Here is a 115,343-nt window from a genome sequence, read left to right on the forward strand (position 1 = left end):
TCTCTGTATCGAGAAAGATGATGCGGGTGCCATCGTATTTTTGATCGTCATCGGACCACACATAGAAGTCCCGCGCCGCCGATCCGGGTTTGGCCTTGCGCGCCCGCTGGAACCACGGGTGCTGGTCGGAGGTGTGGTTGATGACCAGTTCGGTGATCACCCGCAGGCCGCGTTTGTGCGCCTCGGCAATGAAACGCCTGGCATCGGCCATGGTGCCGTAGTCGCTGTGTACGCCCCGGTATTCGGCGATGTCGTAGCCGTCATCGCGCCGTGGCGAGGGATAGAACGGCAACAGCCAGATGGTGTTGACGCCCAGGTCGGCGATGTAATCGAGCTTGGCGATGAGGCCGGGAAAGTCGCCAATCCCGTCGTTGTTGGAGTCGAAATACGATTTGACGTGGACTTGATAGATCACCGCGTCCTTGTACCAGAGCGGGTCCTTGATGAATGTGGCTGCCTTGGGTTTCTTCGCCATGTGCAACTCCTGGTGAATTCGAAAGTTCCGCCGGGCTGGTCACTCGAGTCAAACGCAATGAGGTCTACGTGGGAGCGAGCTTGCTCGCGATGACAATTGAATATTCAATAAAGAGGTTGCCCACAAAATTGCTATCGCGAGCAAGCTCGCTCCCACAGGTTTTGCGTTTAAACAGTTATCCTCCAAATCCCGAACGGCTGGTAAGCCGGGTCGATCCGCATGAACTGCTGCTTGCCGTGCCAGGTCCAGCGATGACCATTCATCAAATCTTCGCCCTGGGTGCTGGCGTAGTCAGGCAAGCCCATGTCCCACAACGGCAACTCGAAGTTCGCTTCCTGCACGTTGTGCGGATCGAGACTGACCGCCACCAGAATGAAATTGCCCCCATCGGCGCTGCGCTTGCCGAAGTACAGGATGTTGTCGTTCCAGGCGTTGTAGACCTTCAGGCCCAGATGCGTGTGCAACGCCGGGTTCTGCCGTCGGATGCGGTTGAGCTGGGCGATCTCGGCAATGATGTTGCCCGGCGCGTTGAAGTCCCGCGGGCGGATCTCATACTTCTCGGAATCGAGGTATTCCTCCTTACCCGGTACCGGAGCCGACTCGCACAACTCGAAACCCGAATACATGCCCCAAAGGCCCGAGCCCATGGTCGCCAGCACGGCGCGAATGAGAAACCCGGGACGCCCGGATTCGTGGAGGAACGCCGGGTTGATGTCCGGTGTATTGACGAAAAAATTCGGCCGGTAGCATTCTCGCCACGGCGACTCGTTGAGTTCGGTGAAGTAGGTCGCCAGTTCGGCCTTGGTGTTGCGCCAGGTGAAATAGGTATAGCTCTGGGAGTAACCGACCTTGCCCAGGCGCGCCATCATTGCCGGGGTGGTAAAGGCTTCGGCGAGGAAGATCACCTCGGGGTACAGCGCCCGTACATCGGCGATCAGCCATTGCCAGAACGGCAACGGCTTGGTGTGCGGATTATCGACGCGAAAGATCTTCACGCCCTCCTCGACCCAGCCCACCACAATGTCGCGCAGTTCCACCCACAGGCTCGGAATCGCCTCGGGGGCATAGAAGTCGACGTTGACGATGTCCTGGTATTTCTTCGGTGGGTTCTCGGCATATTTGATCGTGCCGTCCGGCCGCCAGTTGAACCAGCCGGGGTGTTGCTTGAGCCATGGATGGTCCTGGGAACACTGGATGGCAAAATCCAGGGCGATTTCCAGACCATGGGCCGCAGCGGCCGCCACCAGTCGGCGAAAGTCTTCGCGGGTACCCAATTGCGAGTGAATCGCCTCGTGCCCGCCTTCCTCGCTACCAATCGCATAGGGGCTGCCCGGATCATCGGGACCCGCCGTCAGCGAGTTGTTCGGGCCTTTGCGGTAGCTGCGCCCGATCGGGTGGATCGGCGGGAAATACAGCACATCGAAACCCATGTCCTGGATCATCGCCAGCCGCGTATGCACGTCATTGAAGGTGCCATGGCGCGTCGGGCTGTCGGTGATCGAGCGCGGGAACAATTCATACCAGCTGGCGAACTGCGCCAGTTCGCGCTCGACATCCACCGGGTACTCCGGGCTCAGGCTCAGGTAGGCGCGATGATTGACGCGGGCCATGAGGTCGGCGCTACGCGGGTGCAAAAACAGTGCGACCTGCTCGGTTTCGAGCAGTCCTGACAGTTCATGGTGCAAGGCCGCCAGTTGCTCGCTGAGTAGCCCTTCGCTACGTTCGGCAGCCTGCTGGACATGAATCCGCCCTTCCTGCAATTCCAGACTGACGGGCACTGCTGCCGCATGCTTCTTTTCCAGCTCATGGCAAAAACTGGCGAACTGATCGATCCAGGCTTCGATACAGAACAGATAACGGCCCTGGCTGTCGACCCGGAACTGCCCTTGCCAGCCGTTATTGCCCAGGTCGTTCATGGCCGCGCTTTGCCAGGCGTCCTCGTCCTCGGCCCGCCAGCGCACGCGCACCGCCAGCTTGTCATGCCCGTCGGCGAAGACCTTGGCCGTCACCACCACGTCCTGCCCCACCACGGCCTTGACGGCGAATTGTCCGCCTTCAAGGATCGGCATGATGTTTTCAATGACGATACGCGGCAGCAACAACGCCTGCGACAGCGGCATGTGCGGGTTGTAGCTCAACTCAGTCGGTTTTTCAGCCGTCATCGAGCCTCTCTCCTTACGCCCCATGGACGCGCTTGTGTCTGGTCGCCACCCCGCCGGGCAATCCGCCCCGAGATGCACTCACTTAGGTTCCGAGCGACAGCCGCCGGGAAAGTTTCATCGGCAATTCCCGGAATCAAGTGCTTCGCGCTGCGGTCAACCAATCAGTCCACCTACTTAAGCACGACTCACGCCATGTGCCACTGGAGGCTTGAACAATGAACAATCCATTCCCGGCTGAAACCCCCGATCCCAACATCGACAACCCGGTGATCCCACCCAGCGATCCGCAACCGGTGCCCGAACAGGATCCGCCCGGCACGAACCCGCCACCAAGGGAAGAACCGCCAACGACGATGCCGCCGGTGATTGTGCCCCCTGAATGACGACAGTTGATCGCTTCCATACTGCCGGGGAACGATCTCATTGGTGATCCTTGTCGATCAGTTTCACAATCCCCGGCATCACACTGAACACGCCCAGCGCCAACAACGTACTGAACACCGCCGTCGCCTCCCGGCCCAGCCCGGCCGCGACGCCGATGGCGGCGGTCATCCACAGGCCGGCGGCGGTGGTCAGGCCCTTGACGTGCCCCTCATCGCCATCGCGATTTTTCAGGATAGTGCCAGCCCCCAGGAAGCCGATCCCGGCAATCACGCCCTGCACCACCCGGCTCATGGCATCGGCCTGTGAGCCGGACATCTGCGGCACCAACACGAACAGCGCCGCCCCCATTGCCACCAGCATGTGGGTGCGCACGCCGGCGGCCTTGCCCTGGTGTTCACGCTCGAACCCGAGAATCCCGCCCAGCACCGCGGCCATCAACAGGCGCACGGTCACTCGCGTCAATTGCGAGGCATCGCCGATGTCGGCGAACTCGCCTTGCAGCGTCACCCAGACTTCGTGCCACCAAGTGTTCATGGGATTGTCCTTGTGAGGGGCCATGGACGGTGGACCGCAGCGACCATTAATCGGTTGCACAGAACGATGACCGGCGGTTGCGGCCTGAAACTTTAGTTTCCACTGAAAAAAGGATCCCGTCATGACCGTACGCATCGAGAACCAGACCTGCTTTTTCACCACTGAAAATGGCGAACTCATTCGTCTGTGTCCCGACGTGACCATCATCACCGACGGTGCCATGGCCATGTCGGCAGTGGACATCGAAGGCGAGCGCATCTACATCACGGAAGCCGAGGCCGACGCCTTGACCGTCGCAGGCGCGGTGGATGGACGCCGGCACCTGAAAGCTACCGACAGTGGTTCGGTGATTTGACCGGGGTTGATCCGCACTTGCCGCCGCTGTTTTGCAAAGCCCCATGGACCCCACAGCGTCGGCTGCTTCAAGTTGTCGCAGTTCGTGCAAACACGGCCATCTGATCCGCTTTTTAATGCAATACCTGAGTCTGTTATGCAAACAGATCGCCGCTCATAGTGCTCATGCCTGATGGAGGCTGATGAGCGAAAGACCATGAGCGAAAGAATCCCCGTCCGAACCGTAGAAACATTCGAGCCTTCGCGCCCCAAGATGAAGGCCAAATCCAGCGACAACCTGATCCACACCCGCAGCTTCACCGGGTTGTTCCGCAACCTGCGCATCAGCGGCGCCGGTTTTCTGTTTGTGCTGTTTTTCGGCACCGTGTGGCTGAACTGGGGCGGCCGCCAGGCGGTGCTCTGGGATCTTTCGCAAAGCAAGTTCCATATCTTCGGCGCGACCTTCTGGCCGCAGGACTTCATCCTGCTCTCGGCGTTGTTGATCATTGCCGCGTTCGGCCTGTTTGCGATCACCGTGTTCGCGGGCCGGGTCTGGTGCGGCTACGCCTGCCCACAAAGTTCATGGACCTGGATCTTCATGTGGTGCGAGAAGATCACCGAAGGCGAACGCAACCAGCGGATCAAGTTGCAAGCCGCGCCGTGGGGCCTGAACAAGCTGATGCGTCGCGCGGCCAAGCACACCTTGTGGTTGGCCATCAGCCTGCTGACCGGCCTGACCTTCGTCGGCTACTTCACGCCGATCCGACCGTTGGCCGAAGAGCTGCTGACCTTCCAGATGAGTGGCGTCAGCCTGTTCTGGGTGCTGTTTTTCACCGGCGCCACGTACATCAATGCCGGTTGGCTGCGTGAAGCGGTGTGCATGCACATGTGTCCCTACGCGCGATTCCAGAGCGTGATGTTCGACAAGGACACCCTGACCATTTCCTACGACGTGGCCCGTGGCGAGAGTCGTGGCCCACGCAAGCGCGAAGTCAAACCGGCCGAGGTCGGGCTGGGTGATTGCATCGACTGCCAGCTGTGCGTACAGGTCTGCCCCACCGGCATCGATATCCGCGACGGCTTGCAGATGGAATGTATCGGTTGTGCGGCGTGCATCGACGCCTGTGACTCGATCATGGACAAAATGGGCTACGCCCCAGGGTTGATCAGCTACACCTCCGAGCATCAGTTGCAGGGTGGCAAGACACACCTGCTGCGCCCACGCCTGATCGGCTACACCGCCGTGCTGCTGGTGATGATCGCTGCCCTGGTGATGGCGCTGGTGGAACGACCGATGGTGTCCCTTGATGTCAGCAAGGACCGGGGCCTGTTCCGCGAGAACAGCCAGGGGCAGATCGAGAACATCTACAGTCTGAAGGTGATCAACAAAACCCAGCAGCGTCAGGACTATCAATTGAGCCTGGTGGATGCCGAGGATTTCCAGTTGCAGGGCAGGACCGAATTCAGCCTGGCGCCAGGCGAGATTGTCGATGTGCCGGTGTCAGTGGCGATGCTCACGGAGCGTCCGGCCAGCAGTTCACAGAGCATCGGCTTCAAGGTGGTCGACAGCGATGAGCCTGGCGTCTACAGCGTGGCGAAGAGCCGGTTTGTGGCGCCAATGAATCGCTGAGCCTTTAAGATGCTGACCTTGGTGAAGTGCAGTCTTGTTTTGGCAATGCAATCCACTGTGGCGAGGGGGCTTGCCCCCGTTGGGTCGCGAAGCCGCCCCAAAATGGGACTGCTGCGCAGTCCAACGGGGGCAAGCCCCCTCGCCACAATTAATCGAACCGACTCCATTGCGGGACACCGATGAAACGCTACGAAAAATTCGCCGACGACATCGCAGAACTGATCCGCTCCGGCGTCCTGGGTCCCGGCCAGCGGGTGCCGTCGGTGCGCTACGCCAGCCAGACCTACGGGGTCAGCCCGTCGACGGTGTTCCAGGCCTATTACCTGCTGGAGCGTCGCGGCCTGATCCGCGCTCGACCGCGCTCCGGCTATTTCGTCAACGCCCACGCACCCCGGCCGTTTTCCGAGCCGGTGATCAGCAATGAGGTCAACGAGTCGACGGAAGTCGACGTCAGCGAACTGGTGTTTTCGGTGCTCGACTCGATCAAGGACCCGAACACCGTGCCCTTCGGCTCGGCGTTTCCCAGCCCGACGCTGTTTCCCCTGCAACGTTTGTCCCGCTCCCTGGCCAGCGCCAGCCGCGACATGGATCCGCGCATGGTGGTCACCGACATGTCGCCGGGCAACCCGCAACTGCGCCGGCAAATCGCCCTGCGCTATATGGTCGGCGGGCTGATGTTGCCCATGGAGGAACTGCTGATCACCAACGGCGCCCTCGAAGCCCTGAACCTTTGCCTGCAAGCGGTGACCGAACCTGGCGATCTGGTGGCCATCGAAGCCCCGGCGTTCTACGCCTGTCTGCAAGTACTCGAACGCCTGAAACTCAAGGCCGTGGAAATTCCCGTGCACCCGCGCGATGGCATCGACCTTGGCGTGCTCGAGCAAACCCTGGAACGGCATCCGATCAAGGCCTGCTGGTGCATGACCAGTTTCCAGAACCCCATGGGCGCGACCCTGCCCGAGGCCAAGAAACAGCAGCTTGTGGAATTGTTGCGGCGCCACCAGGTGCCGCTGATCGAAGACGATGTCTACGCCGAACTCTATTACGGCCAGCAAGCACCGAAACCGGCCAAGGCCTTTGATACCGAAGGCCTGGTGATGCACTGTGGTTCATTCGCCAAGAGCCTGGCCCCTGGCTACCGCATCGGCTGGGTGGCTGCCGGGCGTTACGCACAGAAAATCGAACGGCTGAAACTCATGACCTCGCTGTGCGCCTCGATGCCGGCCCAGGCGGCAATCGCCGATTACCTGCAACACGGCGGCTACGACCGGCACCTGCGTAAATTGCGCCACGCCCTGGAAGACCAGCAAAGCGCCATGCTCGCCGCCATCACCCGCTATTTCCCGGCGCAGACGCGGGTCAGCCAACCGGCCGGCGGGTACTTTCTGTGGCTGGAATTGCCACAGCAGATGGATTCGTTGAAGTTGTTCCAGATGGCATTGGCGCAAGGCATCAGCATTGCACCGGGGCCGATCTTTTCACCGACCCAGCGCTTCAGGAATTGTATTCGGTTGAATTACGGCAGCCCGTGGACCGAGGACTCGGAGAAGGCGATGGAGACGTTGGGGCGGATTGTGCGGTCGTTCTGATAAGCAGGTGTCGCCAGGTCTATTGCCTTCGCGAGCAAGCCCGCTCCCACAAGGAATCTCCGGTGTTCACAGACTTTGCGTACACCACGGAACCCTGTGGGAGCGGGCTTGCCCGCGAAGAGGCCAGCACTGACAACGCAAACCTCAGATCAACGCCCACCACCAAGATCAACAAAAGTCCCCGTCGCATAAGAAGCCTTGTCCGACAACAACCAGACAATCGCCTCCGCCACTTCATCCGGACGGCCGCCCCGCGCCATCGGAATCGCCGATTCCAGCTTGCTGACCCGATCCGGATCGCCGCTCAAGGCATGGAAATCGGTGTAGATGTAACCCGGACGCACGGCGTTGACCCGAATCCCCTCACCCGCCACTTCCTTGGACAGGCCGATGGTGAAGGTGTCCAGCGCGCCTTTGGACGCTGCGTAATCCACGTACTCGTTGGGCGATCCCAAACGCGAGGCGACCGACGATACGTTGACGATGCTGCCGCCCTGCCCGCCGTGCCTGGGCGACATGCGCAGGATCGCGTGCTTGGCACAGAGCATCGGCGCCAGGACGTTGGTTTTCATGATTTTGAGAATCCGGAACTCGGACATCTCGTCGACCCGGGACTTCTGCCCGACGGTGCCGGCGTTGTTCACCAGCGCGGTGACCCGCCCCAGCTCACTGTCCACCCGATTGAACAGCGCGATCACTTCGTCTTCGATGCTGACGTCGGCCCGTACCGCAATGGCTTGCGCACCGAGGGCGCGGACTTGCTCCAGCACGCCGAATGCAGACTGTTCGTCCGCCTGATAATTGATGCAGATCCGATAGCCCTGCGCGGCGGCCAACAGAGCGGTGGCGGCACCGATGCCGCGGCTACCGCCGGTGATGACGATGACTTTGTCCATGCGAGCTTTCCCCCAATCAAAGCTTAAGCGGTCGGGGGCAAGAATAACCGCCATTGGCGGTTTTTGCATGGCTTCACATCGGCTGTCATGTCATCGACATCTCGCGCCTGGCACTGGCTTTCAACTGCTCGACCAACTGCTCCCCGCGATGGATTTCCACCATGAAACCTGCGGCCGGCAGCGGATGCCCCAGCAGGTAACCCTGCAACGAATCGCAGCCGAGCTGAGTCAGGAAGTCCTGCTGCACACCGGTTTCCACGCCTTCGGCGACGATGCGCAACCCCAGCGCTTGCCCGAGGGCGACGATGGCCGAAACGATGGCGGCGTCATCGCTGTCGCGCTCCAGGTCCCGGACAAAACCGCGGTCGATCTTCAGCTCGTTGGCCGGCAGGCGCTTGAGGTACATCAAGCTCGAATAGCCGGTACCAAAATCGTCGATGGACAGGTCGACACCCATTTCCGACAGTTCCTGCAGCACCGTCATGCTCGCATCGGCATCGCTCATGGCGGTGGTTTCGGTGATTTCCAGGGTCAGGCTGTTGGGTGGCAGATGGTGCGTCGCCAGCGCCTTGGCAACGCTCTGGACCAGCCCGGCATGGCAAAACTGAATGGCCGAAAGGTTCACCGCGATGCGCCAGTCGGTGTAGCCCAACACGTACCACTCGCGCATCTGACGGCAGGCTTCGTTGAGCACCCACTCGCCGATCGGAATGATCAGCCCGGTTTTTTCCGCCAGCTCGATGAATTTGTCCGGCAACAGCATTCCTTGAGTCGGGTGTTCCCAGCGCAACAAGGCCTCGGCGCCCACCGGCCGGCCATTGGCGGCGTCGAACTTGGGTTGGTAATGCAGGCTGAACTCCTGCTGTTCCACGGCATTGCGCAGATCCTGCAGCAATTGCAGCTGCTTGCGGGCGTTGTTGTTCATCGAGACATCGAAAAAGCTGTAGCCGTTTTTACCCGCGCCCTTGGCGTGGTACATCGCCGCGTCGGCGTTCATCAGCAGTTCGTGGGCGGACTGCCCGTTACCCGGGTAGAGCGCGATGCCGACGCTGGCGGAAATGTGCAAATCATGTTCGGCAACCCGGAACGCACGCGCGATCAACCCGACCTGACGGGCCGCCAGGTTCAAGGCGTCGTTCTGTTCGCTCAATTGCACCAGCAACACGAACTCATCGCCGCCGATCCGTGCCAGGGTGTCCTGGCTGCGCAAGTCTTCGCGCAGGCGCAGGGCCACTTCGCGCAACAACAGATCACCCATGTGGTGGCCGAAGGCATCGTTGACCGGTTTGAAGCCGTCCAGGTCGATGAACATCAGGGCAAAGCACCCCCCTTCTTCCCGGACCCGCGACATGGCCTGATCGATTCGATCGGCGAGCAAGGTCCGGTTCGGCAACCCGGTGAGGGTGTCGTGCAGGGCCAATTGGGTCAGCTCACGGTTGGCCTCGGTCAGCGACTGGGCCAGGCTCGCGGTGCGAGCCTCCAGGCGTGCATCGAGGATCGAGGTCAGCAGGGCAATGCTCAGCACCGCCAACGTGGTGATCAGCACCAGGTTGTCCAGGCCATTGCCGCTCAATCCATTGACCGCCGCGCCACAGAAACTGCCGTCGGCAAAGCGTGCGGCGGCCATCCCGGTGTAGTGCATGCCGACGATGGCGATGCCCATGATCACGGCGGCGCCACCACGGATCAGACGGACATAAGGCGTGTGCTGGCGCAGATGGAAAGCGATCCACAATGCTGCGCCCGAAGCACCGACAGCGATCAGCAGCGAGGCGCCGAACAGCGTCGGGTCATAGTCGATGCCCGGTTGCATGCGCATGGCGGCCATGCCGGTGTAGTGCATCGCGCTGATGCCGGCGCCCATGACCAACGCGCCAAAGGCCAGTTGCCAGGCCGGCAATTGCGGCTGGCTGACCAGCCACAGCGCAAAGCCGCTGGAGAGCACGCCGATCAGCAACGACAACAGGGTGATGGTCCCGTCGTACCCCAGGTCGATCGGCAACTTGAACGCGAGCATGCCGATAAAGTGCATCGACCAGATGCCGATGCCCATGGCAACGGCCCCGCCCGCAGTCCATAAATGCACGGCGCGGCCTTTGGCGGTGGCAATGCGTCCGGTCAGGTCGAGTGCGGTGTATGAGGCGAGAATCGCTACACAGAGCGAAATGATGACCAGAGAGGGGGAATAGCTGCCGATGAGCATGGAGACTTCTCGCGAAAGCCCCCTTGTTAATGGCTTTCATTCTCGGGTGGGGGCAAATGCGGCGATTGTACTGATTCCAAATGAGAACGCACTCACAAAATGAGCAAAGGGCCATCAGTCCGATGAAACGCTTGTTTTAAGGTTTTACATTAACTTGCTTCAAGCTGCTGGCACCTGCCACAAGGAAGGAGTCGAGAGCACAAAACCTGTGGGAGCGAGCTTGCTCGCGATGGCTGCGCCACATTCAGCATGGATGTTGCCTGACCCACTGCTATCGCGAGCAAGCTCGCTCCCACAGGGATTGCAGCTGCGCTATCGGTTTTCGCTCACCTCAGCTGCCCGTCCCAGCCACCCCCCAACGCGGCAATCAACTGCACACTGGCTATCAGGCGGCTTTGCAACAGGTCCAGGTTGCTGCGTTCATTGTTCAGCGCCGCCGCCTGGGTCACCACCACATCGATGTACGCGATCAAACCGGCCTTGTACTGGTTCTGGGTCAGGCGCAACGATTCACGGGCGGCATCCAGTGCCTGTTGGCGCACGACGGCTTCATCCTCAAGCACCTTGAGCTGCACCAGGTAGTTTTCCACTTCGCGGAATCCGTCCAGTACGGTCTGGCGGTACTTGGCCACCGTTTCGTCATAAGCCGCTTCACTGCGGTCGACTTCCGCCGAGCGCTGACCACCGTCGAACAGGGTCATGGCCAATTGCGGTCCGACCGACCAGAAGCGGTTCGGCAGGCTGAACAAGTCTTTCGAGGTACTGCTGCTGTAACCACCGTTCAAGCTCAGGGTCAGGTCCGGGTAATAGGCGGCCTTGGCCACACCGATGTTGGCGTTGGCGGCCATCACCGAGCGCTCGGCCGAAGCGATGTCCGGGCGACGCTCCAGCAACTGAGAAGGCAGCGCCAGCGGTACTTGCGGTAATTGCGGGATGTCCTGGCTTTGCGCCAGGCTGAACTCGGCCGGCGGCAGGCCGATCAGCACAGCGATGGCGTTCTCGAACTGGGCGCGTTGCCAGATCAGGTCGATCAGATCGGCTTCGGTGCTTTTGAGCTGTGTCTGGGCCTGGGCCACCGCGTCCTTGCCCGATACGCCTGCGCGGTATTGGTTTTCGGTCATCTTCAACGAACGCTGGTATGCCTCGACCGTGTCCTGGAGCAAGCGTTTCTGGCCATCGATCACGCGCAGTTGCAGGTAATTCTGCACCAGCTCCGACTGTTGACTCAGGCGCATGGCCGCCAGATCGGCAAAGCTTGCCTGGGCATTGGCGGTGTCGGCTTCGAGGCCTCGGCGCAGCTTGCCCCATACGTCCGCTTCCCAACTGACGCCCGCCTGGGCCGAGTACGTGTCGCGAATACCGCTGGACGAACTGCTCAGGCTGGAACTGCTGCTGCCGGTGCCCTGGCTTGAACGGTTCTTGCTGACGTTCAGGTCCACTGTCGGGAAAAACGCCCCGCGTGCACTGCGCACCAGGGCCTGGGCCTGGCGGTACTGCGCTTCGGACTGGGCGACGGTCTGGTTGGCGCTGTTGAGTTTTTCGATCAGGTCGTTGAGTTGCCGGTCGCCATACAACTCCCACCACGCGCCACGCGCCAGGGCATCGCTCGGGTTGGCCTGACGCCAGCCCTCCGCTGCCTTGTACTGCGCAGGCTCGGCGGTTTGCGGGCGCTGGTAATCCGGGCCGACGGCGCAGGCACTGAGCATCGCCACGCACAGTGACAGGCTCAACAGGCGCGAGCCTCGAGCCGTGATCAGCGGTGCAGCCAGGTTGAAAAGCGAACGGTCAGTCATAGCGGAGTTTCCAGAGCAACATCAGTACGCACCCCGCGCCATTTATTGAAGCGATGGCGCAGGTTGTCGAGATAGAGGTAAACCACCGGGGTGGTGTAAAGCGTCAGTACCTGGCTGAAAATCAGCCCGCCAATGATGGTCAGGCCCAGCGGCTGGCGCATTTCCGCCCCTTCGGCGCGGCTCAGCAGCAACGGCAAGGCACCGAGGATCGCCGCCAGGGTGGTCATCAGGATAGGTCGCAAACGTTGCAGGCAGGCGCTGCGGATCGATTCCAGCGGTGCCATGCCCTGGTTTCGTTCCAGTTGCAACGCCAGGTCGATCATCAGGATCGCGTTTTTCTTCACCACGCCGATCAGCAGAAACAGCCCCAGCAACGAAATCAGGCTGAACTCGCCGCCCAGCGTATAGATCGACAGCAACGCGCCGACCCCGGCCGACGGCAGGGTCGAGAGAATCGTCAGCGGGTGAATGTAGCTTTCGTACAGCACACCCAAGACCAGATACACCGCCACCAGCGCCCCCAGAATCATCCACGGCTGACTTTTTTGGGTCGCCGCGAAAGCGTTGGCTGTGCCGGCCATTTTCGCGATCACGTCTTCCGGCAGGCCGACCTTGGCAATCGCCCGCTCGATGGCGGCACCGCCCTGCTCCACGGTCACGCCTTCGGCCATGTCGAAGGCAATGCTCTCCGAAGCAAACTGGCCTTCGTGGCTGACCCGGTCGTTTTCCAGGCTGTTTTCGTAATGGGCGATGGTCGACAGCGGGATTCGCGCGCCGTCAGCGGTGATCACCTGGACTTGCGTGAGGGTGATCGGGTCCTGGGCGTATTTCGGATTGACCTCCATCACCACCTGGTACTGATTAAGACTGTCGTAGATGGTCGAAATCTGCCGCTGACTGTAGGCGTTGTTCAGCACCGCCGTGACCATGTCCATGTCGACACCCAGACGCTTGGCCTGGTCTCGGTCGACGATCAGGGTCACTTGGCGGGCGCCCCGGCCTTCCCGCGCATCGATCGCCGTCAGCTCCGGCAAGGCCCTGAGCGCGGTGACGACTTTCGGATACCACTCGCGCAATGCCCCCAGATCCCCGCTCTGCAGGATGTACGAGTATTGCGAGGTGGTCTGCTCACGGCCACCACCGAATTGCAGGTCCTGGTCCGCCATGAGCATCAGTTGTGCCCCGGGAACCTTGGGCATTTCCTTGCGCAGGCGTTCGATGACTTTCTGCGCGGAAATGCTGCGCTCCTTGATCGGCTTGAGGCGCACCAGCATGAAGGCGTTGTTGGTGCCGTTATTGCCGCCAATGAACCCGGCGACGCTTTCTACCGCCTCATCCTTCAACACCGCACGGCGGAAAATCTCCATCTTCGGCTGCATCACGCTGAACGACAGGCCGTCGTCGCCGCGCACGAAACCGATCAGCTGACCGGTATCTTGCTGCGGTAAAAATGTTTTAGGAACAACAACATACAACGCAATGTTCACACCAATTGTCACGAACAGGCTGAACAAGGTCAGGCGCTTGTGGCGCAGTACCCAGTCGAGGCTGGTGGCATATTTGCCGACCATCCAGTCGTTGGTCCGCCGGCTCCAGCGTTGCAGGCGGTTCTCCTGCCCCGGCGTGTGCGGCTTGAGCCAGCGAGCGCAGAGCATCGGGGTCAGGGTCAACGACACCACCAGCGAGACCACGATGGCCGCCGCCAGGGTGATGGAGAATTCGCGGAACAGGCTTTCGATGATCCCGCCCATGAACAGGATCGACAGGAACACCGCCACCAGCGACACGTTCATCGACAGCAAGGTAAAACCGACTTCCTGGGCGCCGAGGTACGCGGCCCTCATCGGCCGCACGCCTTCGTCGATGTGCCGGGAAATGTTCTCCAGCACCACGATGGCATCGTCCACCACCAGCCCGGTGGCCAGGATCAGCGCCATCAGCGACAGGTTGTTCAGCGAAAAACCGTAGAGGTACATCACGGCAAAAGTGCCGACCAGCGACACCGGCACCGCCAGGGTCGGGATCAGCGAGGCACGGAAGTTACCGAGGAACAGGAACACCACCAGGATCACCAGCGCCACGGCGATCAGCAGGGTCATTTCCGCCTCGTGCAGCGTGGCCTTGATCACCGGCGAGCGGTCCATCGCCAGGTTCAGCTTGACGCTGGCCGGCAGCACCGCCTGCAACGCCGGCAGCTGGGCCTTGATCTCGTTGACCGTCTCGATGATGTTCGCACCGGCTTGGCGGTTGATCACCAGCAGCACCGCCGCGTCGTCGTTGAAGAAACCGCTGTTGTAACGGTCCTCGACGCCATCGCTGACCTTGGCCACATCCTTCAGGCGCAGGGCCGCGCCACCGTTGTAGTGGATGATCAGCGACTCGTAGTCCTTGGCTTTTTCCAGCTGATCGTTGGCCTGGACCTGCCACAGCCGCTGATCGTCTTCCACCGAGCCCTTGGGCCGGCGCACGTTGGCATTGGCGATGGTGTTGCGCACATCGTCCAGGGCCACGCCGTACTGGTTCAATGACTGCGGTTCAAGCTCGATACGTACCGCCGGCAACGAACTGCCGCCGATCTGCACCTCGCCGACGCCCTGTACCTGGGACAGGCTCTGGGACAGGATGGTCGATGCCAGGTCATAGAGCTGGCCTTTTTCCAGCACATCCGACGTCAGCGACAGCACCATGATCGGCGCCTGGGACGGGTTGACCTTCTTGTAGGTCGGCATGCTGCGCATCCCGCTCGGCAGCAGGGTGCGCGAGGCATTGATCGCTGCCTGCACTTCCCGCGCCGCGCCGTTGATGTCGCGGTCCAGGTCGAATTGCAGGATCACCCGGGTCGAACCCTGGCTGGACCGGCTGCTCATGGTGTTGACCCCGGCAATGCTGCCGAAAGAACGCTCCAAAGGCGTGGCCACGGTCGACGCCATCACCTCGGGGCTGGCCCCGGGCAGGCTGGCCTGGACCACGATCACCGGAAAGTCCATTTGCGGCAGCGGCGACACGGGCAGCAAACCGAAGCTCACGCCGCCCAGCAGCATGATCGCCAGGCTCAGCAGCATGGTCGCGACCGGGCGCTTGATGAAAGGGCCGGAAAGGTTCATCGATGATTGCCCCCCGCACCAACCCACGAGCCCTGCTGCCCCCCTGTGGGAGCGGGCTTGCTCGCGAAGAGGGCCTTGCATTCAACATCCCTGTCGACTGACCGGACGCCTTCGCGAGCAAGCCCGCTCCCACAGGTTCTGCGGGGCGTCATACCGTCGCCTCCTGAGCGTCGGACTTGCCAAAACGCCGACCGAGACGGTCGAAGTACAGGTAGATCACAGGCGTAGTGAACAGCGTCAGAATCTGACTCAACAACAGGCCGCCGACCATCACCAGACCCAGCGGTTGGCGCAGTTCCGCGCCGGAACCGGTGGCCAGCATCAACGGCACGGCACCGAACAAAGCCGCCAGGGTGGTCATCAGGATCGGCCGGAAACGCAGCAATGCCGCCTGATAGATCGCCGTTTGCGGGTCCATGCCCTGGTTGCGCTCGGCGTCGAGGGCGAAGTCGATCATCATGATCGCGTTCTTCTTCACGATGCCGATCAACAGGATGATGCCGATGATCGCGATCATGCCCAGGTCGTTGCCGCTGAGGATCAACGCCAGCAAGGCGCCCACCGCCGCCGAAGGCAAGGTCGAAAGAATGGTGATCGGGTGGATGTAGCTCTCGTAGAGCACACCCAGCACGATGTACATGGTCACCACCGCCGCCAGGATCAGCAGCAAGGTGCTCGACAACGAAGCCTGGAACGCCTGCGCCGCGCCCTGGAACTGGGTCTGCACGCCAATCGGCATGCCGATGTCCTTCTGCACCTGCTCGATGATCTCGACCGCATGCCCCAGCGCCACGCCGGGCGCGAGGTTGAAGGACATCATCACCGCCGGGAACTGGCCGATGTGGGTGATCGCCAGTTGCGCCTGACGCTCCTCGACATGCGCCAGGCTGGACAGGCGTACCTGACCGCCATCGGTGGTCTTGACGTGAATCTGCTCCAGCGCCTGCGGGCCGATCTTCTCCCCTGACTGCGATTGCAGCACCACGCGGTACTGACTGGCCTGGGTATAGATCGTGGAAATCTGCCGCTGACCAAAGGCGTCGTACAGCGCATCGGTGATGTTCGACACCGACACACCAACCCGCGACGCCGCATCGCGGTCAATCACCAGATAGACCTGCAAGCCCTTGTCCTGCAAATCGCTGGCGACGTCGGTCAATTCCGGCCGGTCGGCCAAAGCCTCGACCAGACGCCCGCTCCACAGGCTCAGCAGCTCCGAGTCCGGCGACGACATGCTGAACTGATACTGCGTGCGGCTGACCCGGTCTTCGATGGTCAGGTCCTGCACCGGCTGCATGAACAGGCGGATGCCGACCAGTTTGTCCAGTTCCGGTTGCAGGCGGGCAATCACTTGCATGGCGCTCAGGTCGCGGTCGTTGTGCGACTTGAGGTTGATCAGCAACCGGCCGCTGTTGAGGGTCGAGTTGTCGCCATCCACGCCAATGTAGGAGGACAGGCTCTCGACCGCCGGGTCGGCCAGGATGACCTTGGCCAGTTCCTGCTGGCGCTCGCTCATGGCGGCGAAGGAAATCGATTGCGGCGCTTCGGAAATGCCCTGGATGACGCCGGTGTCCTGCACCGGGAAGAAGCCCTTGGGCACCACCATGTACAGCAATACCGTCAGCGCCAAGGTGCCAATGGCCACCATCAAGGTCAGCGGCTGGTGCTTGAGCACCCACTGCAACTTGCGCCCGTAGGCGGCGATCATCCAGTCGATGAACGCACCGCTGGCACGGTAGAAGCGGCCCTGCTCTGCTTCCTTGGGTTCACGCTTGAGCAACCGCGCGCACATCATCGGCGTCAGGGTCAGGGAAACGACCAGGGAAATCAGGATCGCTACCGCCAGCGTAATGGCAAATTCGCGGAACAACCGCCCGACCACGTCCGCCATGAACAGCAGCGGGATCAGCACGGCGATCAGCGACAACGTCAGGGAGATCAGGGTGAAACCGATCTGCTTGGCGCCCTTGAGCGCCGCGTTCAGCGGGCTGTCGCCCTCCTCGATGAAACGCGAAATGTTCTCCAGCATGACGATCGCATCGTCCACCACGAAACCGGTGGCGATGGTCAGGGCCATCAGGGTCAGGTTATTGACCGAGAACCCAGCCAGGTACATCACGCCGAACGTACCGATCAGCGACAGCGGCACGGCCACCGACGGAATGATCGTGGCGCTGGCGCGACGCAGGAACAGGAAGGTGACCATGACCACCAGGGCGATGGCGATCAGCAATTCGTGCTGCACGTCCTTGACCGAGGCGCGGATGGTCTGGGTGCGGTCGGTCAGCACCACCACGTCGAGGCCGGCCGGCAGGTTATCGGTGATGCTCGGCAGCAGGGCCTTGATCCGGTCCACCACCTCGATCACGTTGGCGCCGGGCTGACGCTGGATGTTCAGCAGCACGGCCTGGTTCTCGTTGGCCCACGCGGCGAGCCGCTCGTTCTCGGCGCCGTCGACAATCTCCGCCACGTCCTTGAGCCGCAACGGCGCGCCGTTGGCGTAGGCCAGGATCAGGTTGGCGTAGTCCTTGGGCGACGTCAGTTGATCGTTGGCATCGAGCATCGAGACCCGGGTCGGGCCGTCGAAGTTGCCTTTGGGCTGGTTGACGTTGGAGGCGCCGATCAGCGTGCGCACATCCGACAGGTTCAGGCCGTTGGCCGCCAAAGCCTCGGGATTGACCTTGATCCGCACGGCCTGGCGTTGACCACCGGCAATGCTGACCATGCCGACGCCACTGATCTGGGCAATCTTCTGCGCCATGCGCGTATCGACCAGATCGTTGAGCTTGGGCAACAACATGGTCTTGGAAGTGATGGCCAGGGTCAGCACCGGCGTATCGGCCGGGTTGACCTTGTTGTACACCGGCGGTGCCGGCAGGTCCTTGGGCAACAGGTTGGTCGCGGCGTTGATCGCCGCCTGCACTTGCTGCTCGGCCACGTCCATGTTGATGTCGAGGCTGAACCGCAGGGTCAGCACCGACGCGCCGCCGGAACTGGTGGACGCCATTTGCGTCAGGCCGGGCATCTGCCCGAACTGCCGCTCAAGTGGCGCGGTCACCGCGCTGGTCATGACATCCGGACTGGCGCCGGGGTACAAGGTCATGACGCGAATGGTCGGGTAATCGACCTGGGGCAACGCCGACACCGGCAGCAACCGGTAGGCGATGACGCCGGCCAGGATAATCGCCAGCATGCTCAGCGTGGTGGCTACCGGGCGAAGGATGAACAGCCGCGAGAGATTCATGCGCCGCCCTTTTTCGCCTTGTCGGTGGTCGCAGGCTCAGCCGCGTTGACCGCCGATTTGCCTTGCAGGTGTTCGGTCGGCGTGGTCGGCACGTCCTGGCTGTCGTTGACCACCTCCACATCGCTGCCGTCTTTCAGGCGGTCAGTGCCTTCCAATACGACCCGATCGCCCGCCGACAGTCCTTCGGTGACCACAGTGTTCAGGCCGTCGCTGGCGCCGACTTTCAACTGACGGATCTTGACCTTCTTGTCACCGTCCAGGACATAGGCGAACGTGCCGTTGGTGCCGAACTGGATCGCGGCGGAAGGCACCAGTACCACGTCTTTGAGGGTGTCGGCCAACAGGCGCACATTGACGAACTGGTTGGGGAACAGCGACTGATCGCGGTTCTCGTAACGGGCCTTGAATTTCAGGGTGCCGGTGGTGACGTCGATCTGGTTGTCCAGGCTCTGCAGCACGCCCGTGGCTTGCAGTTTGGTATCACCGCGGTCCCAGGCTTCAGCCGGCAGTTTGGCGCCGCTGCGATAACGGGCCAGCACGGTGTCGAGGCTGTTTTCCGGCAGGGTGAAGGCCACGCTGATCGGTTGGGTCTGGGTGATGATCGCCAATGCGGTAGTGTCATTGGCCGCTACCAGGTTGCCGACGTCCAGTTGACGCAGGCCGACGCGACCGGTGATCGGAGCGCGGATCCTGGTGAATTCGAGGTTGAGCCTGGCGTCGTTGACCGCCGCCTGATTGGTCTTGACCGTGCCCTGGAACTGACCGACCAGCGCTTCGGCGGTGTCCAGGGTCTGCTTGGCAATACTGTCTTCGCGGTACAGGCCGCGATAACGCTCGACGTCGACCTGGGCGTTTTTCAGCTGCGCCTGATTCTGCAGCAAGGTGCCCTCGGCTTGAAGCAAGGCATTCTGGTAAGGGCGCGGGTCTATTTCGACGAGCATGTCGCCGGCCTTGACCATCTGCCCTTCTTCGAAATAGATCTTGACCAACTCACCGCCAACGCGACTGCGGACATTGATGGTGTTCAGCGCCGTAACCGTGCCCAGAGCCTTGAAATACAGCGGGAAATCACCCTTGACTGCCGGAGCCACTCGCACCGGCACCGGCCCGGACGCGCCACCGAATCCCGGGCGCATCCCGCCCGACCTGCCGGTATGCCCGGCGACGGCTTTCTGCCCCGCAGCCTCTTTGGGTGCAGCGCTGCCGGGCCAGAATTTCCAGCACAGGCCAGCGATGACCAACAGGACAAGCAGGCCGAACAGCCAGCGACGAGGACTACGGGAAACGGAGGATTGCATTGAGTGATCAACCATTGGGCGCGTGGGCTTTTTTACATGAGGCTGAACGATAAGCACTGGCGGGTTTTAAGCAAAGCGCCTTTACCGGCAATTTACCTTCGGCTTACGTAACAGGAGAATTATCCAAGACACTGAAACACAAATGAAAACGGCCTGGACAGGGCCAGGCCGTTAAACATTGTAAAGCCCGGCTTATTTCAGAACAGCAAGTGCCGCGTCATAGTTCGGCTCGTCAGCGATTTCGCCAACCAGTTCGCTGTGCAGCACGTTGTCGTTTTCGTCCAGAACCACGACGGCACGAGCGGTCAAGCCTTTGAGCGGGCCGTCGGCGATGGCCACGCCGTAGTTCTGGATGAACTCGGCACCACGCAGGGTCGACAGGTTCTGTACGTTTTCCAGGCCTTCGGCGCCGCAGAAACGGGCCTGGGCGAACGGCAGGTCAGCGGAGATGCACAGCACGACAGTGTTGTCGACGCTGCTGGCCTTGGCGTTGAACTGGCGCACGGAGGTGGCGCAGGTCGGGGTATCAACGCTTGGGAAGATGTTCAGCACTTTGCGCTTGCCGGCAAAGTCCTTCAGGGTGACGTCGGACAGATTGCCGGCAACCAGGGAAAAGGCTGGCGCCTTGGAACCGGCTTGTGGCAGTTGGCCGTTGACTTGAACCGGGTTGCCTTTGAGAGTGACTTGAGCCATGAACGGAGTCCTTCTGAACGTTGTGGTGGAGAATTTTGACGAGGCCGAAGTTAACCACGAAATTGTCCGACGACCTATGGTCAAACATAAATTGTCATGTATCAGAGCACAAAATTGGATACACGTGCCCTCCCATACACCACAAGACCCTGTGGGAGCGGGCTTGCTCGCGAATACGGCAGCACATTCAGCATCGCCGGGACTGACAGATCGCTTTCGCGAGCAAGTCGGATCGCCGCACCGCCGCTCCCACAGGGACAGCGGTGTTATTTGAGCAACCGCAACATATTGCGGTGGCGCGCCTCGAAAATCCGTCGCATATAGCCATTGACCAGCAACCACTCCACCGGCGCGCCGCCAATCGCCGAATACGTCACCCGGTCGGTGTATAGCGTACCGCCCTCTCCCGCTGCGACCCGATGTTCATGACGAAAGGCGCGCATCGGCCCGTTGAGCATTTCGTCGATGAAATGCCACTCACCGACCTCACGGATCACCACCGTCCAGTTCGACGGAAGAACATTGAACATCCAGTGCCTGAAACGAAACTGTCGACCTGCCTCGATGTGCAGGTTATTCAGGTCGATATCGCCCAGCGGTGTGATGCGTTCGGGGAAGATTTTCGGGAAGTTCACGCCTTCGAGGCAGAAGTCGAGGACTTGCCCAGGCGAGCGGTTGGGGATGAGGGTCGTGAGCTCCAGGACAGGCATGAGCAGTGGCAATCCATTGGCCGAGGGACCCGCAGGCTACCATCACACCAAAGCCCCATGCATCCCCTTGGGGTATCACTAAAATCTGTTGCAGTTTTTTGTTAGAGGGTTGTCGATTCAGGCGCTGATCATTCGACTATCAAGTAACTCACTTACCCCCCAATGGAGAAAAACCATGCGATTCATGATCATCATCAAGGCCAGCCAGGATTCCGAAGCCGGCGTGATGCCCAGCCAGGAACTGCTGACCGCCATGGGTAACTACAACGAAGAACTGGTGAAGGCCGGCATCATGCTCGCGGGCGAAGGCCTGCACCCAAGCAGCAAAGGCGCTCGTATAAAGTTTTCAGGTGACAAACGCACAGTGATCGACGGCCCCTTCATCGAAACCAAGGAACTGATTGCCGGTTTCTGGTTGTGGAAAGTGAAGTCCAAAGAAGAAGCCATCGAATGGGTCAAGCGCTGCCCCAACCCGATGCCTGGCACCGAGGCCGAGATCGAGATTCGCCAGGTGTTTGAAGCGGAAGATTTTGGTGCAGAGTTCACACCAGAACTGCGTGAGCAGGAACAGCGGGTTTGGGAACAGGCGAAGAAGAACTGAGGTTGACTGAACCGGCTGTTGCTTCAGTTTCCTGTGGGAGCGAGCCTGTTCGCGAAGAGGTCGTCATATCCAACGCTTATATTGACTGACAGGCCGCCTTCGCGAGCAGGCTCGCTCCTGCATCGGCTAGATAGTTACTTAACTTGTTTGGGCAAACGCTTGATCCGTATTAACTTTTTAGTACACGAAATTCACGAGAAACCGCCCACAAAACGAAAGAATTAATCCTTCCTACTGGTTAACCCGCAGTTAACTGCTAAGTTCATCTGACGAGTCCTACAGGCTTGATCGGAAAGGGATTACGCAGTTACGGCCAGGTTCAGGGGCCATCTGCCCAATCAGCCACCAGGGAACGGGGGGATTAATGTCTAAGATTTTGCGGAAGTACGCCTTTGTATGGGTGACTTCACTCGCACCTGCTTTTTGTGCTCACGCGGATAACGCCGAGACCGCCAACAAAAGCAACAACCCGCTGAACCTGGCACCCGGTATAAACCTGCAGGATTACTACACACCCAAGCTGTTCGATACCAACGCTCACACCAATGATGCGCTGCTGCGCGGCGCCCTTCCGATGGCAGCCAATGACGTCATAGGCGTCCCGCAGTTGCTGCGCGTCACGCTTCCCGTCAGCACCCGACCCGATCCGCACAACGGCTACAGCACCGGCATCGGCGACCTGAACGTATTCGACATTTTCCTGCTCAAGACCGAAGGCGTGCAGCTGGGCATCGGCCCGCAAATCACTGCGCCGACCGCCGAGCAGGATGAACTGGGGTGGTCCGTTCTACGGGATTTTGCGTTTGTATCTGCCAAAACCGGAAGTCACCAACGGCCAATGGCACATGCCGTTGCTGACTCCTGTCACCCCAAAACAATAAACGGAGTCAGGCATGTTCAGGCCTCTCGTAGTGCGCCCCTTGTTGGCGCTGTGCATGGTCAGCGGTAGTCCATTGGTACTGGCGGCCGAAGGTGGTGTCGGTCGCCCCATCACCGGGCAGCAAGTGTTTTCCAACGCAGGGATCGTGCCCCCGGAGCCGGGTTGGGTCATGTCCCTGACCAGCATCTGGTACGACGGCGAACTCAAGGGCAGCGCTCAAGTGCCGATCGTGGGTGCCATCAGTACCGGGCTGGACATGAAGGTTTCCTACACCATGGCCAACTTCACCCATGTCTGGGACACCGGCAAAGGTCCCTGGAACTATGCCTCGGCCATAGGCGTGCCAGTGCAGTATACCGACATCACCGCCAACGTGACCGGCCCCCGTGGCCGTACACTGGGCACCTCGGACACCGGCACCCAGTTCGCCGACATGCTGGTGACCCCGATCGCGGCTGGCTACCACTTCGACGAACTCAACCACATCTCGCTCTCGCTGCCGATCTACGTGCCGACAGGCGCCTACAACGTCGATCGCCTGGCCAACCCCGGGCAGAACAATTACACCTTCATGCCTACCGTGGCGTTCACCCACCTGGATGGCAAGGGCGGCGAATTCACCCTGTCGAGCGGCCTGGAGTTCTACACCGAGAACGACGCCACGGATTATCGCAACGGCAACATTTTCACCCTCGATGCACTGTGGACCCATGGATTCGGCAACGGCTGGAACGCCGGCATGGTGGCAGGCTATATCCAGCAGCTCACCGATGACTCCGGATCCGGCGCAACCAGTGGCTTTCGCGGGCGCTCCGTGGGCGCTGGCCCGACAGTGGGCTGGACCGGCAAGTTCGCCGACGCCCAGGCCAATATCAGTGCTCGCTGGGTCCCGGAGTTCGATACCAAGAACCGGCCTGAAGGCAATGGTTTCAGCGTCAACATGACCCTGGCGTTTTTCTAGGAGACCCCATGACCGCACTCAACGACCTCAATGCCCTGCAAGCCAGCATCGCCGAAGCCGTGCTCGGCCAGGATCAGGTCATTCGACAAATCCTTGTGGGCCTGCTGGCCAACGGTCACCTGCTGCTGGAAAGCCTGCCCGGCCTGGCCAAGACCCGTACGGTGAAAGCATTGGCCAAACACCTGGACGCGAAGATGAGCCGCATTCAGTTCACCCCGGATTTGCTGCCGTCGGACATCACCGGCGCCGAGGTGCTGCATCAGGTCGAAGGCAAGAACGAAATCCGCTTCCAGCCCGGCCCGCTGTTCGGCAACCTGATTCTCGCCGACGAAATCAACCGTGCACCGGCCAAGGTCCAGGCGGCGTTGCTCGAAGCCATGGAAGAACGCCAGATCACCGTGGCCGGCAACAGCCATGCGCTGCCGGAACTGTTCATTGTGGTAGCGACTCAGAACCCGATCGAACAGGAAGGCACGTACCCGCTGCCGGAAGCGCAGATGGACCGCTTCCTGATGAAAGTGTTGCTCGATTACCCGAGCGCGGAAAACGAAAGCCAGGTGCTGCGTCTGCTGCGCGAAGAAGAACAGGCCCTCGGCGCCAGGACCGCTGCGGTGCAGGGATTCTCGTTGTCTCAGGACGTGGTGTTCGGCGCGCGCCGAGAAGTCAGTGCCGTGCACGTCTCCCCGGCCATCGACCGTTACCTGATCGACCTGATCAACGCCACTCGCCACCCGGCCGATTACGACGCCGACCTCGGGCGCTGGATCAGCATCGGCGCCAGCCCTCGCGGCGGCATCGGTCTGGACCGCTGCGCTCGGGCGGACGCCTGGTTGCAGGGCCAGGATTTCGTTTCTCCGGACAACGTCCGCGCCGTGGTGCACCCGGTGCTGCGCCATCGTCTGCAACTGAGCTACGACGCGGTGGCCGATGGTGTGAGCGCCGATCAGGTGCTCGACCGTCTGCTCGATAAAGTGGCGATTCCTGCGTGAACATTGATGGCCTGGTGTATGTCTCTCTGGCGCAGTTGATGGCCCTGGAGTTCAAGGCCCGTGACCTGAGTTTTCTGGCGCGTCAGCCCCAGGGCAGCATCCTGGCCGGCAACCACGCTTCGCGTTTGCGTGGCCGGGGCCTGAACTTCGATGAGCTGCGTCGATACCAGCCCGGCGATGACCTGCGCCACCTCGATTGGCGCGCATCCCTGCGCACCGGCAAACCGGTGGTACGGACATTCACCGAAGAGCGCGACCGCCCGGCGCTGATCCTCGTCGACCAGCGCATGTCGATGTTCTTTGGTTCGCAACGCAGCTTCAAATCCGCGGTCGCCGCCGAGCTCGGCGCCCTGGCGGCGTGGATGGTGTTCAACGCCGGCGACCGCGTCGGTGGACTGGTCTTCAACGATCAACGCATCGACAGCATCGCCCCGCTGCGCAGCCGCAAACGGATCGAAGCGCTGTGCAGCCGCATCGCCCAGCAGAACCAGGCGCTCAATGCCGCCAACCCGGACGCCGAGGGCGAAGACCAGCTCGACAAGGTCCTGCAGCATTGCCTGGCCGTGGCCGGTCACGATCACCTGATCTGCATCGTCAGCGACTTCGCCGGGGCCGGCGAACGCACCTTGCAACTGATGCGGCAACTGGCGGCGCACAACGATGTAATTGCCACGCAGGTGTATGACCCGCTTGCGCTTAACCTGCCGAAAAACGGCCGCGTGCTGGTCACCCAAGGGCAATTGCAGGTGGAGCTGGCGGTGGATCGGCAACAGGTGCACCAACCCCTCGGAGACTTTCTCAGCGGGCGGCTCAAGGACGTCGCGACTTTGCTGCGCCGCAGCCAGGTGCCACTGATGATGTTCAGCACCGCAACAGAAGCCCACGAACAACTGCGCGCCGAACTGGGCAAGCTTACCGGAGGGCGCCGATGAACCCCGCTATCCCGAGCATCGACCAGCTCAAGGAAATGGCGCTGCCGGCGCCGGTCAGTTATGCACCGCAAACCTGGGGGTGGTGGGCGTTGCTGGCGTTGTTGATCGTTACGTTGGGGGTGACCGGCGCGCGGCGCTACCGGCAATGGCGGCGCGATCGCTATCGGCGCGAGGCGTTGGTGCGGCTGGAGGAATTGCAGCAGCGCAGCAATGACCTGAATGCGTTGCGCGAGCTTCCTGAGTTGCTCAAGCGCGTGGCCCTTTCCATGCCCTACGCATCCCCTGTGGGAGCGGGCTTGCTCGCGAAGAGGGCCTTAAACGCAACATCCATGTCGACTGACCGGACGCATTCGCGAGCAAGTCGAATCGTCGCACCGCCGCTCCCACAGGGGTCTCCAGCGGCGTTGGGGAAAGAGGACTGGCAGGCATTTTTGCAGCGGCACAGTAAACAGCCGCTACCCGTCGACTTCAGCCAACAACTGTCGCTGCTGGCCTACGCCCCCGACGCAACATTGCGGGCCATGCCCAATGAACAGCGCCAACAGCTGTTCAGCACCTGCAAAACCTGGGTGGAGCGTCATCATGTGGCAGCTTGATTACCCCTGGCTGCTGATCCTGCTGCCGCTGCCGTGGTTCGGCTATCGCTACCTGTCCGACTACCGCGAAGCGCGCAGCGCCGTGCGTGTACCGTTTTTCGGGGCGATGAGCCGCGCCGTCGGCCAGGCACCGAGCCAGGCCGGCACCCGCAGCAACCGCTGGCAATTGCTCCTGAATCTGCTGGTCTGGACGCTGTTGCTGGTGGCGGCAAGTCGGCCGGTGTTGGTGGAAAAGCCCATCGAGCGTCAGCAGCCGGTGCGGGACCTGATGCTGGCCATCGACATTTCCCAGTCGATGGAAACCACCGATTTCACCGACGCCAACGGCCAGAAAATCAATCGCCTGGCCGCAGTCAAGGAAGTGGTGCACGGGTTCATCGACAAACGTAAAGACGATCGAATCGGACTGATCGTGTTCGGCACAGGTGCCTATCCACAGGCACCGCTGACCCTGGACCACGCCAGCCTGTCGCTACTTCTGGACGACACCGGCATCGGCATGGCCGGCCCCAACACCGCCATCGGCGACGCCATCGGCCTGAGCCTGAAACTGCTGGCCCAGGCCCACGAGCAGGAAAAAGTGCTGATCCTGCTCACTGACGGCAATGACACCAGCAGCGCCATTACCCCGGATCACGCGGCCGCCATGGCCGCGGCCAAAGGCGTGGTGATTCACACCATCGGCATCGGCGACCCGACTGCCGAGGGCGAAGCCAGGGTCAACCTGCAAGGCTTGCAGGACATTGCCCAAGCCACGGGCGGGCGTTTCTTCCGCGCCGAAGACCGCAATGCCCTGGATCAGGTCTACAGCACCCTGGACAAACTCACCCCGCATCAGGTGAAAACCCTCAGCCACCAGCCCAAACGCGATCTGTTCTGGTGGCCGCTGGGCGCTGCCATTGCCCTGCTGGCGCTTTATCACCTGGGCGCCCTGCTGCTTCCACGGCTGATGCTCGCCCGTCAACGGCAGGAAGCCTGACATGGACATCAACCTCAGCGACTTCCATTTCCTGCGCCCACTGTGGCTGTTGCTCGCGGTGTTCGGCGCATTGCTGCCATTGCTGTGGCGGCGCAACCAGGACCTGCAACGGCGCTTGCGCAGCAACATCGCCGCGCACCTGCTGCCGCATCTGCTGATCACCCCGCAGGACCGGCAACGCCTGCGTCCCGTGCACCTGGTATGTGCGCTGCTGGTACTGGGCGCCATCGCCGCCGCCGGGCCGACCTGGGAACAGGATCGGCCGGACTTTCTGGAAAACCGTGCGCCGCTGATCATTGCCATCGACCTGTCGCCCTCCATGGACGCCAGCGACGTTCCACCCAGTCGCCTGGAAGCGGTCAAGCACAAGCTCCACGACTTGATCCAGCGCCGCGCCGGTTCGCGCAATGCCTTGATTGCCTACGCCGGCAGCGCGCATCTGGTGTTGCCCGCCACCGACGACCCGGCGCTGCTCGATACGTTCATTCAGGCCCTGAGCACCGACCTGATCAGCAAACCGGGGAAAAATGTCAGCGCGGTCATCGATCAGGCCAAGCGCCTGCTCGCCGCCGAGAAAACGCCCGGCACCCTGCTGTTGATCACCGATGGCGCCGACATCTCGGCACTGGCCGGGCTGGACAAGCAACTGGCAGACAGTGCGCTGCAAGTGCTGATATTGGCGGCCGGCAGCAGCGACGGCGGGATCATCCGCGATGCCAGCGGCCAGCCACGCACCGACAGCGACGGTCGCCCGCAACTCGGCAGCTTCGATCAGGACGCCCTCAAGCAGCTTGCCTCAACGCTGGACGCCCCGCTGGGCAGCCTGACCCTCAACGATGACGATCTGGACTGGATCGAACTGCACGCCGAGCAGCACTTCCAGGCAGCCAGTGACGAGCAGCGCGAATTGCACTGGAAAGACGCCGGTTACTGGCTGTGCTGGCCGCTGTTGTTGCTCGCTTTCTTCAGCGTACGCAGGGGCTGGAGCCTGAACTGGATGGCTGCACTGCTGCTGACGGTGGGCTTGGGCCTGCAACCGGCGCCGGCACAGGCCAACGCGCTGACCGATGCCTTTTTCACCCGCGACCAGCAAGGTCGCTGGGCCTTCGAACATGAGCACTACCCTCAGGCGGCGGCACTGTTTGTCGATCCGTACTGGAAAGGCGTGGCCGCCTACAACGCCGCCGATTTCGACCTGGCACTGGCCAGCTTCGCGCGACTCGATACTGCGCAGGCGTATTTCTACCTGGGCAACACCTACGTGCGCCGCTTCAAGTTCGATCAGGCCATCGCGTCCTATACCCAGGCGCTGAAATTGCAACCGCAGTTCCCGGAAGCCACGGCCAACCTGGCCCTGGCCATTGCCTTGCAGAAAGACACCGAAAGCGCCGAGAAAAACACGCCAGAGGTCAAACCCGACGAAATCAAGATGGACAAGGCGCCGGGTAAAGGCCAAAGCAAAAAGGTGGAGACCCAGCAAGCGGCCTCGGATGAGCAATGGTTGCAGAACCTCACCACATCGCCGGCGAAATTCCTCAAGCAGAAATTCAGCTTGCAGGATCAGGCGGGGGTCAAGCCATGAGCGTTATTCGGCAAGACCGCGTCGCGGCATTCGCGAGCAAGCCCGCTCCCACAGGGGGCTTGTGGTGTCCTTGTGGGAGCGGGCTTGCTCGCGAAAGGGCCCGACCACTCACCACAATACTCGGCGCCCTGCTCATCGGCCTGATCAGCCTCAACACATTCGCCGCCGACCCTCAGTTGAAAGTCCAGGCCAGCCTGCAACCCGCCGACCCCGTCATGGTCGGCAGCCTGGTCCAGTTGCGACTAGATGTCTTCACCGACTCCTGGTTCACCAGCGCCCCCACCCTGCCCGACCTGAAACTGCCCGGCGCATTGGTGATGCCACCGGACGGCCATGCCCAGCACATCAACCAGACCTTCGACGGCCAGTCCTTCAGCGGCATGCGCTACAGCTACCTGATCACCCCGAACCTGGCCCAGGGCTACGACATTCCGGCACTGACGGTACAAGCCACACCGGGTCAGGCAAGCCACGAACTCAGCGCCAAAAGCCAGCCTTTGCACTTCAACGCCGCGCAACCACCGGGGTTCCAGCCCGGAGAGGCGGTGCTGGTGGCTCAAGGGCTGCGGTTTACCCAGAAGACCGTCAATTCGGCCACGCCGCTGAAGGTCGGCGACAGCATCACCCGGGAACTGACCTTGCAGGCCGACGGTGCCCTGGCCATGTCACTGCCGACACCGGCGCAGGATGTCATCAAGGGTCTGAGCCGTTACCCGAAAGCACCGCAAATCCGCAATCTGGATGACGGTCGCGGCAACTTCAATGGCGGCCAGCGCATCGACAGCGTGACTTATCGAATCGACACCGAAGGCCACTACAGCCTGCCATCCGTCGAAATCAAATGGTGGGATGCCAGCAGCCAGCAAACCCGCATGGCCACGGTGCCTGCCGTGACCTTCGACGCGGTGGCCAACAACGCCTACAAACCGGTGTTTTCCATTACCGAAGACCTGAAAAAACTCGGCCAGCAGAATCGCCTGCACCTTTCCGGGCACTGGTTCGGACTATTGACACTGGTGTTGGCGGTAATGGCACTCGGCTGGTTCAGTCGCCCGCTCGTACACCGCACGCACCTCAAGTGGCAAGCCCGACGCCGCGCCCGACATGCCGCCTGGCTGGAGTCCGCCGACTACGCATGGCGGCAGATACCGCCGCAGATCGAAGGCAAACCGGCGCAACTCAGCGCCCTGTACCTGTGGACCCGCCGCAGTCGTCGGGGCCTGAAACTGACCGGCCTCGGCCCACGCCTGCAAACCTTCCTGCGCGCCTGTTATGGCCGCGAACCGGACAAAGACCAGGCGCTGCGCCAAATCGGGGAGTCCTTGTCTACGCTGCATAGTCAGTCCGGACGCAACAGAGAAACAGTCGTCTCTGCTCTTCATCCGCTCAACCCCGTTCACGAGAAGGACTTGCCATGACGAACTCGACATCGCTACGCCATCATCGCGCATTCAGTTTCCTGCTGACCTTGGCCTTGAGCCTGCCGCTGCTGGTGCAGGCAGCCGAGCCACTGCCCTCCTGGAACGACGGTCCGTCGAAAAAGCAGATCATCGAGTTCGTGCAGACGGTCACCGATCAAAACAGCAAGGACTTCGTCAAACCCGAGGACCGCATTGCCGTGTTCGACAACGACGGCACCTTGTGGAGCGAGCAACCGATGTACTTCGAGTTGCTGTTCGCCCTGGAAGAAGTCAAACGCACCGCGCCGCAGCACCCGGAATGGAAAACCACCCAGCCGTTCCAGGCCGTATTGGAAAACGATCACAAGGCACTGGCCGCCACCGGCATGGAGGGCCTGCTGAAGATCTTCGGTGCGACCCACACCGGCATGACCACCGAAGCTTTCGATGACTATGCCAAGACCTGGCTGAGTCAGGCCAGGCATCCGAAAACCGGCAAGCCGTACACCGAAATGATCTTCCAGCCGATGCTGGAGATGCTCGACTACCTGCGCGGCAAAGACTTCAAGACCTACATCGTCTCCGGTGGCGACACCGGGTTCATGAGAGCCTTCGCCGAGAAGGTCTATGGGGTACCGCCCGAGCAGGTTATCGGCACGACCTTCGTTACCAGCTTTGAATACAAGGATGGCAAGGCGTCGATCCTGCGCACGCCGAAACTGGCCCACAACGACGATGGCCCGGGCAAACCGGAAAGCATCGACGCGGTGATCGGTCGTCGGCCAATCCTCGCCTTCGGCAACTCCGACGGCGACCTGCAAATGCTCCAGTGGACCGCCGACGGTCCCGGCAAACGTTTCATGGGCCTGGTGCATCACACCGACGCCAAACGCGAATGGGCATACGACCGGCAGTCGCAGATCGGTCGTCTGGACAAGGCCCTGGACGAAGCAAACAAGCGTGGCTGGACGGTCGTCGACATGGCGTCCGAATGGCGTCGAATCTACCCGTTCGATGCCGCCACTTCCGAGCAAGTGCAATAAAAAGACGTTACGCAGGACCGCAATAAACGTTTGTCGCAGCACGCGACGCAAGTGAGCATAAGGAGCCAGTCAGATGACTCGCATACGTAAGTGGATACCGAAACTCGCCTTGGTGGCGACTACGGTCATGGCGTTTTCGGCAACCGCCGGGGCCGCCGAGAAACCCAACATTCTCGTGATCTTCGGCGACGATATTGGCCAGACCAACATCAGCGCCTACTCCATGGGCGTGGTCGGCTACAAGACTCCGAACATCGACCGGATTGCCAAAGAAGGCATGATGTTCACCGACTACTATGCGGAGAACAGCTGCACCGCCGGCCGGTCGACATTCATCACCGGACAGTCGGCGCTACGTACCGGGCTGTCGAAAGTCGGGATGCCGGGTGCCCCGGTCGGCCTGCAAAAACGCGACATCACCATCGCCCAGGCCCTCAAGTCCCAAGGCTACGCCACCGGTCAGTTTGGCAAGAACCACCTGGGCGACAAAGATGAATACCTGCCGACCAACCACGGATTCGACGAATTCTTCGGCAACCTGTATCACCTCAACGCCGAAGAAGAACCCGAGCGTCCGTACTGGCCCAAGGACGACCCCGCGTTCGTCAAGGCCTACTCGCCGCGCGGCGTGATCCACAGCTTCGCCGATGGCAAGATCGAAGACACCGGCCCGCTGAACACCAAGCGCATGGAAACCATCGACGACGAAACCACCGCCGCCGCGCAGGCGTTCATCGAGAAACAGGCCAAGGCGGACAAGCCGTTCTTCGTCTGGATGAACACCACTCGCATGCACTTGTTCACTCACGTGCGTGAATCGATGAAGGGCCAGAGCGGCATGCCCGGCAACGATTATGCCGATGGCATGATCGAGCACGACGGCGACGTCGGCAAACTGCTGAAAACCCTCGATGACCTGAAAATCACCGACAACACCATCGTCGTCTACACCACCGACAACGGCCCGAACCAGTTCTCCTGGCCGGACGCGGCGACCACGCCGTTCCGCAACGAGAAGAACTCCAACTGGGAAGGTGCCTATCGCGTACCGGCAATCGTTCGCTGGCCGGGCAAGATCAAGGCCGGTGAGGTGTCCAACGAGATGTTCTCGGGCATGGACTGGTTCCCGACCTTGCTGGCCGCCGCTGGCGATGCCGACGTGAAAACCAAGCTGCTCAAGGGGTGGGCACCGACTTCCGGCGGCACCAACTTCAAGGTGCATCTGGACGGTTACAACCAGTTGCCCTACCTGACCGGCCAGGCGCCCAAAGGTGAGCGCAAGGAGTTCTACTACTTCAACGATGACGGCGTGCTGGTGTCGATGCGCTTCGACAACTGGAAAGCCGTGTTCTGCGAACAGCGCGCACCGGGCGGCTTCAAGGTCTGGAGCGAACCGTTCGTATGCTTGCGCGTACCGAAGATCTTCAACCTGCGCATGGACCCGTATGAACGTGCCGACGTGGTTTCCGACCAGTATTACGACTGGCAAACCAAGAACGTCTACCTGGCGGCTGTAGCCGTCGAAAAATCGGCAACGTTCCTGCAGACCTTCATCGAGTATCCACCCAGCCAGAGACCGGCCAGCTTCAGCATCGACCAGATCCGTGCTGCGGTAGACGCCAAGATCGCTGAAAAAATGAAAGCTGCACAGTAAGACCGCTGGACCGCCGCTCGCCTTCATTGGCGAGCGGTACTGTTTCCGAGTTGGGACCGTATTGGCCCCAATCGCGGGCAAGCCCGCTCCCACACTGGATCTTCGGTACGACAAAATCCCTGTGGGAGCGGGCTTGCCCGCGATGAGGCCCGTACAGTCGCAGTTTTCTTGAATTGCAAAGGCAATCCGCAATGACCTCACGTGTCGCCAGCAAATCGTCGGCCATACCTGCCCCGCAAGTCGCCTCCCCGGCGCTGTTGATCCCCGCCCTGCTGCTGTTTGTCTCCGGCGCCGCGGCGCTGGTGTATCAGGTGCTGTGGATCAAGCAGTTGTCGTTGGTCGTAGGCGTCGAGGTCTATGCCATCACCACCGGGATCAGCGCGTTCTTTGCCGGGCTGGCCCTGGGTGGCTTGCTGTTCGGGCGCTGGGCGGACCGGATGCAGCAACCGGTTGTGCTGTACGCCGGGCTGGAAGTGCTGGTGGCCGTGCTCGGTGTCTCTGCAACCTTTGCCATGAGCCTGGCGGCCAGCCCGTTTGCCTGGCTGGAAGCACACATGGGCTTGCTGGCCTGGGTGCTGCCGTTCGCGCTGGTGGGTATTCCTGCCCTGTTGATGGGCGGCACCCTGCCGGTGCTGGTTCGCTCCCTGGCCACTGACCCGCAACACCTGGGCAAGGCCGGCGGGCAGCTGTATGCGGCGAACACCGCCGGGGCCATCGCCGGCACCCTGCTCGCCGCGTTCGTGCTGATTGCCACCCTCGGTGTGCGCGGCAGCGCGCTGGCCGCCGCCATGCTGAACCTGCTGGCCGCCGCTGGGGCCTTGTGGTTCCAGCGCCAGCGCGGGGTACCCGTCGATGCCCTGGTGAAACATCACACTGAAAAAGCCCCCGACCGCCTGGCCCTGTGGCTGTACTCCATTGCCGGTGGCGTAGCCCTGGGCTACGAAGTGGTGTGGTCGCAATCGATCGTGCAATTCATGAGCACCCGCACCTACGCCTTTGCCGTGGTGCTGGCGACTTACCTCACCGGCTTGTTCCTGGGCAGCATGCTGCTGGCTCGTCGGGTCGATCGCCTGCGCGATCCCTGGGGGGTGTTCGGCGTGCTGATTGCCGCAGCCGGCGCGATTGCCTTGCTGGAAGTGGCGTTGCTCGGACGCTGGCTGGTGCTCGCCCAGACCCTGGCCGAATCCTGGGTATTGTCATTGGGCGGCAGTGAACTGGCTGGCATGAGCACGCGGTTTGCGGTGGCTGCCTTGAGCATCGTGTTTGTACCGACCCTGTTGCTGGGGGCTGCGTTCCCCTTGGCCCTGCGCTTGAGCGTCGGCGGCGAACAGGTGGGGCGCCATGTCGGCGAAGTCGTCGCGTTCAATACCCTTGGCGGGATTGTCGGCGTGATGCTCTGCGGCTTTATCCTGATCCCGATGCTGGGCCTGGTACGGACCCTGGGCCTGCTGGCGCTGATTGCCGCCGGTATCGCGTACCTCGCCGTGCGCAAGGGCCATGGTGTGAAGAAAGGCCGGCGTCAGGCGGTGATTGCCATCGGCCTGGTGTCCCTGGCGCTCGCCGTGTTCACGCCGGTCAACAAGCTCGCCAGCCTGCTGCCGGGCGCGCGCAATGGCACGCTGACGTTCTACGAAGAAGGCCGTGGCGGCACCGTCGCCGTGGTCACCCAGGGCAAGGGAGAAAGGGCATTCCAGCGTTTGTACATTCAGGGCGTATCCAATACCGGTGACGCCATGCCGTCCCTGCGCTACATGCGGATCCAGGCGCTGCTGCCCCTGCTGATCCACAACGGTGAGCCGCGCTCGGCACTGGTGATCGGGTTCGGTACCGGCATCACCGCGGGCGCCCTGACCCGCTACCCCGGCCTGGAACATCGCGTGGTTGCCGAACTGCTGCCTTCGGTGGTCAAGGCAGCCCCCTTGTTCAAGGGTAATTTCAACGCCGCGGCCGATCCGGGGGTCGATGTGCGCTTGCGTGACGGTCGCCAGGAACTGCTGCGCAATCCGCAGCGCTACGACCTGATCACGCTCGAGCCACCACCGCCCTCCGCTGCCGGCGTGGTCAACCTGTATTCCCGGGACTTCTACCAACTGGCCGCCAGCCGCTTGCACAAACAAGGCCTGGTCGCGCAATGGCTGCCGCTTCCGACGCAGAACATCGACGACTCGCGCTCTCTGGTGCGCAGCTTCCTCGACGTGTTCCCGTACGCGACCCTGTGGACCAGCGAGTTCCACGAGATGCTGCTGGTGGGTTCGATGGAGCCGATTGAACTGGATGCGGCGAAGATCAACGCGCGCTTCCAGCAGGACAGCGTTCGCAGCACCTTGCAGGATGTCGGCGTCGGTTCGGCCGCAGCATTGCTCGCGACATGGGTGACTGATCGTGAGGGGCTTGAACGCTTCGCTGGCGATGCGCAACCGGTGACGGACGATCAGCCGCGCATCGAGTACGCACCCTGGGTTCGCTCGAAAGAGATCAGCCGCGTGTTGCCCGCCCTGCTCGCCCTGCACCAGTCGCCAGCCGTGTTGAACGCCGACGCCGGGTTCATCGAGCGCATGAACACCCAGCAACAACGCCTGATGCAGTTCTATCGGGCGAGCCTGCATGCGTACGACGGAAACCGTGACGCTTGGGCCAGGGATATGCGCGAGGTGATGCGTGGGGATTCCGGGAATCCGTATTACCGGTGGTTTGTCGGGGAGTGATGCGACGCCTGACAGATCGCCATCGCGAGCAAGCTCGCTCCCACAGGGTCTGGTGTTGTTCACGACAATTGAGTACGACACAAAACACTGTGGGAGCGGGCTTGCCCGCGAAGGGGCCATCAGCCTCAAAACAACATCATTTGACACAGACCGGTCATCCGGCAAAGCTGCATCGAGCTTCATCGCGCGCCGCAAGGCAATCGCACCTGGACCATGGAAGTCGTAATGCCGAAACATAAAAATAAAGCTGCAACCCCAAACCCTGATTCGCAACCGACCCTGATCAACCGTTACCTGTTCCCTGTCACCATTGGCGTCCTGCTGCTGGCTGTGGCGGGTATTGGCTGGTTTTTGCTGGGCAGTACACCGACGCCGCTCAAGCCAGTCCCCGTCAGCGCGCCTGCCGTGCAACCGGCCAAACCGCAACCGGTCGCTGTCGAGCCTGCGAAAATGGTCGATGAGCAACAATGCCAGGGCTGCCACGGCGAGCAGGTCAAGGACTGGCAAGGCTCCCATCACCAACTGGCGATGCAGCAAGCCAACGCGGACACCCTGCTCGGCGACTTCAACAACGTCACCTTCAAGGCCGAGAAAGAGACCACGGTGTTCTCGCGCAAAGGCGACGAATTCTGGGTCAACACGCCGGGTATCGATGGCAAGAATGCCGACTTCAAGGTCGCCTACACCTTTGGCATCACCCCCTTGCAGCAATACCTGATCGAGGTCGGCGAAGGCCGGCTCCAGGCCCTCGGCGTGGCCTGGGATACCGAGAAGCAGCGCTGGTTTCACCTCTATCCGGGTCAGGGCGTGACCTTCAAGAACCCGTTGCACTGGAGCAAGCCGAGCCAGAACGCCAACTTCATGTGCGTCGAGTGCCACACCACCGGTTACAAGCGCAATTTCGATGCGGCGAAAAACACCTTCGACAGTCACTGGAACAGCCTCGGTGTCGGCTGCCAGGCCTGCCACGGCCCGGCGTCCAATCACCTGGAATGGACCGCGAAGAAAACCGACCTGATCCACGTAGGCTTTGCCGTCGACCTCAAGGACAAGAACGCCACCGCCGAAATCGAAACCTGTGCCCGCTGCCACTCTCGCCGCGCGCCCCTTGACGATGGCTACACGGTCGGCAAACGGCTGATGGATGACTACCTGCCGAGCGTCCTGACCCGCGAGTTGTACGCGCTGGACGGCAAGATCAAGGACGAAGTGTTCGAGCACGGCTCCTTTGCCCAGAGCAAAATGTTCGACAAGGGCGTGCGTTGCAGCAACTGCCACAACCCCCACAGTACACAGTTGAAGGCACCCGGCAACGGTGTATGCCTGCAATGCCACAACACCGCTGGCAAAACCACCGTGGAAGGCGTCGACGGCAAGGGCCTGCAAGCGAAAAACTACGATTCCATCGAACACACTCGCCACACCATGGGCCAGCCGGGTTCGCAGTGCGTGGATTGCCACATGCCCGGCAAGTTCTACATGGGCAACGACTTGCGGCATGACCACAGCTTCAGCATTCCCAATCCTGAGCGAGCAAAGAAACTCGGTACGCCTGACGCCTGCCTGACCTGCCACAAAGGCAAGGCCGGCGACAAGGTCACCGAGCAGTTCATGCTGTGGAACACCGCCAATGCCAGCACGGTACAAGCCCCTCGCTACGACGACAGCCTGTGGCTGATTCGCAACGGCCAGCCCGGCGCCGCGCAGGCGTTGTTCGAGCAACTGCAACGCAGCAACCTGCCGGCGATCCAGCGCGCGACGCTGCTGGCCGAACTGCCGGCGTACCCGAGCGAAAAGGCGTTGAAACTGGCTACCAGGGACCTGGGCAACCCGGCACCGCAAGTCCGCGAGAGCGCGGTGCGGGCGATCAGCGCCTTCCTGCCGCCGGCGGAGCGCGCGCCATTGCTGACGCCGTTGCTGAGCGACCCGGTCCGGGCTGTACGCATCGCCGTCGCCCGGGACCTGCTCAGCGTGGCACGCAATGGCTTGGGCAGCGCCCAGGACGCCTGGAATGCCGCCATTGCCGAGTACGAAGCGGTGCAAAAAAGTCTGGCCGAGCGTGCCGAGGCCAACCTGAACCTGGCCATGCTCTATCAGGCCGATGGCCGCAGCGCAGAAGTCGAAGCTTTGCTGCGTACCGCCCTGCAGCGCGATCCGGACTTCTACCCGGCACTGGTCACCCTGGTGCAATGGCTGGAGGCCAGCGGACGCAGTCAGGAAGCCCATGCCCTACTGGCGCAAAGCCTCAAGGACCACCCCGACTCTGGTCTGCTGCAACACACCCAGGGCCTGGCGCTGATTCGTGCGGGCCAGGCCGCTCAAGCCATGCCGTACCTGCGCAAGGCCGCGCAACTGGAACCCCAGAGCGGGCAGTTCGGCTATGTGCTGGCAGTGGCCCTGCATGACAGCGGCAAGATTGACCAGGCGTGCGCCGAACTGGAACGGCTGTTGAAGGTGCAGCCGGCCAATCGCAATGCCCGGTTGTCGTTGATCCAGTATTACCTGGACAACGGCCAGGAGCCCAAGGCGCAGGTGCTGTTGCAGGGCTGGAAGAAAATGAACATGGGGGATCCGGCGTTGAAGTGACGGGAGATACTTGTAGGAGCGAGTTTGCTCGCGATGGCGTTACAGGCGACGCGTTTGTTCAAAAAAATCGCGTTTTCGTTGACGTCCATCGCGAGCAAGCTCGCTCCTACAGGGACCGAATTCAGCGCCGCCTGAACAACGGCCGCGGCTCAATCACCGAACGCCCGTACAACACGCTCATCCCCGCCAATCCCTTCAATGCATCTTCTGCGGATTTGTCTTCACGCACTGCAAAGCTGTCGAAACCGCATTGGCGCATGAGGCTGAGTTGATCGCGCAAGACATCGCCGATGGCGCGCAACTCGCCGGCCCAACCCAATCGCGCACGCAGCAGATACGCCTGGCTGTACCCGCGGCCATCGCGAAAGCTCGGAAAATCCAGGGCGATCAAGGGCAGTTGGGTAAACCACGGCTGGAGGCTTTCCACTTCATCGTCCGGCCCCAGCCACACGCCGTTTTGCGACGGGTTTTCCAGCCAACGGCTCAGCGGCAGAATCGTCGCACCCACGGGCAGCGGTGCTTGCGGGTCGCGCACAAGCTTCCACGGATCATCCGCGACAATCCGCGCCACGCCCTCTTCCAGCCGCAACAGATTGTTCATGCCGACACCTCCAGCACTTTCGCATAGACCGCCTCCTTGAACGGCTCTAGCCCGATCCGTTGGAAGGCGTCGACGAACAGTTCTTCGCTCTCGCGATAACGCACGAAGGTGTCGATGATGCGCTCGATCACCTCGGGCACTTCGGCGGAGCTGAAGGACGGGCCAATGACCTTGCCCAACGCACTGTTCTTGCCCTGGGCGCCGCCGAGGGTGATCTGGTACCACTCGGTGCCGTTCTTATCGACCCCCAGAATGCCGATGTTGCCGATGTGATGGTGACCGCAGGCATTCATGCAGCCGGAAATATTCAGGCTGATATCACCCAGGTCGTGCAGGTAGTCGAGGTCTTCGAAGCGAGCGGCAATAGCCTTGGCGATGGGAATCGACTTGGCGTTGGCCAGTGCGCAGAAGTCGCCACCGGGGCAGGCGATGATGTCGGTGAGCAATACGGCGTTGGCGCTGCCCAGATTGTGTCCGCAGGCCAGGCGCCACAGGGTGAACAGATCGGCCTTGGGCACGTCCGGAAGGACGATATTCTGCTCATGGGCAATGCGGATTTCACCGAAGCCAAAGCGCTCGGACCACTCGGCCACCGCCTCCATCTGCTCGGTGGTGACATCGCCCGGTGGCGCAGCGCTGCCGGGCTTGGTCGACAACACCACGCTGGCATAGCCCGATATTTTGTGCGGCTGCACGTTACGCTGCACCCAACGAGCGAACGCCGGGTTTTCGGCCAGGTGCGTGCCGAAATCGAGATTGGTGTCGGACAGATCACGATATGGCGGAGCGACGAACGCACTGGCCACCCGCTCGAACTCGTCAAGGGTCAGTTGCGCCGGGCCGTCCTTGAGGTACTGCCACTCTTCTTCCACTTCCCGGGCGAAGGCCTCGATGCCCAGGGCTTTGACCAGAATCTTGATTCGCGCCTTGTACTTGTTGTCCCGCCGGCCATGGCGGTTATACACCCGCAGCACCGCCTCTACGTAAGACAGCAGGTGCTGCCACGGCAAGCCTTCGCGGATCTGCACGCCGAGGATCGGCGTGCGCCCCAGACCGCCGCCCACCATGACTCGCAGGAGCATGTGTCCTTCGGAGCCTGGGTAAAGATAAAGGCCGATATCATGCATCATGATCGCCGCGCGGTCCTGCTCGGCCGAGCAGATGGCGATCTTGAACTTGCGCGGCAGGAACAGGAATTCCGGGTTGATGGTCGACCACTGCCGCAGAATTTCCGCCAACGGTCGCGGGTCAATCATTTCGTCGGCCGCAACCCCGGCAAAGGCTTCGGTGGTGATGTTGCGCACACAGTTGCCGGAGGTCTGGATCGCATGCATTTCCACCTCGGCCAGGCGTTCGAGGATCGAAGGCACCTGGGCCAGTTCGATCCAGTTGAACTGCATGTTCTGCCGGGTGGTGAAATGGCCGTAACCGCGATCGTAATCCCTGGCGATGCTCGCCAACGTACGCATCTGCCGGGCACTCAGCGTGCCGTAGGGAATCGCCACCCGCAGCATGTAGGCGTGTTTTTGCATGTACAGGCCGTTCTGCAGGCGCAATGGCAGGAACTCTTCTTCGTTCAGCTCACCGGCCAGAAAGCGCTCGACCTGATCACGAAACTGCGCAACTCGTTCGAGCACCAATGCCCGGTCGTAGTCGTCGTACTGATACATCTGGCTACCTCATCAGAATTAGGCACAGAACCCTGTAGGAGCGAGCTTGCTCGCGATGGAGGTCAACGAAAACGCGAACCTCCTGGATAAACGCGTCGTCCTTGACTCCATCGCGAGCAAGCTCGCTCCTGCAGGGGGCGCAAGTCGGGCTCTGCGGCTCGTTTCGAGGTAACGACTATGAGCTTGCGGCGCAGTACGTTACAGATTCACTTGAACTCTAAAAAACCGTATCAGAACACGACTGAAAGCCGCAGGAGTGGCGAAAAATCTGATCCGCACAAATGAATTTTCCCTGAGCCTGTTTTGTTTTTACCGGTGTTTTTACAGTGCACGGCATTGCAACCGAGGATGCATTGACCATGAGCACAACAACCATCGGACAGGCCTATAACTACAAGGTCGTCCGCCAATTCATCGTGGCGACCGTAATCTGGGGCATCGTGGGGATGGCGATGGGCGTGTGGATCGCCTCGCAACTGGTGTGGCCGCAGATGAACCTGGACCTGCCGTGGACCACCTTCGGCCGCTTGCGCCCGCTGCACACCAGCCTGGTGATTTTCGGTTTCGCCGGCAGCGCGCAATTCGCCGCCAGCTATTACGCGGTGCAACGTACCTGCCAGGTACGGCTGTTCTCGGACACACTCGCTGCCTTCACGTTCTGGGGCTGGCAGTCGGTGATTGTGGTGATGCTGATCACCCTGCCGCTGGGCTACACCACCACCAAGGAATACGCCGAAATCGAATTCACCGGCGCGGTGTGGATGACCGTGGTCTGGGTTGCGTACGCCGTGGTGTTCTTCACTACCGTAGTGCAACGCAAGACCAGACACATCTACGTCGGCAACTGGTTTTTCGGTGCATTCATCGTGGTCATCGCCATGCTACACGTGGTCAATCACCTATCGATTCCAGTCGACTGGTTCAAGTCCTATCCGGTGTATTCCGGGGCCACCGACGCCATGGTGCAATGGTGGTACGGGCACAACGCCGTGGGCTTTTTCCTGACCACCGGTTTCCTGGGGATGATGTATTACTTCGTGCCGAAACAGGCGGGCCGGCCGGTGTATTCCTATCGCCTGTCGATTGTGCACTTCTGGGCGCTGATCACCCTGTACATCTGGGCCGGCCCGCACCACTTGCACTACACCGCGCTGCCGGACTGGGCGCAGTCGCTGGGCATGGCCATGTCGCTGATCCTGCTGGCGCCGAGTTGGGGCGGAATGATCAACGGCATGATGACCCTGTCCGGTGCCTGGCATAAGTTGCGCACCGACCCGATCCTGCGTTTCCTGGTGCTATCCCTGGCGTTCTACGGCATGTCGACCTTCGAGGGGCCGATGATGGCGATCAAGACTGTCAACGCCCTCTCCCACTATACGGACTGGACCATCGGCCACGTGCACGCCGGGGCGCTTGGCTGGGTGGCGATGATTACCTTCGGTGCGACCTATCACATGGTGCCGAAGGTATTCGGGCGCGATCAGATGCACAGCACGCCGCTGATCAACCTGCACTTTTGGCTGGCGACCATCGGCACCGTGCTGTACATCGCCTCGATGTGGGTCAACGGCATCACCCAAGGCCTGATGTGGCGCGCGATCAACGATGACGGCACGCAGACCTACTCCTTCGTCGAAGCCTTGCAGGCAAGCCATCCGGGATTCGTCGTGCGCTTTGCCGGCGGGGTGTTCTTCCTCAGCGGTATGCTGCTGATGGCCTACAACGTGTGGCGCACGGTGCGGGTAACGGACGTGGCGATGGCCGAACGCGAGGCGCGGTTTGCCTGATGATTGAAGTCATATTGAACATTCTGGGTGTGGCATTTTTGTGGTTCGCCGTCGAGTATTGTCTGCGCCACCAGACCGCCGAGAGCCTGGACGATGCAAGCCTGATCCCGTTTGCGGATGACCCGGAAGTGGCGCGGCGGGTGGAGTTGGCGACCGGAAAAACCGTTAGAACACTGCCGCCGCAAGAGGCGAACCCGGATTGGGAAACCCTCGATATCTGATGTGGCACCGATTACTGTGGGAGCAAGCTTGCTCCCACAGGGTTGTATGTCGAGATTTCAGGCACGCTCTCGGGGAATCAGGCTTTGCAGTTGTTGCGCCAGGAAGTTTGCATCGAACTCAAAAGTGTCCGGGTCTTTCAAGCCATTGGTCTTGCGCCACTGCCAGCCAGTGGATGGCGGCAGGCACACCAGTGACACGCTGCCATAACGTGCGGCTGTAAAGCCCATCACCGCCACGGAAATCTGCCCGCCGACACCCATCACCTCCGGCACGAATTCCACCGGTTTGCCAGCGATCAGGATGCTCAGCTTTTCGGTCTTGAACGGAGAGGTCTCCACCAGAACACTCGGCCCCGACGCGACGTACACTTCGCGGTTCACTTCGAGCAGGTCAGGTGCCTTGACCGGTTCCAGCCACTGCTGGATCTGATCGAACAGCGCACCAATGCGCTTCGCCCACTCGGCCGATTGCGACTCGAACACTTGCTTTTTGTGCGCTTCGCTTTCGGCATAGTGGCGAAGCATTTCGCCCAGTTGCTGTACATCGTCCATAGCGGTGTTCCTTTGGTTGAAGCGGTGTTGCGGATATCAAGCATGGCAGATGCGCGTGGCGGGCGTACGAGTAAAAGCGTGAGCGGTACTGCCACCGCCGGACTGAATGCGCAGGAGGCGGTGGCGTTCGCCCTGGGTGGTTGACTCAACCGGCCTTGGGCATGCGGCGCAGACGCGCCATGCTCAAGGTGTCCACCAGCACGCCGTCACGCACGGCGTAGTCGCGGTACAGGCCCTCGGTTTCGAAGCCGAACTTGCGGTACAGGGAAATGGCCGCTTCGTTGTCGGCATACACCGAAAGCTCGATGCGCTGCAGATTCATCCAGTTGTCGGCGATATCCAGCGCCGTCGCGAGCAGCTTCGAGCCCACACCCTTGCCCTGCCACGCCACCGCAACGCCCATGCCGAAACTGCCGGCATGGCTGCGACGAATGCGTGAGAACTGCTCCAGGCCAATGTTGCCGATGACCGTGCCTTGATGCAGGGCCACCACATTCACCAAGCGTTCGTTATCCAGCGCAAGGCGACTGCGCCAGAGTTCGGTGGACTGAAACGGCATTTGCAAGGTTTGACGGGCGATGGCCGGGTCGTTGTACAGCGCCGCAACGCCTTCGATATGGGATTCGTTGAAGCGTTCGAGGGTGATGACGGGTTCGGTGGTTGGCATGGGTGAATCATCCTTGAAGCAGACATGGCCGTTCACTCTACAACGCGACCTTCGCGTGTGGCGAGAAACAATGTGGGAGCGGGCTTGCTCGCGAATGCGGTTGACCAGTCGCCTTCAATGTTGAATGTGATGGCGCCTTCGCGAGCAAGCCCGCGCCCACATTTTAATCGTGCTCAGCTTTCGAACCACTCCCGGCGCTCGCTGAAGGTGTTTTCGATCAATTCGACGATCATCCGTACTTGCTCGTCATCCCCGGAATCAGCATTGACCGCCATCCACACCTGACGCCGCATTGGCTGGTCAAACAGGCCCGGCAAGGCAATCAGCCCGCGGTCGAAGTGGCTCATGTAGTGCGGCAGCAGGCCGATGCCGGCACTGCAACGGATCATCTCCAGCATAAGCTCCCAGGATTGCAGTTGCACCACCCCGGCCGGGCGCTGATCCACCAGCGTATTCCATGGCCGGAAGCTTTCAACCTGGCCGTCCTGCCGCCATTGCACCAGGAGAAAATCGGCCAGGTCATCCAGGCATTCCGGCCTGGAGGCAACCCGCGAGTAGCGCTTGGCTATGTGCGGCAGGTAATCGAGTTGCGCCAGGCGCCGGGGTTCGGTGGTGGCAAAGCTCGGTCCCGGCAACGGCGATCCGGTCTCGCCCAGCCACACCACCACGTCGGCGCTGACCGCCTGCAAAGCCAGCTCGCTGTCGAGCGTCATGATCTCCAATCGAACGCTGGCGTTGCGCCGCAGCAGTGCAACCAGGTCACGTCCGAGAATGTCATGCAGGATCGAATCCGCCACGGCCAGGCGAATCAACGGCTGCTCGACCACCGGCAAACCGCGCTCATGGGCCAGGGCGATCAATTGTGCGTGCAAGCGCAAGCCATCGCGGCTGAGGCTCAAACCATTGTCGCAATGGTTGAACAGCGAACATTGGAGCTGCGTTTCCAGCAGCACCAGTTGCCTGCGCAGGCGCGTGGTCTTGATGTTGAGACTGCGGGCGGCCTGCATGAAGCAACCGCAACGGGCGCTGACGGTGAAACACAGCGCCAGTTCGGGGTCGATAGCCGCCGCCAACTGGCGCCAGGACGCACTTTTATCGATAGCTACACGATACTCCGCAGCCCCCTGGTGGGCGCTGGCTTCCATGAATGACATCGAGGACTCCCTGTCGATCTGACACTGACAGGTACATCCTGCGGATCGTTCATGAACCTGCTGTGACAATGACTCAGGCGCTGGGTGTCTGCCGAAAGCTCACGGCCAGGCGATTCCAGCTGTTGATGGTGGTAACGGCAATGGTCAGGTCGACCATTTCGCTTTCACTGAACTGCTCCCTGGCTTGCGCGTAGACATCGTCCGGCACATGGCTTTCGGAGAGCAAGGTGACCGCCTCGGTCCAGGCCAGCGCGGCTCTTTCCCGAGGATTGAAAAAGTTGCTGTCGCGCCAGACCACAATGGAATACAGACGCCGGTCGCTTTCGCCCAGGCGCCGTGCATCCACCGAGTGCATATCGGTGCAAAAGGCACAGCCATTGAGCTGCGAAGCGCGAATCTTGATCAGGTGCAGCAGGGCCTGCTCGATACTCAGGCTGCTGGCCAGGGCCTCCATGGCGATCATGGCTTTCATCGCTTTGGGCGACGCGCTGTAGTAATCCAGACGGGGGTTCATGGGGCGATCTCGTGCAGGCGTGATGTGATCTTCACGGTAGTCGCTGGCGCAGGGGCATGACAGATCCAATCAGGCGATTTCCCCGGGGACCACCGCCGCCAGACCAATTGACGGTTTTTCCACTGCACAACTTCTGTACCACAAGCGGATAAGAGTAATCTTGCGCGACGCACACGCGCCCAACAGCCCCGGAGCCTCGCCGGTATGGAACTACATGTTGTCATCAACGGTCGCAAGGACCTGGCCGGCCAGCTGTACAACCAACTGCGCAGCGCTATCGAGTCCGGTCGCCTGACCGCCGGGACACAACTGCCCCCCAGCCGCTTGCTGGCCGAACAACTGGGTATTTCGCGCAAGACCATTTCCGACACCTACGCCCAACTGACTTACGAAAACTTCCTCACCGGGGTGGTCGGCAAAGGTACCTATGTCAACGCACGCTCGTCGAAGGTGCAGCGTAAACAGAACCACACCGAACTCGGCGGCTTCGAGGTGATCGAGTACTGGCGCAACCTGCCGGTGTTTCTGCGTCATCCGACCCTGGAAGGCTCGCTGCGCTACGACTTCATTGGTGGCGCCACCAGCAAGGGCCAGTTTCCCCAGGATGACTGGCGGCGCTGCACCTCTCATGCAATGCGCCAGATTGCCGGTTCCAAGGGCTTATACAGCCAGCCCGAGGGCTTGCCGGCGCTACGTAACGCCATTGCGCAGCACATCGCGTTCTCCCGCGGGGTCAATTGTCAGGATGAGGATGTGGTGGTGTGCAACGGCGCGCAGCAGGCGCTGGACCTGATTGCCCGGGTGCTGATCAGTCCGGGCAGCCTGGTCGCCATGGAAGACCCCGGCTACCCGCCGGCGCGCCTGCTGTTCGGCACCCATGGCGCCACGGTCATTGGCGTACCGGTGGACGCCGAAGGCATTGTGGTGGACCAGATTCCTCGCGGCACGCGCCTGATCTACGTCACCCCCTCGCACCAGTTCCCGCTGGGCATGCCGATGAGTCAGGCGCGCCGGGAAGCACTGCTGGCCAAGGCCCATGAGTTGGGTGCGATCATCATCGAGGACGACTACGACAGTGAGTTCCGCTATGACGGCCGCCCCACCGATTCCCTGCAAAGCATGGATGAACGGGGAATCGTCGCGTACGTCGGGACGTTCTCCAAAACCCTGTTACCGGAACTGCGGCTCGGCTACGGGATCCTGCCGCCGGCGATCCTCGAGGCCGTGGTGCGCGCCAAGCAGCTCACCGACCTGCACACCTCGACCCTGCCGCAGTGGGCGCTGGCCAAGTTCATCGCCGAAGGTTGCCTGCTCAAGCACATCCGGCGCTGCCATACGATCTATGCCGGGCGCCGCGAGCGGATCCTGACGCGCATGGCAGGCGATCTTTCGCCCTGGCTGGAGGCGGTACCGTCCACTGCAGGTTTCCACATGGTGGTGATGTGCAAAGTGCCGATGGATATTCCATTGGTGATCGAACTGGCGAAAAAAGTCGAAGTCGGGCTATATGCCATCGACAGCTTTTTCTATCAGGAAACGCCCAGGGCCGGGCTTTTTTTCGGTTTTGGCGCCATCGAAACCCTCGACATCGACATCGCCCTGGACCGGTTGCGCGACATCCTGCAGCAAGTGGCCTGACGGATTGGCCTGCGGTTTTATCCGGGGATTGGCTATTGGCGGTCCCGGGGGCCGGGCCTATCCTGCATAGGCGTTATCCCTCAATGAGCAGGATTCGTCCGGCCTGATTCAGGAGTGTGAGCAATGTCCCATGAAGTGATCAATACCGTACAGGTACAGGCCGCCGCCGGGCGCTCGGAAGAACTGGGTAAGCAACTGCAAAAGATTGTCGAAACCCTGCGTGAACTTCCCGGGTGCGAATCCTATATGGTCGACCGCTGCCCCGAGGACACCAATCGCTGGACCGTCAGCGCCCACTGGCAATCGGAAGAGGCCATGCGATCGCATTTCAACTGCCCGCAAGTCCAGGGTTTCATCGACCTGATCGATTGCCAACTGGCCAACTCCGTCGACTTCAACAGCTTTCCGATCCGCTAGCCCCCCCCCCCTGTAGGAGCGAGCTCGCTCGCGATGGTCGTCAACGATAACGCGTGCTTCCTGGTTAAACGCGGCGAATCTGAATCCATCGCGAGCAAGCTCGCTCCTACAGAACTCCCCCCCGCTGGAGCGAGCCGCCCAGACATTGGTCCCCTGACCTTCCCGAATATTGGCTGTTTGATTGCCCCTCGCGGCGGACTAGATTGGTTCCTGACCACTTATCCAACGCAGGTAATGAACCATGAACGTTTTGCGCTTCTGTGCCGCTCCCCTTGTTGCCCTGACCCTGGCCGTCGGCGCCCCGGCATTCGCCCATGAAGCCGGCGACCCCTCGGAAAAAGTGACGGTATTGCAGGATCACATGCTGAAAAACGTGCCGGGCAAAAAAGCACTGATGATCGAAGTCGACTACAAGCCCGGCCAATCGTCCATCGCCCACAAGCACGACGGTACAGCCATGGCCTACGTCCTGTCGGGGTCTGTCACCTCTCAGGTGAAAGGCGAGAAAGCAGTGACGTACAAGGCGGGCGAATTCTGGTACGAAGCAGCCGGCTCCGAGCATCTGGTATCGAAAAACGCCAGCGCTACCGAGCCTGCCAAGTTGCTGGTGTTCATGGTGTTGTCGCCGGACGAACAGGTGCTGGTCCCCCTGAAAAACTGATCGCTGAACGAACAGCCATAAATAAACACGCCCAAATTTTCTATTCGGGCGTTTTTACTTCCCGGGGCAATTAACCCGACTTGTTTAAATCAAACAAAACTATAGCTCGACTGTTATCCACGCAATCGGCTGTTTCATTCTGCACTTCCCGCTTTAGTCTGGAACAACTGCCGATCAGTTCCGGCAACTTCAATTTCCTTACTAATGTTGTTTCACTGGAGTAACACAATGAAACTTGCACTTGTCAGTACGTTTACCCTATCAGCTGCACTTTTGGCTGGCTGCTCGGTTCCCACCGCACCCTCTGCGGGGCCTTCGCTGGAAAGTGTGTTCACCGAACCGGTCGGCCGCAGCAACGCGACTCGTATTCCCAACGGCAGCAATGTGGCCCTGGGCGTGGTGTACAGCCAAAACACCCAGGCTAACCGTGCCTATCTACAGAATTACCAGGCCAATGCCGGCACCGGCTTCGGCCAGAGCCTGCTGGTACGGGAGATCCACGACGCCTACGTCGCCACCTCCAGACCCGACCTTGCGGTGGATTGGGTCAAGGCCTCGCTTCAACGGCAATTCGGATCGGTCACCGTGTACCCGGACATGCAGAGCCTCAAGGCGGCGAAACCGGATGTGGTAGCCATTGTCGACAGCCGTAGCCAATTGATCACCTCGCGCAGTTCGGACGTCGAGTCCAAAGTCAGTGCCGATTTCTATGACAGCCAATTCAACTACATCGGCACGGCACAAGGTTATGACGCCAGAGCGCTCAGCCCGGTATGGGCGGACTATAAACGCAGTGAAGAGATTGTTGCCGATATTAACGAGCAACAAAACGTGCAAGTAAGGGCGCTGCAGAAGTTTGACCGGTCGCTCAGCAATTTATTGACCAGCCCGACAAGTAATGTCTCGATGATCGACACAGCGTCAGAGCTGAAACTGTATTAAGGCTGCGACAAATATTGTGAGTAAACCCCGACCGGGACAGGAAGGGTTTGCTCACAAATAATCAAGACCGCGACTTTTAAATAGCGGTATCTTCAGATCCGCGCTACAGCGCCAACCACCATTTTCTACAGACAAGGACGTCTTCATGACTAAAGACCAGGAAAGATCCTTCATTGCCCGCATCACGTGCAATGGAATGAACATGACATTTTTTGACCAGATATTGAGCGTGAGTCATTTTGAACCTCAGAGACTCAAATCGCCGATCCCGCCCAATATAGTGTCTACCTTTGAAGCCTATGATCCTGCAAGCCGAACAATGCGCCCTGTAGGAGGCAGAAAACGGACGGCCATGGTCATCCACTTCAGGTGTTATGACGACTACTACAACATGCAGATTCTGAGTGAAGCGTACTATCAGAAATATTTCAGCCAGGGCGACCAAGGGGTGCTTGGCGCCTATCCGGCGGCCGGCGGTGATACCACCTCCTTCAATTTGCTGGATGGTTATCATCAAATTATTACACTGGATGATTTGAACGCCTCTAAAGCCAGCGTTTATTTGAAAGCACGTAACGCAGGAATTATCAGACAAGAAATCTGGCGTGATCCGGCGTACAGCAGGTGCTTTACCGATAAGACTGGCGACGCTGTCACGTTCGAGCTGGAAATTCTGGAAAGGCAGGTCTCTTCGCCCGCAAGCTCTACACCCTACAGCTGAGTTCCAAACATGGGCCGGCGTGTTGTCTTGCCTCTGGAATGAAAAAAGCCCCGCATCTCTCGATGCGGGGCTTTTTCATTCAACGCCTGATCAGGCAGCCGGTTCCAGCTCGGCGGCGGCAACGGTGGCAGGCACCACCGCTTGACCGCTCAACGCCAGGTCCAGCAGTTCGCGGTTGGCCACCGCGTACATGGCGTAGTCGGTGCCGCTGGCGGCACGGATTTCCACCAGCATGGCACGCCAGCGTTCGATCATGCCTTCATGCTGCTGCATCCACAGGTCCAGGCGTGTTTCCACCTCCTGGGAACCGTCGCCCTGTTGCAGGACCGAGATGGTGATCGCACGTTGCTGCCAGTCGACGTCATCACGGAACGCTTCACGGGCCAGGGCTTGCCAGTTGTTTTCAACCGGCAGAGCGCTGATCTGTTGCAGGTACCAGGTGATGTCCAGTGCACTGCCCACGGCGAAGTAGGCCTTGGCCACGTCGGCAGGATCCTGGCCGGTCACGTCGGAAGCCTCGATGATCGGCAGCAGCGTATACAGGTGCGTGGTGCCAGCCACCATGCGCGCCAGCAACTCCGGCACACCGGCTTCGACGTACGCCTGATAACGGGTCTGCCAGGTTTCGCGGATCTCGCCACTGAGCAATTCGTCGAGTTTGAGGCCCAGCGCCGCCAGATGCGGACCGAAGTGCGCGACGTCACGGGCAGCGTTCTGCTCGTTGCGACGGGCACGCAGGAACCAGCGCGTGGCGCGACGGCCCAGGCGCATCAGCTCGTCCATCAGCTCCAGTTGTACGTCGGCGGAAACCTTGTAGTCCAGGTTTTCAATCTGACGGAACCAGTGCGGGAGGTGGAAAATGTCACGCACGATCACATAAGCACCGGCCACGTTCGCCGGGCTCATGCCGGTCGACTCTTTGAGTCGTTGAACGAAGGTGATACCCATGTGGTTGACCAGATCGTTGGCAATCTGGGTGCTGACGATTTCGCGCTTCAGACGGTGACGACGCATCGCCGCGGAGAACTTGCTCACCAGTGTTGGCGGGAAAGCGGTTTCCATGTCGCGGGTCAGGTAGTCGTCGTCCGGCACCAGGGAGCCCAGCAACTGCTCCTTGAGGTCGATCTTGCTGTACGAAATCAGCACCGACAGCTCGGCACGGGTCAGGCCATGGCCTTCTGCGATGCGCTCGTTGATCGCTTCTTCGGCCGGCAGGAACTCGATGGCGCGATCCAGCTTGCCGCGACCTTCCAGGTCGTTCATCAGGCGCTTGTATTCGGCAATCCGCGGCAATGCACGGCGGGCTGCCAACGACAGGGCCTGAGTCTGCTTGTAGTTGTTACCCAGCACCAGACCACCGACTTCGTCGGTCATGCTCGCCAGCAACTCATTACGTTGCTTGTCGGTCATGTCGCCGGCCTGAACCACTTCGTTGAGCAGGATCTTGATGTTCACTTCGTGGTCGGAGCAGTCCACGCCACCGGCGTTGTCGATGAAGTCGGTGTTGGAACCGCCGCCATTGAGGCCGAACTCGACGCGACCCAGTTGGGTCATGCCCAGGTTACCGCCCTCGCCCACGACTTTGCAGCGCAGTTCGTTGCCGTTCACCCGCAGTGCATCGTTGGCCTTGTCGCCGACATCGGCGTGGCTTTCGCTGCTGGCCTTGACGTAAGTACCGATACCGCCGTTCCACAACAGATCCACCGGCGCCTTGAGCAAGGCGTTGAGCAGTTCGGTCGGGGTCAGCTTGTCGGCCTGGATATCGAAGCGTTCCTGCATTTGCGGGGAAATCGCAATGCTCTTCGCGCTACGGGAGAAGATGCCGCCGCCTTCGGACATGAGGCTGGTGTCGTAGTCCGACCAGGCCGAACGTGGCAGGTCGAACAGGCGCTGACGCTCGGCGAAGCTCGACGCCGGCTCAGGGTTCGGATCGATAAAAATGTGCAGGTGGTTGAACGCTGCGACCAGTTGCAGCTTGTCGGACATCAGCAAGCCGTTACCGAACACGTCACCGGCCATGTCGCCGACACCGACCACGGTGATGCTGTCTTCCTGGACATTGATGCCGCGCTCGCGGAAGTGGCGCTGTACGCCGACCCACGCGCCCTTGGCGGTGATGCCCATTTTCTTGTGGTCGTAACCGGCCGAACCACCGGACGCAAACGCGTCACCCAGCCAGAAACCGTAGTCGATGGCGATGCCGTTGGCGATGTCGGAGAAGGTCGCAGTGCCCTTGTCTGCCGCTACGACCAGGTACGGGTCATCGTCGTCATGACGCACGACGTTGGCCGGCGGCACCAGGGCGCCGTCCTTCAGGTTGTCGGTGATGTCCAACAGACCCGAAATGAAGATGCGGTAGCAGGCGATGCCCTCGGCCGCGATCTCGTCACGGCTGCCGCCCAGTGGCAGGCGACGCGGCAGAAAGCCGCCCTTCGCACCCACCGGCACGATGACCGAGTTCTTCACTTGCTGGGCTTTTACCAGGCCCAGGACTTCGGTACGGAAGTCTTCTTCACGGTCGGACCAGCGCAGGCCACCACGGGCCACGTTGCCGAAGCGCAGGTGCACGCCTTCGACGCGCGGCGAGTAAACGAAGATTTCGAACTTCGGTACAGGCTTGGGCAGCTCGGGAATCAAGTGCGGGTTGAACTTGAAGCTGAAGTACGACTTGTTATGGCCGTTGGCGTCAGTCTGGTAGAAGTTGGTGCGCAGGGTGGCCTTGATCAGGTCCAGGTAGCGACGCAGGATGCGGTCTTCGTTCAGTACCTGGACGTCGTCCAGGGCGCTGAGGATCGCGTGTTCCAGGCGTTGCTGCTTGTCTCCCAGATCTTCGCCGGTCAGCTTGCGCGCCAGGTAGAAACGGGTCTTGAACAACCGGGTCAGCTCGTGAGCGATGTCGGTGTGGTTATTCAGGGTGCTGGCGATATAGCCCAGGTCGAAGCCCAGACGGATCTGCTTCATGTAGCGGGCGTAGGCACGCAGCAGCGCCACGTCGCGCCATGGCAGGCCGGCGGTCAGTACCAGACGGTTGAACCCGTCGTTCTCGGCATCGCCACGCACGATGTGGACGAATGCGTCCTGCAGCGTGTCGTTCAACTGCTGGATGTCGAGTTCCAGGCCTTCGGCGGCGGTGAACGCGAAATCGTGAATCCAGAACTCGCGGCCACTGTTGTGGCGCAGGCGATACGGGAACTCACCCAGCACGCGCAGGCCGAGGTTTTCCAGGATCGGCAGCACGTCGGACAGCGCCAGCGGGGTATCGGCGTGGTACAGCTTGCAGTGCAGCATGCGCTGGCCGGAAACCTGACCCAGCGGCTGGTAGAAGCTCATCACCAGCGGATTTTTTTCGTTGAGGCTCAGCAGGTGCTGCATGTCGACCACAGCCGAGTGGGCTGCGAAACGCTCGCGGTAACCGGCCGGGAAGCCTTTCGGGAAGTCGGCCAGCACGTTGGTGCCATGGGCTTCACCGAAGCTTTCAACGGTCAGGGCAGCGTAGTCGTCCTGCCAGCTGCGGCAGGCCTGCACCACTTCTTTTTCCAGCAGCAGCGGGTCGATATCGAGGCGGTTTTTCGGGTCGACGCGCAGAATCAACTGCACGCGGGCCAGCACGGACTCGGAGAAGAAGGTCCAGAACTCGCAGTCCGAGGCTTTCAGGCGATCCATCAGCACTTGCTGGATCTTCTGGCGCACTTCGGTGGAATAGATGTCACGCGGCACGTAGGCCAGGCAGTAGCAGAAACGGCCGTACGGGTCTTTGCGCAGGAACACGCGAATCTTGTTGCGTTCCTGGATCTGCACGATCGACATCACGGTGCTGAACAGCTCGTCCACCGGGGTCTGGAACAGATCGTCGCGCGGCAGCACTTCGAGCACCTGCGCCAGTTCCTTGCCCAGGTGTGCCTTGGCCTGGAAACCGGAACGGCGTTCGATTTCCTCGACCTTGCGGCGGATGTACGGGATCACCCGCACGCTCTCGCCATACACCGACGAGGTGTACAGACCCATGAAACGGCATTCCTTGATGACCTTGCCGTCGGCGTCGATTTCACGGATCGACACGTAGTCCGGGTAAGCCGGACGGTGTACACGGCTTGGGTGCGCGGCCTTGGCGAACGACAGCAGGGTCGGTTCGCGCAGGTAGTTCACGGCGTAGTCTTCGATGCGCAGGTCATCGTAGGTCAGGCCGGCACGCAGCAGCTTGGTCAGGCCGAGGAAGGAGTCCTTGTCGTAGACGATATGGCCGCCATCGGCTTCGTCGCTGACCACGAACTCTTCGTAGCCGAGGAAGGTGAAGTGGTTGCCCACCAGCCATTCCAGGAAGCTCTTGATTTCGTTCTTCTCGTCGCCATCGACGACGAACTGGCTGTTGTCCAGCTTGGTCAGGATGTCCTGGACCTTGGCCTTCATCGGCTCGAAATCGCCGACGGCCACGCGGACTTCACCGAGCACCTGCTCCAGCTCTTTGCTCAGCACATTGAGCTCGGCGGTGTTGGCGCAGCGGTCGATCTCCAGGTACATCAGCGATTCTTGCTGAATGTCGTCGCCCTGGGTGCCTTTAGGCAGGATTTCCAGCAACTCGCCCTTGCTGCCACGACGCACGCTCAGCACGGTGGTTTGCAGGGTATGGATGCTGTAGCCGCGGCGGTTCAGCTCGGTACGCACCGAGTCCACCAGGAAAGGCAGGTCGTGGTGCAGCACTTCGACCGCGGTATGGGTCGACTGCCAGCCGTGGCGTTCGTAATCAGGGTTGTAGACGCGCACTTGCGGCTGCGCGTGATCAAAGCGCTCAAGCATGCGCCATGCAGAAAGGGTGCAGCCAGCAAGGTCGGACAACCGACGCTGGGTCAGCTCGTCAAGGGAAATGATGCCGAAGAATTGTTCAGAAAACAGCGCCACTTGTGGCAGTGCCTGTTCACTGATGTGCTGCGCCAGTGCCGCTTGCAGTTGGTGCTGGAAGTCGGCTTTGCTGGCTGCGGTGAAGAACGCCATCTGTGGTACTCCGCTTGGGCTTGTTATTGATGAAAGCGTCGCGTGCAAAACCCCTTTCGGGGTGGTCCGTCACCCGGTTCCTGATTCTCGGGCAGAGGAAACAGGGTGACAGGTGGGTGAAGCTGGACGAGACACTCAGGTCACATTCACCTTCCGTGAATGGGCATCTGCAAAAACGACTGGACTGCGTGCAGCGCAATGTCTTTACGGGTGCTCATCCGTTGCGCAGCTTAACGAGTGCGGCAAGGCCCGTGCTTGCGGTGCTGCGACATATTCGGTCAACGGTACGCTGCTCAACGCATGCGCATCGAACAACACTAGCATTCGCATGGGATTTTGGGCGTTTTATGCACGGACTTGCAGGGCGCGGGTGTCAATATGACCGACAGAGGTGGTTCCGGTCCCAACATCGTATTTTTCTTTATTGGCCGCTAGTATCAAGCCAGAAGAGGGGAGATTTTAAACCCGAATGTAGCAGATGGCGAGTATGCCTTGATGGACACCTTGGAATAGGGCCATCAGGCTATTTTACTCGTGCAAGAACTTCAAAATACGAATCAGGCTCTAATGTTGTCAGCCAACTTTGATGGCACTTCCGATGCAGGGTAAAAAGTCTGGGGTTCATACTGAGCTCCAATCTTCTTCAATCGCGCCCGGCTACTTGCCGAACGACCTTTGCTTATCCCAAATTCTATAGACTCAGGGATTTTGCCACCATCAAAAGCTGACAACATATTGTCTAAAGTAGCACCTACAACCCCGTGATAACCTTTCACGGGGCGCCCCGAAATCCGAGAAAAAGATTCAGCGAGCGAAACCGACTGCCCCACACTATCTGCTGAAAAGCACGAGACCATGTGAACACTATCAAATTCTCTAGCAAACACACCATTTTTTTCGAGAAGCTTGTTTAGCATGAGTGCATCGACTTCAACGCCCTTGGCGGGTGAAATTATGCCGGGTAATCCGTGCCCCACAATTGTTAGCCTGACCCCTTTTTTATCTAGAGTACCAAATGCAACTAAACCGCTGGAGATCTTTTTATAGTTGCTAACAGGATTAACAGCCACTACACTGCCGCTAAACTCAGGAGCCAACGCCAACCACCTGTATAAAAATGAATGCCCCGTAGGATCAGTCATATTCACAGGATCACCCTTGCAGTAAGCATAACTATTCAACCCACCCTTTCCAAATGGACTCAAACTATCAGGGCTATTAAAGCGCATCAAATACGGATTAAAAGCACGATAGCCATTACCAAGCAAGTAGTGACCAGTTACTGGATCTGGTTGTTCACCATTGAAACCCAGCACACTCGCCAATCCGCTTTCCAAAGGACGATGACCGTATGGAGAATAAGCAATGGGTATGTGACGACTCATTTGGAGTGCGGCCAGTACAGAGCGTGAAAGATCCGATGCCAACAAACCGATTTCAATTTTTTCTCCACTTCGTTGCTGCTGCGCAAGGAGCTGCCCGCCGCTCTGAACAATCGAAACCGTCTCTGTACCCCGCACCTCCGTAACCAGATGGTCTTCAGAGTAAAACCGCTGACGTTCCGCGTCATCCAACGGGCTGGTACTCATCAGTCGATCCAGCGCATCGTACTGATAGCGGGCGAGTGTTGTTTTCTGCATGCCGTGCATAGAGGGGCTCCAACAAATCAAAATCACGGAAGTATGATTATTGGAGAGATATGAATAGGTAACCACTAGCAGAACTGCTAGGCAGTTGAACCTGGACCGGTTTCTCCTGCAGATATGCAGTGTTGAATTTCATAGCCACTCAATACAATCCAGCAAAAAAACCTTCGCACTGGCACAATCGCACGCTACAGCCAAACATCTGGAATTTCCCATGCAAATGACCACCGCCCTCTTGATCGTCAACCCTTGCGACGACGAAGAAGACAACATGGCCATGCTCTGCTGCCACAGCGACCAGGGCGAAATGTTCCTGATGAGCCGCTACCCGGATGAAGACGAGCTGGAAATCACTCTGGACGGCGAGCCTTCGACCCTCGATGGCGTGAAAGTCACCCTCAGCCCTTCCCTGCTGAAGATCGAAATTGCCGCGGCTGATGCCGATGCGCTCAATGGCGACGATGTACTGGAAATCACCTTTGATGCCGACATGGTGGATATGGATGAAGTTGAGCTGACCTTGAAGAACATTCTTGATGGCACTGGCACCTTCATTAGCCAGCTCTGAATATCAGCGCCTGTTCCGACCTCATCGCGAGCAAGCTCGCTCCCACATTTGATTGCATGCCTCAGTGACGGCGTGGTCCCCTGTGGGAGCGAGCTCGCTCGCGATGGCGTCAGTAAGCCCGCCACAATACTGAAATGGAATGAACCTCCAACAATTTCACCCATCTTTTCCCGCACTTTGCGCAAAATGCCGTTAGTCGCCACCCCCCGCGATGGATTAAAGTAACGCCCCCAGCCCTGGCGCATTTCGAACGTCCTCGGCCACCCTTTTGCAGGAACAGTCATCGATGGAACATCGTGAAGCGCTGCTAGCGCTGCGAACCTTTCTTTCAACGCAGATTCTCGGCCAGGAAAAGCTCATCGAGCGATTGCTCATCGCCCTGCTCGCCGACGGCCATATGCTGGTCGAGGGTGCTCCTGGCCTGGCCAAGACCAAGGCTATCAAAGAACTTGCCGAAGGCATCGAAGCGCAGTTCCACCGCATCCAGTTCACCCCTGACCTGTTGCCGGCCGACATTACCGGTACGGAGATCTACCGCCCGGAAACCGGCAGCTTCGTGTTCCAGCAAGGCCCGATCTTCCACAACCTGGTATTGGCGGACGAAATCAACCGCGCCCCGGCCAAGGTCCAGTCGGCCTTGCTCGAAGCCATGGGCGAGCGGCAAGTCAGTGTCGGGCGCAGCACCTACGAGCTGTCGCCGCTGTTCCTGGTGATGGCCACGCAGAACCCGATCGAGCAGGAAGGCACCTACCCGTTGCCGGAAGCCCAGCTTGACCGGTTCCTGATGCACGTGAAAATCGGCTTTCCCGATGCCACTGTCGAGCGCCGGATTCTGCAGCAAGCCCGTGGAGAAGCCCTGAACGGCGAAGCGAAGCCTGAGCGTCGGGTTACTCAACAGACGATTTTTGTCGCACGCAAGGAAATCCTCGGTCTGTACATGGCCGACGCCGTGGAGGAGTACCTGGTACAACTGGTCATGGCCACCCGCACCCCGGCCAAATTCGACCCGGAGATGGCCGAGTGGATCGCCTACGGCGCCAGCCCCCGAGGCTCGATTGCCCTGGACCGCTGCGCCCGCGCCCACGCCTGGCTGGCCGGGCGTGATTTCGTCAGCCCGGAAGACATCCAGGCCGTGCTGTTCGACGTGCTGCGCCATCGCATCATTCTTTCCTTTGAAGCCGAAGCCGCTGGCATCGATCAGGACCGTGTGGTCCAGCGGATTCTCGACGTCGTAGCCGTCGCTTGACCCCGATGAACGCCAGCCTGCCGCCCGAGCCGGGCATCCGTGTCAGCCTCGCCGATCTGATCGAGATGCGCCATCGCGTGCGCGAAGTGCAGCTGTTTTCCACGCCTGGCCAACGCAGCCCGCTGATCGGCCTGCACCATTCCAAATTGCGCGGGCGTGGCGTCGACTTCGATCAGGTGCGGGTCTATCAGGCCGGCGACGATGTGCGCACCATTGACTGGCGTGTGACCGCGCGCACCCAGGAGCCCCACACCAAGCTGTTCCACGAAGAACGTGAGCGGCCGATTTTCATCATGGTCGAACAAAGCCACCGGCTGTTTTTCGGGTCGGGCCTGATGTTCAAGTCGGTGCTCGCCGCCCAGGCCGCGAGCCTGATCGGTTGGGCAGCCCTGGGCCACAACGACCGGGTCGGCGGGCTGGTGTATGGCGACAATGAGCACTATGAAATCAAGCCTCGGCGCAGCAAGCAAAGCCTGCTGCAGTTGCTCAACCGGCTGGTGCGGGTCAACCGGTCGCTGACCACCGAGGGCGAGCCGGACCGCGACGCCTTTGGCATTGCCTTGCGCCGAGCGCGTGAGGTGTCACGTCCGGGCAGCCTTGTCATTGTGATTTGCGACGAACGCGCGCTATCGGAAAGCGCCGAGCAACAGCTGAGCCTGTTATCGCGTCATTGCGACCTGTTGCTGCTGCCGGTGTCCGATCCGCTGGATCATGCTCTGCCCGCCGCCGGCCTTTTACGTTTCGCCGAGCGTGGAGCGCAATTGGAACTCGATACGCTGAATTTCGACCTGCGCCAGGCTTACCGGGCCCAGGCTGAAGCGCGTATCGCGCGCTGGGAGCTGCTCGCGCAAAAACTGCGGGTGCTGATGATGCCGTTGAGCACCCAGAGCGAGATGGTCGAGCAATTGCGCGAATACCTGAACCCACAGAAACCGGGGAAAGGTCGATGAGCAGCCTTGATCAACTGCAACCACTGATATCCCCGCCACCGGTGGAGTTCTGGCCTCCGGCACCGGGTTGGTGGTTGCTGCTTCTATTGGTGCCGCTGATCGGTTTGGGCCTGTGGAAGCTACGTCGTTTTATTCCGGACAGGCGCCCCGTGGTGCGTGCAGAACAGCCGCTTGACCCGGTGCGTCTTGCCGCCCTAGCGGAGCTGGCCTTGATGCCCAAACCCTACGACGGTGCGCCGGCCGGTGCCTGGCTGCAGCAACTCAACGGTTTGCTCAAACGCCTGTGCCGCAACCACTACCCCTACAGCCAGAGCCACACCCTCAACGGGCGAAAATGGCTGGCGTTCCTCGACAATCGCTGCCCGGCCGCTGGCCTGACTCGCTGGATGGTGCTGGTCGAAGGCGCCTACAAACCCGAATGCAAACTCGACGACAAGGCCATCGCCGGCCTGACCCAGGCCGTCGACACATGGATTCGCAAGCATGTTTGAGTTCGCCTGGCCGTGGATTTTTGCCCTTCTGCCGCTGCCGTGGCTGATGCGCATCGTCTTGCCGGTGGCCGACAGTGGCGAACCGGCGCTCAAGGTCAGCTTCCTCAGCGACCTGGAAGGCCTCGCCGGGCGTCGCGCCCGGGCCAACCTGCCAGCATGGCGCCAGCAGGCACCGTTCATAGTGCTGTGGCTGTTGCTGCTGGTCGCGGCGGCACGCCCGCAATGGCTCGGCGAACCCTTGCCGATTGCCGCCAGTGGCCGTGACTTGCTGGTGGCGGTGGACGTTTCCGGCTCCATGGACTTCCCTGACATGCAGTGGCAGGACGAAGAAGTGAGCCGACTGGCGTTGGTCCAGCACCTGCTCGGCGATTTCCTCGAAAGCCGCGAAGGTGACCGGGTCGGCCTGATCCTGTTCGGTAGCCAGGCCTACCTGCAGGCGCCGCTGACCTTCGACCGCCACACCGTGCGCGTCTGGCTCGATGAAGCGCGTATCGGCATTGCCGGCAAAAACACCGCCATCGGCGATGCTATCGGCCTGGCCCTCAAGCGCCTGCGCTCGCGTCCGGCAACAAGCCGCGTGCTGATTCTGGTCACCGACGGCGCCAACAATGGCGGTGAAATCGACCCGTTCACCGCCGCCCGGCTGGCGGCCAAGGAAGGCGTGAAAATCTATCCGATCGGCATTGGCGCCGATCCAGAGCAAAGCGGCTCCGTGGGTTTCCTCGGCGTCAACCCGAGCCTGGACCTCGACGAGCCGTCCCTCAAGGCCATCGCCGAAGTCACCGGCGGTCAGTACTTCCGCGCCCACGATGGCAAGGAACTGCAATCGATCAAGGACACCCTTGACCAACTGGAGCCCGTGACCCAGCAACCGACCCAGGCCCGCCCGGCCCAAGCGTTGTATCACTGGCCGCTGGCCCTGGCGCTGTGGTTGAGCATGCTGCTGCTGGCCCCCGTACTCTGGCCGGACAACCCGTTGCAACGCCTGTTTACCAGGGATCTGTTTTTGCAAACGCAATTGCTGCCTGACTGGCGCCAGCGTCTCAAACGCCTGCGCCTGCGGAGGCGCCGATGAGTGCGCTGTGGCCGTACTGGTTCCGCCCCTGGTGGCTGCTGTTGCTGCCGGTGCTTGGCTGGTTGCTCTGGCAACTCTGGCACCGCAAGAAGCGCGCCGGGCGCTGGCAAATGATCCTGCCTGCGGCCTTTCACACGACATTGCTCAGCGGTGGCAGTGGACGTGACAGTAAATTGCCCTGGATCGCCCTCGGTCTCGCGTGGCTGTTGACCGTGCTCGCCCTGCTGGGTCCGGGCTGGCAGCGTGTCGAGCAGACCAGTCAAAAACCCGCCGATCCGCTGGTGGTGATTCTCGAGCTGACCCCGGAAATGCTCGCCACCGACGTCACACCCAACCGACTCGAACAGGCACGACGCAAGGTGCTTGATCTGCTGCAGATTCGCAGCGACGCGCAAACCGCCATCGTCGTCTACGCCGGCAGTGCCCACACACTGGTGCCGCTGTCAGATGATCTTTCCACCAGCCGCAATCTGTTGGATGCACTGAAACCGTCGTTGATGCCAGCGGCCGGTCATCGCGCCGATCTGGCGGTGCTCAAGGCCCTGGCGTTGCTCGAACAGGCTGCTTTGGGCGATGGCCGGATCCTGCTGATTGGATCGTCCCTGACCGACCAGGAGCGACTGGGCATCCGTCGCGCGCTGAACGGCAAATCGACTCAATTTTTGATGCTCGGCATCGGCACCGCCGAAGGCTCGCCGATCACCCAGGAAGACGGCAGCTTCCTCAAGGATGAACAAGGCGCCATTCTCGTGCCGCGCCTGGACGAGCCCGGCTTGAAAAATTTTGCCAACGACCTGGATGGGCGCTATCGCCAGGCGCGCCTGGACGATAGCGACCTGCACGCCCTTGGCCTGCTCGACGGTCCACGCCACTTGCGCAACGACGGTCAGACCTTGCGCCTGGACACATGGGCCGATCAGGGGTACTGGCTGCTGCTGCCACTGCTGCTGCTCGCGGCCTGCGCGGGGCGTCGCGGTTGGCTGTTGTGCCTGCCGCTGCTATTGGCGCTGCCTCAACCGAGCTACGCCTTCGACCTCGCAGACCTTTGGCTGCGTCCGGATCAACAAGGCTCGCATTTACTCAAGCAGAAACGCCCCGCCGAGGCCTCCCGACGCTTCGAAAGCCATCAGTGGCAAGGCGTGGCGCTCTATGAGGCCGGCGACTACGCAGGCGCCGCCGAGCGGTTTGCCGAAGGCGACGATGCCCACTCCCACTACAATCGAGGCAATGCCCTGGCCAAAAGCGGTGAGCTGGAGGCAGCCCTGGACGCTTACGAACAGGCACTGGAACGTCAACCGGACTTGCGTCCGGCACTGACCAACAAGGCGCTGGTCGAACGCCTGCTCAAGGAGAAAAATACTCCTCCTGAGCCAGACGCCGCCAGCAACGCCCGGCCCGAAGCCGAATCGCCGGAGCCACCGCCCGGTGCCGCCGCACAACCCTCGAGCAGCGGCGAACCGAAAACCGAGGGGCAACCGAGCCGCCCGGGTGAGGAACAACCACCCACCACACCGCCGAAACCGGGGGGCAACGAGGTTCCGGGCAGCGAACTGGGTGACGAACAACACACCACACCGCCCTTGCGCCCGGCCACCGACAGTATCGAAGGTGAGCAGCGCCAGGCACTGGAGCAATGGCTGCGACAGATCCCGGATGACCCCGGTGAACTGCTCAGGCGCAAATTCTGGTACGAACAGCAACAACATCAGGATCAGGAAGAAACTCGATGACCCGCTTCACCGTTTTATTGCTCGCGCTGCTGCATGGCCTGTTGTTCTGCACCGTTCAGGCACAGGCAGCAGAACTGGTCGCCAGTGTTGATCGCAGTCGCCTGAGCTCAGGCGAGACGGTCGAGCTGACCCTGGAATCCAGCGATGTCACTCAGTTCGGCAAACCGGACCTGGCGGCGCTGGAACCGTTGTTCGAAGTGCGCGGCACACGCCAGGTCAACCAGCTGAACACCCTGAGCGGAGAAAACCAGGCCACCACCCGCTGGATCGTCACCCTTCTGCCCCGGCAAAACGGCAGCGTGGTGATTCCGTCATTGCAACTGGGGGAACTGCAGAGCCAGCCGATCACCCTGCAAGTGGTCGAGAGCGAAACACCGGACAACCCGAACCAGCGGGCCGCGGTGTTCATCGATGCCAGCCTCGATCAAACCAGCGTGTACGTGCAGGCCCAGGCGGTCCTGACCCTGCGCATCTACCATTCGGTGTCGCTGTACGACGACAGCAGCCTGCCACCCTTGCAGATCCCTGATGCGCGCATCGAACAATTGGGCGACTCACGCACCTACGAAAAGGACATCGACGGCCTGCGCCATGGCGTGATCGAAATGCGCTACGCGATCTACCCGCAACACAGCGGCGAACTGATCATTCCGGCACAGGTCTTCAACGCCGCGCTGGTCGACCCACAACCGGTACAGGACGCAGCCCAGGGGCCAAAAGCCGGCAAGCTGATGCGCGTCACCTCGGCCGAACTGCTGTTGACGGTCAAGGCCAAGCCCCTCACCTATCCGGCCGACGCGCCCTGGCTGCCTGCCCGCAGCCTGACCCTGAGCGAAATCTGGAACCCGGAGCCGGATCACACTCAGGTCGGCGATTCGCTGACCCGCAGCCTGACGGTGAAGGCCGAAGGCTTGTCCAGCACCCAACTGCCTCCGCTGCCCGGCACCGACGTCGGCGGCCTGCGCCGCTACCCGGATCAACCGGTGCTCGGCAACCAGAACAGCGAACGCGGCCTGGTCGGCAGTCGTGAAGACCGCGAGGCCCTGGTGCCGACAAGGACCGGCGCCATCGAGCTGCCCACCGTCGACGTGATCTGGTGGAACACCTTCGAAGATCATCTGGAACACAGCAGCCTGCCTGCTCGCACGCTGCACGTGGTGGCCAATCCGAGCCTGCTGGCCGACACCCCGGTCGGCGCCTCACCAGTCGATGTAGGCGCCAACAGCGAAGCACTCTGGCGCTGGAAGCTCAGTACCTTGATTCTGGCCTGCACTACCCTGCTCGGCTTTGGCCTCTGGTGGCGTGGCCGCTGGCAACCGGCGGTGGCGCGTGTCGCTCAAACCGGCCCGAGCCCGCGCACCGTGCTCGATGACCTCAAGCGCGCCTGCCAGGCCAACGACTCCCACGCCACCCGCCAGGCCCTCGACGCCTGGGCCCGCCAGCAGCCGGAAACCCTGGCCGACATGGCCGCCCGCTTCGTACCTCTGTCCGACGCCCTCGACGGCCTGAACGGCGCGCTGTACAGCGAAACCGGCCAGTACTGGCAAGGTGACGAACTGTGGCGGGCGATCAAGGCGATCCCGATGGCCGAACGGGTTCAGGACCCTGTCGGTGACAGTGGGTTGCCGCCGCTTTATCCCAAGTAAACAGCGGCCTGGCGACAAAGATGCATTTGTGGCGAGGGGGCTTGCCCCCGTTCGGGCGCGAAGCGGCCGTAAATCCGGGCGGCTCGGTGTACCAGGAAAAGCCTGGGGCCGCTCCGCAGCCCAACGGGGGCAAGCCCCCTCGCCACAGGCAGCCGTCCTCGCCACAGAACTCCCGGCCATAAGAAGTTTGGTGTGCAACCACACCCGAGCGGTTTACCAGTAAACTCTTCCCCCTTTCGCCGCCTTCATTTTTCACGCGGCCATTACCTATTTTGTAGCGGAGTTCGCCTTGCGCTTGTTTCACACCTCCGACTGGCACCTCGGGCAGAACCTGCACGGCCAGGATCGCGATTTCGAACACGGCTGTTTTCTCGAGTGGCTGTTGCGTCAATTGAAGCTCGACCAGCCGGATGTGCTGTTGATCGCCGGCGATATCTTCGACACGGTCAATCCGCCGGTCAAAGCCCAGGAGCGTCTCTACGACTTCATCGTCAGCGCCCACGAACAGCAGCCGTTGCTGACCATCGTGATGATTGCCGGCAACCACGATTCCGGCTCGCGGATCGAACTGCCCGCGCCGTTGATGCGCCGCTTGCGCACGCATGCGCTGGGCCGTGTGTTGTGGCTGGATGACGGGCAACTGGATGCCGAGCGTTTGCTGTTGCCGCTGCCGGATGCCAAGGGCAAAACCGTCGCCTGGTGCCTGGCGCTGCCGTTCCTGCGCCCTGCCGAAGTCACCGGCGCGCATCTGGGCGACAACTACCTGCGTGGCATTGGCCAGGTCCATGAATGGCTGATCGAGGCGGCGAACGCAAAGCGCAAGAAAGGCCAGGCACTGATCGCCATCAGTCACGCGCACATGGCGGGCGGCTCCGTGTCGGAAGACTCCGAGCGCAACCTGATCATCGGCAATGCCGAAGCCCTGCCCGCCAGCCTGTTCGGACCGAGCATCAGTTACGTTGCCCTCGGCCACTTGCACAAGCCGCAGAAGGTCAATGGCGAGGAGCGCATCCGCTACAGCGGCTCGCCGATTCCGTTGTCGTTCTCCGAGATCAGCTATCAGCACCAGATCCTCGACATCAAACTCGATGGCGAAACCCTGCTCAGCGTCGAGCCGAAACTGATCCCCCGCGCGGTCAACCTGCAACGCATCGGCCCGGCGCCATTGAGCGAGATCCTGGTGCAACTGGCGGATTTGCCGAACATCGACCTGTTGGCCGACATCCAGCGCCAGCCATGGCTGGAGGTGCGGGTGCGCCTCGACGAGCCGCAGCCCGACCTGCGCAATCAAGTGGAAACCGCCCTGCAAGGCAAGGCCGTGCGCCTGGTGCGCATCGCCGCCGAGTACGCCGGCAACGGCGGCCGTGACGGTGCCGACGAAGGCAGCGCGCTGATCGAACTGGACCAACTCACGCCTCAGGAACTGTTCAGCCGCGCCTGGCAGGACAACTACGGCAGCGAGGTCGACGAGCAGACCCTCAAGGACTTTGCCGAGCTGTTGCAGGACGTGCAGATGGAGAGCGAACAACCATGAAAATCCTCGCGATCCGCCTGAAAAACCTCGCCTCCCTGGCCGGGCCATTTGAAATCGACTTCACTGCCGAACCCCTGGCCAGTGCCGGACTGTTCGCCATCACCGGCCCCACCGGCGCGGGTAAAAGCACCTTGCTCGATGCCCTGTGCCTGGCGCTGTTTGGCGCCGTACCGCGCCTGAACAACACCGGCCGCGACGCCAAGGTGCCGGACGCCGACGGCGAAATCGCTACCGGCGACCCGCGCACCCTGCTGCGTCGCGGCACGGGTGAAGGCTATGCGGAAGTGGATTTCGTCGGCGTCGACGGCCGCCGCTACCGCGCCCGCTGGGAGGCCAATCGCGCCCGGGACAAGGCCGCTGGCAAGCTGCAGGCCAGCCGCCAGAGCTTGCGTGACATCGATCAGGATCAATTGCTCGCCAGCCAGAAAGGCGAATACAAGACTCAGCTCGAAGCCGCGCTGGGGCTGAATTTCGAACAGTTCACCCGCGCGGTAATGTTGGCGCAAAGCGAGTTCAGCGCGTTCCTCAAGGCCGACGACAACGACCGCAGCGAACTGCTGGAAAAACTCACCGATACCGCGCTCTACACCCGCCTCGGTCGTCGGGCCTTCGACAAGACCAAGGAGGCCCGCGAGACGCACAAGCTGCTGCAGGATCAGGCCAGCGGGGTAACGCCGCTGTCACCTGAAGCTCGCGCGGAACTGGATGAGCGCCTCAACCAGGCGCAGCAACAACTCAAGACCCAACAGGCGCAGCTCAAACAGCTTGAACTGCAGGACACCTGGCTCAAGGACCTGCGTCGATTGCAGGACGAGCATCTGGCCGCCAGCGAACAACTGCAATCGGCGCAGACCCACTGGGAGGCCTTGGCCAGCGAGCGTTTGAGGCTCACCCGTCTCGAACAGCTGGCCCCGCAACGGCACCAGTTCGCCCGTAAAGCCGAGGTCGACGCGCTGCTGACACCCTTGGCGGCGCAAATTGCCTTGCAGACGCAGCAACATGGTGAACTCGGTGAGCGCCAGACGCTGCTTGAGCAACAGCTCGGCAGCGCCCGGATCGCCTTGAGCGAAACCCAACAGCGACAAGCCGACAGCGCGCCGTTGCTGCGGCAGGCCTTCGAAGCCCAAAGCACCCTCGCCCGCCTGGCCAAGGACACCGCCCTCAGCGCCGAAGCCAGGCAACAGGCGCAACAGGCCTGCACCCAAGGCCAGGGCACGATTCAGACCTTGCTCGATCAGCAAGCCCGAGGCGCCGGGTACTTGCAGCGCATCGCCACGGGGCTTGAGCAAAGCACGCATCTGGCACCGCTGAGCGATGCCTGGAATGCCTATCGGGACCGGCTGCAACAGTTGATGCTGATCGGCAATCGACTGAATCAGGGCCAGGCCGAACTGGCCAGCCTCGAACAAAACGCCGCGAGCACCGACCAGGCGCTCACCGCGCAGAAGCAGCAACTGGAGGTGCTGTTCAAGGAGGCCGGTGCCGAACCGGATGCCGTCGCCGAACAGATCGGCATCCTGGGTAGCCTGTTGCAGGACAACCGCAAGCAACTGCGCGCCGTCGAAGACCTTGCGCGCCTGTGGGCCAGCCAGCAGGACCTGGACAAACGCAGCGCCGAGCTGCAACAGCGCCAGCTCACCGCGCAGCAGGAACGTGAACGCCTGACCCAGGACGGGGTCAAGGCCAAGGCTGATCTGAGCGTTGCCGAACAGACCCTCAACGTCACTCGCGAACTGCTGGAGCGTCAGCGTCTGGCGCGCAGTGCCAGTGTCGAAGAGCTGCGCGCGCAGTTACAGGACGATCAGCCATGTCCGGTCTGCGGCAGCAACGAGCATCCCTATCATCAGCCCGAAGCCCTGCTGCAAAGCCTCGGTCGTTTTGATGAAAGCGAACAGGCCAACGCGCAAAAGGCCGTCGACCTGCTCAAGGAAAAACTCACTGACCTGCGTGCCGAAGTCGGCGGTCTGATCGCCCAGCAAAAGGAACTGCTGCAACAGCAGGAGCAACTGGCGACCCAGCAGCAAGCCCTCGCTCCGAGCCTGGAAGCGCACCCGCTGGCGGCCCAACTGCTGAATCAGGATGCCGCCAAACGCGATGCCTGGCTCGTTCAGCAAAACCGTCAGCTCAACCAAAGCATCAGCCAGGACGAGCAACGGCAGAGCGCGCTGCTCACCCTGCAACAGGATGCCGCACGCCTGACCCAGCAACTGCGCCATGCCGAAACCGCGCACCAGCAAGCGGCCCAGCACCTGAGCAATCAACAGCGCGAGTTGAACAACGACCGCCAGCGTCTGGACGAAGAACTCAAGGCATTCGCCAACCTGCTGCCGGCCGAAACCCTGCAAGCGCTGCGCGTCGAACCGGCCGCGACCTTCATGCAGCTCGACCGGCAGATCGCCGAGCGCCAGGCGCAACTCGAACAACAAAAGGAAGAACTGGCCGAGCAGCAACAACGCCAGCAACAGCTGGAGAAGGAACAGGATCGCCAGCAAAGCCGCGTGCAGCAATTGCAGGCCGCCGAACAGCAATTCAATGGACTGGCCGAGCAGCAACAGGCGAGCCAGCACACACTCGGACAATTACTCGGCGAACACAGCAGCGCCGAGCATTGGCAACAGCAACTGGAACAGACCGTGGAACAGGCACGCAGCGCCGAAGCCAGCACTGCGCAGACGTTGCAAAGCGTCGTCACGCAGTCAGTGCAAATCGCCGCCGAGCTCAAGGCCCAGCGCGAACGCTTGCATGCACTGGAAGGCGAAGAACTTGAGCTCGCCGGCAAGATCGGCGACTGGCGTGCCCGTCATCCCGAGCTGGATGACGGCGGCCTCGAAAACCTGTTGAGCGTCGACGACACCCAGGTCAGCGAACTGCGCCAGCGCTTGCAGCACAGCGAGAAAGCCATCGAACAGGCCAACGTCCTGATACAGGAGCGCAACAAACACCTGCTCAATCATCAGGCACAACAGAACGGCAATCTCGATGCCGAGCAATTGGCCAGTGCGCTGATCGACCTGCAAAACCTCGCTGCCGCCAGCGAGCAACACTGCGCCGAACTGCGCGCCGATCAGGCTGAGGACCAGCGCCGGCAGAACGCCAATCAGGCCCTGGCGCAGCAGATTGCCGACGCCTACAACGAGTATCAACGCTGGGCACGCCTGAATGCGTTGATCGGCTCCGCCACCGGCGACACCTTCCGCAAGATCGCCCAGGCCTACAACCTCGACCTGCTGGTGCATCACGCCAACGTGCAATTGCGCCAACTGGTGCGCCGCTATCGCCTCAAGCGCGGCGGCAGCATGCTCGGGTTGCTGGTGATGGACACGGAAATGGGCGACGAACTGCGTTCGGTGCACTCACTGTCCGGTGGCGAGACCTTCCTGGTGTCGCTGGCGCTGGCCCTCGGTTTGGCGTCGATGGCGTCGAGCACGTTGAAAATCGAGTCGCTGTTCATCGACGAAGGCTTCGGCAGCCTCGATCCCGAATCCCTGCAACTGGCCATGGATGCCCTCGACGGCTTGCAGGCCCAGGGCCGCAAGGTCGCGGTGATTTCCCACGTACAGGAAATGCATGAACGGATTCCGGTGCAGATTCAGGTCCAGCGCCAGGGCAATGGCCTGAGTACCCTGGAGGTGAAATGAACACGCTGTATTCCTTCCGCCGCTGCCCGTACGCCATGCGCGCACGCATGGCCCTGCGTTATTCGGGAGTGGCCGTGGACATCGTCGAAGTCAGCCTGAAGGCCAAGCCCGCCGAGATGCTCGCACTGTCGGGCAAAGGCACGGTGCCGGTACTGAGCGTCGATGGCCGGGTGATCGACGAAAGCCTCGACATCATGCGCTGGGCCCTGGCTCAGAACGATCCGCAGGACTGGTTGCTCAAGGATGATCCTGTCGCAGCGGAGCAAATCGCCCCTTTGATTGAACGGAACGAGCAGGTGTTCAAGGTGCACTTGAATCGCTACAAGTACGCGGACCGTTATCCCGAGCAACCGATGGAGGTTTATCGCAGCGAGGGTGAGGTGTTCCTGCGCAGGCTGGATCAGTTGCTGGAAGGCCGCGACTATTTGCTGGCGGACCATCCGAGCCTGGCGGATGTGGCGTTGATGCCGTTTGTACGGCAGTTTGCGCATGTGGATCGCGAGTGGTTCGGGCAGACGCCTTACCTGCGCTTGCAGGCATGGCTACAGCGGCTTTTGGAGTCGGACCTGTTCACATCGATCATGAAGAAATAACCATCCCCTGTAGGAGCCAGCCTGCTGGCGAAGGTGTGTCAGTTGACGCTGTGGTGCCTGATACACCATCGCCAGCAGGCTGGCTCCTACAAAGGTCCGTGGTGCGTCGAAGACTCAGGCCAGAACCTGACACATCCCGATGGCCGAGCAATCGACCTGGAACGGGCCGAAAACCACACCTTCACTCCTGATCGGCGGATTGCCGGCCAGCATGCCCTGGGCATTGGCGTTTTCGATGCTGCGGGCAATGTTGTGGTTGGCTTCGATGGCCCGTGCCACCGAGCCTGCCGAGCCCTGGCCGATCCCCAACAGGGAGGATCCATTGGTCATGAACGCCAGGAAGGCGATGACCCAAAGTCTGTGCCCTTTCATGCGCCGACGACTCCTGCGAGTTCAGCCTGATCAACGCTGGCATTCTGCGCACGGTGTTCAAACTGGATGCCGGGATGAGCGACCTGGATCGGTGCTTCAAAGCTGGATTGCGACTGGGCTGAAAGGCTGACCACCAGCACCATGGCAAGGTAAAGACCGATCGCCACATAGGCGCCGTGTTTGGCAGAAGTGAGAATTGCGCTGGCCATGATGTTCTCCGCAGGCATGTTTCAATGCCCACAGAATCGATCAAAAAAGCCTGGTTAACCACTCAGGATTATCCATAGTGACCATCAACTTCATTGATCATTAAGCCAGACTATTTCAGTCTTCAATAAAACTCATCAAGCGCTCGCGCGCAGCATCCGGCTCAACCGGAACAGGGTCGGCTGCCGACAGAATGGGGGTGGAATAGAGAAAAAGTAGAACCAATGCCAGACGCGTCACCATGCTATCGATCCTTGCCGTGAGGAGGAGTCAAAAAATCAGCGTCAATTTAAACGCATGGCAATGTGATATCAAGCGCGACATTGATGGCAAAGTGATGCTGTCGCAAATGCGTTATGCAGGAGCGACATCACTCTGATCGTTTTCGACACAATGGCTTTCAACACCAGGGCCTTCGATCATCAGTGACTTCGCTCCTGCATAAAGGCAGGCGGGGCTTTCAGGCTTGGGTTTTGTGATCCAGCGCGGCGTAGAAGTTGGCGCTCTGTTGCAGGTACTTCGGGGTGTAGCTCTGGGTGTGGGCTTTTTTGTCGCTGATTTCAACGTTGGCACTGGCTGGCAGCGCAACGGTGGCGGAAATGGCGGAAGCGGCGATGACAGAGAAGATGTTGAAGTTCATGGCGGTATTCCTCGGATTCGGTTGGCTTGCTTGCCCGGTGGGGCCGTGAAGCAAACTTAACCCTCGAGGGTTCGTGCCTTGAAATGCTTTGTAGCAGTACCAGATATCAGCGTCATTGATAAAAGCAGGCAGGCCCCATCAACCGGGGCCTGCGGCTTACTGACGCAGCAAAAACCTGAGGTCGCTCGGGGCATCCATCGGCAGTTTTTGCACGGTCTTGCCCAGCAGACCGGTCCTGACGTCGCGTTCGACGACGACAATCTGGTTGCTCTTCTGGTTGGCGATCAACAGGAATTTGCCGCTCGGATCGAGGCTGAATTCCCGTGGATGATCGCCCTCCACCGCCCGCCGTTGCAGCTCACTGAGGTGGCCGGTCGCCGGATCGATGGCAAACACCAGCAGTTGATTGGCCGTGCCACGGTTGCTGACGTAGAGGAACTTGCCATCAGCCGAGGCATGCAACGCTGCCGCAGCCTTGTCCGATACCGGTTGCCCGGCAGCCAGATCGACCATCTGCGTCTGTTCGAGTTGGCCGTCGTGGTAATCGAACACCGCCACTTGCGCGCTCATTTCCATGGTCAGCCAGGCGTGTTTGCCGTCGGCGCTGAACAGCAGGTGGCGCGGCCCGCTGCCCGGCGGCAGTTGCACGAATGCCGGGGTGGCCGGGGTCAACGGCAGTTCCGGGTTGGCCTTGGGGTCGAAGCGGTAGGCAAACACCTTGTCGGCGCCCAGGTCATTGGCGAACACGTATTCGCCGTCCGGCGACGGGATCGTCGAGTGCACGTGGGCCGAGGCCTGGCGCTCGGGATTGACCCGGCTCGCCGGGTGGCTGCTCATCTGCACCACCGGTTTGAGCTTGCCATCGGCCGCCACCGGCAATACCGCCAGGGTGCCGCCCGGGTCTTCGGCCACCGAGTAATTGCTGACAAACAAATGGCTGCCATCGATGCTGAGGCTGGAATGGGTCGGCTCGTTGCCCAGGCTTTGCACCTGGCTGACCAGGCTCAGCGCGTGGGTCTTGGGATCAATCGCGAAACTGCTGACGCGCCCTACCGGATCGGTCTGGCCAGGGCCGTTTTCGTTGACCACGAACAGCTGTCGCTGATCCTTCGACAGGGTCAACCACGACGGGTTTTCGCTCTTGATCACTTGCAGGGGGCTGGCATCGATCTGCCCGGTGCGGCTGTCGAACGCCAGGCGGTAGATGCCCTGGCTTTGACCGGCGGTGTAGGAGCCCACCAGCAGTTGATAGTCCTCGGCGGATGCGACCTGAACGCCCATGGCGCCGATGCTGCCGGCCATCAACAGTGGCCAGAGGTTACGCATCGTCTTGGTCGTCTTCTTCGTTGTCACCGCTGACGACATCGCCCAGGCACACCAAACGGTGTTCACCCGAGTCACCGGTGATCAACCAGCTTTGCAGCGTAGAGTCGAAGGTCGCGGCCTGTACCTGCGCCGGCGTGAACTCCCAGTGTTTGGCCACACGGCCATCCATGCATTCAATGTGCAGGTTATCGAACTCGTCGAGGGCGAATTCGAAGGCATGCAGCCCGTCGATCTCCACCATTCCGCAGCGTTCGAGGGCATTGAGCAAGGTGTCGGTTGGGGAAGTCATGGCAATCAATCTTTGAATGGGAAAGCGCCAATGATAGCTCATGCACCCGACCAAAGTTTCACACAAACCTGTGGGAGCGGGCTTGCTCGCGAAAGCGCAGTGTCAGCCAACAGAGATGTTGAATGATTAACTGCATTCGCGAGCAAGCCCGCTCCCACAGGGGTTGTGGTCAGCCGCTAGAGTGCCTCGCGGGACGACTGCCCATCCACCAGTCGCTGGATGCGCAGCGGATTACCGTTCTTCAGCGCATCCGGCAGCAAGCTGTCCGGGTAGTTCTGGAAGCACACCGGACGCAGGAAACGATCGATGGCCAGTGTGCCCACCGAGGTACCGCGCGCATCGGACGTTGCCGGGTAAGGCCCGCCGTGGACCATCGAATCGCAGACTTCCACGCCCGTCGGATAGCCATTGAGCAGGATGCGTCCGACCTTCTGCTCCAGCAACGCCGTCAGCCCGGCGAACTGTTCAAAGTCTTCCGGCTCGCCGATGACGGTGGCGGTCAACTGGCCGTGCAGGCCATTCAGGGCGGCCATCAGTTGCGCATGATCGGCCACTTCAACCACCACCGTGGTCGGACCGAACACTTCCTCCTGCAGCACTTCATCGCCATCGAGCAGCAGGCTGACATTGGCCTTGAACAGCTGCGGCTGTGCCTGATTGCCCTGTTGCGGATTGCCGGCCAGGTGCTCAATCCCCGGATGCGCGAGCAGTTTTTGCAAGCCCTGACCGTAGCTGCTCAGGGTTCCGGCATTGAGCATGGTTTGCGCCGGCTGGTCGCCCATCAACCCGGCCACTTGCTGCACAAAGGCACTGAACGGCGCTGAGCGAATGCCGATCACCAGGCCCGGATTGGTGCAGAACTGGCCGCAGCCCTGAACCACCGACGCCGTTAGATCCCGGGCGACCGTGTCGGCCCGCGCCTGCAACGCCTCGGGCAAGACGATCACCGGGTTGATGCTCGACATCTCGGCAAACACCGGAATCGGTTGTGCGCGGGCCGCTGCCATGTCGCACAAGGCCCGACCGCCCTTGAGCGAACCGGTGAAGCCCACGGCCTGAATTGCCGGATGCTTGACCAGCGCCTCGCCGACGCCACCGCCGTAGATCATGTTGAACACGCCGGCCGGCATCCCGGTTTTCTCGGCAGCACGAATGATCGCGTCAGCCACCCATTCAGCCGTGGCCATGTGACCGCTGTGGGCCTTGAACACCACCGGGCACCCGGCGGCCAGCGCCGAGGCGGTATCGCCACCGGCGGTAGAGAACGCCAGCGGAAAATTGCTGGCACCGAACACTGCCACAGGTCCCAGGCCGATGCGGTATTGACGCAAGTCCGGACGCGGCAACGGTTGACGCTCCGGCAATGCCCGGTCGATTCGCGCGCCGTAGAAATCACCGCGACGCAAGACTTTGGCAAACAGGCGCATCTGCCCGCTGGTGCGTCCACGCTCGCCTTGAATCCGCCCTGCGGGCAACGCCGTTTCGCGGCAGACCACCGCGACAAAATCATCACCGAGGGCATCCAGTTCATCGGCAATGGCCTCGAGAAACTGCGCCCGCCGCTCCGCGCTCAGGCTGCGATAGACCGGATACGCGGCCGCCGCCGCGCCGGCCGCCGCATCGACTTCCTGCACTGTCGCCTGGGAAAAATCGTGGGGCAAGGCCTCCCCCGTCGTCGCATCGACACTCTGCAACTTGATGCTGCCGGCGGCGCTACGCTGACCGCCGATGTAGTTGTGACCAAGAATCCGGGTCATGGGTAACTCCTCAAAGTGTGCCGACGGTGCCGGGCGCGAAAGCCGCTGCGACCGGTGCGATGCCGTTGATCAATGGCGCGCCGAATTCAGCCTGGGTGATCTCGAACACATCACCCGGCTGGGTGCGAATGCCATCGGCGAAGGACAGGGTCGCCGTGCCGAAGAAGTGAATGTGCACGTCCCCCGGGCGCAGGAACTGGCTGTACTTGAAATGATGGAATTCGAGGTTGGCGAGGCTGTGGCACATGTTCGCCTCGCCGCTGAGAAACTCGTTCTGCCACAGCACTTCGCCGTCACGCAGGATGCGGCTGGTGCCCGCCAGATGCTGCGGCAGTTCGCCAACCCGCAGTTCCGGGCCATAGCTGCAGCTGCGCAGTTTCGAGTGGGCCAGGTACAGGTAGTTCTTGCGCTCCATGACGTGGTCGGAGAACTCGTTGCCCACGGCAAAACCCAGGCGATACGGCTTGCCGTCGTGACCAATCACGTACAGGCCAGCGATCTCCGGCTCTTCACCGGCATCTTCGGCAAACGGCGGCAGGGGAAACGGCTGGCCCGGCCTGACGACGATGCCGCCATCGCCTTTGTAGAACCACTCCGGCTGCACACCGGCTTCATCCGCCGCCGGCTTACCGCCCTCCACGCCCCATTTGAAGATGCGCATGGTGTCGGTCATCGCGGTTTCATCGCCACTTTGCTGGTGCATCTTGTCCCGGGCCGAGGCGCTGCCCAGATGCGTCAGGCCCGTGCCGCTGATCAGCATGTGCGCCGGGTCCGCATGGTCCAGGGGCGGCAGGATGCGCCGTTGCGTCAGCAGTTGGGCGTAGTCATGGCTGATCCCCAGCCCCAGGCTCTGTACCTGTTGCTCAAGGCTTGCGCCCGCCTCGATCGCCGCCAATGCCAGATCGCGAACGGTGCGCGCGTCCTGTACTTCACGGACCAGGCCCACCTCGACAACGCCGACACGGCGTTCGCCGTTACTCAATTCGAACTGAACCAAACGCATGAATTTTCTCCTGTAAACAATACGTCAGAACACCGCAGAACCCATGTGGGAGCGGGCTTGCTCGCGAAGAGGTCGTCATACCCGACATCATCGGTGACTGACACTGCGCTTTCGCGAGCAAGCCCGCTCCCACATTTGGTCGGTGTGAACCCTCAAAATCAGGTACGGGAAGCCCCACGTGCGCTTGCTGCAAATTGATCGGCTGGCAGGACGTGCTTGCGCTCCAGCAGGCGATACACCACGCCAGTCAGAATCAGTCCGAACACCATCACTCCGGACAGGAAGTACAGGCCCGAAGCCAGGTTGCCGGTGTATTCCTTCAACGCGCCGATCACAAACGGACCGAGGTAGCCACCGAGGTTGCCCACCGAGTTGATCAAGGCAATCCCCGCCGCCGCACTGGCACCGGCGAAGAAGCGGCCCGGCAAGGTCCAGAACACCGCCGTGCAGGAGAACAGTGCGAACGCCACCAGGCACAACGCCGCCAGTTGCAGCACAGGCACCGACAGCCAGGCGCTGAGGAACAGGCCAATCGCACCCAGCACGTACAGCACGGCGAGGTGGCCGTAGCGGTCGTTCAAGCGGTCGGAACTGCGCGGGATGATCAGCAGACCGACGATGCCAAAGATGTACGGCACCGCCGAGACGAATCCGGTCACCAGGTCGCTGCCGCCGAATTGTTTGATAAGGGTCGGCAGCCACAAACCCAGGCCATAGATGCTCAGGGTCACCGGCAGGTAGAACAGCGCCAGCAGCAGGACGCGCTTGTCCTTGAGGGCGTGCAACGGGTTGCCGTGACGGGTCTGGCCGTAGGCATCCAGATCCTTTTTCAGCTCGCCGCTCAGCCAGTCCTTTTCCGCCTGGTCCATCCACTTCACTTGCTGCGGGCCGTCCGGCAGGTAACGCAGCACCGGCCAGGTCAGCAGGATCGCCGGGGCGCCAATGACGATGAACAGCCACTGCCAGCCGTGCAGCCCCAACACGCCGTCCATGCCCAGCAAGCCACCGGACACCGGGCCGGTGATCATCATTGCGATGGGTTGCGACAGGATGAACAGCCCGAGGATCTTGCCGCGATGGCGCACCGGGAACCATTGGGTGATGTAGTACAGAACGCCCGGGAAGAACCCGGCTTCGGCGGCGCCGAGCAAAAAGCGCATCACATAGAAGCTGTTCGGCCCCTGGACGAAGGCCATGCCGATGGTGATGGCACCCCAGGTGACCATGATCCGCGCGAACCAGCGCCGTGCGCCGAAGCGGTCGAGCATCAGGTTGCTGGGGATTTCCAGCAGGAAGTAGCCGATGAAGAACAACCCGGCGCCAAGACCGTAGGCGGCATCGCCCAGGCCGATGTCTGCGCCCATGTGCAATTTGGCGAAGCCCACCGCGGAGCGGTCCACATAGGCGATCAGGTACAGCAGGATCAGGAAGGGAATCAGTTTCAGCGTGATGCGGCGGATAAGCCGCAGTTCCTGGCTCATGAGAACGGTCTCCGATTGTTGTTGTTATAGAACCTCGGGGGACGCCTCTCGCGAAGAATTCGCCAGGGCCATCCCTCCGTTTGAGCGGACTATATAGTATTACTATTTACTCAACAACACTTCCAAAGCGCACAATTTGCGTTTATGTTACGCCTCAGCTCGAACAATATAGTCATACAATAAGAGAATCGATCATGTCTGATAAGAAACCCACCCTGCGCTCCGCCCAATGGTTTGGCACCGCCGACAAGAACGGCTTCATGTACCGCAGCTGGATGAAGAATCAGGGCATCGCCGACCACCAGTTCCATGGCAAGCCGATCATCGGCATCTGTAACACCTGGTCGGAACTGACCCCGTGCAACGCGCATTTCCGCCAGATTGCCGAGCACGTCAAACGCGGGGTGATCGAGGCCGGGGGCTTCCCGGTGGAGTTTCCGGTGTTCTCCAACGGCGAATCGAACCTGCGCCCTACCGCCATGCTCACCCGCAACCTGGCGAGCATGGACGTGGAAGAAGCCATTCGCGGCAACCCGATTGACGGCGTCGTACTGCTGACCGGTTGCGACAAAACCACCCCGGCCCTGCTGATGGGCGCCGCCAGTTGCGACGTGCCGGCGATCGTCGTCACCGGCGGGCCGATGCTCAACGGCAAGCACAAGGGCAAGGACATTGGCTCCGGCACCGTGGTCTGGCAGCTCAGCGAACAGGTCAAGGCCGGCACCATCAGCATCGACGATTTCCTCGCGGCCGAGGGCGGTATGTCCCGCTCGGCCGGTACCTGCAACACCATGGGCACCGCCTCGACCATGGCCTGTATGGCCGAAGCGCTCGGCACCTCCCTGCCCCACAACGCGGCGATTCCGGCCGTGGACGCGCGCCGTTATGTGCTGGCGCACATGTCCGGCATGCGTGCCGTGGAGATGGTGCGCGAAGACTTGAAGCTGTCGAAGATCCTCACCAAGGAAGCCTTCGAAAACGCCATCCGCGTCAATGCCGCCATCGGCGGTTCGACCAACGCAGTGATCCACCTGAAAGCCATCGCCGGGCGCATCGGCGTCGAGCTGGACCTGGATGACTGGACCCGTATCGGTCGCGGCATGCCGACCATCGTCGACCTGCAACCGTCCGGGCGCTTCCTGATGGAAGAGTTCTATTACGCCGGTGGCTTGCCGGCGGTGCTACGTCGCCTCGGCGAAGCCAACCTGATCCCGAACCCGAACGCCTTGACTGTCAACGGTAAGTCCATCGGCGAGAACACCAGGGACGCGCCGATCTATGGCGAGGACGAAGTGATCCGCACACTCGACAACCCGATCCGCGCCGATGGCGGCATCTGTGTATTGCGCGGCAACCTGGCACCGCTGGGCGCCGTGCTCAAGCCGTCCGCCGCCACGCCCGAACTGATGCAGCATCGCGGCCGTGCGGTGGTGTTCGAGAACTTCGACATGTACAAGGCACGGATCAACGATCCGGAACTGGACGTGGATGCCAACTCGATCCTGGTGATGAAGAACTGCGGGCCGAAGGGTTATCCGGGCATGGCCGAAGTGGGCAACATGGGCCTGCCGGCCAAGCTGCTGGCCCAGGGTGTGACGGACATGGTGCGTATTTCCGATGCGCGCATGAGTGGCACGGCGTACGGCACGGTTGTGCTGCACGTCGCCCCGGAGGCCGCTGCCGGCGGTCCGCTGGCCGCAGTGAAGGAAGGCGACTGGATCGAACTCGATTGCGCCAGCGGCCGCTTGCACCTGGATATTGCGGACACCGAGCTGGCCGCGCGCATGGCCGATCTGCAACCGCCACAGAACCTGATCGTCGGTGGGTATCGTCAGTTGTACATCGACCACGTGCTGCAAGCGGACCAGGGTTGCGACTTCGACTTCCTGGTCGGTTGCCGTGGGGCCGAGGTGCCGCGCCACTCCCACTGACACCGCCTACCCCCTGTAGGAGCGAGCTCGCTCCTACAGTCGATTCGCCGCGCCTGCTATCATGCGCGACACCTCTTCGCACAGGACCGTGCCGTTTCCCATGGATTACCGCAAACCCTCCGACCGCAAAAGCATGCACTCGCGCATCGTCCAGGAACTGGGCATGCAGATCGTCTCGGGACGTTTCCTGCCCGACGACAAATTGCCCGCCGAAGCGCTGTTGTGCGAAGAATATGCGGTCAGCCGGCCGGTGCTGCGTGAAGCCACCCGGGTACTGGTCGCCAAGGGCCTGGTGTATTCCCGCCCGCGGGTCGGCACCGTGGTCAAGCCGCGCAAGGACTGGCACATGCTCGATCCGGACGTGCTGCACTGGTTGATGCAGAGCAGTCCGCAGAATCAGTTTTTCGACCTGCTGACCAGCGTGCGCAGCATCATCGAACCGGCCGCTGCCGCCCTCGCCGCGCAATTCGCCACGGAGGCGGATATCGCCTCCATCGGTGAGGCCTACCAACGCATGGAAGCCGCACCGACGCCGGAGGCTCTGTTGCAGCCGGACCTGGACTTCCACAGTCGCATCGCCGATGCCACGCACAACGACCTGCTGGCCAACCTGTGCAACATGCTCTCGGTGGCCATCGCCGAAGCCTTGAAGCATTCGAACCAGCGGCCGAACCTGCATGAACTGGCGCTGCCCCGGCACAAGGCGATCCTGACCGCCATCGAAAACCGCGACGCCCTCGGCGCGCGGCATGCGACGTTGGTGCAGCTGGACGATGCCCGCAGCGCGCTGAATGTGGTGCTCGGCAGCGATCCCGCCTGATCACCAAAGAACCCTGTGGGAGCGAGCTTGCTCGCGATGGCCGCCGAATGTTCGATATCAATGCGGCTGACACTCCGCAATCGCGAGCAAGCTCGCTCCCACAGGTTCCAGGGCGAAACCATCGGGCATAAAAAAGCCGCAACCCAAGGTTGCGGCTTTTTTGTTTCAGCTGTCGATCAGTGGGCGAACAACGAATTGCCCTTCTGCCCCGCCAGTTTCTCCGGCTTGATCAGGAACCGCGCCAGTGCCGGCAACAGCCACAGCGCACCGAACATGTTCCACAGCAACATGAAGGTCAGCATCAGACCCATGTCGGCCTGGAACTTGATGGCCGAGAAGATCCAGGTGCACACGCCGATGGCCAGGCACAGACCGGTGAACAGCACCGCCTTACCGGTGGACTTCAGTGTCTGGTAGTACGCCTCTTGCAGCGGCAGGCCGGCACGCAGGAAGCTTTCCAGGCGGCTGTAGATGTAGATGCCGTAGTCCACGCCAATCCCCACCCCGAGCGCCACGACCGGCAGGGTCGCCACTTTCACGCCGATACCCATGAAGGCCATCAGGGCATTGCCGAGTACCGAGGTCAGCACCAGCGGCAGCACGATGCACAAGGTCGCCGCCCACGAACGGAAGGTGATCATGCACATGACCGCGACGCAGATGTACACCAGGACCAGGATGGTCAGTTCGGACTTCTTGATCACCTCGTTGGTGGCCGCCTCGATCCCGGCGTTACCGGCAGCGAGGATGAACTCCAGGCCTTCCTTGTTGTTTTCCTTGGCGAACTCCTGCACCGCATGTACCGCGCGATCCAGGGTCTCGGCCTTGTGATCGTTGAGGAACACCAGCACCGGCGCCACGGAACAGCTGTTGTTGTACAGGCCGTCAGCGCGGGCAATGGAGTTGTTCAGCACATCAGGGTTACGCGACAGGGTTTCCCATTTCAGGTTGCCCTCGTTCATGCCCTTGATCATTTGCTTGGACACGGTCACCAGGGAAATCGCCGACTGCACGCCCTCGGTGTTCTGCATCTTCCACATCAGCTCGTCGATCGGCGCCATGGCTTCGTAGCGCGAACAGCCTTCGGACTTGGTCTTGACCATCACCACCAACACGTCGGAGCTGGTGGAGTAGTTGTTGATGATGAAGTTGTTGTCCTTGTTGTAGCGCGAGTCCGGACGCAGCTCCGGGGCACCCTGGTCGAGGTCGCCGATTTTCAGGTTCTGGCTGTACCAAAGGCCGCCGCCAAAGGCGATCAGTGCCAGCAGAATGGAAACCGGGGCCACTTTCGCGCTGGCAAAGTTCGACAACAGGCGCCAGAACGGATGCTCGCGAGTCGCGTCCTTTTTGCTGCGGTCGACGGCACGCTTGCTGATGCCGACATAGGAAATCGCCACTGGCAACAGGATCAGGTTGGTGAACACGATCACCGCCACACCGATGGATGCGCCGATGGCCAGCTCACGGATCACACCGATATCGATGATCAGCAGCGTGATGAAACCCACGGCATCGGCGAGGATCGCGATCATCCCCGGCAGGAACAATTGACGGAAGGTGCGACGCGCCGCCGTCAGGGCGTTGTCCGCCTCACTCGATTGCAGGGCGATCCCGTTGATCTTCTGCACGCCGTGGGAAATACCGATGGCGAAGATCAGGAACGGTACCAACATCGAATAGGGATCGAGCCCGAAGCCGAAGAAGTGCATCAAGCCCAGTTGCCAGACCACTGCCACCAGCGTCGTGCTCAACACGGCGACGGTACTGCGCAGGCAGTTGGTGAACCACAGCAAGAGGATCAGGGTGATGACGAAGGCAACGCCGAAGAACATCACCACCATCACCAGGCCATCGATGAGGTCACCGACTTTCTTGGCGAAACCGACGATGTGGATCTTCACGTTCGGGTTCTGTGCTTCGAACTTGGTGCGGATCTTGTCCTCAAGCTCGTGGGAGAACTGGCGATAGTCCAGCGCCAGCAGCTTGCCCTGGTCCTGCGGGTCCGGATAGGACTCCAGCAACGGAATGTCGACGATGCTCGACTTGAAATCGTTGGACACCAACCGCCCGACCTGACCCGACTTGAGCACGTTGTTGCGCAACAGATCGAGGCTGGCCTGGGAGCCGTTGTAGCTTTGCGGAATCACTTCACCGCCGGCGAAGCCCTCTTCCGTCACTTCGGTCCAGCGAACGCTGGGGCTCCACAGCGACTTGAGGCCGGAACGGTCGACGCCGGAGATGTAGAACACCTCGTCGTTGATCTGACGCAGGGTCTCCATGTACTCCTTGGAGAAGATGTCGCCATCGGTGGCTTCCACCGAGATCCGCACGGTGTTGCCCAGGTTCGCCAGATCGTTGCGGTGCTCCATCATCTTCTGGATGAAGGGGTGCTCCAGCGGGATCATTTTTTCGAAGCTGGTGGACGGACGGATCAGCGTCGCCTGCCAGAACAGAAAAATACTGACCAGCAGGCAGATCGTGATCACTGCCGGGCGGTTGTTGAAGATCAGGCGCTCGAGGAACGTCGCCTTGTCCTGGTGATGAGTACTCAAGGAAGTCATAGCTCCGCCTTCTTATTATTAACCCGGCTCATTTGCCCGACTCGGTGCCGCTTGGCGAAGTGACGCGAACGCCGCCCTGCCCGGCCAGAACCAGATTGCCATTGCCTGCCGCAGTCACTGCCGAGACGGAAATACGGTCCGGACGGTTGACCACCTTGAAGGTTTCGCCATTGTCACTGCTGCGAATGACCGAACCGCCGTTGCCGACGATCACGATGGAACCATCGTCGAGCAGCGTACCGCCGGACAGCCCGAACTCCAGGTCGCCACGTTCAGCCTTGAGCTCGACCTGGTCCCAGGTGGTGCCGAAATCCGTGGAACGGTAAAGATTGCCGCGCAGGCCGTAGGCCAGCAACGTATTGGACTGCGCCGTACCGATCACGCCGAACAGCGAGCCTTCGTACGGGCCTTCGAGTTTCTCCCAGGTCTGGCCCCAGTCCGCGGAGCGGAACATGCTGCCCTGCTCACCGACGATGAACAGCCCGGCGTCCTTGACCGCGGCGATCGCGTTCAGGTGGTACTGGTCTTCGTTGTCCAGGCGGTCGCTGGCGTCCTCCCAATGCTTGCCACCGTCGGTGGTTTCCATCAGCGAGCCGTAGGCGCCCACGGCAAAGCCGCTGTCGACGTCCTTGAACCAGACATCGAGCAGCGGCGATTCGCGTTTCAGATCTTCGAATTGCTTGGTCCAGGTCGCGCCGCCGTCCTCGCTGGCGAGGATCTGCGCGTCATGGCCGACGGCCCAGCCGTGCATGTCATCGACGAAAAACACCGACGTCAGCAGGGACCGGGTCGGGACCTTGGCCTGGGTCCAGGTAGCGCCCTGGTCATCGGAATACAGGATGTGCCCACGATCCCCGACCGCCACCAGGCGCTTGCCGGCGTGGACGACATCGAGCATCAGGCTTTTGGCGGCCTTGGCCGATTCAATGGAATAAACAACGTCGGATGCCGGCGCCGCCGCGGCCAGCGCAGGCGCCGACAGCATGGCAGAGCCCAACACCGAGAGCGCTGTGGCCAGCAACGCGAATTTGCGTAATGCCGGCGGGCGGCAGATACCCACACCCATGACAGGCTCACTCATAGACCTTCTCCCATTATTATTGTTAGGTCGTTCAACCTTACTGGGCGCCGCAAGGGTGCGTGTCCGGACCGGCTGTTTCAGAGCATAGTCCTGAAACCCGCAATCCAGAGCCCCTTCGGAAGCTGGCCTATCCTATCGGTGTTTTTTAATGTCTGACAATCGACGCCACGTTATGTTTTGTTAACCGGGGGGATGGGGGGTGGGGTTCTGAATGGTTGGGTATCAGGTGGGGTGATTGCGGTTTCGGTGGTGGGTGGTAGTGACCGGTGTTCGGTGTTCGGTGTACATATCCGTTGCAGCGGTAATGGCTGCTTTTCCAATCGGCGTACATATCCATTTCTGCGGTAACGGCTGCTGGCGGTTTCGCTCTTACAGCGAGTCCCTTTTTCAAACGCCAAAAAGGAACCAAAAGGCTTCGCCCCGGCGTACGGCACCTCGCCAAGGCTCGGTGTTCCCTCGCTACGGTGTCCATCAGGGGGCATCGCCTACGGTCTGCTTCGCGACGACCTCCTCTCGATGTGTTCGACTTCGTCGAACGGCGCTACGCGCCTACCCCCCTGATGAACACCTACGCTCGGCCTGCCGAAGGGGCGAAAGATCAAAAGCCAGATCAAGATCAAAAGCCAAAGCCAAAGCCAAAGCCAAAGCCAAAGCCAAAGCCAAAGCCAAAGCCAAAGCCAAAGCCAAAGCCAAAGCCAAAGCCAAAGCCAAAGCCAAAGCCGTAGATGGGGGTTCTGAAAATTTTGTGCAACCAGATAGGATTCAAGCGACTGACAGGCCGCCATCGCGAGCAAGCTCGCTCCCACAGAAGAGCAAAAAGCAGAGCATCCCGCATCACCGCGTCGCTTCTCACCACTCATCAGGCCGAGCGTTAGCTCGCCTGCAGCTCTTGATCTTGATCCACCCGCCCCCTCGGCAGGCTGAGCGGAGGTGTTTATCCGGGGATTGGCGCGTAGCGCCGTTCGACGCAGTCGAACCCATTGCATGTAGGTCGAAGCGAAGCCGACCGGAGGGCAATGCCCCCGGATGAATACCGCAGCGAAGGAACCCCGAGCCTAAGCGAGGGGCCGTACGTAAGGGGCGAGACCTTTTGGTTCCTTTTGGGGCGTTTGCCAAAAGGGACTCGCCGTAAGGGCGAAACCGCCAGCCGCCGTTACCGAAGTAACGGATATGTACTCAATCAACCAAGAACCTGGTCGGCCCAAAGGCCGCCAAGTTCAAAAGCCAAGATCAAGCCAAACTCTTGCTGACCACTTCAAACACATCACTGGACAACTGCCCCGAAGCCCGAATCCGCTCCAGCTCCGCCTTCATCAAAGCCTGACGAGCACTGTCGTACTTGCGCCAGCGAGTCAAAGGCGCCAACTGCCGAGAAGCAATCTGCGGATTGAAGCCATTCAACTCGATCACCAAATCCGCCAGGAAGCGATACCCGGAACCGTCAGCAGCATGGAAGTTGACCAGGTTCTGCCCGGCAAACGCACCGACCAGTGCCCGCACCTTGTTCGGATTCTTGATGTTGAACGCAGGATGCTGCATCAACTGACGAACCCGCTCCAGACCACCAGGCAACACGCTGCCGGCCTGGACGCTGAACCACTGGTCCATGACCAACGGGTTGTCCTTGAAGTGCTCGGCGAAGCTGGCCAGTGCCTTGGCCTTCTCGGCTTCGAACGGTGAATTGACCAACACGGCAAGTGCGGTCAGGCGCTCGGTCATGTTGTCGCACGAATCGAACTGCTCCAGAGTCGCAGCCACAACTTCCGGCTTGCCGCTGAGCATCAGGTACGACAGCGCAATGTTCTGCAACGCGCGGCGAGCGAAGTGCTCGGCTTCGGCCACGTACGGCGTCTGCTTCGACAACTCGCGATTGGCCTGATAACGCAGCCACAAACCTTCGAACAACGCGTCAGCCAGTTGCTTACGGGCAAATTCACGCGCCGTGTGAATCGCTTCGACATCCGCCACTTCACTGATCTCGCTCAGGTACGCCTCGCTTGGCAGAGAGAGCATTTCCGCGACCATCGCCTGATCCAGCGACTCATCCGAAAGCACCGTGCGCAACGCCGCCACCAGACGCTGATCGAGTACCAGCGCTTCGCCCTTCTGCTGCTGGGCGATCAGCTCTTGCAGCACCTGCACCGACAGTTGCTGGCCGGCATCCCAGCGGTTGAAGCCGTCGCTGTCATGCTGCATCAGGAACATCAGCTGATCACGGTTGTACGGGAAGCTCAATTTCACCGGCGCCGAGAAGCCGCGCAGCAACGACGGCAACGGTTGTTCGGCGATGTCGACGAAGGTGAAAGTCTGCTCGGCTTCGGTCACCGAAATGACCCGCGAGGTGCCTTGCGCGGTGGCTTCACCGGACAGACGCAGGGCAATCGCTGCCCCTTTGGAATCCAGCAGCCCCAGTTCGACCGGGATCACGAACGGCAGTTTTTGCACCTTGTCCGGGGTTTCCGGGCAGCTCTGACGGAAGGTCAGGCTGTAGGTTTTCGCCGCAGCGTCATAAGACTCGCTCACCGCCAGGCGCGGTGTACCGGCCTGGCTGTACCAGCGCTTGAACTGGGTCAGGTCAACGCCATTGGCATCTTCCATGGCCTTGATGAAGTCATCGCAGGTCACGGCCTGGCCGTCGTGGCGTTCGAAGTACAGGTCGCTGCCTTTGCGGAAGCCTTCGGCGCCGAGCAAGGTGTGGATCATGCCGACCACTTCCGAGCCCTTTTCGTACACGGTCAGGGTGTAGAAGTTGGAAATCTCGATGAAGCTGTCCGGGCGCACGGCGTGGGCCATGGGGCCGGCGTCTTCGGCGAACTGGTGGGTGCGCAGGTACGCCACGTCCTGGATGCGCTTGACCGTGGCCGAGTTCATGTCCGAGGAGAAACCGGCATCGCGGAACACGGTGAAGCCTTCCTTGAGCGACAGCTGGAACCAGTCGCGGCAGGTCACGCGGTTGCCCGACCAGTTGTGGAAGTATTCGTGGGCGACGATCGCCTCGACCCGCTGGTGCGCGGCATCGGTGGCGGTTTCGGCCTTGGCCAGCACGGCGCTGGAGTTGAAAATGTTGAGGCCCTTGTTTTCCATGGCGCCCATGTTGAAGTCATTCACGGCGACGATCATGAAGATGTCCAGGTCGTACTCGCGACCGTAGACCTCTTCGTCCCAGCGCATGGATTTCTTCAGGCTGTTCATCGCGTGCTGGCACTTGTCGATGTTTTCCGGCTCGACGTAAATGCGCAGCGCCACGTTGCGCTCGCTCATGGTGGCGAAGCTGTCTTCGACGCACCACAGGTCGCCGGCCACCAGCGCAAACAGGTACGCCGGTTTCTTGAACGGGTCTTCCCAGGTCGCCCAGTGCCGGCCCTCTTCACCGGGACCGGAAGCGATCGGGTTGCCATTGGACAGCAGCACCGGATAACTGTGTTGTTCGGCGACGACCGTGGTGGTGAAGGTGCTCATCACGTCCGGGCGGTCGAGGTAATAGGTGATCTTGCGAAAACCTTCGGCCTCGCACTGGGTGCAGAACATCGTGCCGGACTTGTACAGGCCTTCCAGCGCGGTATTGGTTTCCGGGTGGATCCGGACGCTGGTATCGACCGTGAAGGTGGTGCTGGTCGGGTGCAAGGTCAGGTGATTCTCGGTCAGCTGATACTGCGCCTCGGAAAGCTCCTGGTCGGCAAGGGTGACCGACAGCAGTTCCAGCTGCTGGCCGTCCAGCACCAGCGGCGGCAGGCCCGGGCCGCGCTCGGGGTTGCGGCGCATCACCAGTTGCGCATGGACCAGGCTATGGTCCTCGTACAACTCGAAGGTCAGGTGCGTTTCGTCGATCAGGTACTCGGGCGCCTGATAGTCCTTGAGGTAGATCATCTTCGGTTGTTCGGTGCGCATGCTGGAGTCCTTACTGATGCACGGCGAGCTGGTAAGCCGTGTATTTACGAATGTTGATCACGCCGGTGTCGAAGATCAGGTATTGACCCTTGATCCCCATCAGCGTGCCTTCGGCAATCGGGTTCTTGTCCAGGTTGAAGCTGACGATCTTCGCCGGGTACTGCTCGACCGGGTAGCGGATTTCCAGCGGTTCGACGTCGGTCACCGGCTGGATCGCCTGCAAGCCAAATCGCTGCTGCAACCCGAGCAAGCCTTCGGCACAGCTGTCGAACAGTTGATCGCGGACCTCGGCCAGGTTCACCGCCGCCGCATCGCCCTTGAGCAAAGCGCGCCAGTTGGTCTTGTCGGCCACCTGGCTGCGCAACAGATCCTCGACGAAACCGGACTGCTGGCGAGTCGATACGCGCATGATCGGCAAGGCCTGGCTCGCACCCTGGTCGAGCCAGCGGGTCGGCAACTGGGTGGCGCGGGTAATCCCGACTTTGACCCCCGACGAATTGGCCAGGTACACCACGTGATCGGTCATGCAGAACTTCTCGCCCCACTCAGGCTCCCGGCAGGTCCCGGCCTCGAAGTGGCAGCGTTCCGGGCTCATGATGCACACGTCGCACTGGGCCAGTTTGGTCATGCACGGGTAGCAGTAACCCTGGCTGAAACTGGTCTTGGTCTTGCGTCCGCAATGGCTGCAGTGGATCGCACCCAGGTACTCCAGGCGCACCGTGGTGCCGATCAACGGATTGACCGGGACCTCGGTTTCGCCCAGACGAAATGCATATTGCACGTTCGGCCCGTCCAGGCGCGCCGACATTTTGCTGATTGCACCGCGGCCAATCTCGATCAATGGATGGCATCCGATTTGAACAGGATATTCGGCACTTGAATCGACTTGGAGCTGCATTCCTGCGGGCCCATGTAGCCGGTGCGCTGGTCCTCTGGCAGGTTCTGGATTTCCCAGGCGATCATTGCCTGCAGCGACAGTTCGCGTTGTTCGGCGGTGAGCTTGCCACCGTCCGACCATTTGCCGATTTCCACGGCCAGTTTCAGGCTCTCGTAGATATCGGGGGTGATGTTCTTGATCATTTCGTTAAAAGAGGACATTGGGTCTCCGTCTCTTTATTGCATGTTCTGAATTAGGCGGCCAGTTTACGGCGGTTATACAAACCGCCCAACAAACCGGTGAAGCATCCGATGAGTAACCCGCTGACGTGGGCCGCGTTGGCGATCTCGCCGAAGCCGATCATCGAGACCAGCCCGGACAGGCACAGCAGCAACCACACCAGCATCATCACCAGCACGCCTCGCGGCAGGCGATAGGCCGGGTTCGGCGCCAGCAACTGGAAGATCCAGCAATGCCCGAGCAGGCCGTACAGTACGCCGGACAAACCGCCGAACAAGGTCGGGCCACTGAATAGATACTGGGCAAAGTTCGATACCAGGCTGAACAGCAAGGTCAGGCCGATCAGGTTGATACTGCCCTGGCGCGACTCGATACGCCGCCCCAGCTCCCAGTACCACATGCCGTTCATCGCCAGGTGCAGGATGCCGAAGTGGATCAGCATCGGCGTGAACAGGCGCCACCACTGCCCCGCCGCCAGGCTGTCGGCCAGTGGCGTGAAGTGGATGTATTCACCGACCACGCGGAACTCGAGGAAGGTCAGCCAGCGCATCGTTTCAAGATTGTCGCCCAGCATGGTCACCGCGCCGACAACCAGGCTCAACAGCAGCACCAGCGCGGTGGCCCTGGCGTATTTCAACTGCTCGACGAACCCCGGGCGCTTGACGGTCTGCGCCACCGGAATATCCAGTTGTTGATCGGGGTCACCCGCCGGAAAACGCTCGTACAGCGCACGCACGTCTTCACTGATGTTGTCCGGCACCCACAGCACCTGCTCGCCAGCTTCCTCGCTGACCCGATGGGGCACTTGCATGCGCTTGAGCAGGGTGACGAACCCGCTCAAGTCCACCGCCAGGGGCAGACGCAATACCGCTACAGCACTCATTGCAGCACCTCCGGCCGCTCGACATCGACCCAGACGAATTTTTGCGGATCCAGGCGGGTTTCCTGATCCAGTCGGTAGGCAACCAGTTTGCCGTACAGCACCGCGCTGTAATCCAGGCAGGCCAGGTTCGGCCGGATCGGTGCCGGCTTGCCGCTGCGCCAGTAATGGCCGACGAACAACAGCGGCTCATCGATGCCATAGCGCAGCAAACTGTTCTTTTCGGTGGACGACAGCGGCGTCCGGGCCACGGGTTCCGGCAGTGCATCCGGTTGGAACACGATGTCGCCGTAGGTTTTCGGATCGTCTTCCCAGAACTTGGTGCGGAAGAACGAACGGACCAGGCCGTCGCCGCTGGTCATCGTCAGGCCATGGGGCAAACGCATGTCCGTGCCGCGCAGCAGCCGGTCGAATACGGTGCAGGCAAAAGAGCCCGACTCCGCCGACGCCTGGAGAAAATGCTCATCGACGCAGCCGTTGGGGAACAACGCCCGCAGCGGCTCGATCAGCCCGGCGTCCCAGCAGGCGTGGACCACGCGAAAACGCCCGGCATCGACGAACAATGGCAACTGGTAGAACCATTGCTGGAAGTCGTGCCAGTCACCCGGATGGTGTTCGAACTGGGTCAGGGTTTCGTGCAGCAGGCGGGCATGGCGCGGCGTGTGCTCACGCACGAACTGCTTGCCGCTGCCGGGCAGTGCCGGCGTGCTCCAGCCCAGCGCATTGAACTCGTGGTTGCCCATGATGCACAGCGCCTGACCGGCCTCCACCATGTCGTGGACGATATGCAGTGCCTCGCGAATCCGCGGGCCGCGGTCGATGATATCGCCGACGAACACCGCCATGCGCGAGGCATGTCGCCAGACGCCACCCTGCTTGTGATAACCGAGTCGGTCGAGCAAGTGCTCCAGGGTCAGAGCGCAACCGTGCACGTCACCGATCAGGTCGTAGCTACGCGCGGGATCGAGCATCAGTCGCCTCCACCCCCCAACTTGCTGCCCCAGCCAAGCTTGGTCCGGCAGACTTCATAGTAATTGTGGTCCAGCGGATGGATCAGCCGCAGTTTCTGGGCTTTCTTGCTGACGGTAATGGTGTCGCCCGGCGCGCAGGTGAAGTGGTTCTGCCCGTCGCACGAGACTTGCGGGTAAATCTGCATATCCTTGGACACGACGATTTTCAGCTCACTGTTGCCATCGACCACAATCGGTCTACCCGACAAGGTATGGGGGTACATCGGCACAATCACAATGGCGTCGAGCTTGGGATGCATGATCGGCCCGCCGGCGGACAACGCATAGGCGGTGGAACCGGTCGGCGTCGCGACGATCAGGCCGTCGGCCTTCTGGCTGCAGACGAACTGGCCGTCGATGTACAGCTCGAACTCGATCATTCGCGTGGATTTGCCGGGGTGCAGCACGACGTCGTTCAGTGCATCGCCCTGGCCGATGGCCTCGCCGTGGCGGCGGACTTCGGCCTGCAACAAAAAGCGGTTTTCCACCAGATAGTGGCCATCCAGCACTTCGGCGACCTTGGTTTCCAGCTCGTCGGGACGGATGTCGGTGAGGAAACCCAGGCTGCCCCGGTTGATGCCGAGCACCGGAATATTGTGTTTGGCCAGCGCCCGGGCGGCACCGAGCAGGCTGCCGTCACCACCGACCACGATGACCATGTCGCAGACTTCGCCGAGCATCTTGCGCGACGAGGTTTGCAGGCCGTGCCCTGGCAGCACTTCGGCGATGGTGTCTTCGAGGATCACGTGCAGGTGACGATCGAGCAGAAACCGTTTCAGTCGGCGGACGGTATCCAGCACCTGGGAACTGCCCAGGCGACCGATGATGCCGATATTGCGAAATTGCTCCATGGGGCTCCTGCGGGGATCTGCGTGGCGGCGAAAACCACGATTATGGGCGAAAGCCGCCCGTAGACAAAATCCTTTCAGTTTCAGGGGTGTGCCCGGGTTTCGGGCTATGCTCGCAAGATGATGCTATTTCCGGATTTGCTCCACCTGCCCCATCAGTTACGCCATCCCGAAGTGCGTGACCTGGCGTGGGTCATCCTCGCGCCGCCCATGCTGGACAATACCCCGTGGCCGCAGCGTCACCCGCTGGCCGGCAGCGACTGGGTGCAGGCACCGGATCGGCTGGAGCATTGGCTGCGGCAGCTGGATCGGGACAGTTATGGCCTGCTGCACTGGCTGGCCCAGGCCCGGACCCGGCGCCTGGGCTTGTACTACGAACGCCTCTGGCAATTCGCCGTGCAGCATGCACCGGGCATTGAACTGATTGCCGCCAACATGCCGATTCGCCGCGAAGGGCACACCCTCGGTGAACTGGACATGCTGCTGCGCGACCGCGACGGCGTGCATCACCTGGAACTGGCGATCAAGCTCTACCTTGGCCCGCAATCCGGCGACGGACACGACACCGCCAAGTGGCTGGGCCCGGGCTGCCACGACCGGCTCGACCGCAAACTGGCGCACCTGAGCCAGCATCAATTGCCGATTTCCACACGCCCCGAGAGCCGTGAAGTGCTCGCGGCGCTGGATATCCAGGCGTTCAGCGCACATTTATGGCTGGGGGGTTACTTGCTGTACCCGTGGCCCGGACAAGCCGCCCCGCCATTGGGTGCCCATCCACAGCATTTGCGGGGTCGCTGGTTGCATCAAAAGGATTGGCTGGCGTTGTTGGCCCAAAGCCCGCCCGGTCGCTGGCAACCCCTGCCCCGTCACGCCTGGCTGGCGCCGGCGCATTATTCGGCGGAGCACACCTGGAACCCCGGACAGATGCAAGCGTGGCTGGATGACCTGGACCCGCTGGCGCCAGCACAACTGCTGGTGCGCCTGACGGAAAATGCCAGCGGCGACTGGGAAGAGGCCGAGCGATTGTTTCTGGTGGCGGATCTTTGGCCGAATGTGCCGGGACAGGGTTGAGTCCAGTATTGCCTGAGCCGGCCTCTTCGCGAGCAAGCCCGCTCCCACATTGGGCCTCAGCCGAACACAAGTCTTGTATCCACTGAAGATCCCTGTGGGAGCGGGCTTGCTCGCGAAGAGGCCAACACGGTCTAAAGAGATAACCACCCAGCGCTTCGCAGGACAAAGCGCCGGCCAATGACCATCAGTCTTTCTTGTGCTGCTCGACCCATTGCCCATAGGCATTGATGAAACCTTGCAGGAACGGCTTTACCGACTCGGACAACTTGCCCGATTCGTCGAACGCCGAACCGGCGTTCCCCAGATAGGCCTCCGGTTGCTGCATCATCGGCACATTGAGAAACACCATGGATTGACGCAGGTTGTGATTGGCACCAAACCCGCCGACGGCCCCCGGCGACACACTGATAACGGCTCCCGGCTTACCGCTCCAGGCGCTTTTCCCATATGGACGCGACCCCACGTCAATCGCGTTTTTCAACGGTGCCGGCACCGACCGGTTGTATTCCGGGGTCACGAACAACACCGCGTCGGATGAGCTCACCTGTTGTCGGAAAGTGCTGTAGGCTGCCGGCGGTGAAGCGCCATCGATATCTTCGTTATAGAGCGGCAGATCGCCAATTTCGACGATGTTGAGCTTGAGATTGGCCGGCGCCAGTTCTATCAGGGCCCGTGCGACCTTGCGGTTGATCGATTCCTTTCTCAAGCTGCCGACCACGACGGCGATCGTATAGACGTTGCTCATAAGATTTCTCGACTGTCCGATAGGAAGAGCTTGTAGTTATAGATGACGATTCAAACAGCGGGCGACCGAAAACCCCGTCCCTGACTATTTTTTTCCCGTAGGAAAACTTACCTCGCCCAAGCACGGTCTACAGTGCCGCAAATTGAGTGATTTATCTCCAGAGGTTCTAAGCAGATGGCAGCAGTACTCGTCGGTCAGTTCCATGCAAGAGACGCGCAAGGCCGCATTTATTCGGTGCACGAGTTTCAGGACTCCACCCCGGCGGCAGAAGGTTCAGGGCCTGTCACCACCTACAAGCTGGCCATTGGCGACCGCGTCAACAAGGTCGACGACAATGAATTCATGCTGGTGCAAACCGGCGTGACCATTACCCGCGAACCGCAAATCGCCAGCGCTTCATAACCCGTCGTTATGAGCAGAAGTCATATGCACGGACTTGGGGTAGGATTCAGCCACTGACTCCTCCACCTGCTGAACATGGACTTCACGCATGCGCTTACGCCATATCGAAGTGATCCAGGCACTCTTGCAGACCGGTCACCTGGGCACCGCCGCCGAATGGCTGCAGTTGCCGGTGGCCGAAGTCGAGCGCTTGCTGCGCGACGCCGAGGATCAGTTGGGTTTCATGCTGTTCGCCAGCGTACGCGGACGATTGCAGGCCACCCGCGAAGCGCGGGAATTGCAGGTGGAAATTGCCCGGGTCTACGATGCGCTCGAACCGGTGCAGCGCCTGGCCAACAGCCTCAGGCAATACCTGGCGCCGCCGCTGCGCATCATCTGCACCCCTCCCCTGGCCAACCAATTGTTGCCACACAGCATCGCGGCCCTGCGCCGACGCCTGCCCGATGCGCCTTGCACGCTGCTGAGCCAGCCCACCCGCGACATCGTCAGAAGCCTGCTGCTGCGTGAAAGCGATCTGGGCCTGAGCCTGCATGACCCCGATCACGCCGACCTCGACTGCCATGTGATCGCCCAGGGCAAACTCCAGTTGCTCGCCCCCCATGGCTGGCTGCAACCGAAACAGAAATACATTTCACTGCAGGATCTGGCCGGCCAATCGATGATCGGCCTGGAGGGGCAGGACCCGTTGAGTCCGGCGCTGGAAAACAAACTGCACGGTTTGCGTCCTGCCCCGGTGATTCAGACCCGGGTCCAGACGCATCAGATGATGCGCAGCATGGTCGAGGCCGGCGAAGGCCTGGCCATCGTCGACCCCTTCACCGCCCTCGGCGCCAAAGCCTCGGGGCTGGACACCTGCCCGCTGGCGCCAGCGGTCCCGATCAGCCTCTACGCCCTGACCCTGAAAAACGCCGAACCCTCACCGGCGGTTCAGACACTGTTAACCATCGTCACGGAACAAGCCGCGGCGATGCTGACGAACTGAACGGATTTTCCAGCGGGTTTTCGAACAATCGATACCAGAACAGCGCCACTTCGGCGGTGTTCGGATCGATGCCGCGATAGCGCAGGTGGTCGATCCCACCAATCACGTAACCGCAGCGTTCGTAGAGCCTGCAGGCCCCCAGGTTGTTGTTCTGGGTTTCGAGCATGATGCCTGGCAGCTTTTTCTTGCGGCTCCAGAACTGCGCCACATCCAGCAGGGCCTTGGCCACGCCATGCCGCCGGGCCGGTGCGTGCACCGCCAGCTCGTCGATATGGGCAAAGCCGTTCCAGTTGGTGCTGACCACCAGGTGCCCCACGGGCTGGTCATCCAGATAAGCCATGAAAATCGCGCTGTCGGCGGAATCGCGAAAGCTGCTGAATTCCTCGGGATCGATGCCGTAGCACTTGCGATAAGGCGTGATCGGGGTGACAGGCCACTGTGCCACCGGCGCTCCTATTTGTGCCGCACCGTAGGCCGCGACTTCAAAACTGAAATCACTGCCCCAGATATAGGCGGCAAAACCCTCGTCGGCAACCCGTACCGACAACCCTGGATAATTCGGATTTATAACCGGCTGCATACTGGGAAATGTCCTCATTCCTTGATGCAATCGACGGTGTAGCACCGTCCACTGCCCTGATCTTCATGTTGCAATCCGTGCACATCAGCAACGAATCCCGGAAAACTGCTATCGAACGTGCGGGCAAACGCCAGGTAATCGATGATCGAGCGGGTCGACTCGGTAAAGCGCTCACCCGGCATGATCAGCGGAATGCCGGGTGGGTACGGCACCAGCATCACCGCAGCGATCCGCCCGTCCAGCGCATCGATCGACACGGCTTCGACTTCACCCCGCACCAATTGATCATAGGCGTCCGCCGGCTTCATCGCGACTTCCGGCAGAACGGTGTACATGCGCTTGAGGTGCCTGGCGGTGGCATTGCTGCGATAACAGGCATGCAACTGATCGCACAGATCACGCAGCCCCATGCCCTGATAGCGTGCGACATTCTCTTGCGCCACACAGGGCAGGCAACTGGCCAGACTGACGTTGGCGTCGTAGCTGCGCTTGAACTCCAGCAGTTCGGTGAGCAGCGTGCTCCACTTGCCCTTGGTGATGCCCATGGAGAACAACACCAGGAACGAGTACAGCCCGGTCTTCTCGACCACCAGGCCGCGCTCCCACAGGAACTTGCTGACCACCGCCGCCGGAATCCCGCGCTCGCTGAGGGCGCCACCGGCGGTCAATCCCGGCATCACCAGCGTGACCTTGATCGGGTCGAGCAGCACATAGTCGTCGGTCACGCCGCCAAAGCCGTGCCAGTCGGCATCGGGTTGCAGCAACCAGTCCTCGGTGACGACCCGCTCGATGCCTTCCGCCGACGGCGGTTGCCAGATCGAGAACCACCAGTCATCGGCGGCAATGTGCTGGCGCAAATTGGCCAGCGCACGGCGAAAACTCAGGGCTTCGTCGAACATTTCCTGCAGGAGAGAACGCCCGGCCGGCCCTTCCATCATCGCCGAAGCCACATCCAGCGAGGCGATGATGCCGTACTGCGGCGAGGTCGAGATGTGCATCATGAATGCTTCGTTGAAGCGATCCCGATCCAGTTGCCGCGCACCGCCATCGCGCACGTGAATCATCGATGCCTGACTGAAGGCCGCCAGCAACTTGTGGGTCGAATGGGTGGTGAACACCAACGGGCTGTCTTCATCACGGGAGGTGCCCATGCCGTAGCGCCCGGCAAAGAACTCATGAAACGCTGCATAGGCGTACCAGGCCTCGTCGAAGTGCAACACCTCAACGCTATTGCCCAACTGCTGTCTGATCAGTTCGGCGTTGTAGCAGAGGCCGTCATAGGTTGAATTGGTCACCACGGCAAGCTTGACCTTCGGTGAACGCCCCTTGGTCAGCGGACTGGCGTCGATCTTGGCCTGGATCGATTCGCGACTGAACTCACTCAGGGGAATCGGGCCGATAATCCCCAGTTCATTACGCTCCGGACACAAGTACAGAGGGATGGCGCCGGTCATGATGATCGAATGCAGCACCGACTTGTGGCAATTGCGGTCCACCAGCACCAGGTCATCGCGGGCGACCACCGAGTGCCAGACAATCTTGTTGGCCGTGGACGTGCCATTGATCACGAAAAAGGTGTGATCGGCGCCGAAATTGCGTGCTGCACGGGCCTCGGCTTCAGCCAGGGGGCCGGTATGATCGAGCAAGGAGCCGAGCTCCGGTACCGACACCGAAAGATCCGAGCGCAGGGTGTTTTCCCCGAAAAACTGGTGAAACGCCTGCCCGACCGAGCTCTTGTGGTACGCCACGCCACCGCCGTGACCGGGGGTGTGCCAGGAATAGTTGGAATCCGCCGTGTGCTGCACCAACGCCTTGAAAAACGGCGGCAGCAGGCCATCGAGGTATTTGCGCGCGGCGCGGGCCACCTGCCGGGCGAGAAAGGGCACGGTGTCCTCAAACAGATAAAGAATGCCGCGCAACTGATTGAGCTCGGCCATGGCGTCGGCGGGTGCGTTTTCCAGGGTCACTTTTTCGCCCAGGGCGAAGATCGGCAGATCCGGTGCACGCACCCGCGCCAGACCGATCAGTTCGGCCATGTTTTGCAACAAATGAGAATGGGTGCTGGCATCTTCAGAGGCAATCAACATGCAGGACAGGCCGTGGTAAGTCGACGCCACCAGTCGTCCTTCAGTGTAGTCCACCGCCGAAACGACGCTGAACCCTTCCTGCTCCAGCTCCCGGGCAATCCCCCGCACGCGGTCACCGGCAACGCTGTCGGCCTTGATGTCGCGATGAACGATCAGGACCGGGAATTTCAAGTCTTTGTACATGAGGCTCAGCGTCCTGAGGCGGCAGACCAGAGCCTGCCAATCACCTCAGGGTAGAGTGTTGCAGCGGATGTGGCGAGCGGGATGCACCAACTTGTGGCGACGAGGGAGTTTCCCTGTGGCGAGCATCTGCCAAACAGGGTGTTATGCCTGGGCTTCAGCCTCGGCCAACTGCACCCACAACGCCGGGGCACCAGCGGATTTGCCGATGATTTCCAGGCGCGCCGCGTGGCGGGCCAGGTCGTCTTCACTGGCGCGGATGATGCGCGTCGGCTGACGGTCCGCCGGCAAACGGCGAATCTCGGTGGCCGAATTGTCCGCCCCTTCACCCGAGCCATTGCCATCGGAGGCGTTGCCGGCCAGGGACAGACTGGTCTGCCCCCCGGTCATGGTCAGGTAGACGTCGGCAAGAATCTCGGAGTCGAGCAAGGCGCCGTGCAGTTCACGACCCGAGTTGTCGACGCCATAGCGTTTGCACAGGGCGTCGAGGCTGTTGCGCTGCCCCGGGTGACGTTCCCGGGCCATCATCAGGGTGTCGAGGATCGAGCAGTGCTGCGTGATGTCCGCGCGGTCCTGTTGGCCCATCAGGGCGAATTCGTTGTTGATGAAGCCAACGTCGAACGCCGCGTTATGGATGATCAGCTGCGCGCCCTTGATGAACTCGAAGAACTCTTCGGCCACCTCGGCAAAACGCGGCTTGCCCACGAGGAATTCATTGGTGATGCCGTGGACGCCGATCGCGCCCTCGTCACTTTCGCGATCGGGTTGCAGGTACACATGGAAGTGCCGGCCCGTCAGGCGTCGGCCGATCAACTCGACACAACCGATTTCGATAATCCGGTGGCCGTCGGTCACCGGCATGCCGGTGGTTTCGGTGTCGAGTACAACGGATCTGGTGGCCATCAGTGCTCAGCTCTCAATCGGTCAATCGTGCAAAAGCGGCGATGTTAACACGCTCGCCGGGGTCTTTCAGGTACACCGAGTCACCGCCTTCGCGAGCAAGCCCGCTCCCACATTGAATCGGCGCCGGCTCACAACTTTGTGGACGACACGAATCCAGTGTGGGAGCGGGCTTGCTCGCGAAGGCCACGGCGCGGTGCATCGGCAGTACCCGAATCAGCCCTGCTTGTACCCACGCACTTCATCCACACCACGGTTGGCCAACTGGTCGGCCCGTTCGTTGCCGTGATGGCCAATGTGTCCGCGCACCCATTTCCAGGTGACCTTGTGACGGTTGACCTGCTCGTCGAGCAACTTCCACAAGTCAGCGTTTTTCACCGGTTCCTTCGCCGCGGTTTTCCAGCCGCGCTTCTTCCAGTTGTCCATCCACTCGTTGATGCCTTTCATCACGTACTGCGAGTCGGTCACCAACAACACCTCGCAGGGACGCTTGAGCTCTTCCAGGCCACGGATCGCGCCCATCAGCTCCATGCGGTTGTTGGTGGTATTGGCTTCGCCGCCCCAGAGTTCCTTTTCGACACCCTTGCACACCAGCAGTGCGCCCCAGCCGCCAGGACCAGGGTTGCCTTTGCAGGCGCCGTCGGTGAACAGTTCTACGCTATCGCTCATGCCAATCTATCCAGAAAATGCGCTGGCCCGCCGATCGCTGATCGACGACGCCCGAAGCCGGGGCATGCCCGGCCACAAATGAAAAGTGTGTATTACGGTTCGATGTTGCGCCGGTTGACCTTGGCCATCGGCAACGGGATCAGCTTGCCCATCGGTTCGCGCCGCTCCTGACGGACCGGTCGCAGGCCCACCACGATCTTGCGCGCCACCAATAAATAGAAGCCGCCGCCCGACAGTTGCCAGTCACCGGCCTTGCGTTCCCAACCGGCCAGGCGGGTCTGCCACGCCGGTGACGCAAGCGGCGGACGATAGCACCCGAAGCGGCGTTTCTCCAGCGCGAAACCCAGCAGGTTCAGCCAGTCGGCGACCCGTGACGGCGAAATGCAGCGCGCCTTGCGCAGCGCATCCTGGGCAAACACATGCCGCAGGCCCCAACTGCTCCAGGGGTTGATGCCAATGATCAGCAAATGCCCGCCGGGACGTACGCTGCTTGCCGCCTCGCGAAGCAGACCGTGGGGCGACAGGCAGAAATCCAGGCCATGCTGCAGCACCACCACATCGGCGGCATGCTCGCTCAGCGGCCAGGCCTGCTCCTCACAAACGATCTCGACCCCCGGCAACGGCGCACCAAGGCGTACATTGCGCTGTACCTGAGGGGCAGACGGCGGAGTCTGGGCCGAGGGACCGTAATGCACCAGATAGCCACCAAAGAACCGCCCGAGCTCGTCTTCGAGCATGCGCCGCTCTTCGTCCAGCAGAAATTGCCCGAGGGGACCGGCCAGCCACTCGCGGGCGGCGCTGATCAACGCCAGCCAGTCAGGATCGGCTTGTGCGAACGCTTTATCAGTCATTGCATTCTCCAACGCGCCAGGAAGTTCTAAGATGCGCCAATGTTTTCCGCTTGGCGAATCCGACGATGATACAGATCACTGCCCTGCCCGCCTTCACCGACAACTACATCTGGTTGTTACAAGACCACGGCAGCAAGCGCTGCGCGGTCGTCGACCCGGGTGATGCCGGCCCCGTACAAGCCTGGCTTACGGCCAATCCGGGCTGGGTACTGAGTGACATTTTGATCACTCATCACCATCATGACCACGTCGGCGGCGTCGAACAGCTGAAAAAAGCGACGGACGCGAAAGTCTATGGTCCAGCCAGCGAAACGATCCCGGCGCGGGACGTTGCGCTCAAGGACAACGACAAGGTCCGCGTGCTCGGCTGGGATTTCGACGTCCTCGCGGTCCCTGGCCACACCCTGGGGCACATCGCCTATTACCATCACGGCTTGCTGTTCTGCGGCGACACACTGTTTGCCGCCGGCTGCGGACGCCTGTTCGAAGGCACGCCACAGCAAATGTACAGTTCGCTGACACGCCTGGCCGGGTTGCCGGAAGACACGCTGGTGTACTGCACCCACGAATACACCCTCGGCAACCTGAAGTTTGCCGCGGCCGTCGAACCGAACAATCCGCACACCGCCGAGCGCCTGGCCAAAGTCACCCGCCAACGGGAATCCGGGATCATGACGCTGCCGTCGACACTGGCGCTGGAAAAGCTCACAAACCCGTTTTTGCGCTCCGGTGAAACATCCGTTAAAGAAAAAGCGGACGAACGGACCGGCACCGATAACTCGGCGCCCGATATGGTTTTTGCGGCGCTTCGAGCGTGGAAAGACAGGTTCTAAAGGGGCCTATCAAGATTGCAACAATTCTGAAAGGTTGACCGCGCAGGGTGCGCTTCCTAGAATCGCCCGACATTTTTGCCCGGAACTTACTTCCAGCCAATGTCGTCACCTATTCGCAAAGCCATCAGTTCAGACGCATTGACCCGCTTGGCTCAAGCCATTGCGGTGGCTGTGTCCGCCACCCTGGCGGGCTGTTCCAGCCATGCGCCGCAGACCGATGCGGCGCACACGCAGAACATCGCCGCGCGCGCCAAGCAGAAGCCGATCTGGCTCAGCGAAAAACCCAGCCCGCAAATTCCCCAGGACGTCTGGGAGCGCATGCGTCAGGGCTTCCAGCTGCAAGACGGGCTGGGCGTCAACCCGCGCATCGAGCAACAGCGCCTGTGGTTCGCCAGCAATCCATCTTTTCTCGAAAACGCCGGCGAACGTGGCAGCCTCTACATTCACTACATTGTCGAACGCCTTGAAGAACGCAACATGCCGCTGGAACTGGCCCTGCTGCCAGTGATTGAGAGCGCCTACAACCCGATGGCCTATTCCCGGGCCAACGCGGTGGGTCTTTGGCAGTTCATCCCGTCCACCGGGCGTTACTTCAACCTGCGTCAAACCCGCTTCTATGATGGCCGTCGCGACATCACCGCGTCGACCACCGCCGCCCTGGATTACCTGACCCGCCTGCACGACATGTTCAACGGCGACTGGATGCTGGCCCTGGCGGCCTACAACGCCGGCGAAGGCACCGTCAGCCGGGCCATTGAGCGCAACGAACGCCTAGGCCTGCCGACCGACTACTGGAACCTGCCGCTGCCCTCTGAAACCCAGGCCTATGTGCCAAAGTTGCTGGCACTGTCGCAGGTGGTGATGGCGCCGGAAGCCTACGGCGTGAACCTCAATCCGATCGCCAACGAGCCCTACTTCCAGGTCGTCGAAATCAACCAGCGCATGGACCTGTCCAAGGTTGCTGAAGTTGCCAACATCGACGAAGACGAACTGTTCCAGCTCAACCCGGCCTTCAAGCAGCGCACCACCCTCGATGGCCCGCAACATCTGTTGGTGCCGACCTCCAAGGCGCAACTGCTGACCAGCAGCCTGCAGACCATGCGTCCTGAAGAACTGATCAGCAAGAAACCGCTCAAGCCGGTCTTCGAAGGTGCCGACGACAGCCAGGTCGCCAGCGTCAAGCGTTCCTATCGGGTCAAGCGGGGTGACAACCTCGGTTCCATCGCCAAGGCCAACAACGTTGACGTGAAGGACCTGCAACGCTGGAACAAACTGAGCGGCAAGAACCTCAAGCCCGGCCAGACCCTGGTCATGCAGGACAACAGCAAACGCAACTCAGGGCGCGTCAACACCGTGATTGCAGCCAATACCAAAAAGCAGCAGGCCAAGTACAAGGTCCAGCAAGGCGACTCGCTGTACATCGTGGCCAAGCGCTTCAACGTAGAGATGCAGCACCTCAAGCGCTGGAACCCGCGTGTCGGCCAGGCGCTCAAGCCTGGTCAGATGTTGACGGTGGCCAATCCGCATTAACTGTAGGAGCGAGCCTGCTCGCGAAAAACCCAAGGGCACCGAGTTGATTCAGGTGCCCCGCGTCATCATTGACCACCATCGCGAGCAAGCTCGCTCCTACAGGATTGCGATCGCCCGGATCCCCCGTCTTTTTCCTATCCATACAAGCTGTTACTGTACGGTCCACAAAGCCCAAGCCGCCTGGATCGGATCCCCTATTTGAAGCGTCCCCTGCCCCTGCTCCTGATCAGCCTGGCCTTGAGCTCCACCGCAAGCGCGACGATCAGCGAAAGCCATGGTTATGCGCAGTTCGGCATGCTCAAGTACCCGGCCCGATTTACCCACTTCGACTGGGTCAACCCGCAAGCGCCCAAGGGCGGTACTTTGCGGGTGATGGCGTTTGGCACCTTCGACACGCTCAACCCCTACACCTTCAAGGGCACCAGCCCGGTCACCACGCCGAGTTTCCTGCAATACGGCATCAACGAGCTCAATGAACCGCTGATGGTCGGCACGGGGCAGTACGCACCTTCGGGTGACGAGCCCGCGTCCAGCTACGGCCTGATTGCCCAGTCGGTGGAGTACAACGAGAACCGCAGCTGGGTGGTGTTCAACCTGCGTCCCGAAGCACGCTTCCATGACGGCACGCCGATCACCGCCTACGACGTCGCGTTCTCCTATCGCGTGTTGCTCAAGGAAGGCCATCCGCTGTACCGCACCAGCCTTCAGGAAGTGTCGCGGGTCGACATCCTCAACCCGCAGCGCATCCGTTTCGTGTTCAAGCGAGCCGGCAATCCGCTGCTGATCCTGCGCCTGGGTGAAATGCCGGTGCTGGCGCAGCACTACTGGAAAGGCCGCGACTTCAAGGCCACCACTTTCGAGCCGCCGCTGGGCAGCGGGCCGTATCGCATCACCTCGGTCACGCCAGGACGACAGATCGTCTTCGAACGGGTCAAGGATTACTGGGGCAAAGACCTGCCGGTCAATCGCGGCAAGTACAACTTCGACCGCATGGAAGTCGAGTTCTACCGCGACAGCGTCGTGGCGTTCGAGGCGTTCAAGGCCGGTGAGTTCGACATCTATATCGAGCACCAGGCGAAGAACTGGGACACCGGCTACAACTTCCCCGCCGTACGCCGCGGCGAGGTGATCAAGACGCAGATTCCCCATCAGATCCCGACCCAGACCCAGGGCCTGTTCATGAACAGCCGTCGTCCGGCTTTCTCGGACACCAAGGTCCGTGAAGCGCTGGGGCTGATGTTCAACTTTGAATGGACCAACCGCTCGCTGTTCGGCGGCGCCTACCAACGCGCCATGAGCTATTACCCCAACAGCGAGTTCTCGGCCAGCGGTTTGCCGGTCGGACATGAATGGCTGTTGCTCAAGCCCTATCGCGAGCAACTGCCGGCCAGGCTCTTTACCGAGCCGTTCAGCCTGCCGCAGACCGATGGCCGCGGCATCCCCCGGGAGACCCTGCGCAAAGCCCTCGGCCTGCTCGCCGAAGCCGGCTGGAAGCTCAATGGCCAGCGCCTGCAAAACACCGCCGGGCAGCCGCTGCGCCTGGAACTGCTGCTGGTCAACCCGAACCTGGAACGCATCCTCCAACCTTACGTCGAGAACCTGGCCAGCATCGGCATCGACGCCCGGCTGCGCACGGTCGATCGCGCGCAATACAAGCAGCGCCTCGACCAGTTCGATTTCGACATGATTCTGATGACCCTCAACCAGACGCTGAGCCCGGGCCTGGAACAATGGCAGTACTTTCACTCCAGCCAGGCCGGGGTCAAGGGCAGCAAGAACTACGCCGGCGTTGCCAACCCGGTGGTCGACCATTTGCTCGAACAGTTGCTGGCCGCCCGGACCCGCGATGAACAGGTCGCCGCCGGCAAGGCCCTCGACCGCGTGCTGCTGTGGCAGCACTACATCATTCCCAACTGGTACCTCAATTATCACCGCCTGGCGTACCGCAACCGGCTCGCCTTCGTCACCACGCCGCCCTACACCCTGGGCCTGAACGCGTGGTGGCTGAAATCTTCGGAGAAAGATCAATGAAACCCATCCGTGCCCTGCTCCTGCAGGCCAGCGGTCTGCTGTTCGCCGGGCTGGCCTGCGCCGCCCCGCAACATGCCGTGACCCTGTATAACGAACCGCCGAAATACCCGGCCGATTTCAAACACTTCGACTACGTCAACCCGGACGCGCCCAAGGGCGGGATTTTCCGCCAGGCCGGTTTCGGCGGCTTCGACAGCCTTAACCCCTTCATCAGCAAAGGCGTGCCGGCGGACGATATCGGCATGATCTACGACACCCTGGCCAAGCAAGGCCTGGACGAGCCGTTCACCGAGTACGGCTTGATCGCCCGCCTGATCGAGAAAGCCCCGGACAACGCCTGGGTGCGCTTCTACCTGCGCCCGGAGGCACGCTTCCATGACGGCCATCCGATTCGCGCCGAGGACGTGGTGTTCAGCTTCCAGATGCTGACCAAGGACGGCGCGCCGATGTACCGCGGCTACTACAGCGACGTGGCCGAAGTGATCGCCGAAGACCCGCTCACCGTACTGTTCAAGTTCAAGCACACCAACAACCGCGAACTGCCGCTGATCCTCGGCCAGTTGCCGGTACTGCCCAAACACTGGTGGGCCGACCGCGACTTCAACAAGGGCAACCTGGAAATTCCGCTGGGCAGTGGCCCCTACAAGGTCAGCGAAGTGAAAGCCGGACGCTCGGTGCGTTACGAGCGGGTCAAGGACTACTGGGGCAAGGACCTGCCGGTCAATCGCGGTTTCTACAACTTCGACGTGATGACCACCGACTACTACCGCGACAACACCGTCGCCCTGGAAGCCCTCAAGGCCGGGCAGTTCGACTACTGGCTGGAAATGACCGCGAAGAACTGGGCCAACGCCTACAACATTGCGGCGGTCACCGAAGGTCGACTGGTCAAGGAACAGATTCCCAACGGCAATCCCACCGGCATGCAAGGGTTCGTGTTCAATATGCGCCGCCCGGTGTTCCAGGATGTGCGGGTGCGCCAGGCCTTGTCGCTGTTGCTGGATTTCGAATGGACCAACAAGCAACTGTTCAACGGTGCCTACGCGCGTACCCGCAGTTATTTCGAGAACTCGGAAATGGCCGCCACCGGCCTGCCTGACACCGATCAGGTGGCGATCCTCGAACCGTTCCGTGGCAAGCTGGCGCCGCAGGTGTTCAACGAATCCTTCCAGAACCCGACCACCGACGGCAGCGGCATGATCCGCGCCCAGCAACGGCAAGCCTATCAATTGCTGCAGGAGGCCGGCTGGCGCATCGTCGATGACAAGATGGTCGACGCCACCGGCAAGCCGGTGGCCATCGAGTTCCTGTTGGCCCAGACCGAATTCGAACGGGTGCTGCTGCCGTTCAAACGCAACCTGAGCGACCTGGGCATCGATCTGGTGATCCGCCGGGTCGACGTCTCGCAGTACATCAACCGCGTGCGTTCCCGGGACTTCGACATGATCGTCGGCAGCTTCCCGCAGTCCAACTCGCCGGGTAACGAACAACGGGAATTCTGGATGTCGGACGCCGCCGACAAGCCCGGCAGCCGCAACTCCATGGGCCTGAAGGATCCGGTGGTCGATCAACTGGTCGAGCAACTGATCAACGCCGATTCGCGCAACAGCTTGGTCGCCCACGCCCGCGCGCTGGACCGCGTTCTGCAATGGGGCTATTACGTAATACCCAACTGGCACATCAAGACCTGGCGCGTGGCCTACTGGAACCACATCGGCCATCCCAAGGTCTCGCCTAAATACGATATCGGCACGGCCACCTGGTGGGTCAAGCCGGACATCAAGCCGGCAATAGAAGTCGAAACCACACTGCAGGCCGATCCTGCGGGCACGGAGTAATCAGATGCTGGCGTACATTTTTCGGCGACTGTTGCTCATCATTCCGACTCTGTTCGGCATTCTGCTGATCAACTTCGTGATCATCCAGGCGGCCCCCGGTGGGCCGGTGGAGCAGATGATCGCCAAGCTCGAAGGCTTCGAGGGCGCCACTAGCCGCATCGCCGGCGGTGGTGCCGAAGTCTCGGTGGCAGGCTCGGCCTATCGCGGCGCCCAGGGCCTGGACCCGGCGCTGATCAAGGAAATCGAGCACATGTACGGCTTCGACAAATCGGCGCCGGAACGCTTGTGGATCATGGTCAAGAACTATGCATCCCTGGATTTCGGCGACAGCTTCTTCCGCGACGCCAAGGTCATCGACCTGATCAAGGAAAAGATGCCGGTGTCGATCTCCCTCGGGCTGTGGAGCACGCTGATCATGTACCTGGTGTCGATCCCGCTGGGGATCGCCAAGGCCACGCGGCACGGCAGCCACTTCGACGTCTGGACCAGCTCGGCGATCATCGTCGGCTACGCGATCCCGGCGTTCCTGTTCGCCATCCTGTTGATCGTGGTGTTCGCCGGCGGCAGTTACCTGGACTGGTTCCCCTTGCGCGGGCTGACTTCGAACAACTTCGATGAACTGAGCATGGGCGGCAAGATCCTCGACTACTTCTGGCACCTGGCGCTGCCGGTGACCGCGCTGGTCATCGGCAACTTCGCAACCATGACCCTGCTGACCAAAAACAGCTTCCTCGACGAGATCAACAAGCAATACGTGATCACCGCCAGGGCCAAGGGCCTGACCAACCACCGCGTGCTGTACGGCCACGTGTTCCGCAACGCCATGCTACTGGTGATCGCCGGGTTTCCTTCGGCCTTCATCGGCATCTTCTTCACCGGCTCGTTGCTGGTGGAGGTGATCTTCTCCCTCGACGGCCTCGGCCTGATGAGTTTCGAGGCGGCGATCAACCGCGATTACCCGGTGGTGTTCGGCACGCTGTTCATCTTCACCCTGCTCGGGCTGGTGGTGAAACTGATCGGCGACCTCACCTACACCTTTGTCGATCCGCGCATCGACTTCGAAAGCCGGGAGCATTGAGATGAACCTGTCCCCTCTCAATCGCCGCCGCTTCGAACTGTTCAAGGCCAACAAGCGTGGCTGGTGGTCGCTGTGGCTGTTCCTGATCCTGTTCGGCGCAAGCCTGGGTGCCGAGTTGATCGCCAACGACAAGCCGCTGGTGGTGCACTACGACAACAACTGGTACTTCCCGGCGCTCAAACGCTACCCGGAAACTACCTTCGGCGGCGAATTTCCGCTGGAAGCCAACTACAAGAGCCCGTACATCCGCGAACTGCTCAAGGCCAAGGACGCCTGGGTGCTGTGGGCGCCGATTCCCTACAGCTACCAGAGCATCAACTACGACCTGAAAGTCCCGGCCCCGGCCCCGCCCTCGACGGACAACCTGCTGGGCACCGACGATCAGGGCCGCGACGTGCTGGCCCGGGTGATCTACGGTTTCCGCATTTCGGTGCTGTTCGCCCTGACCCTGACCGTGCTCAGCTCGATCATCGGCGTGATCGCCGGAGCCTTGCAGGGTTTCTACGGCGGCTGGGTGGATCTGGCCGGGCAGCGGTTCCTGGAAATCTGGTCCGGATTGCCGGTGCTGTACCTGCTGATCATCCTCGCCAGTTTCGTGCAGCCCAACTTCTGGTGGTTGCTGGGGATCATGCTGCTGTTCTCGTGGATGAGCCTGGTGGACGTAGTGCGCGCCGAATTCCTGCGTGGGCGCAACCTGGAATACGTGCGCGCCGCGCGCGCCCTGGGCATGCAAAACGGCGCGATCATGTTCCGTCACATCCTGCCCAACGCGATGGTCTCGACCATGACCTTCATGCCGTTCATCCTCACCGGCGCCATCGGTACGCTGACCGCCCTGGACTTCCTCGGCTTCGGCTTGCCGGCGGGCAGCCCGTCCCTGGGTGAACTGGTGGCCCAGGGCAAATCCAACCTGCAGGCGCCGTGGCTGGGCATCAGCGCCTTCGCCGTGCTGGCCTTGATGTTGAGTCTGCTGGTGTTCATCGGCGAGTCCGCTCGCGATGCCTTCGACCCGAGGAAGTGAAATGAATCAACACAATCTGATCGAAGTGCGCGACCTGTCCGTCAATTTTGTCGTCGGCAATCGCTGCCAGCGAGCGATCGAAGGCGTCAGCTTCGACATCAAGCGCGGTGAAACCCTGGCGTTGGTCGGCGAGAGCGGTTCCGGCAAATCGGTCACCGCACACTCGATCCTGCGCCTGCTGCCCTACCCGCTCGCCCGGCATCCGTCCGGCACCATCTTGTATTCCGGGCAGAACCTGCTGGACCTGAAAGAAAAAACCATCCGCCACATTCGCGGCAACCGGATTGCGATGATCTTCCAGGAGCCGATGACCTCGCTCAATCCCCTGCACTCGATCGAGAAACAGATCAACGAAGTGCTGGGCATCCACAAGGGCCTGACCGGAAAGGTCGCGACCAAACGCACCCTGGAGCTGCTGGAGATGGTCGGCATCCCCGAGCCGCACAAGCGACTCAAGGCCCTGCCCCACGAATTGTCCGGCGGCCAGCGTCAGCGGGTGATGATCGCCATGGCCCTGGCCAACGAGCCGGAACTGCTGATCGCCGACGAGCCGACCACCGCGCTGGACGTGACCGTTCAGCTGAAAATCCTCGAATTGCTCAAGGAATTGCAGGCCCGATTGGGCATGGCCTTGCTGCTGATCAGCCATGATTTGAACCTTGTGCGAAGAATTGCGCACCGCGTATGTGTCATGCAGCAAGGTTGCATCGTCGAACAGGCATCGTGCGAAGAACTGTTCCGCGCGCCGCAGCATCCGTACACTCGGGAACTGCTGGCAGCGGAGCCCGGCGGCAAGCCTGCAAGCAACGTGATCGGCCCGCCCTTGCTGGCGGTCGAGGACCTCAAAGTCTGGTTTCCGATCAAGAAAGGCCTGCTCAAGCGCACGGTGGATTACGTCAAGGCGGTCGACGGCATCAATTTCAGTCTGCCCCAGGGCCAGACCCTGGGGATAGTGGGAGAAAGCGGTTCCGGCAAATCGACCCTGGGCCTGGCGATTTTGCGGTTGATCGCCAGCAAGGGCGCCATCCGCTTTGAAGGCCAGCAGCTAGACTGCCTGACGCAGCAACAGGTCAGGCCGCTGCGACGGGAGATGCAAGTGGTGTTTCAGGACCCGTTCGGCAGCCTGAGCCCGCGGATGTGCGTGAGCCAGATCGTTGGCGAGGGCCTGCGGATCCACAAGATGGGCACCGAGGCGGAACAGGAACAAGCGATCATTGCAGCACTCAAGGAGGTAGGTCTGGATCCGGAAACCCGGCACCGCTACCCCCACGAATTTTCCGGCGGGCAACGGCAGAGAATCGCCATTGCCCGGGCATTGGTGTTAAAACCGGCGTTGATTTTGCTGGACGAGCCGACTTCGGCCCTCGACCGCACGGTACAACGCCAGGTAGTGGAGCTTTTGCGTTCACTGCAAACCAAGTACAACCTGACGTATCTGTTTATCAGCCATGACCTGGCTGTGGTGAAAGCGCTGAGCCACCAGTTGATGGTGGTCAAGCATGGCCAAGTGGTCGAACAGGGAGACGCGCAAAGCATTTTTGCCGCCCCCCAACATCCGTATACACAGCAGTTGCTGGAAGCCGCTTTTTTGGCTCCGGCCACTGCGCAATAACCTGAAAGAGGAGCAACACATGGGTTTTCTCGCCGGTAAGCGCGTACTGATCGTCGGTGTCGCCAGCAAGCTGTCCATCGCATCCGGCATCGCTGCCGCCATGCATCGCGAGGGCGCTGAGCTTGCCTTCACTTATCAGAACGACAAACTCAAGGGTCGTGTCGAAGAGTTCGCACAAGGCTGGGGTTCGAGCCCTGAGCTGTGCTTCCCGTGCGATGTGGCCAGCGATGAAGAAATCGCCAAGGTCTTCGAAGAGCTGAGCAAGAAGTGGGACGGCCTGGACTGCATCGTGCACTCCGTCGGCTTCGCCCCGGGCGACCAACTGGACGGCGACTTCACCGAAGCCACCACCCGCGAAGGTTTCCGCATCTCCCACGACATCAGCGCCTACAGCTTCGTGGCCCTGGCCAAGGCTGGCCGCGAAATGATGAAAGGCCGCAACGGCAGCCTGCTGACCCTGTCGTACCTGGGCGCCGAGCGCACCATGCCGAACTACAACGTCATGGGCATGGCCAAGGCTTCCCTGGAAGCTGGCGTACGTTACCTGGCCGGCTCCCTGGGCCCGGACGGTACTCGCGTCAACTGCGTATCGGCAGGTCCCATCCGCACCCTCGCCGCTTCCGGCATCAAGAACTTCCGCAAGATGCTGGCCGCCAACGAAGCGCAAACCCCGCTGCGCCGCAACGTCACCATCGAAGAAGTCGGCAACGCCGGCGCCTTCCTGTGCTCGGACCTGGCGTCCGGCATCAGCGGTGAAATCATGTACGTGGACGGTGGCTTCAACACCACGGCCATGGGCAGCATCGAAGAGTAATCTTCGGTCAGCCAAAAAAAACCCGCCGCTTTTGGCGGGTTTTTTATGCCTGCGATTTCCCGGACAAACACAGCCCCTCTGTGGGAGCGGGCTTGCTCGCGAAAGCGGTGTGCCAGTCAACATCAATGCTGAATCTGAAGCCGTCTTCGCGAGCAAGCCCGCTCCCACAGGGTTAGTGTTATGTCAGGCATTGCGCAAACAACTGCTGAATCGGCTGCATCCGCTGGCTATAGCGCTGTAACAGCACGATCTCCCGATAGAAAGTCAGTTCGCCCAGCGGAACGATCCGCACCCCGGCCCCATGCTCAAGCCATAACCCGGCCTCCGGCAACAACGAAACCCCCAACCCACACTCGACCATTTTGACAATGGCCTCCAGTTCATCCAGCTCCAGCGCCACGTGCACCTCGATCTGCCGTTCGCGCAGAAACCGCGTCACCAGCCGCCCGCCAAACGAATTGCGGTCGTAGCGTACATGAGGGTGCTCGGTGAGCAGTTGCAGCGGATCATCGCCGTCCAGGTCCGCCGGTACGATCAGCACGAACGGTTCCCGGCGAATGACCTGCGCAGACAATTCCTTGGGCAACTCAAACGGCGGCTTGATCAGGATCGCCAGGTCCACTTCTCCCGTGTCGACCTGGCTCAGCAGGTTCAGTGACACACCGGGCACCAGCTTGGGCTCCAGCAAGGGCGCCTGTTGGCGCAAGCGCACCAGCGCCTGGGGCAGCAGCCCGGTCTGAGCAGTCGCCACCGCGCCGATTCTCAGTTCGCCACGATACTCACTGACATCGTCGCTGACGGCCATGCGGCTGAAGGTTTCGAGCATTTCCCTGGCCATCGGCAACGCACGCTGCCCCGCCGCGTTGAGCAGCGCCTGGCGGCCGGTGCGGTCGAACAGACGGATGCCAAGGGCTTGTTCCAGGTTGCGAATCTGCGCGCTGACCGCCGATTGCGTCAGGCCGATGTGCATGCCCGCTGCCGCGAACGTGCCGTAACGCGCCACCGCGATAAAGGTTTTCAGTTCGCGCAGCATGGAGGCCTCGATTGATCGAAATAATTTGAGCTCGACGCAAAAATTATCGTCTTTCAATCAAAAAGCACAGGGCTAAACTCGACACATTCCCACCCACACCGAGGTTCGCCTGATGCAACTGTCCCCTTTTCACCTGGCCATTCCGGTCTACGACTTGCCGGCCGCCCGACATTTCTATGGTTCAGTGTTTGGCCTGGAGGAAGGCCGCTCAAGCGAGCATTGGGTGGATTTCAATTTTTTCGGCCATCAACTGGTGATTCACCTGGCGCCGAAAAACCCTACGCAAGAAGCCGCGCACACCAATGCCGTGGACGGTCACGATGTGCCGGTGCCGCATTTTGGCGTGGTGCTCGGGATGGCCGAGTGGGAGGCGCTGGCCGAGCGGCTGAAGTCGCTGGAGACACGCTTCGTGATCGAACCGGGGATTCGTTTTCAGGGGCTGGTGGGTGAACAGGCGACGATGTTTCTGCTTGATCCTTGCGGGAATGCGCTGGAGTTCAAGGCGTTCAAGGATATTGGACAGTTGTTTGCCAAGTAGGCGTTGCCTGTCGGGACGCCATCGCGAGCAAGCTCGCTCCCACAGTGGATTTGTGGCGTTCATAAATCCTGCTCGCGAAGAGGCCCGCTAATGCAACACCGCCCTAACGGCTCATCACACGCTCGGCCTCCTCCAGCAGTTCCTCGATTGAGTCATGAACAGTGGGGTTGTATTCGACCTGGGTCACGCTGAACCGAATGTGATAACTGCGACGCGCCGTGGCGTTGCGCTCATCGAGTATCTCATTGAGTCGCACCTTGATCGCCTCAATCTCAACGGCACTGGACCCGGTCAGCAGCGCCACGAACCGGTCGCCGTCGAGTCGGCCGACCACATCGTTTTCACGAAAGCCGATCCGCAGGACATCGGCGAACGTCTTGAGCGCATCGTCACCTTTGGCTCGGCCATACAGATAGCAGATGAGCTTGAATTCATCGAGGCTGAAGTACAGCAGTGTCGCTGGCGTCTCCAGTTGTTGGCAGGCAACCAGCCCGAGTTGGGCCAATGCAGTGAAACCATGGCGATTGGACAGCAGCGTCAGCTCGTCCATGCTCGCCATCTGCACCCCTGCCAGTTCTTGTTCGGCCTGGCGAGCCAGTTCGCGCAACCGTTCACGTTCTTGCTGTGGCGTGCGCAACGGGTTGGCTGATCGACCCGATTTGCCTGTTTTGCCTGAGATCAACATCGTTCACTCCCTTGGCGGGTATGTACGTTAGAGTCGCCCGTACCCACATTGACTCCCTGTAAGCGTGCCGCTGGTCAGCTACCTGCCACCGGGCACGGTCCTCCCGCATCGGCCCAGCGCTTGAACCGGGCGACGAAAATATCGTGGGGCACCGGTACCGGCGCGCGATTGCCGCCGGGGTTCCAGCCCCACAGCACCAGCTTGTCGTCGCTGACGTGCTTGATCAGCGCGGCAAAATCCCGATCGCCGTTGCTGGAACGATCCTTGATCATCGCGCACAGCCGGTCGGCTGGCAGGCCGATCCAGGCCATGCGGTGCGCGGCCGGTGGCAAACTCCAGTGCGGCGCACCCGGTGGTGCGTGGGGGCCGTAACTGGCCGGCGGATTGCTTTGCGCATGGCAGGTTGCACAGGGCAACCCGGCCGAACCCTTGCCGTCCATGCCACGCACGACATTCATGGCGTGGGGCACGCCGGCATCGAATTGCAGCGGCGAATCCCCAGGAATATGGCAGTTCTGGCAACGGGGGCTCTGGAAGACCTTCTGCACGGTGTCGAACGCCTGCAAGGCCTCACGGTCATCGGCGAACACGTGCGATGCGTAGGCGATGAGACAGACCAGGATCACCGCCCCAAGCAACCAGTGATGTCGTTTCATCTCACACCCCCGCCAGCTGCAAGGGCAGCTCCCGCAGGCGCTGCCCGGTCAGGGCAAACACCGCGTTGGCCACCGCTGGCGCCATGGGTGGCACACCGGCTTCGCCGATACCACCGGGTTTGTCGCTGCTGGGCACGATATGCACTTCGACCACCGGCATTTCGTTGAGCCGCAGCACCCGATAGTCGTGATAGTTGGACTGCACCACCTGCCCGTCCTTGAGTGTCAGCTTGCTGTGCAAGGCGAAGCTGAGGCCAAAGGTAATGCACGACTCCATCTGCGCGGCGATGCTCTGGGGGTTTACCGCAATGCCGCAATCCACCGCGCACACCACCCGGTGCACGCGGATGGCGAGGTTGTCCTGGGACACCTCGGCCACCTGGGCCACGTAGCTGCCGAACGACTCATGCACCGCCACACCCAAGGCATGGCCGTCCGGCAGTGGCGCCTTCCAGTTGGCCTTCTCCACCGCGAGGTTCAGCACACCGAGATGGCGCGGATGGTCCTTGAGCAAGGTGCGCCGATACTCCACCGGATCCTTGCCGGCCGCCGTGGCCAGTTCATCGATCAGCGACTCCATGACAAACGCGGTGTGGGTGTGACCCACCGAACGCAGCCACAACACGCTGATGCCGGTTGTCGGTGAGTGCAGTTCTATCTGGTGGTTGGCCAGTCCTTCGATGTAAGGGCTATCGACCACGCCTTCGACGGAGGTCTTGTCGATCCCGTCCTTGACCATGCTCGCTTCAAGTGAGGTCCCGGCCATGATCGACTGCCCGACCATCACATGTTTCCAGGCCAGCGGCATGCCGTCAGCGCCCAGCCCGATACGCGCATGGTGCAGGAACGCCGAGCGGTAATAGCCGCCGCGGATGTCGTCCTCCCGCGCCCACACGGTTTTCACTGGTGCACCGGCAGCCTTGGCGACATACACCGCTTCGCTGACGAAATCCGACGTCGGATTGGCCCGGCGCCCGAAGCCGCCACCGAGAAACTCGGTATGGATCACCACCTGTTCGGGTTTGAGCCCGGTGATTTTCCCGGCGACCATTTGGTCCAGGGTCTGGAACTGGGTGCCGGTCCAGATTTCGCATTTGTCCTTGGTGATGCTCACCGTGCAGTTCAGTGGCTCCATCGGCGCGTGGGCCAGATAAGGCACACTGTATTCAACGTCGATCTTCTTGACCGCTTTCGCCAGCGCAGCCTGGGCATCCCCCGCCTGGCCTGCGTTCAGGCCGGGGGTGGTGGCGAGTTTGCGGAAGTTTTCCAGTAACGCCTGGCTGTCGAGCCCGGCGTTCGGCCCCGGATTCCACTCGATTTTCAGCGCATCGCGCCCCAGCTTCGCCGCCCAAAAATGATCGGCAATCACCGCGATTCCGGTCGGCACTTGCACCACTTTGTGCACACCCGGAATCGCCAGCGCTTCGGCGCCTTCAAAGGATTTGACGCTGCCGCCGAAGGTGGGCGAACGGGCAACCATCGCAGTCATCAGCCCGTCAAACTGCACGTCCATGCCGAACTTCGCCCGGCCGGTGATTTTTTCCGGAGTGTCCAGACGTTGGGTGGGTTTGCCGATCAGCTTCCAGTCCTTTGCGTCCTTGAGTTTGATCGAGACCGGGTCTGGCCGTGGCAATTGCCCGGCGTCATCGGCCAGTTCGCCGTAGGTGGCACGGTGCTCACCGGCCATGACCACCCCCGATTCGGTATGAATCTCGGACGGCGCGACGTTGAAACGCTTGGCCGCTGCGTCGATCAACATCAAACGCGCCGCCGCGCCGGCCTGGCGATAGCGGTCGAACTCCATCCAGGTCGAGGTCGAGCCGCCGGTGATTTGCATCCCGCCAAAACCAGGCAGGCCGTAATCGGCGGCCGAAGCCGGTGCATGCTCGACGCGGATTTTCGTCCAGTCGGCGTCCAGTTCTTCGGCGATCAGCATGGTCAGGCCGGTCCAGATGCCCTGGCCCATTTCCGAGTGACCCAGCAATACGGTGACACTGTTGTCGTTGCCAATACGCAGGAAGGCATTGGGCGCAAACACGTTGCCCTGGTTTTCCGCGCCCATGGCGAAACGGTGGGCACCGGGCATGGCAAACGCGACCACCAGCCCGCCGCCCAGCATGGCACTGCCCTTGAGAAAACCACGGCGCGATAACGCGTTGATGCTGTTCATGGCGCAAGCTCCCTTCAACCCGGCCTCAACCCAGCTCGGCGGCGCGTTTGACCGCCGCGCGGATCCTCGGGTAAGTGCCGCAACGGCAGATGTTCCCGGACAGCGCCTGATCGATGTCGCTGTCGGTCGGTTTCGGAATTTTCGCCAGCAATGCGGCCGCCGACATGATCTGCCCGGACTGACAGTAGCCACACTGGACCACGTCAAGTTCCGCCCAGG

95 protein-coding genes and 1 pseudogene (2 of these 96 cut by a window edge) are annotated in these 115,343 nt (G+C 61.1%); 48 read left to right on the top strand and 48 right to left on the bottom strand.

Annotated features, from left to right (window positions below; translation table 11 throughout):
- Both treS and KGB29_RS07760 read right to left on the bottom strand, forming a co-directional pair.
- On the bottom strand, window positions 1-475 hold the start of the coding sequence (treS, locus tag KGB29_RS07755; protein WP_150813239.1) for a maltose alpha-D-glucosyltransferase. The gene continues 2,867 nt to the left of window position 1, outside the view; only the first 475 of its 3,342 coding nucleotides appear in the window; the start codon lies at window positions 473-475; its stop codon lies beyond the left edge, outside the window.
- 167 nt (window positions 476-642) lie between these two features.
- Window positions 643-2,637 (bottom strand): alpha-1,4-glucan--maltose-1-phosphate maltosyltransferase, encoded by a 1,995-nt coding sequence (locus tag KGB29_RS07760; protein ID WP_150813240.1) that lies wholly within the window; start codon window positions 2,635-2,637, stop codon window positions 643-645.
- A gap of 215 nt (window positions 2,638-2,852) precedes the next feature.
- Between KGB29_RS07760 and KGB29_RS07765 the strand changes: the two genes are divergently transcribed.
- Entirely contained in the window at window positions 2,853-3,020 is a 168-nt protein-coding gene (locus KGB29_RS07765) for a hypothetical protein (RefSeq protein WP_167362862.1), read from the top strand.
- A gap of 37 nt (window positions 3,021-3,057) precedes the next feature.
- Here the strand turns inward: KGB29_RS07765 and KGB29_RS07770 are convergent, their stop codons facing one another.
- Window positions 3,058-3,555 (bottom strand): MgtC/SapB family protein, encoded by a 498-nt coding sequence (locus KGB29_RS07770; protein ID WP_057714964.1) that lies wholly within the window; start codon window positions 3,553-3,555, stop codon window positions 3,058-3,060.
- 121 nt (window positions 3,556-3,676) lie between these two features.
- On the opposite strand from KGB29_RS07770, the gene KGB29_RS07775 reads away from it, so the two are divergent.
- The 3 genes from KGB29_RS07775 to mapR all read left to right on the top strand — a co-directional run bounded on the left by KGB29_RS07775 (window position 3,677) and on the right by mapR (window position 7,107).
- Window positions 3,677-3,910: a DUF3203 family protein gene (locus tag KGB29_RS07775; RefSeq protein ID WP_057714965.1), complete on the top strand. Its 234-nt coding sequence runs from the start codon at window positions 3,677-3,679 to the stop codon at window positions 3,908-3,910.
- A gap of 195 nt (window positions 3,911-4,105) precedes the next feature.
- Window positions 4,106-5,518 (top strand): cytochrome c oxidase accessory protein CcoG, encoded by a 1,413-nt coding sequence (ccoG, locus tag KGB29_RS07780; protein ID WP_150813241.1) that lies wholly within the window; start codon window positions 4,106-4,108, stop codon window positions 5,516-5,518.
- Window positions 5,519-5,697: 179 nt separating this feature from the next.
- Entirely contained in the window at window positions 5,698-7,107 is a 1,410-nt protein-coding gene (gene mapR / locus KGB29_RS07785; protein WP_150813242.1) for a GntR family transcriptional regulator MpaR, read from the top strand.
- Window positions 7,108-7,256: 149 nt separating this feature from the next.
- On the opposite strand, the gene KGB29_RS07795 is transcribed toward mapR, so the two are convergent.
- The 8 genes from KGB29_RS07795 to KGB29_RS07835 all read right to left on the bottom strand — a co-directional run bounded on the left by KGB29_RS07795 (window position 7,257) and on the right by KGB29_RS07835 (window position 21,048).
- Window positions 7,257-8,003, bottom strand: a complete 747-nt coding sequence (locus KGB29_RS07795) for an SDR family oxidoreductase (protein ID WP_057714967.1) — start codon at window positions 8,001-8,003, stop codon at window positions 7,257-7,259.
- 85 nt (window positions 8,004-8,088) lie between these two features.
- Window positions 8,089-10,206: a putative bifunctional diguanylate cyclase/phosphodiesterase gene (locus KGB29_RS07800; protein ID WP_154860070.1), complete on the bottom strand. Its 2,118-nt coding sequence runs from the start codon at window positions 10,204-10,206 to the stop codon at window positions 8,089-8,091.
- A 326-nt stretch (window positions 10,207-10,532) separates the two neighbouring features.
- Window positions 10,533-11,999, bottom strand: coding sequence for an efflux transporter outer membrane subunit (locus KGB29_RS07805; protein WP_150813244.1), 1,467 nt, complete (start codon window positions 11,997-11,999; stop codon window positions 10,533-10,535).
- Window positions 11,996-15,103, bottom strand: a complete 3,108-nt coding sequence (locus KGB29_RS07810) for an efflux RND transporter permease subunit (protein ID WP_150813245.1) — start codon at window positions 15,101-15,103, stop codon at window positions 11,996-11,998. The genes KGB29_RS07805 and KGB29_RS07810 overlap by 4 nt, the downstream gene beginning before the upstream one ends.
- Before the next feature lie 148 nt (window positions 15,104-15,251).
- Window positions 15,252-18,347, bottom strand: a complete 3,096-nt coding sequence (locus KGB29_RS07820; RefSeq protein WP_150813810.1) for an MdtB/MuxB family multidrug efflux RND transporter permease subunit — start codon at window positions 18,345-18,347, stop codon at window positions 15,252-15,254.
- Window positions 18,344-19,660 (bottom strand): MdtA/MuxA family multidrug efflux RND transporter periplasmic adaptor subunit, encoded by a 1,317-nt coding sequence (locus tag KGB29_RS07825; protein WP_150813811.1) that lies wholly within the window; start codon window positions 19,658-19,660, stop codon window positions 18,344-18,346. The genes KGB29_RS07820 and KGB29_RS07825 overlap by 4 nt, the downstream gene beginning before the upstream one ends.
- A gap of 177 nt (window positions 19,661-19,837) precedes the next feature.
- Window positions 19,838-20,338, bottom strand: a complete 501-nt coding sequence (gene tpx / locus KGB29_RS07830; RefSeq protein ID WP_057714973.1) for a thiol peroxidase — start codon at window positions 20,336-20,338, stop codon at window positions 19,838-19,840.
- 266 nt (window positions 20,339-20,604) lie between these two features.
- On the bottom strand, window positions 20,605-21,048 hold the full coding sequence (locus KGB29_RS07835) for an SRPBCC family protein (RefSeq protein ID WP_150813813.1): 444 nt from the start codon (window positions 21,046-21,048) through the stop codon (window positions 20,605-20,607).
- A 175-nt stretch (window positions 21,049-21,223) separates the two neighbouring features.
- On the opposite strand from KGB29_RS07835, the gene KGB29_RS07840 reads away from it, so the two are divergent.
- From KGB29_RS07840 to KGB29_RS07900, 13 genes and pseudogenes are all read left to right on the top strand, one after another.
- A complete protein-coding gene (locus KGB29_RS07840) occupies window positions 21,224-21,649 on the top strand; it encodes a YciI family protein (RefSeq protein ID WP_057714975.1) in 426 nt (141 codons plus the stop codon).
- A 364-nt stretch (window positions 21,650-22,013) separates the two neighbouring features.
- Window positions 22,014-22,427: pseudogene (locus KGB29_RS07845) on the top strand (hypothetical protein); the annotation flags it as partial.
- Between the two features lie 115 nt (window positions 22,428-22,542).
- Entirely contained in the window at window positions 22,543-23,490 is a 948-nt protein-coding gene (locus KGB29_RS07850) for a transporter (RefSeq protein WP_150813814.1), read from the top strand.
- Between the two features lie 8 nt (window positions 23,491-23,498).
- Window positions 23,499-24,479 carry an AAA family ATPase gene (locus KGB29_RS07855; RefSeq protein WP_150813815.1) on the top strand — a complete coding sequence of 327 codons (981 nt, stop codon included), beginning with the start codon at window positions 23,499-23,501 and terminating at the stop codon, window positions 24,477-24,479.
- Window positions 24,476-25,411 carry a DUF58 domain-containing protein gene (locus tag KGB29_RS07860; RefSeq protein WP_150813816.1) on the top strand — a complete coding sequence of 312 codons (936 nt, stop codon included), beginning with the start codon at window positions 24,476-24,478 and terminating at the stop codon, window positions 25,409-25,411. The genes KGB29_RS07855 and KGB29_RS07860 overlap by 4 nt, the downstream gene beginning before the upstream one ends.
- Window positions 25,408-26,007: a DUF4381 domain-containing protein gene (locus KGB29_RS07865; RefSeq protein ID WP_150813817.1), complete on the top strand. Its 600-nt coding sequence runs from the start codon at window positions 25,408-25,410 to the stop codon at window positions 26,005-26,007. The genes KGB29_RS07860 and KGB29_RS07865 overlap by 4 nt, the downstream gene beginning before the upstream one ends.
- On the top strand, window positions 25,994-26,986 hold the full coding sequence (locus KGB29_RS07870; RefSeq protein ID WP_150813818.1) for a vWA domain-containing protein: 993 nt from the start codon (window positions 25,994-25,996) through the stop codon (window positions 26,984-26,986). Before KGB29_RS07865 ends, KGB29_RS07870 begins: the two co-directional genes overlap by 14 nt.
- Before the next feature lies 1 nt (window position 26,987).
- On the top strand, window positions 26,988-28,568 hold the full coding sequence (locus tag KGB29_RS07875; protein ID WP_150813819.1) for a VWA domain-containing protein: 1,581 nt from the start codon (window positions 26,988-26,990) through the stop codon (window positions 28,566-28,568).
- A complete protein-coding gene (locus KGB29_RS07880) occupies window positions 28,565-29,986 on the top strand; it encodes a BatD family protein (protein ID WP_150813820.1) in 1,422 nt (473 codons plus the stop codon). Before KGB29_RS07875 ends, KGB29_RS07880 begins: the two co-directional genes overlap by 4 nt.
- Complete coding sequence (locus KGB29_RS07885) at window positions 29,983-31,011, top strand: HAD family hydrolase (protein WP_150813821.1); 1,029 nt, start codon at window positions 29,983-29,985, stop codon at window positions 31,009-31,011. Before KGB29_RS07880 ends, KGB29_RS07885 begins: the two co-directional genes overlap by 4 nt.
- 73 nt (window positions 31,012-31,084) lie before the next feature.
- Entirely contained in the window at window positions 31,085-32,665 is a 1,581-nt protein-coding gene (locus KGB29_RS07890; RefSeq protein WP_150813822.1) for an arylsulfatase, read from the top strand.
- Window positions 32,666-32,856: 191 nt separating this feature from the next.
- Window positions 32,857-35,370, top strand: coding sequence for a fused MFS/spermidine synthase (locus tag KGB29_RS07895; RefSeq protein ID WP_150813823.1), 2,514 nt, complete (start codon window positions 32,857-32,859; stop codon window positions 35,368-35,370).
- A gap of 225 nt (window positions 35,371-35,595) precedes the next feature.
- A complete protein-coding gene (locus KGB29_RS07900) occupies window positions 35,596-37,956 on the top strand; it encodes a tetratricopeptide repeat protein (RefSeq protein ID WP_150813824.1) in 2,361 nt (786 codons plus the stop codon).
- Between the two features lie 121 nt (window positions 37,957-38,077).
- On the opposite strand, the gene KGB29_RS07905 is transcribed toward KGB29_RS07900, so the two are convergent.
- Window positions 38,078-38,557, bottom strand: a complete 480-nt coding sequence (locus KGB29_RS07905) for a DUF934 domain-containing protein (protein WP_150813826.1) — start codon at window positions 38,555-38,557, stop codon at window positions 38,078-38,080.
- On the bottom strand, window positions 38,554-40,227 hold the full coding sequence (locus KGB29_RS07910; RefSeq protein WP_150813827.1) for a nitrite/sulfite reductase: 1,674 nt from the start codon (window positions 40,225-40,227) through the stop codon (window positions 38,554-38,556). The genes KGB29_RS07905 and KGB29_RS07910 overlap by 4 nt, the downstream gene beginning before the upstream one ends.
- A 359-nt stretch (window positions 40,228-40,586) precedes the next feature.
- Here KGB29_RS07910 and ccoN point away from each other — a divergent pair, with 359 nt between their 5' ends.
- Together ccoN and KGB29_RS07920 are read left to right on the top strand one after the other, a co-directional pair.
- The gene (gene ccoN / locus KGB29_RS07915; RefSeq protein WP_150813828.1) at window positions 40,587-42,014 is read left to right on the top strand and encodes a cytochrome-c oxidase, cbb3-type subunit I; all 1,428 of its coding nucleotides are present in this window, start codon (window positions 40,587-40,589) and stop codon (window positions 42,012-42,014) included.
- On the top strand, window positions 42,014-42,235 hold the full coding sequence (locus KGB29_RS07920; RefSeq protein WP_150813829.1) for a cbb3-type cytochrome c oxidase subunit 3: 222 nt from the start codon (window positions 42,014-42,016) through the stop codon (window positions 42,233-42,235). The genes ccoN and KGB29_RS07920 overlap by 1 nt, the downstream gene beginning before the upstream one ends.
- A gap of 57 nt (window positions 42,236-42,292) precedes the next feature.
- On the opposite strand, the gene KGB29_RS07925 is transcribed toward KGB29_RS07920, so the two are convergent.
- The 4 genes from KGB29_RS07925 to KGB29_RS07940 form a co-directional block, all read right to left on the bottom strand.
- Entirely contained in the window at window positions 42,293-42,787 is a 495-nt protein-coding gene (locus KGB29_RS07925; protein ID WP_150813830.1) for a hypothetical protein, read from the bottom strand.
- 145 nt (window positions 42,788-42,932) lie between these two features.
- On the bottom strand, window positions 42,933-43,454 hold the full coding sequence (locus KGB29_RS07930) for a GNAT family N-acetyltransferase (RefSeq protein WP_150813831.1): 522 nt from the start codon (window positions 43,452-43,454) through the stop codon (window positions 42,933-42,935).
- 173 nt (window positions 43,455-43,627) lie between these two features.
- A complete protein-coding gene (locus tag KGB29_RS07935; protein ID WP_150813833.1) occupies window positions 43,628-44,608 on the bottom strand; it encodes a LysR family transcriptional regulator in 981 nt (326 codons plus the stop codon).
- A 73-nt stretch (window positions 44,609-44,681) separates the two neighbouring features.
- The gene (locus KGB29_RS07940) at window positions 44,682-45,122 is read right to left on the bottom strand and encodes a carboxymuconolactone decarboxylase family protein (protein ID WP_150813834.1); all 441 of its coding nucleotides are present in this window, start codon (window positions 45,120-45,122) and stop codon (window positions 44,682-44,684) included.
- Between the two features lie 204 nt (window positions 45,123-45,326).
- Here KGB29_RS07940 and KGB29_RS07945 point away from each other — a divergent pair, with 204 nt between their 5' ends.
- From KGB29_RS07945 to KGB29_RS07965, 5 genes are all read left to right on the top strand, one after another.
- Window positions 45,327-46,760 (top strand): PLP-dependent aminotransferase family protein, encoded by a 1,434-nt coding sequence (locus tag KGB29_RS07945; protein WP_150813835.1) that lies wholly within the window; start codon window positions 45,327-45,329, stop codon window positions 46,758-46,760.
- A gap of 123 nt (window positions 46,761-46,883) precedes the next feature.
- A complete protein-coding gene (locus KGB29_RS07950) occupies window positions 46,884-47,177 on the top strand; it encodes an antibiotic biosynthesis monooxygenase family protein (RefSeq protein WP_150813836.1) in 294 nt (97 codons plus the stop codon).
- Window positions 47,178-47,418: 241 nt separating this feature from the next.
- Window positions 47,419-47,838 (top strand): cupin domain-containing protein, encoded by a 420-nt coding sequence (locus KGB29_RS07955; protein ID WP_150813838.1) that lies wholly within the window; start codon window positions 47,419-47,421, stop codon window positions 47,836-47,838.
- A 228-nt stretch (window positions 47,839-48,066) separates the two neighbouring features.
- The gene (locus KGB29_RS07960; protein ID WP_150813839.1) at window positions 48,067-48,780 is read left to right on the top strand and encodes an ATPase; all 714 of its coding nucleotides are present in this window, start codon (window positions 48,067-48,069) and stop codon (window positions 48,778-48,780) included.
- Window positions 48,781-48,925: 145 nt separating this feature from the next.
- Window positions 48,926-49,501 carry a hypothetical protein gene (locus tag KGB29_RS07965; protein WP_150813840.1) on the top strand — a complete coding sequence of 192 codons (576 nt, stop codon included), beginning with the start codon at window positions 48,926-48,928 and terminating at the stop codon, window positions 49,499-49,501.
- Window positions 49,502-49,591: 90 nt separating this feature from the next.
- On the opposite strand, the gene KGB29_RS07970 is transcribed toward KGB29_RS07965, so the two are convergent.
- A complete protein-coding gene (locus KGB29_RS07970; RefSeq protein WP_150813841.1) occupies window positions 49,592-54,490 on the bottom strand; it encodes an NAD-glutamate dehydrogenase in 4,899 nt (1,632 codons plus the stop codon).
- Window positions 54,491-55,047: 557 nt separating this feature from the next.
- Entirely contained in the window at window positions 55,048-56,139 is a 1,092-nt protein-coding gene (locus tag KGB29_RS07975) for an RHS repeat-associated core domain-containing protein (RefSeq protein ID WP_150813842.1), read from the bottom strand.
- A 211-nt stretch (window positions 56,140-56,350) separates the two neighbouring features.
- Between KGB29_RS07975 and KGB29_RS07980 the strand changes: the two genes are divergently transcribed.
- The 10 genes from KGB29_RS07980 (at window position 56,351) to KGB29_RS08025 (ending at window position 69,607) form a co-directional block, all read left to right on the top strand.
- Window positions 56,351-56,704, top strand: coding sequence for a hypothetical protein (locus tag KGB29_RS07980; RefSeq protein WP_150813843.1), 354 nt, complete (start codon window positions 56,351-56,353; stop codon window positions 56,702-56,704).
- 286 nt (window positions 56,705-56,990) lie between these two features.
- Window positions 56,991-57,950 (top strand): AAA family ATPase, encoded by a 960-nt coding sequence (locus tag KGB29_RS07985; protein ID WP_057715002.1) that lies wholly within the window; start codon window positions 56,991-56,993, stop codon window positions 57,948-57,950.
- A gap of 5 nt (window positions 57,951-57,955) precedes the next feature.
- Window positions 57,956-58,900, top strand: a complete 945-nt coding sequence (locus tag KGB29_RS07990) for a DUF58 domain-containing protein (RefSeq protein WP_057715003.1) — start codon at window positions 57,956-57,958, stop codon at window positions 58,898-58,900.
- Complete coding sequence (locus KGB29_RS07995) at window positions 58,897-59,391, top strand: DUF4381 domain-containing protein (protein ID WP_057715004.1); 495 nt, start codon at window positions 58,897-58,899, stop codon at window positions 59,389-59,391. The genes KGB29_RS07990 and KGB29_RS07995 overlap by 4 nt, the downstream gene beginning before the upstream one ends.
- Window positions 59,384-60,466 (top strand): vWA domain-containing protein, encoded by a 1,083-nt coding sequence (locus tag KGB29_RS08000; RefSeq protein ID WP_159389844.1) that lies wholly within the window; start codon window positions 59,384-59,386, stop codon window positions 60,464-60,466. Before KGB29_RS07995 ends, KGB29_RS08000 begins: the two co-directional genes overlap by 8 nt.
- Window positions 60,463-62,196: a VWA domain-containing protein gene (locus KGB29_RS08005; RefSeq protein ID WP_154860095.1), complete on the top strand. Its 1,734-nt coding sequence runs from the start codon at window positions 60,463-60,465 to the stop codon at window positions 62,194-62,196. Before KGB29_RS08000 ends, KGB29_RS08005 begins: the two co-directional genes overlap by 4 nt.
- A complete protein-coding gene (locus tag KGB29_RS08010; protein WP_218543869.1) occupies window positions 62,193-63,842 on the top strand; it encodes a BatD family protein in 1,650 nt (549 codons plus the stop codon). The genes KGB29_RS08005 and KGB29_RS08010 overlap by 4 nt, the downstream gene beginning before the upstream one ends.
- A gap of 289 nt (window positions 63,843-64,131) precedes the next feature.
- Entirely contained in the window at window positions 64,132-65,376 is a 1,245-nt protein-coding gene (locus KGB29_RS08015; RefSeq protein ID WP_150813847.1) for an exonuclease SbcCD subunit D C-terminal domain-containing protein, read from the top strand.
- Window positions 65,373-69,014 (top strand): AAA family ATPase, encoded by a 3,642-nt coding sequence (locus tag KGB29_RS08020; protein WP_218543870.1) that lies wholly within the window; start codon window positions 65,373-65,375, stop codon window positions 69,012-69,014. Before KGB29_RS08015 ends, KGB29_RS08020 begins: the two co-directional genes overlap by 4 nt.
- Window positions 69,011-69,607, top strand: a complete 597-nt coding sequence (locus KGB29_RS08025; RefSeq protein ID WP_150813849.1) for a glutathione S-transferase — start codon at window positions 69,011-69,013, stop codon at window positions 69,605-69,607. The genes KGB29_RS08020 and KGB29_RS08025 overlap by 4 nt, the downstream gene beginning before the upstream one ends.
- Before the next feature lie 114 nt (window positions 69,608-69,721).
- Here KGB29_RS08025 and KGB29_RS08030 read toward each other — a convergent pair whose 3' ends face one another.
- The 9 genes from KGB29_RS08030 to KGB29_RS08065 all read right to left on the bottom strand — a co-directional run bounded on the left by KGB29_RS08030 (window position 69,722) and on the right by KGB29_RS08065 (window position 76,682).
- A complete protein-coding gene (locus tag KGB29_RS08030) occupies window positions 69,722-69,979 on the bottom strand; it encodes a hypothetical protein (RefSeq protein WP_090455027.1) in 258 nt (85 codons plus the stop codon).
- Window positions 69,976-70,188 (bottom strand): hypothetical protein, encoded by a 213-nt coding sequence (locus KGB29_RS08035; protein WP_150813850.1) that lies wholly within the window; start codon window positions 70,186-70,188, stop codon window positions 69,976-69,978. Before KGB29_RS08035 ends, KGB29_RS08030 begins: the two co-directional genes overlap by 4 nt.
- A gap of 115 nt (window positions 70,189-70,303) precedes the next feature.
- Window positions 70,304-70,429 carry a hypothetical protein gene (locus tag KGB29_RS28645; protein WP_256355695.1) on the bottom strand — a complete coding sequence of 42 codons (126 nt, stop codon included), beginning with the start codon at window positions 70,427-70,429 and terminating at the stop codon, window positions 70,304-70,306.
- 217 nt (window positions 70,430-70,646) lie between these two features.
- Window positions 70,647-70,826, bottom strand: a complete 180-nt coding sequence (locus KGB29_RS08040; protein WP_057715012.1) for a hypothetical protein — start codon at window positions 70,824-70,826, stop codon at window positions 70,647-70,649.
- 156 nt (window positions 70,827-70,982) lie between these two features.
- On the bottom strand, window positions 70,983-72,152 hold the full coding sequence (locus KGB29_RS08045; protein WP_150813851.1) for a lactonase family protein: 1,170 nt from the start codon (window positions 72,150-72,152) through the stop codon (window positions 70,983-70,985).
- Window positions 72,145-72,483: a DUF5629 family protein gene (locus tag KGB29_RS08050; protein WP_150813852.1), complete on the bottom strand. Its 339-nt coding sequence runs from the start codon at window positions 72,481-72,483 to the stop codon at window positions 72,145-72,147. The genes KGB29_RS08045 and KGB29_RS08050 overlap by 8 nt, the downstream gene beginning before the upstream one ends.
- 134 nt (window positions 72,484-72,617) lie before the next feature.
- Window positions 72,618-74,198: an aldehyde dehydrogenase (NADP(+)) gene (locus KGB29_RS08055; protein ID WP_150813853.1), complete on the bottom strand. Its 1,581-nt coding sequence runs from the start codon at window positions 74,196-74,198 to the stop codon at window positions 72,618-72,620.
- A 10-nt stretch (window positions 74,199-74,208) separates the two neighbouring features.
- Window positions 74,209-75,201, bottom strand: a complete 993-nt coding sequence (gene araD1, locus KGB29_RS08060) for an AraD1 family protein (RefSeq protein ID WP_223616377.1) — start codon at window positions 75,199-75,201, stop codon at window positions 74,209-74,211.
- Window positions 75,202-75,359: 158 nt separating this feature from the next.
- A complete protein-coding gene (locus KGB29_RS08065; RefSeq protein ID WP_150813855.1) occupies window positions 75,360-76,682 on the bottom strand; it encodes an MFS transporter in 1,323 nt (440 codons plus the stop codon).
- Between the two features lie 194 nt (window positions 76,683-76,876).
- Between KGB29_RS08065 and KGB29_RS08070 the strand changes: the two genes are divergently transcribed.
- Complete coding sequence (locus KGB29_RS08070; protein ID WP_057715018.1) at window positions 76,877-78,613, top strand: IlvD/Edd family dehydratase; 1,737 nt, start codon at window positions 76,877-76,879, stop codon at window positions 78,611-78,613.
- Between the two features lie 100 nt (window positions 78,614-78,713).
- On the top strand, window positions 78,714-79,433 hold the full coding sequence (locus KGB29_RS08075; protein WP_032829613.1) for a FadR/GntR family transcriptional regulator: 720 nt from the start codon (window positions 78,714-78,716) through the stop codon (window positions 79,431-79,433).
- Window positions 79,434-79,609: 176 nt separating this feature from the next.
- Here KGB29_RS08075 and KGB29_RS08080 read toward each other — a convergent pair whose 3' ends face one another.
- The 9 genes from KGB29_RS08080 to KGB29_RS08120 all read right to left on the bottom strand — a co-directional run bounded on the left by KGB29_RS08080 (window position 79,610) and on the right by KGB29_RS08120 (window position 90,821).
- The gene (locus KGB29_RS08080) at window positions 79,610-81,994 is read right to left on the bottom strand and encodes an efflux RND transporter permease subunit (protein ID WP_102671985.1); all 2,385 of its coding nucleotides are present in this window, start codon (window positions 81,992-81,994) and stop codon (window positions 79,610-79,612) included.
- A 28-nt stretch (window positions 81,995-82,022) separates the two neighbouring features.
- Entirely contained in the window at window positions 82,023-83,075 is a 1,053-nt protein-coding gene (locus KGB29_RS08085; protein ID WP_150813856.1) for a WD40/YVTN/BNR-like repeat-containing protein, read from the bottom strand.
- A 616-nt stretch (window positions 83,076-83,691) separates the two neighbouring features.
- Window positions 83,692-83,910 carry a hypothetical protein gene (locus KGB29_RS08090; protein ID WP_223616378.1) on the bottom strand — a complete coding sequence of 73 codons (219 nt, stop codon included), beginning with the start codon at window positions 83,908-83,910 and terminating at the stop codon, window positions 83,692-83,694.
- Window positions 83,911-84,305: 395 nt separating this feature from the next.
- Window positions 84,306-86,963, bottom strand: a complete 2,658-nt coding sequence (gene pepN, locus KGB29_RS08095; RefSeq protein ID WP_150813857.1) for an aminopeptidase N — start codon at window positions 86,961-86,963, stop codon at window positions 84,306-84,308.
- A 10-nt stretch (window positions 86,964-86,973) separates the two neighbouring features.
- Window positions 86,974-87,804, bottom strand: coding sequence for a DUF2797 domain-containing protein (locus KGB29_RS08100; protein WP_150813858.1), 831 nt, complete (start codon window positions 87,802-87,804; stop codon window positions 86,974-86,976).
- Window positions 87,801-88,061 carry a YeaC family protein gene (locus KGB29_RS08105; RefSeq protein WP_053158810.1) on the bottom strand — a complete coding sequence of 87 codons (261 nt, stop codon included), beginning with the start codon at window positions 88,059-88,061 and terminating at the stop codon, window positions 87,801-87,803. The genes KGB29_RS08100 and KGB29_RS08105 overlap by 4 nt, the downstream gene beginning before the upstream one ends.
- Before the next feature lie 32 nt (window positions 88,062-88,093).
- Window positions 88,094-88,963: a rhomboid family intramembrane serine protease gene (locus KGB29_RS08110; RefSeq protein ID WP_150813859.1), complete on the bottom strand. Its 870-nt coding sequence runs from the start codon at window positions 88,961-88,963 to the stop codon at window positions 88,094-88,096.
- Window positions 88,960-89,934 carry a metallophosphoesterase gene (locus tag KGB29_RS08115; RefSeq protein WP_371319467.1) on the bottom strand — a complete coding sequence of 325 codons (975 nt, stop codon included), beginning with the start codon at window positions 89,932-89,934 and terminating at the stop codon, window positions 88,960-88,962. Before KGB29_RS08115 ends, KGB29_RS08110 begins: the two co-directional genes overlap by 4 nt.
- Window positions 89,931-90,821 carry an NAD(+) kinase gene (locus KGB29_RS08120; protein WP_008016128.1) on the bottom strand — a complete coding sequence of 297 codons (891 nt, stop codon included), beginning with the start codon at window positions 90,819-90,821 and terminating at the stop codon, window positions 89,931-89,933. Before KGB29_RS08120 ends, KGB29_RS08115 begins: the two co-directional genes overlap by 4 nt.
- A 117-nt stretch (window positions 90,822-90,938) precedes the next feature.
- On the opposite strand from KGB29_RS08120, the gene KGB29_RS08125 reads away from it, so the two are divergent.
- Window positions 90,939-91,889: a DUF1853 family protein gene (locus tag KGB29_RS08125; RefSeq protein ID WP_223616379.1), complete on the top strand. Its 951-nt coding sequence runs from the start codon at window positions 90,939-90,941 to the stop codon at window positions 91,887-91,889.
- Window positions 91,890-92,073: 184 nt separating this feature from the next.
- On the opposite strand, the gene KGB29_RS08130 is transcribed toward KGB29_RS08125, so the two are convergent.
- Window positions 92,074-92,634: an NADPH-dependent FMN reductase gene (locus KGB29_RS08130; protein ID WP_150813861.1), complete on the bottom strand. Its 561-nt coding sequence runs from the start codon at window positions 92,632-92,634 to the stop codon at window positions 92,074-92,076.
- Window positions 92,635-92,808: 174 nt separating this feature from the next.
- Here KGB29_RS08130 and KGB29_RS08135 point away from each other — a divergent pair, with 174 nt between their 5' ends.
- Both KGB29_RS08135 and KGB29_RS08140 read left to right on the top strand, forming a co-directional pair.
- A complete protein-coding gene (locus tag KGB29_RS08135) occupies window positions 92,809-93,036 on the top strand; it encodes a hypothetical protein (RefSeq protein ID WP_057715028.1) in 228 nt (75 codons plus the stop codon).
- A gap of 88 nt (window positions 93,037-93,124) precedes the next feature.
- On the top strand, window positions 93,125-94,018 hold the full coding sequence (locus KGB29_RS08140) for a LysR family transcriptional regulator (RefSeq protein ID WP_057715029.1): 894 nt from the start codon (window positions 93,125-93,127) through the stop codon (window positions 94,016-94,018).
- Here KGB29_RS08140 and KGB29_RS08145 read toward each other — a convergent pair.
- From KGB29_RS08145 to KGB29_RS08165, 5 genes are all read right to left on the bottom strand, one after another.
- Complete coding sequence (locus KGB29_RS08145; protein WP_057715030.1) at window positions 93,984-94,598, bottom strand: GNAT family N-acetyltransferase; 615 nt, start codon at window positions 94,596-94,598, stop codon at window positions 93,984-93,986. The two genes, KGB29_RS08140 and KGB29_RS08145, sit on opposite strands and share 35 nt — an antisense overlap.
- Before the next feature lie 14 nt (window positions 94,599-94,612).
- Window positions 94,613-96,868 carry an Orn/Lys/Arg decarboxylase N-terminal domain-containing protein gene (locus tag KGB29_RS08150; RefSeq protein WP_223616380.1) on the bottom strand — a complete coding sequence of 752 codons (2,256 nt, stop codon included), beginning with the start codon at window positions 96,866-96,868 and terminating at the stop codon, window positions 94,613-94,615.
- A 141-nt stretch (window positions 96,869-97,009) separates the two neighbouring features.
- On the bottom strand, window positions 97,010-97,768 hold the full coding sequence (gene dnaQ, locus KGB29_RS08155) for a DNA polymerase III subunit epsilon (protein WP_046037200.1): 759 nt from the start codon (window positions 97,766-97,768) through the stop codon (window positions 97,010-97,012).
- Between the two features lie 213 nt (window positions 97,769-97,981).
- Window positions 97,982-98,434 carry a ribonuclease HI gene (gene rnhA, locus KGB29_RS08160; RefSeq protein WP_007979123.1) on the bottom strand — a complete coding sequence of 151 codons (453 nt, stop codon included), beginning with the start codon at window positions 98,432-98,434 and terminating at the stop codon, window positions 97,982-97,984.
- 92 nt (window positions 98,435-98,526) lie between these two features.
- Entirely contained in the window at window positions 98,527-99,285 is a 759-nt protein-coding gene (locus KGB29_RS08165; protein ID WP_007988453.1) for a class I SAM-dependent methyltransferase, read from the bottom strand.
- Window positions 99,286-99,350: 65 nt separating this feature from the next.
- Between KGB29_RS08165 and gloB the strand changes: the two genes are divergently transcribed.
- From gloB to fabI, 8 genes are all read left to right on the top strand, one after another.
- Entirely contained in the window at window positions 99,351-100,118 is a 768-nt protein-coding gene (gloB, locus tag KGB29_RS08170) for a hydroxyacylglutathione hydrolase (RefSeq protein WP_150813863.1), read from the top strand.
- A 99-nt stretch (window positions 100,119-100,217) separates the two neighbouring features.
- Window positions 100,218-101,648, top strand: a complete 1,431-nt coding sequence (locus tag KGB29_RS08175) for a transglycosylase SLT domain-containing protein (RefSeq protein WP_150813864.1) — start codon at window positions 100,218-100,220, stop codon at window positions 101,646-101,648.
- Between the two features lie 210 nt (window positions 101,649-101,858).
- Window positions 101,859-103,679, top strand: a complete 1,821-nt coding sequence (locus KGB29_RS08180) for an extracellular solute-binding protein (protein WP_371319468.1) — start codon at window positions 101,859-101,861, stop codon at window positions 103,677-103,679.
- Window positions 103,676-105,517 carry an extracellular solute-binding protein gene (locus KGB29_RS08185; RefSeq protein ID WP_150813866.1) on the top strand — a complete coding sequence of 614 codons (1,842 nt, stop codon included), beginning with the start codon at window positions 103,676-103,678 and terminating at the stop codon, window positions 105,515-105,517. Before KGB29_RS08180 ends, KGB29_RS08185 begins: the two co-directional genes overlap by 4 nt.
- A gap of 4 nt (window positions 105,518-105,521) precedes the next feature.
- Window positions 105,522-106,595: a microcin C ABC transporter permease YejB gene (locus KGB29_RS08190; RefSeq protein WP_007979116.1), complete on the top strand. Its 1,074-nt coding sequence runs from the start codon at window positions 105,522-105,524 to the stop codon at window positions 106,593-106,595.
- A gap of 1 nt (window position 106,596) precedes the next feature.
- Window positions 106,597-107,616 (top strand): ABC transporter permease, encoded by a 1,020-nt coding sequence (locus KGB29_RS08195; protein ID WP_007999322.1) that lies wholly within the window; start codon window positions 106,597-106,599, stop codon window positions 107,614-107,616.
- 1 nt (window position 107,617) lies between these two features.
- Window positions 107,618-109,228, top strand: a complete 1,611-nt coding sequence (locus KGB29_RS08200) for an ABC transporter ATP-binding protein (RefSeq protein ID WP_150813867.1) — start codon at window positions 107,618-107,620, stop codon at window positions 109,226-109,228.
- Window positions 109,229-109,247: 19 nt separating this feature from the next.
- Complete coding sequence (gene fabI / locus KGB29_RS08205; protein ID WP_057715039.1) at window positions 109,248-110,042, top strand: enoyl-ACP reductase FabI; 795 nt, start codon at window positions 109,248-109,250, stop codon at window positions 110,040-110,042.
- Window positions 110,043-110,220: 178 nt separating this feature from the next.
- On the opposite strand, the gene KGB29_RS08210 is transcribed toward fabI, so the two are convergent.
- Complete coding sequence (locus KGB29_RS08210; RefSeq protein ID WP_150813869.1) at window positions 110,221-111,075, bottom strand: LysR family transcriptional regulator; 855 nt, start codon at window positions 111,073-111,075, stop codon at window positions 110,221-110,223.
- A 112-nt stretch (window positions 111,076-111,187) separates the two neighbouring features.
- Here KGB29_RS08210 and KGB29_RS08215 point away from each other — a divergent pair, with 112 nt between their 5' ends.
- Window positions 111,188-111,613, top strand: a complete 426-nt coding sequence (locus KGB29_RS08215) for a VOC family protein (protein WP_150813870.1) — start codon at window positions 111,188-111,190, stop codon at window positions 111,611-111,613.
- Window positions 111,614-111,716: 103 nt separating this feature from the next.
- Here the strand turns inward: KGB29_RS08215 and KGB29_RS08220 are convergent, their stop codons facing one another.
- The 4 genes from KGB29_RS08220 to KGB29_RS08235 all read right to left on the bottom strand — a co-directional run.
- Window positions 111,717-112,298: a GGDEF domain-containing protein gene (locus KGB29_RS08220; RefSeq protein ID WP_150814627.1), complete on the bottom strand. Its 582-nt coding sequence runs from the start codon at window positions 112,296-112,298 to the stop codon at window positions 111,717-111,719.
- Between the two features lie 74 nt (window positions 112,299-112,372).
- Complete coding sequence (locus KGB29_RS08225; RefSeq protein WP_150814628.1) at window positions 112,373-112,954, bottom strand: hypothetical protein; 582 nt, start codon at window positions 112,952-112,954, stop codon at window positions 112,373-112,375.
- Between the two features lies 1 nt (window position 112,955).
- Window positions 112,956-115,124 (bottom strand): xanthine dehydrogenase family protein molybdopterin-binding subunit, encoded by a 2,169-nt coding sequence (locus KGB29_RS08230; protein WP_150814629.1) that lies wholly within the window; start codon window positions 115,122-115,124, stop codon window positions 112,956-112,958.
- A 25-nt stretch (window positions 115,125-115,149) separates the two neighbouring features.
- Window positions 115,150-115,343, bottom strand: the final stretch of a protein-coding gene (locus KGB29_RS08235) for a (2Fe-2S)-binding protein (RefSeq protein WP_057715045.1). Its footprint extends 262 nt past the window's final position; the window shows 194 of its 456 coding nt (coding positions 263-456); the start codon falls outside the window, past its right edge; its stop codon occupies window positions 115,150-115,152.

The sequence above is a fragment of the Pseudomonas sp. BF-B-30 genome (assembly GCF_019956305.1).
Lineage (GTDB): Bacteria > Pseudomonadota > Gammaproteobacteria > Pseudomonadales > Pseudomonadaceae > Aquipseudomonas > Aquipseudomonas jessenii.

What these genes read in the sequence shown, in the direction of transcription:
- KGB29_RS07945 (WP_150813835.1), top strand. Translation starts at nt 45,327, where the DNA reads ATGGAACTACATGTTGTCATCAACGGTCGCAAGGACCTGGCCGGCCAG.
- KGB29_RS08110 (WP_150813859.1), bottom strand. Translation starts at nt 88,963, where the DNA reads ATGAGTGCTGTAGCGGTATTGCGTCTGCCCCTGGCGGTGGACTTGAGC.
- KGB29_RS07930 (WP_150813831.1), bottom strand. Translation starts at nt 43,454, where the DNA reads ATGCCAACCACCGAACCCGTCATCACCCTCGAACGCTTCAACGAATCC.
- KGB29_RS08175 (WP_150813864.1), top strand. Translation starts at nt 100,218, where the DNA reads ATGTCGTCACCTATTCGCAAAGCCATCAGTTCAGACGCATTGACCCGC.
- KGB29_RS07875 (WP_150813819.1), top strand. Translation starts at nt 26,988, where the DNA reads ATGGACATCAACCTCAGCGACTTCCATTTCCTGCGCCCACTGTGGCTG.
- KGB29_RS07795 (WP_057714967.1), bottom strand. Translation starts at nt 8,003, where the DNA reads ATGGACAAAGTCATCGTCATCACCGGCGGTAGCCGCGGCATCGGTGCC.
- KGB29_RS08230 (WP_150814629.1), bottom strand. Translation starts at nt 115,124, where the DNA reads ATGAACAGCATCAACGCGTTATCGCGCCGTGGTTTTCTCAAGGGCAGT.
- KGB29_RS07960 (WP_150813839.1), top strand. Translation starts at nt 48,067, where the DNA reads ATGAAACTTGCACTTGTCAGTACGTTTACCCTATCAGCTGCACTTTTG.
- KGB29_RS08030 (WP_090455027.1), bottom strand. Translation starts at nt 69,979, where the DNA reads ATGAAAGGGCACAGACTTTGGGTCATCGCCTTCCTGGCGTTCATGACC.
- KGB29_RS07880 (WP_150813820.1), top strand. Translation starts at nt 28,565, where the DNA reads ATGAGCGTTATTCGGCAAGACCGCGTCGCGGCATTCGCGAGCAAGCCC.
- KGB29_RS08070 (WP_057715018.1), top strand. Translation starts at nt 76,877, where the DNA reads ATGTCTGATAAGAAACCCACCCTGCGCTCCGCCCAATGGTTTGGCACC.
- rnhA (WP_007979123.1), bottom strand. Translation starts at nt 98,434, where the DNA reads ATGAGCGATAGCGTAGAACTGTTCACCGACGGCGCCTGCAAAGGCAAC.
- KGB29_RS07970 (WP_150813841.1), bottom strand. Translation starts at nt 54,490, where the DNA reads ATGGCGTTCTTCACCGCAGCCAGCAAAGCCGACTTCCAGCACCAACTG.
- KGB29_RS08020 (WP_218543870.1), top strand. Translation starts at nt 65,373, where the DNA reads ATGAAAATCCTCGCGATCCGCCTGAAAAACCTCGCCTCCCTGGCCGGG.
- KGB29_RS07840 (WP_057714975.1), top strand. Translation starts at nt 21,224, where the DNA reads ATGCGATTCATGATCATCATCAAGGCCAGCCAGGATTCCGAAGCCGGC.
- KGB29_RS07810 (WP_150813245.1), bottom strand. Translation starts at nt 15,103, where the DNA reads ATGAACCTTTCCGGCCCTTTCATCAAGCGCCCGGTCGCGACCATGCTG.
- KGB29_RS08075 (WP_032829613.1), top strand. Translation starts at nt 78,714, where the DNA reads ATGGATTACCGCAAACCCTCCGACCGCAAAAGCATGCACTCGCGCATC.
- KGB29_RS07805 (WP_150813244.1), bottom strand. Translation starts at nt 11,999, where the DNA reads ATGACTGACCGTTCGCTTTTCAACCTGGCTGCACCGCTGATCACGGCT.
- KGB29_RS07910 (WP_150813827.1), bottom strand. Translation starts at nt 40,227, where the DNA reads ATGTATCAGTACGACGACTACGACCGGGCATTGGTGCTCGAACGAGTT.
- KGB29_RS07885 (WP_150813821.1), top strand. Translation starts at nt 29,983, where the DNA reads ATGACGAACTCGACATCGCTACGCCATCATCGCGCATTCAGTTTCCTG.
- KGB29_RS07770 (WP_057714964.1), bottom strand. Translation starts at nt 3,555, where the DNA reads ATGAACACTTGGTGGCACGAAGTCTGGGTGACGCTGCAAGGCGAGTTC.
- pepN (WP_150813857.1), bottom strand. Translation starts at nt 86,963, where the DNA reads ATGCGCACCGAACAACCGAAGATGATCTACCTCAAGGACTATCAGGCG.
- KGB29_RS08185 (WP_150813866.1), top strand. Translation starts at nt 103,676, where the DNA reads ATGAAACCCATCCGTGCCCTGCTCCTGCAGGCCAGCGGTCTGCTGTTC.
- KGB29_RS08165 (WP_007988453.1), bottom strand. Translation starts at nt 99,285, where the DNA reads ATGACTGATAAAGCGTTCGCACAAGCCGATCCTGACTGGCTGGCGTTG.
- araD1 (WP_223616377.1), bottom strand. Translation starts at nt 75,201, where the DNA reads ATGCGTTTGGTTCAGTTCGAATTGAGTAACGGCGAACGCCGTGTCGGC.
- KGB29_RS07900 (WP_150813824.1), top strand. Translation starts at nt 35,596, where the DNA reads ATGCCGAAACATAAAAATAAAGCTGCAACCCCAAACCCTGATTCGCAA.
- KGB29_RS08125 (WP_223616379.1), top strand. Translation starts at nt 90,939, where the DNA reads ATGATGCTATTTCCGGATTTGCTCCACCTGCCCCATCAGTTACGCCAT.
- KGB29_RS07760 (WP_150813240.1), bottom strand. Translation starts at nt 2,637, where the DNA reads ATGACGGCTGAAAAACCGACTGAGTTGAGCTACAACCCGCACATGCCG.
- KGB29_RS08140 (WP_057715029.1), top strand. Translation starts at nt 93,125, where the DNA reads ATGCGCTTACGCCATATCGAAGTGATCCAGGCACTCTTGCAGACCGGT.
- KGB29_RS08025 (WP_150813849.1), top strand. Translation starts at nt 69,011, where the DNA reads ATGAACACGCTGTATTCCTTCCGCCGCTGCCCGTACGCCATGCGCGCA.
- ccoN (WP_150813828.1), top strand. Translation starts at nt 40,587, where the DNA reads ATGAGCACAACAACCATCGGACAGGCCTATAACTACAAGGTCGTCCGC.
- KGB29_RS28645 (WP_256355695.1), bottom strand. Translation starts at nt 70,429, where the DNA reads ATGGTGACGCGTCTGGCATTGGTTCTACTTTTTCTCTATTCCACCCCC.
- KGB29_RS08035 (WP_150813850.1), bottom strand. Translation starts at nt 70,188, where the DNA reads ATGGCCAGCGCAATTCTCACTTCTGCCAAACACGGCGCCTATGTGGCG.
- tpx (WP_057714973.1), bottom strand. Translation starts at nt 20,338, where the DNA reads ATGGCTCAAGTCACTCTCAAAGGCAACCCGGTTCAAGTCAACGGCCAA.
- KGB29_RS07985 (WP_057715002.1), top strand. Translation starts at nt 56,991, where the DNA reads ATGGAACATCGTGAAGCGCTGCTAGCGCTGCGAACCTTTCTTTCAACG.
- KGB29_RS08220 (WP_150814627.1), bottom strand. Translation starts at nt 112,298, where the DNA reads ATGTTGATCTCAGGCAAAACAGGCAAATCGGGTCGATCAGCCAACCCG.
- KGB29_RS08010 (WP_218543869.1), top strand. Translation starts at nt 62,193, where the DNA reads ATGACCCGCTTCACCGTTTTATTGCTCGCGCTGCTGCATGGCCTGTTG.
- KGB29_RS07975 (WP_150813842.1), bottom strand. Translation starts at nt 56,139, where the DNA reads ATGCACGGCATGCAGAAAACAACACTCGCCCGCTATCAGTACGATGCG.
- ccoG (WP_150813241.1), top strand. Translation starts at nt 4,106, where the DNA reads ATGAGCGAAAGAATCCCCGTCCGAACCGTAGAAACATTCGAGCCTTCG.
- KGB29_RS07950 (WP_150813836.1), top strand. Translation starts at nt 46,884, where the DNA reads ATGTCCCATGAAGTGATCAATACCGTACAGGTACAGGCCGCCGCCGGG.
- KGB29_RS07825 (WP_150813811.1), bottom strand. Translation starts at nt 19,660, where the DNA reads ATGGTTGATCACTCAATGCAATCCTCCGTTTCCCGTAGTCCTCGTCGC.
- KGB29_RS08210 (WP_150813869.1), bottom strand. Translation starts at nt 111,075, where the DNA reads ATGCTGCGCGAACTGAAAACCTTTATCGCGGTGGCGCGTTACGGCACG.
- KGB29_RS08200 (WP_150813867.1), top strand. Translation starts at nt 107,618, where the DNA reads ATGAATCAACACAATCTGATCGAAGTGCGCGACCTGTCCGTCAATTTT.
- KGB29_RS07870 (WP_150813818.1), top strand. Translation starts at nt 25,994, where the DNA reads ATGTGGCAGCTTGATTACCCCTGGCTGCTGATCCTGCTGCCGCTGCCG.
- KGB29_RS07765 (WP_167362862.1), top strand. Translation starts at nt 2,853, where the DNA reads ATGAACAATCCATTCCCGGCTGAAACCCCCGATCCCAACATCGACAAC.
- KGB29_RS07775 (WP_057714965.1), top strand. Translation starts at nt 3,677, where the DNA reads ATGACCGTACGCATCGAGAACCAGACCTGCTTTTTCACCACTGAAAAT.
- KGB29_RS07855 (WP_150813815.1), top strand. Translation starts at nt 23,499, where the DNA reads ATGACCGCACTCAACGACCTCAATGCCCTGCAAGCCAGCATCGCCGAA.
- KGB29_RS08040 (WP_057715012.1), bottom strand. Translation starts at nt 70,826, where the DNA reads ATGAACTTCAACATCTTCTCTGTCATCGCCGCTTCCGCCATTTCCGCC.
- KGB29_RS07955 (WP_150813838.1), top strand. Translation starts at nt 47,419, where the DNA reads ATGAACGTTTTGCGCTTCTGTGCCGCTCCCCTTGTTGCCCTGACCCTG.
- KGB29_RS07965 (WP_150813840.1), top strand. Translation starts at nt 48,926, where the DNA reads ATGACTAAAGACCAGGAAAGATCCTTCATTGCCCGCATCACGTGCAAT.
- KGB29_RS08190 (WP_007979116.1), top strand. Translation starts at nt 105,522, where the DNA reads ATGCTGGCGTACATTTTTCGGCGACTGTTGCTCATCATTCCGACTCTG.
- KGB29_RS08005 (WP_154860095.1), top strand. Translation starts at nt 60,463, where the DNA reads ATGAGTGCGCTGTGGCCGTACTGGTTCCGCCCCTGGTGGCTGCTGTTG.
- KGB29_RS07925 (WP_150813830.1), bottom strand. Translation starts at nt 42,787, where the DNA reads ATGGACGATGTACAGCAACTGGGCGAAATGCTTCGCCACTATGCCGAA.
- KGB29_RS08135 (WP_057715028.1), top strand. Translation starts at nt 92,809, where the DNA reads ATGGCAGCAGTACTCGTCGGTCAGTTCCATGCAAGAGACGCGCAAGGC.
- KGB29_RS07890 (WP_150813822.1), top strand. Translation starts at nt 31,085, where the DNA reads ATGACTCGCATACGTAAGTGGATACCGAAACTCGCCTTGGTGGCGACT.
- KGB29_RS08080 (WP_102671985.1), bottom strand. Translation starts at nt 81,994, where the DNA reads ATGACTTCCTTGAGTACTCATCACCAGGACAAGGCGACGTTCCTCGAG.
- KGB29_RS07800 (WP_154860070.1), bottom strand. Translation starts at nt 10,206, where the DNA reads ATGCTCATCGGCAGCTATTCCCCCTCTCTGGTCATCATTTCGCTCTGT.
- KGB29_RS08215 (WP_150813870.1), top strand. Translation starts at nt 111,188, where the DNA reads ATGCAACTGTCCCCTTTTCACCTGGCCATTCCGGTCTACGACTTGCCG.
- KGB29_RS07820 (WP_150813810.1), bottom strand. Translation starts at nt 18,347, where the DNA reads ATGAATCTCTCGCGGCTGTTCATCCTTCGCCCGGTAGCCACCACGCTG.
- KGB29_RS08145 (WP_057715030.1), bottom strand. Translation starts at nt 94,598, where the DNA reads ATGCAGCCGGTTATAAATCCGAATTATCCAGGGTTGTCGGTACGGGTT.
- KGB29_RS07995 (WP_057715004.1), top strand. Translation starts at nt 58,897, where the DNA reads ATGAGCAGCCTTGATCAACTGCAACCACTGATATCCCCGCCACCGGTG.
- KGB29_RS08045 (WP_150813851.1), bottom strand. Translation starts at nt 72,152, where the DNA reads ATGCGTAACCTCTGGCCACTGTTGATGGCCGGCAGCATCGGCGCCATG.
- KGB29_RS08120 (WP_008016128.1), bottom strand. Translation starts at nt 90,821, where the DNA reads ATGGAGCAATTTCGCAATATCGGCATCATCGGTCGCCTGGGCAGTTCC.
- KGB29_RS08130 (WP_150813861.1), bottom strand. Translation starts at nt 92,634, where the DNA reads ATGAGCAACGTCTATACGATCGCCGTCGTGGTCGGCAGCTTGAGAAAG.
- KGB29_RS07850 (WP_150813814.1), top strand. Translation starts at nt 22,543, where the DNA reads ATGTTCAGGCCTCTCGTAGTGCGCCCCTTGTTGGCGCTGTGCATGGTC.
- mapR (WP_150813242.1), top strand. Translation starts at nt 5,698, where the DNA reads ATGAAACGCTACGAAAAATTCGCCGACGACATCGCAGAACTGATCCGC.
- KGB29_RS07905 (WP_150813826.1), bottom strand. Translation starts at nt 38,557, where the DNA reads ATGAACAATCTGTTGCGGCTGGAAGAGGGCGTGGCGCGGATTGTCGCG.
- fabI (WP_057715039.1), top strand. Translation starts at nt 109,248, where the DNA reads ATGGGTTTTCTCGCCGGTAAGCGCGTACTGATCGTCGGTGTCGCCAGC.
- gloB (WP_150813863.1), top strand. Translation starts at nt 99,351, where the DNA reads ATGATACAGATCACTGCCCTGCCCGCCTTCACCGACAACTACATCTGG.
- KGB29_RS07935 (WP_150813833.1), bottom strand. Translation starts at nt 44,608, where the DNA reads ATGTCATTCATGGAAGCCAGCGCCCACCAGGGGGCTGCGGAGTATCGT.
- KGB29_RS08050 (WP_150813852.1), bottom strand. Translation starts at nt 72,483, where the DNA reads ATGAGCTATCATTGGCGCTTTCCCATTCAAAGATTGATTGCCATGACT.
- KGB29_RS08090 (WP_223616378.1), bottom strand. Translation starts at nt 83,910, where the DNA reads ATGCGGGATGCTCTGCTTTTTGCTCTTCTGTGGGAGCGAGCTTGCTCG.
- KGB29_RS08195 (WP_007999322.1), top strand. Translation starts at nt 106,597, where the DNA reads ATGAACCTGTCCCCTCTCAATCGCCGCCGCTTCGAACTGTTCAAGGCC.
- KGB29_RS07895 (WP_150813823.1), top strand. Translation starts at nt 32,857, where the DNA reads ATGACCTCACGTGTCGCCAGCAAATCGTCGGCCATACCTGCCCCGCAA.
- KGB29_RS08225 (WP_150814628.1), bottom strand. Translation starts at nt 112,954, where the DNA reads ATGAAACGACATCACTGGTTGCTTGGGGCGGTGATCCTGGTCTGTCTC.
- dnaQ (WP_046037200.1), bottom strand. Translation starts at nt 97,768, where the DNA reads ATGGCCACCAGATCCGTTGTACTCGACACCGAAACCACCGGCATGCCG.
- KGB29_RS07835 (WP_150813813.1), bottom strand. Translation starts at nt 21,048, where the DNA reads ATGCCTGTCCTGGAGCTCACGACCCTCATCCCCAACCGCTCGCCTGGG.
- KGB29_RS07990 (WP_057715003.1), top strand. Translation starts at nt 57,956, where the DNA reads ATGAACGCCAGCCTGCCGCCCGAGCCGGGCATCCGTGTCAGCCTCGCC.
- KGB29_RS08000 (WP_159389844.1), top strand. Translation starts at nt 59,384, where the DNA reads ATGTTTGAGTTCGCCTGGCCGTGGATTTTTGCCCTTCTGCCGCTGCCG.
- KGB29_RS08150 (WP_223616380.1), bottom strand. Translation starts at nt 96,868, where the DNA reads ATGTACAAAGACTTGAAATTCCCGGTCCTGATCGTTCATCGCGACATC.
- KGB29_RS08105 (WP_053158810.1), bottom strand. Translation starts at nt 88,061, where the DNA reads ATGTCCTCTTTTAACGAAATGATCAAGAACATCACCCCCGATATCTAC.
- KGB29_RS08065 (WP_150813855.1), bottom strand. Translation starts at nt 76,682, where the DNA reads ATGAGCCAGGAACTGCGGCTTATCCGCCGCATCACGCTGAAACTGATT.
- KGB29_RS07865 (WP_150813817.1), top strand. Translation starts at nt 25,408, where the DNA reads ATGAACCCCGCTATCCCGAGCATCGACCAGCTCAAGGAAATGGCGCTG.
- KGB29_RS07940 (WP_150813834.1), bottom strand. Translation starts at nt 45,122, where the DNA reads ATGAACCCCCGTCTGGATTACTACAGCGCGTCGCCCAAAGCGATGAAA.
- KGB29_RS08055 (WP_150813853.1), bottom strand. Translation starts at nt 74,198, where the DNA reads ATGACCCGGATTCTTGGTCACAACTACATCGGCGGTCAGCGTAGCGCC.
- KGB29_RS08085 (WP_150813856.1), bottom strand. Translation starts at nt 83,075, where the DNA reads ATGAGTGAGCCTGTCATGGGTGTGGGTATCTGCCGCCCGCCGGCATTA.
- KGB29_RS07920 (WP_150813829.1), top strand. Translation starts at nt 42,014, where the DNA reads ATGATTGAAGTCATATTGAACATTCTGGGTGTGGCATTTTTGTGGTTC.
- KGB29_RS07980 (WP_150813843.1), top strand. Translation starts at nt 56,351, where the DNA reads ATGCAAATGACCACCGCCCTCTTGATCGTCAACCCTTGCGACGACGAA.